This is a genomic window from Halobiforma nitratireducens JCM 10879, assembly GCF_000337895.1.
GTDB classification, from domain to species: Archaea; Halobacteriota; Halobacteria; order Halobacteriales; family Natrialbaceae; genus Natronobacterium; species Natronobacterium nitratireducens.
Window position 1 is genome coordinate 1 of record NZ_AOMA01000091.1, and the last position, 85499, is coordinate 85499.

Here is an 85499-nt window from a genome sequence, read left to right on the forward strand (position 1 = left end):
AAGACGGCGTCCAATTCCCTACAAGTCTCACGAAGAACAGTGGAGTGAACGCCTGAGAGGAGGATTAGATGACCTCGCAACGGAGCAACGTCAGTTGTGACGGACGGAGAACGGAGGGCCAAAAGCGAGAAGCGAAAGCGAGCGAGTCCTGCTACTTCAGCGACCCACTCACACGCTGGTAGGCCGACTTCGCTAGCTGCATCTCGAGTCCCGACGACTCGACGACGTAGTAGGGCCGCAACTCGCCGTTGAACTTCCCTTTGTACTCACAGAGCCGTTCCGTGTTCGCGCCGACGAGATCGTAGCCCGTGACCGACTCGAGGTCAGGATCGGTTACCAGATCCTCGAGGATGACCCGGTGCAGGAGGTTGTTGACGCTGACGCCCTCGTAGGACGCCGTCACCCCGCCCTGCCAGTAGTAGGCCAGTTCGTCGGAAAACAGCGTGAGGATACCGCTCTCGTACTCGCCGTCGGGCGTCCGGGCGACGTAGGTCCGCCACCGGTCGTCCTCGAGCGTCGCGAGCAGGTCCCGGAGGAACTGCCGAGTCATCGGGGCCTCGTCGTCGTACTCGGCGTACTGGTCGACGACGTCATCGTAGATTCGGAGCGCGGCGTCGATCCCCTCGGTCTCGATCCGGAGATCGAGGTCGTCGTACCGGCGCATCTCGTTTCGCAGGCTCTTGCTGAAACCGGCCATCGCGTCCTCGACGTCCGAACAGCCCTCGAGGTCGACGACGTACGTGAACTCCGGCTCGACCGAGAGCCCGTTCCAGCCGTAGGGTCGCGGATCGCCGTAGCCGACGGGACAGGTCATCCGGAGCAGTGTCGATCGCCGACCGACCTCGAGGTCCTCGAGGACGCCCTCCGCGAGTGCCGCGTTGATCCGCTCCCACTTGCGACGTTTCGGGCTGTTCGGGTCGATGATCGGTCCGAGTCGCGGCACGCCCATCGACAGAGGTGGCGAGAAGACGGTTCGGCCGACGGCTTTGTCCTCGACGAAAACCGGGAGAAGACCTACCGCTTGCTGTCCCTTGAACGCGCCGTACAGCCGCAGTTCGGCGTCGGTGTGGGCGTCGAGCACCGCGAGAGCGTCCGGATCGTGGAACACCTCGACGGTCGCGCCGGACGACGGCAGCGCCGACTCCCACTCCTCGAGATTCAGTCGTTCGATGTCCATGTAGGTCGTAGGACAGTGAGTGTTCGTTTTGTTATCGCGTCGCTACTGGAGATAATTCCAGGCCTGTCTCTCAAACGAGCCGTCAGTCGAGAGAGACGCGCAGCGAGGGGACGTACTCTTAGCGGCCTGCTGCATACAGAGGTTGAGTCTTGCACGGTGGCGTCGAGAATTTTGAATTTACAATCGGTACGAGGCGAGTACCACGGGGCTTAAACCCGAGGCACTTCACTCGTGAAATCTATCGCATCAAGTATCTCGTCGCTCCTATTCCTGATCTCTGCCGCCCGACAGCTCCAGCAAGTGGCGTGACTCCTTCGAATAACTACGTTTATGGAATTTGGCTTCCTCCACCGTGAAGATGATCAAAATCAGACTGCTTGACAGTTATTTTCTGTTTGAGTAATCATCAACTGCTTCAGTTTCTTGAATTGCCACTTGACATTTTTCGTACAATGTATCGCTTTCAGGAGCATTGTTGAAGGTAAGTGAATCTCCTTGTGTTCCCTGTAGCTCGATATCTCCATTTCCAAGGAGTTTATCAATCATCCCTTCGCTGTAGTCTGCATCCCGAACACGAGTAATTGGAACTGATTCATCACTTGTTGACACAACCATGTCTTCCACTTTGATGAACCGTTCATCGGTAATCGCGTACTCAACTGTGCCAAACTTCGCTGCCAGGGCAGACACGATTAACGGGTAAAACCCAACGAGAAGAGCTACCGCGCCAACGATTCCATACGCAACAATGTACGCCGTTGTGCTTCCACCAGACCCAACAGGTCCGGAGCTAAGAACTTCGATAATGGCTGACGCCCCCATTACTCCAAATACTCCTATGAATGGGATAGCAAACACCAAAGTAAGTATTGATGAACCAATCCCGTTTGGAACCAATGTTCGTTTATCCATCTCTGTTGCAACTTGCACTTCTTCATCAGGCCGTAACCGTTTCTCAAGTTCAGGACTTACTTGTTCTCTCTTTGACTTCATACAGTGGCCTTTTTTCCGCGATGTAATTATCTTTCCTGTTACCAAAATAGCGAATCACTGATTCCGTGAGGATGTGACGTGTAAGATGTATCTTCTGTACTGACCGATCACTACTCTTCGGGGTCGGGCTTCAACCCGTGCTGCATTCGCGCCCTGTATTCAGCACGCAATTTCTGACAGCCCCGAGTAGATTTCGCCCTCTCGTGGTCCATCGGTCCCCGATACTGCCTGGCAGAGAGTCGTGGCAAATGGGGTGTGTGCACTGTTCTATGGCTCCCTATAAACGGGCAAACGGAGACGAGTCACCGCCTCGAGTTCCCGCGGTGGCCGTGGCCAGAATCCGTTCCCAGTCCCGTGTGGCCTGCTCGTAGGAGAACGCCGCACGAATCCCCGTCGCGTTCTCGCCGAGCGTTCGACGCCGATCGGGGTCGTCCAGACAGTGAGCCATCGCCACGGCAAAGCTCTCCGGATCGCGGTCCGGAACGACGATTCCGTTTTCGCCGTTCGTGACGACGTCGGGGATCGATCCGACGGGCGGCACGATCGGCGCGAGTCCCGTCGCCATCGCCTCGAGCAACACGAGCGGCAACGCATCGCGCCGGGAGGTGAGGACGACCGTCGGCGACCGGCGGTAGTATGCCAGCGGGTCGCCGACCCAGCCTGGGAGATCGACCCGCTCGCGGAGGCCGTGGGACTCGAGTCGCTTCTCGACCTCGGACCGGAGTGGCCCGTCGCCGACCATGACTGCCCGAAACTCGCGGTCGCCACGGTTCTCGAGGGCGATCAGTGCGTCGACGAACCGGACGGGGGCTTTCTCCTCGCTGAAGCGACCGACCCAGACGAAGTCGTAGTCGTAGTCGTGGTCGTAGTCGTAGTCGTAGTCGTGGTCGTGGTCGTGGTCGATGTCCTCATCGAGCGAATCCGGTCGGAACCGCTCGGCGTCGATCGCGTTCGCCAGGATCTCGATCCGATTGCGGGGGACGCCACAGCCCTCGAGGTCGTCGACGTGCGAGGGGCCAGGGACGGAGACTGCATCGAAGCGCCTGAACGCCCACCGCGGTAGCGGGCCGTACCACTGCTTTGCGTGGTGATCGAGGTCGATCCCGATGATCCCGAGCGAGGCAGGATAGCCGTAGATAGCCTTCAGCGCGAGCGCATAGAGGCCATAGGGAAACAGCGAGATGGCGGCGACCGCGTCGTACTCGTTTCTGTATCCCTCGAGCAGCGCCAGGAAAAAGAGGAGGACGACCCGCAGGGGACGAGGTCCAACGTCGGGTACCTCGAGGTAGGTCGCGTCCGCGATGGCGTAGCGGGGATCGAGACAGACGAGCGTCGTCTCGTCGGCGGCCGCCGCGAGCGGCCCGTAGTGGCGTTCGTTCTTGTGTGCGAGTCCGGAGACGACCAGTACGCGCGTCTCTTCGGGAGACGGCTCGGCGTCGGCCGGCTGCGAGCGATCGGCCTCGATGGGGTCCTGGTCTCGGTCCCAGTCGCAGTCCTGATTCACGGAGTCGGAGCGACCGTCGGCACTCGAGTCCGGTTGCGACTCGAGTGTCGACCCTGTCGGGGCGCTCTCGGGGGTGGTTCGGCTCATGCCTCGGGCGAGGAGTCTCGGTTCCGACGCTCGTGCTCCCGTGACCCCCCGGGTTCGGCTGCCCCGCGTTCGGAACACGAACGCAGGAACGACGAAGTCGCGTACGACATCCACCCCTGACACCACCGCATCAGGGTGACGCGTTTCGTGTGATGGCGGTGCGTCCGGTAGTAGAACCGCCCTTGCTCGCCGTCGACCTGCATGTTCGCCAGCGTCCATCGGAGAATCCGTTCGGCGAACTCGAGGTCGCCCTCGCGGGTAAACACCAGTATGCCCTGCGTGCTGGCGTGGATGTCCCGCGGATAGGCGCTGCCCTCGTCGAAGTTCGGCGCGCCGTCGAGCTGGAAGAGTTCGGACCGATAGAACTCGAGACCGTCCTCGAGGGTCTCGTCGTAGCGGTCGGCGTCGACGACATCGCGGTACCGCTGGAAGGCCTCGACGACGAACCCGTTGTGGTGGTTGTCCATCGAGAGGTGGGAGGCGTCGGCCGGGAGACGGTAGGGCCAGCCGCCGCGGTCGGTCTGACAGGCCGCGACGTGATCGAGGATCGCCGTCGCCCGTTCGCGAAGGTCCTCGTCCCCGAAGTACTCGTAGAGGTCCACGAGCATCGCTGCGCCGAGTGCGGCAGCGTTGATCGTGTAGGAGTCCTCGGGGTGGTTCATGTGGTAGTCGATCTTCGCGCCGTCCTCGACCTCGCGGTAGTTCAGGTCCTCGACGAGAAACTCCGTCGCCGTCCGGGCCAGATCGGCGTAGGCGGCGTACTTTTCGCGGGTCTCCTCCTCGAGATCGGCGTCCTCGCGCTCGGCGAACTGGGCCATCCGCAGCAGTGCCTTGACCGCGAACGCCGTCGACACGATATCCGGATCGCTCGGCACCCCCTTGGTGTGGAGGTGCTGGATCGGATGGCGGTGGCCGCCACAGAAACCGCTGTAGTCAGTGATGCGTTCCTCGACGAGCCAGTCGGCGAGCCGGTCGGCCTCGAGCAGCGGGTCGAACGCGGCGAGCGAGGGGGCGGCCTCGACGCCGTCGCCGACCAGCTCGTGGTACTGCAGGTTGGCCATCGTAAACAGCGCAGCGCCCTTGTAGTTGCGCCGTTCCTCGACGCGAAAGAGCGGCCTGACGTCGATCGGGGCGCGCTTGACCGTTTCCTGTACCGCCAGGTTGAGCCACCGGTTCTCGACGGGCATCGCCTGCAGCAGTCGGCTGCTCAGGCCGTCGCCGTAGTCCGGCCCGACGTAGTCCCGGCGGCGAGCGTACGCGAGCGTGGAATCGAGTACTGGGAGGTACTGCTCGCGCCACTCGCACAATACAGGCCGCTCGCGTCCGAACGATCCCGTCGCCGGTCGCGACTCGTCACCGCCTCTCTCGAGAAGTCCCTGAGACTGCATCTACGGAGACCTGGCAACGGATTCCTATTAGTATCCGTTCGCTACCCCCGAAGCCGGGCCCGGCCCGCCGCCACAGGTGGGGGCTGTCACACCGTCTGCCCGTCGTTATGGGCGGTACGAGCCCGATAACAAACCCCCTCGACCGACCAGATCCGATCAGGAGACGATACCGTCAGTATGAGATACCTGTTCTTTACGAACACGCCGGCCCACGTCCACCTGTACAAGCACGCGATCGGGCGGCTCGCGGATCGCGGGGACGAGGTCCTGGTCCTCGCCCGGGACTACACCTGCACGGTCGACCTGCTCGAGTGGTACGACCTGCCCTACGAGGTCTACGGTGCGTGTGACACCTCCAAGGGATCGCTGTTGAGCCGGTTGCCGGCCCACTACGCCCGGGCGATCCGGCTGGCTCGAGCCTACGATCCCGACCTGATCTTCGGGATGGGGGGGTACGCAGCCCACACCGGAGCCGTCGTCCGGACGCCGACGGTGTTGCTCATCGATTCCGAGCCAGCCTCGTTCGACCACACGATCTCGACGCCGTTCGCACGAGCCGTCCTCACCCCCAACACCTTCCGGAAGAACCTCGGCGAGCACCACTACGTCTTTCCCGGGTTCAAGGAGTGTGCCTACCTCCATCCCGACACCTACGAGCCGAACCCGGACGTTCGTGACGCCCTCGAACTCGAGCGCGACGAGCGATACGCCGTTCTCCGGCTCAACGCCTTCGGATCGCAACACGACGTCGGCAAGCGCGGGCTGACCGGTGCGGATCGCCGCCGGATCGCCAAGCGACTCGCCGAAGACGTGACCGTACTGGTCTCCGACGAGAGCGGCGAGGCCGACCTCGAGGGGCTGCCCGAATCGGTCCGACGGTTCGACCTCCATCCGGCACTGATGCACGACGCGCTGGCTGAAGCGAGCCTCCTCGTGGCCGACACACAGACGATGGTGACCGAGGCCGCCCTGCTGGGGACGCCGGCGATCCGGTCGAACTCCTTCGTCGGCGACGACGACATGGGGAATTTCGTTGCCCTCGAGACTCAGGGGTTGGTCCACAACGTCGCCGCGGCCGACGCCGTCCTCGATCGGATCGACGAGTTGCTCGCGGACGAGACCCTCGAACAGACCTGGCAGCGGCGACGCGACGAGTTCCTCGCGGACAAGGCGAACCTCACGGAGATCATCGTCGACGCGGCGACCGCCCGCGGCCGGATCGCGGACCTCGAGTCGGTGCGTCGGTTCGGCCGGCGGCCGGAGCACGAGCCGGCGCAGTCGGTCGGTGTGGGCGGCGACTGACCGCTCGAGCCCTTAGGTGTCGGGCATTCGCAGCGTCAGCAGAATGACGACCGCCATGATTCCCGCCAGCGCGACGTAGCCCTGGTCGAAAAAGCCGTACTCCGCGATCACGCCGAACAGCACGGGACCGCCGGCCCCGAGCGTTGCCGTGGCCGTTCGAATGACCCCGAGCCCGGTCCCCTGCATCTCCTCGGAGAACGAGTCGGCGAGATACGACTGCGTGATCGCTCCCGAGCCGAGCATCGTGCTGATGAGGGCGGTGACACCTACGAGTAGCCAGACGCTGTCGATCGCGGGGAGCAGGGCAAATCCGGCGACCGGCGGCACCAGGACGCTGACCAGCAAGGCGCGCATCCCGATGCGGTCGTAGGCCGCGCCGGCGACGGGCTTGACGACGACGCCGACGGCGAAGAACAGTCCGAACAGGACACTCGCCGTCGAGGGAGCGATCTCTTTCTCCGCGGCGAGATACGTCGGGTAGAACGCGGTGAACGATTGCCAGATGAAGATATAGAGGAAGAGAATAACGGCCATGAACCCCATCGCCGGGTTCCGCAGTTCGGTCAGGACACCCAGCGCGTCCCGGAGAGATGTCGTGTCTTCGGCTTCGTCCGCTTCCGACGGAGAGGCCGTCGAGGTCGTCGGGAGCGTAAAGAAGATGGCGAAGCCACCGAGGAACAGCAGCGGCGCGACGAAGCCGAGGCCGGCCTGCCAGGCGACCGCGGCGGCGATGGTTGCTGCGATCGGCGGGAGAATCGTCTGCCCGACGTCCCCGGTCGCCATCGTCACCCCTAGCGCGCTCCCGAGCCGGTCCGTATACTGGTTCGAGAGGAAGGTGATCCGCGCGATCGGGTACAGCGAGTGGCCCAGCCCCCAGACGGCGGTCGCGAGGAACAGGGCGATCGGCGACGCAGCGGTGACGACGACGCCGAGCGCGAGCGCGACGATCACCGTACTCACGGCCATAAGCGTCCGCTCGTTGTACCTGTCGGCGAGCAGGCCGCCGGGGAGTTGCCCCAGCGACCCGAACAGCCACAGAACGGTCACGAGCAGGCCGGCAACCGACAGGCTCAGGCCGTACGTGTCTTGGAGGTACGGCAGGACGACCGGGTAGATCATCCGCGTACCGACCAGCAGCCCCCACGCGCTCGCGACGACGACGAGCGAGATTCCCCTTCCGTCGCTCCACAGCGCGCGCAACTCGTCGCCGACCGCCGTCCGAACGTCCATTATGCGCCCGGGAATCTCGTCTCGCGGTCCTTAGGGGCTGTTTTCTCCCGCCGGGATTTCCTGTTCTTCGCGTCGGCCCGTCGCCGTGAAACCAGCTCTCGGGTGAGTCCCGGTACCCGCCGGCTACGCGGTATGAGACTGCACTCGCGCCGCCCAGCCGACGACGAGCAGCAGAATCGCGCCCGCGGCGACGATCGGCCCGAACCCGGGGATCGAAGAGGCGTACCCTTCGACCGTCGACTCCGCTCCCTGAGTCTCCGCGACGGTCAACGCCTCGAGCGAGGACACCTCCGCGGTGAACCGGTAGGTCGCGCCCGTCTCCTCTATCAGGGCGGTTTCGGCTTCGCTCCAGTCGCCGTCGTCGCTCTCGTAGACCGCGACGCGATCGGGCTCGAGGTTCTCTTCCTCGAGGAGTTGGGCGTCGACGCTGAACGTGACCGTCGCGGTGATCTCCTGGGTCGACGTGCCGGCGAGCGACCCCAGCGACTCGCGATCGTCGGGGGCGGCCGGGAGGTCGTCGGGCTGGTGGCTCGCGAAGACGAACGTCTCCTCGCCCACGAGATCGGTCACGTCGACGCGCTCGAACTGGATGCCGTCGGCAGACCCGTTCGTCGGCTGGAGCCGAACGACATCGTCGTGACTAGCGTCCGTGACCGTCGCGGCGATGCCCTCGTCGGTCCGGTCGTACGTGACCGCAGGATCGGCGCAGTTGCCAGTCCGGATCGTCACCGGCTCCTCGAGCGAGGTGAGTTCCCAGCGGTCGGGGTCGTCGGCGTCGCCGGAGAGGACGTGCCACTCCTCGATCTCGCCGCCGTCGTACCAGTCGGGGTCGTAGAGATCGTCGTTCTCGTAGTGTGTGGCGTCCTCGTTGAACGCGGGATGGACCGTCACTGCGAACGGATCGTTGAGCCCACCCTGGATCGCGCCGCCGCCGGTGCGGCTCTCGATCCAGATCCAGTCGGCGGCCGCCCAGCCGTCGCCGCGGTCGAACTCGTCCATGTTGGTCGGACCGTCGTAGTCGTCGTTCTTGACTTCCCAGTCGGCCTCGTGTGGGAGCCCGACGATGTCGAACGACGCGACGCCGCCGGTCGTCTCGCCGTCGACGCGGTCGTGAACCGCGACGAGGCTGATGCCGTCGGTCCCTTCGTGGAGAAACAGCAAGCTCGCGTTGTTCTCCTGGAAGTGCTCGGTACCGTATGAGCTGTACATCCTGTCGGCGCTTTCGGGGTGGGTCTCGTGGTTCCGGTAGTCGTAGAACGAGTCGACGGATTCGGAAGTCGACAGCGGTTCGATCTCCTGACAGGCGTCACCCTGCTCGATCACGTAGGTGTGGTCCGACGGCGGCATCGAAGCGTTCGCGTTGGGGGCCGGGGCCGGCTCGCCGGCGTCGGCGGTGGCGTCCGCGAGCGCGCTTCCTGCGACGCCACCGACGGTGCCGAGGACGACGAGCGCGACGACGGCAGCGACCGCCAGCCGGTCGCGTCCGGTCATGGGTCACCTCTCGTGGTCGTCGAGTCGGTTCCAGCCGTCCCCACTTGGGACGGATCGACCCGGTCGTCCGGAGCTGGCTCGAGGGTCGCCGAGGACCGGCGATCGGCCGGTGGCTCGACTGGTGGCTCCAGTTCCGGCCCGTCCGAGGGGTCGTCCGCGCCACTCAGGTCGGACCGCGTCTCGAGGGCGTCACGAAGCTCGCGGGGCGTGCCGATCCACGCACCCAGCTCCTGTGCTCGCTCGAGCAGCCAGCGGTAGAGCCGACGGTGGCCAGGGAACTCCCGCTCACTGAAAAACCGCGGATGCCAGAGGGCGGTCAACACCGCGTCGTTGGCCGCCGCCTCCCGCAGGAGTCGGTCACAGGTCAGTCGTGCGGCGTCGAACTCGCTGCCGGGGTCCGGCAGCGCCTGGTCCATGATCGTCAGCGGGAACACGAGGAACTCGTCGCCGAACGGCCGGATCGGGCGGTAGCCGTAGTGAAAGCCACACTCCGTCGTCGATCCGAGGCTCGCGTCGTACGCGAGCCCGATCGATCGGTAGTGACGCCACGTCTCCGGCACCGATAGCCGGAGGTGGTGCTGTCGTCCACCCGAGATCGGGTCGTCGAGAAACCCCTCGAGTGTGCGTTTCTCCTCGGACAACCGGCCACGGTCGTCGCGAGTGTGATAGGAGCCATGGAGGCCGACTTCCCACCCGCCGCGCTCGAGAGCCCGGATCGTCTCGACCAGCTTGTCGGCCGTGACGTCGTACCGGCCGAGATGCTGGACCCAGTTCGACGGCGAGAGCCACTCGTGAACCGGCCGATCGGCGAACAGGTGCTGTTCGTTCAGGAAGTAAACCGCCGAGCGGACGCCGAACTCGTCTTCGAGAGCCATGAGGTCCTCGAACTGCCAGTAGGGGTTCGCATCCCCGAGCAGCGTCCGGAGGTGGTAGCCGGGCCGTTCCTGCGTCGCGTAGTACAGCCCGCGGAGTCCCTTGTAGGGGCGGTCCACGTCGTGGGTGAGACAGAGTGCGAACTCGGCGTCGTCGGGGAGGGCGTCGGCTGCGAGCCGACGATCGAGTTCGGTCGTCATGGTCGTTCCTCGGGGCTGGAGAGCGGTCCGTTCCGTCGGCGTCGCCGCGTCGAAGCTGGGACCGAGGGCTCGGCTCTCCGGTAGCCCAGCGACGCCGTGACTGACCGGCGGAACGTGTTCGCGGTCGGTTCGGTCATCTCGTCCGTACACTCACCCCGATCGACACGATAGTAAATGAGTGCGTACTCACGGACGGGACACACTGCGTCCGAGTTCGGGACGTTACGAGCAACCTACCCCTCGTTTCCGCGGGGACGGGAAGACGACCGCGGGGCGGCTCGTCCGGTTGCGGTCTCGACAGAGCGACAGCGAGAGTGCCTCGGGGTCGTACGGAAGACGGTGTCTTCCGTGATGACGAGACGCGAAGCGTCTCGAACCACGTGACCCCGAGGTACTTCACTCACGTCCATGTCCGCGTTCACGCCCACGCCCTGGGTACCCTGCACTCGAGCGGGACGTTCACCGTCCTCGAGTACGTAGCTCGAACGATGTCCGAGACTCACTCCGTCCCCGTCGTCGACGGCGAGTCGGTCGTCGCCGTTCGCCACCGGCCCGAGCCGACGAGCACGAGCGGCGCGGCCGGGAAACGACCATGGTTCGTCTGCTGTCACGGCTTCGTGAGCGACAAGTCCGGCAGCTACGAGCGGCGCTGTCGCCGCGCCGTCGCGGAGGGGTACGACGCCGTCCGGTTCGACTTCCGTGGGTGTGGCGAGTCGGACGGTCGGTTCGTCGACGCGACGCTCAGCAGCCGTCTCGCCGATCTCGCCGCCGTCCTCGAGTACTTCGATCCGCCGTCGGTCGCCCTCTTCGGCTCGAGTTTCGGGGCCAAAGTCGCCGTTCACGTCGCGGCCGGCGACACAGGCCCGCGGGAACTGGACCGAAAGCGGATCGAGGCGGTCGTCGCTCGAGCGCCCGTAACCTACGCGCGGGCGTTCGACGACTATCGCACCGTCGTGGACCGGAGGGGAGAGTACCTGTTCGACGAGAACGCGAGCGGGGGCGACGAAGGCGGCCAGTCGACAAGTGGGACAGACGGGGACACAGGCAACGGGAGCCGACGAATCGACGCCCGCTTTTTCGACGACCTCGACGCGTACAGCTTCGCGGACGCGGCGACCGACCTCACCGTTCCGGTCCTGATCGTCCACGGCCGCGAAGACGAGTCGGTGTCCGTCGCGGACAGTTTCGAGGCCGCCAGCCGACTCGAGACCGACGTTACTGTCCGGGCGATCCCGGGAGAGGGACACCGGTTCTCGACCGGAGCGGAGGCACGGCTGCTCGATCAGGCGTTCGACTGGCTCGAGCGAGTGCCTTTCGAGTCTTCTGGTCGGTCGTAGCGACCAGATCGGTCGGTATCGGTAGGCGCAGACCCCTCGGAAAGCGACGAAACCGGAACGAACGGCCGGTTGTCCCGAGTATTTTCTCGGTCAGAAAAACCGGACCGTTTTTGATACTACTGCCGGAACGACCCGGTACCAGTGAGTGAGGAGACGGATCTGTCGACGGTGCTCGCCGTCCTCGACGACGAGTACGCCCGGGAGATCCTCACCCATACGAGCGTCGAACCCATGTCTGCCAGTACCCTGAGCGAACGGTGTGACGCGTCCCTGCCGACGATCTATCGTCGCCTCGATCGCCTCGAAGAGTGTCGACTCGTCACCGAAGAAACGGAACTCGCCCCAGACGGTAACCACTACAGCGTCTACAGCGCAAATCTCGAGCGACTCGAGTTGACGCTTGAGGACGGCGCGTTCGACCTCGAACTCTCCTATCACGAGGAAGACGTCGCGGACAAGTTCACCCGCATGTGGGAGGGGATACGATGACCGGGAGCGTACTCGGAGCCGCAGTGACGGTCAGTCCGGCCCTACTCGCGATCGCGGGTGTGGGTTCGGGGACGGCCGCCGAAACCGTCAGAATCGACGAAGCAACGATGTTCGAACTGCTAACCGTCGCGAGTCTCTTTCTGGTCGCGCTGATCGGGACGGTCATCGCGTACCAGGCCTATCGCGGATATCGGCGCAACGACGCGCCCTCGATGCTTTACCTGTCGATCGGGCTTCTCTTGCTCACGCTGTTTCCGTTCCTGGTGAACGTGTCGATCAACACCTTCACGGACGCACAGCAGGTCGCCACCGTCTTCTTCGAGAACGTCAGCCGGTTGCTCGGGCTCGTCGCGATCACGTACTCGCTGTACGGTCACCACTGACGGGTCGGTATCGGGGACTGACCGCAGGGCCGTCTCTTGGGTTCGACGACGACAGTACGAACATCGGCGAGCGAACGCACGGACGGCTACGGTCCGGCTGCGTAAGGGCGTCGGGCCGAAGCAGCGCGGACCACAGGGCGGCGCGGAACAAAGGGGGCGAGGGGACCGAACGACGGACGCGAGGTCACGTAGCGGGATGGCGGGTCCCGCGGGAATGCCGTCGTCCGGCGGTCGGGAAACGGGAGATCACACAGCGTGGGGAACCGGACCTGTGATCTCCCTATCAACCCTTACCGTGGCACCATTATTAGTCGCCGGAGAGTATTTTCTGGGTCGGAAAACGCCTTCGAGGTCGAAGGCCGCCGGGACTGCAAGAATCGATCGAACCCCCACCTTCTTTCCGTGGCGACCGCTCGAGCCCGTATGCACTACCTCGCAGGTACTGACTCGGTCCACGCGACCGCGGCGATCTGTGACTATCTCGAGGCGCAAGTGGGTTCAAAAGCGGCCACGGAAACGGACTCGAGTTCGGCCGTCGGGGATAGCGCGGCCGACAGTGACGACGGCGACGAGAGCGACGAAAGCGACGAGAGCACCGGCAACGAGGAGCCAACAGCCATCACGATCGTCGCTGCCGTTCCGAACGACGGGTCGGCTGGCCGACCCGAACGCGACGCTCGCGAAGCGTTGAACGTCGCCCGCGTGCGCCTGGTGGGTGTCGATGTGCTCGAGACGGAACTGTTCGAGGGAAGCCTCGACGCGGCACTTCGGTCGGCCACAGCAGCCCACGAGATCGACGCGGTGATCGTACCCGAACGACGAAGCGACGCGGTCCCCGACGTGTCGGGATCGGTCACGGCCGTCTCGGTGTCGGACGACGGTCCCGAGGAGTGACGACCGCAGGTCAGTCGTCGCTCGTCGCCGACTCCGGTCGATATCCTCGACTGATCGCCTTCCAGCGGCCGGTGTGGAACCGGTAGTAGTTGATCGCTGCCGGGGCCGCCGTCTCCGCGAGAAACGCGAGGTACAGCCCCAGTAAGCCGATCGCAGGCAGCGAAACCGCCGGCGTCGCGACCTCGAGAACGGGAACCGTCCACGACGGAATCTCGAGGCCGACGGCACCGAGGTACGTGAGCGGAATCGCGAGGCCGAACATGCCCAGGAACTGGCCGTAGAAGGGCCAGCGAGTGTCTCCACTCGCCTTGAGTGCGCCCGCCGTCCCGGTCGAGACTCCTTTCAGAACGACCGCGAGACAGGCGACCTGGACGAGTGCCACCGCGGTTCCGACGGCGAGTTCGGCCGGATCGTCGGTAAACAGGAGAACGATCGGCTCCGCAAAGGCGAAGACGATCACGGCTCCGACGGCATAGACGGCCGTAGCGAAGCGGACGATCTCCGTCCCGTACTGCTCGGCTCGAATCTCGTCGCCGGTACCCAGCTCCTGGCCGACGAGACTCGAGGCAGCCAGTCCGAAGCCCCAGCCGGGTGTGTTCAACAGTCCCCATATCCGACGCGCGATGACGTAGGCGGAGACGGTATCCTGGCCGAAGACGTCGACGATGGCAAGTAGCGGAAACTCCGCGACCGTCCAGACGAGCTTCGAGCCGAGCACTGGGATGCCGATCGTCGCCAGGTCCCGGATCGTCGGCTCGTGGACGTAGCTCCCGAACGGATCGACACGGACCGGGAACTCCCCCACACCGGGGAGTCGCCCGGCCACGAGACCGGCGGCGAAGGTCGCGCTGACGACGACGTTTGCGAGCACCGTCCCCAGCGCCGCCCCGGCGACGTCCATGCCGAGGCCGAAGATCAGCACGGCGTTGAGGACGATGTTGGCGACCGCACCGCCCGCCCGGACCACCATCGGCGTCCAGGCGTCGTCCATCCCGACGAACACCCGGCTGCCGATGAGGTTGAGCCCCGCAAAGGGGACCCCGAGACCGACGATCTGCAGATACGTCGCCCCCAGCTCGATCGACTCCGGATGGGAGCTCAAAAGCGAGATCAGTTCCGTCGGCACGAACCAGAACGTCGCCGTGATCGGCAGGGTAACGACCAGCACCAGCAGGACACTCGAGCGCACCGCCTGGCCGAGCTGGTCGAACGCCTCCGCGCCGTAACGCTGGGAGACGAGTGCGATCGTGCCGCCAGCAACGCCGCCGCCGAAGGCGAAGGCCAGCCCCCAGAACGGCGAGGCGAAGCCGACACCGGCGATCGCTGCCGAGCCGACGCCGACGCCGACCATCGCGACGTCGACGGCGTTTTTCGACATCCGTGCGAGCCCGGTGACGATTCGGGGCCAGGCGAGTTCCGTGGTCCGTCGGGCCCGCTCGGCTTCGATCAGGCCGAGTTTCGCGAGGGCGAGCCCGATCCAGAGGATGGCGAGCCGGAACGGGTTCGGGACGGAACGGACCACGGGAATCGCATCCGCCTAATCAACACCACATAAAAGGCCTTCTCGAGGCGGCAGACGGGACCGGTTTCGAATCGATACACTACGACATGGCTACTGGTGCCAATGAACATGGTCGGTGGTCGTCCGAACACCGCCGCCACTGCGTCGGTACTACAGTAGCCACTGCAAGTCAGTGCGCACCGAAGCGCCGGACGGATCGGCGATCAGTGTGCAAATCGTTGCAGTCAGTACTATACCGACACGTGCAGTGGTCGTGTGGGTTGTCGGTCTCGACTGGAGCACCAGCACCGACATTCTCTTGGACTACCCGTTCCAAACGGTGCTATTCGATGAGACTTCGTCGGATATTCGTCGCCGTACTGGTGATCGTCGCGATCGTTTTCGGGGTCGCGGTCGTTTCGGGGTTTCAACTGTACGCCGATGCCGCCACCACTCAAGAACGAGAATCGCTAGCGGCGACAGCCGATTCGACGGCAGTCCAGTTGGATGCGTCTCTGGACGAACGGACGAGGACGGTAGCACTACAGGCACGCGATCCGGCTGTGATGGGGGCAGACGACGAGCGATCGGAGTCACTCCAGCGATTCGTCGACGTCACGGAGTACCAGGGAATCTCCGTCATCGACGAAAACGCTACGATGCTCGCCCTCGAATCCGAGGGGCTCTCCGAAACGGAACGGACGGAGCTTGTCGGCAGTTCCTTTGCCGACAGAGAGTACGTCCAGGCGGGGTTGGCGGGACAGCGACACGTAAGCGACCCGGTCGAGGCCGAAACCGGAAACCACATCGTAACGGTCGCCGTCCCGGTCGAACGCGATGGAGACGTCGTCGCGACGGTCAACGGCGCACTGCACCTCGAGGACGGGACGGTTTTCGACGGGATCGAAGGCAACGATCAGTCGGACGTCGCCGTCCGTATCGTCGACGGCGACACGGTCCTCTACGAGGACGGGGAGTGGGATCGGACGGCGCTGGTCGTCGAACGAGCGACGGTCGAATCGGCCGGCTGGACCGTCGAGGTCGCACGTCCCGAGGCCGCGGTGACCGAACCAGCACGAACGGCGATGCTCTTTCAGGGCGGAGCTGTGGGGCTCGTCTTGCTGACGCTCGGTGCCGTCGGCGTGTGGGCCCATCGATCGTTGCTCCGACAGATCGCTGCACTCCAGGACGGCTTCGATCGGCTCGCCGACCACGACTACGAAACCGAACTCGAGCTAACCGGGACGACGGAGTGGTCCGAGATCGAACACCAGTTCAACGAGGTCAGTACGGAACTGCAACGTCACGAGCGGGAGCTGGAACGGGCTGTCGACCAACTCGAGCAGTCACGATCGAACCTCGAGATGCTCAACCGAGTCGTCCGACACGACATCCGCAACGATCTCCAGCTCGTCCAGGCGTACTCGGAGATGCTCGACGATCACGTCGATACTGAGGGGCAGCCGTATCTCGAGATCATCGAGGAGAGTACCGAGAACGCGATCGGTTTGACGACGACCGCTCGCGACCTCGCGGAGGTGATGCTCCAACAGGAGATCGAGGCACAGGCGGTCCCCCTCGACGTGACCATCGACAAACAGCTAACGGAGATTCGGACGACACACCCGGATGCAACCGTAACGGTCGAGACTCCAGTTCCCTCCGTGGACGTCGCCGGGAACGACATGCTCGGGGCAGTCTTTCGGAATCTCTTGAAGAACGCGATCCAACATACCGACAGGGACGTTCCCAGGGTAACCGTCGACGTAACGGTCGACGACGAAACCGTCGACGTCTCGGTCACCGACAACGGACCGGGTATCCCCGACGGGCAGAAAGGAGAAATCTTCGGGAAAGGCGAGAAAGGTCTAGAGAGCGATGGCACCGGCGTCGGACTGTATCTCGTTCAGGAACTCGTCGAAAGCTACGGCGGTGAGGTGTGGGTGCAGGATGGCGAGCCGACGGGCGCGGAGTTCGTCGTCCGGTTGCCACTCGCCGAGTGAGGGCGTTCCCTCGCTGCGTTGAGACACCCGTTCCGGCGACCGGCGAATGCTCGGGATCGAGAGCGGCGTTCGGCGAGGACGGGAGCTTCACGGACGAGGGAGATACAGACGCGACACTGGTCCCCCGAAGCGGTAGTCGGACCCATCGCCGACCGGGTCGAGGAGCTGGCGGACCACTCGTCTATTCCCCGCTCTCGTCGCTCGAGGCTCGCGATGGAAACCGGCCGGAGGGCCACGACGATCGTCGTGGCCGGGTCCGTCATAGACGCCAGTAGAATTTTCGACGAGAGAAAACCATTTGAGTCTCTCTCACCCACTCTCGAGCAGTGACGCTCCCTGATCGGTCCGCGCTCTCCCGCCGGGACTACGTTCGGACGCTCGTCGCCGTCGGCGGTGCGAGCGCCCTCGCTGCCTGTCTCGAGACGGTTCGGAACGACGAGGAGCGGACCGTGCCCTCGGGGACCGACGACCCCGAGTCGCTGCCGGAGCGCCAACACGCCTGGAACAGCGTCCTCTCGACCGACGAAGACGGGAACGTGACTCCACCGCAACACCACGTACTGGTGGCGCTCTCGCTCGTGGACGGCGTCGATCCCGCGGCCGAGGAGTCCAGAGCGGCGGTCGAGGAAGCGCTTCGGACGCTCGAGCGCGCCTACGAGTGGAGCAACGAGGGGTTGTTGTTCACGCTGGGCTATACGCCGGCGTACTTCGCACGGTTCGACGAGCCGCTTCCGTCGTCGGTCGACCTGCCGGACCCGGAACCGCTGATCCGCGGCGGCGATCCCGAGTTCGACGAGTACGACGCCGTCTTGCACCTCGCGAGCGACGCACCGGACGCCGTTCTCGAGGCCGAACAGGCGCTGTTCGGCGACCGGGAGAGGAGCAACGGGATCGACCTCGAGGCGGACCTGACCGACGTCTTCGAGTCGCTCGCGGATCGTCGCCGGACGGGGTTCGTCGGCGACGGACTGCCAGCCGAGCACGCAGACGTGCCGGGCGTTCCCGATTCGATCCCGGAAGAAGCCCCGTTTTTTATGGGGTTTCGATCGGGATTCCGCCGGAGCCAGGCCACCGAAGACCGCGTGACGATTGGGACGGGCCCGTTCGCGGGCGGCACGACCCAGCAAATCTCCTCGATGGAACTCCAGCTCGAGGTCTGGTTCGAACAGGACAACCACTTTCAGCGCGTTTCGAAGATGTTCAGCCGGGAACACGCCGAAGACGAACTCGTCGGTGACTACGGTGAGGCGCTCGCGGACTCGAGCGGACTGACCGACGAGCGTATCGCGGCGACCGAAGCCGACGCCCGCGAACACGGGGTCGTCGGCCACGCACAGAAGACAGCCCGGGCGCGGGACGACGGGGAGCCGCCACTGTTGCGACGGGATTTCAACACCGTCGACGGCGACCGGCCGGGACTGCATTTCCTCTCCCTGCAACACGAAATCGGTGATTTCGTCCGCGTTCGAGAGGCGATGAACGGCGAGGACCTGGACGTTCCACGGGCGAACAACGGCATCCTCCACTACGTCTTCGTCGACCGTCGCGGGAACTACCTGCTCCCGCCGCGGTCGCTGCGTGCGTTGCCATCGCCGACTCCGGACGGCGAGGACGAACGGGGTTGAACGTGGATCGAGACCCGAGACGTCCCGCTCGAGTGCCGACCGACGACCGACGACCGACGACCCACGATCCAGATCACGAAAAACGACCTATGCGAGAGACACCCGCACCGAACCGATCCGATAGACCTAGACTCGCCCGACGAACGTTCGTCACCGGCGTCACCGCCGGAGCGCTCGCGCTCGCGGGCTGTACTGGCGATGGAGACGGAGATGGCGACGGAGACGAATCACCAGCAGACGACGAATCCGACGACGACTCCCTCGACGAAGACACACTCGAGGACATCGAGGTCGGCCCGGAGTTCCTCGAGGTCGAAGACCCGCCGGACGCGGTCTATCTGCCGACTCACCGCGAGGCGATGCGGATGCTCGATCCGATCGAGACCGGCGACTACGCCCTCGCGCCGATGCTCTCGTACCCACACCCGTTCTGGATCGTGGCCGGTGGGGCGGGCGAGGAAGACGTCTCCCGCGAAGACCCCGACGACGGCCGGGGCGTCCATATGATGTTCACGCTCTGGGACCCGGAGACGGGCGTCGTGCTCCCGGTCGACGACGGTGCAGAGCTGAGGGTCTATCGGGACGGCGAGCAGGTCGGCTCACCCCGGTCACCCTGGACGATGATCTCCCAGGAGATGGGCTTTCACTTCGGCGACAACGTCCCGCTCCCCGAGGACGGACGCTACACTGTCGAGGTCGACCTCCCCCCGCTCTCGACGCGGACGACCGGTGATCTCGAGGGCCGGTTCGGTGAACGCACGACCGCGCGGTTCGAGTTCGTCTACGACGACGCGTTCCGCCACGAGGTCGGCGGTGGAGTCGACTATCTGGACGAGGCGGAGTGGGGCGCGCGTGACGCGCTCGAGCCGATGGATCACGGCGGACACGGGGATGGGGAGCACGACGATCACGGTGACGACGGTCACGGTGAACACGACGACCACGATGGGGACCACGATTCCGCCGAACACAGCGACGGACACGGTCAGGATCACGACTACGTCCCTTACTCCGCGCTCCCCACCATCGACGACTACCCTGGAACGCTTCTCGTCGCTCCCGACGCTGACACGCCCGAAACCGAAACGCACGAAGACCTGCCCCGGAGCGGCGACGCCGCCGTGCTCGCGACGGTGTTCGAGCCCGGCCACCGACTGGCGGACGGCGACGAGCGGTACTTCCTCGTTTCGCCGCGGACGCCGTACAACCGGGTCCCGCTCCCGGACGCGTCGCTCTCGATCACAATCGAACGCGACGACGACTCCGACCCGGAGCATTTCGATCTCGAGCAGACGATCGACGGGGCGTTCGATCACCACTACGGTACGTCGGTCCCCGAAACGGCCATCCAACCCGGCGACGTCGTGACAGTTACCTTCGATCGGCCGCCCCAGATCGCTCGTCACCAGGGGTACGAGACGGCGTTTCTCGAGATGCCGCCGATCGAACTCGAACTGCCCGTAGACGACAGTGAGGACGAGTAACCATGCGACCCGAATCGAACCGCGGAGCGGCTGCCGTACTCGTCGCGCTCTGCTGTCTCGCGATCGCGACCGGCACGCTAGCCGCGCCCGTCGCTGCAGGGGACAACATCGCCATCTTCGCTCTCGAGCCGGACGAACTCGAGGCGGAGGCAGGCGAGACGGTCGAGATCGACCTCGTCGTCAGTACCCACGGCGATTACGTCGGCGACGGGATCGACGAACTGTCGGCGACGCTCTCCTACGATCCCGAAGTGTTCGCCGTCGCGAACGTCACACACGACGAGATGCTCGCTCACGGCGACCCCGACGCGGAGGTCGTCGGCTCCGCGACCGTCGACGACGGGAACGGCTCGGTGACCATCGACCAGGAGCGTGAGCCGTCCGGTGACGGCGCGACTACGACCGAACGCGCGGCGACGGTCACGCTCGAGGTTGCGCCCGACGCGCCGACGGCAAACGAGACGATCGAGGTCGCCGACGCTTCGGCGATCCTGGTCAGCGACTACCCGCAGGGAACGATCGAACGCGATGGGACGATAAGCGTCGAGGCGGTCGACGGCCTCGAGAGTGGGACCGACGGAGAGTCGAGCAGCGTCACCGATGCGGTGCCCGGATTCGGGCCGCTCGGGGTCGTCCTCGCGGCGCTTCTCTTCGCGGCGGGGCTGGCACGGCAAACGGGAGTCGGAGATAATCGCGAGTGATTGGCCGTCGGGTTGGGGGTCGGGGTCGGGGTCGGAGTTCGACCGTCGACTATCGACTGTCAACTGTCAACTGTCGACCGTCGACCACCGATCATCGTCCCCACGTCTCGGCGTTCGTCCACCGGCCGCAATGCCAACGTTGACACTCTCTCGAGTGGGACACTCCGGTAACGCATGACCGAGGTCGAAACGTCACGACCGAAGGCGTGGCTGATGGCGGCACGCCCCCAGACCTTGCCCGCGGCCGCAGCACCCGTCATCGTGGGCACCGGACTCGCAGTCCACGAGGGGGTTTTCGCGCCGTTGCCGGCCCTGATGGCCTTTATCGGCGCGGCACTGATCCAGATCGGGACCAACTTCGCCAACGACTACTACGACGCGATCAAGGGTGCGGACACCGACGATCGAGAGGGGTTCACCCGGGTCACACAGTCGGGGCTCATCCCACCCGAACGGGTCAAGCTCGCGACGATAGTCACGTTCGCCCTGGCGATCCTGTCGGGAACCTATCTGGTCTACGTCGGCGGCGTCCCGATTCTGGTGATCGGACTGGTCAGCGTGCTCTGTGGCTGGGCGTACACGGGTGGCCCGTACCCGCTGGGCTACCACGGCCTCGGCGATCTCTTCGTCTTCGTCTTCTTCGGCATCGTCGCCGTGATGGGGACGTTCTACGTGCAGGCCGCTTCGGTCGCCCCTGTTGGGCCGCTGATGACGTCCGTTCCGGCGGGAACCGTCACCGTAGAGGCGTTCGTCGCCAGTCTTCCCGTCGCTGGCATCTCGACGGCTATCATCGTCGTGAACAACGTCCGGGACAAGGAAACGGACGCGGAAGCCGGCAAGCGAACGCTGGCTGTGCGTTTTGGCTACCGATGGAGCCGCCTCGAGTACGTCGCCCTGCTCGCACTCGCGTATCTCGTGCCGCTGTGGTTCTGGCCGCTCTCGAGTGCGGACGGGTTCGGTCCTGCCGTCTTGTTACCGCTGGTGACGCTGCCCTACGCCGCCGTCGTCGCCCGGACCGTCTGTACCCGGACCGATGGGGAGGCGCTGAACCCGGCCCTCGAGGGGACGGGGAAACTGCTGGCGATCTACTCGATCCTGTTCGCAGCGGGGCTGATACTATGACCTCCAGCGAAGACGCCGACCCGGGACTCGGCGACGACCTCGCGCTCGAGATCAGGTCGTTCTCGCTGTCGCTCGCTGCAACCCTCGAGACTGCCGGCGGACCGATCGAGTCCCGCGACGGCTTCCTGGTGCGAGTCTACGACCGGGCCGCCACCGACGGCGGGGGAGGTGACAGCGAATCCGGCGTCCCTGCCGACGCCGCCGTCGGCTACGGTGAGGCGACACCTCTCGCCGGCTGGACCGAATCCCACGACGATTGCGAGGCCGCCCTCGAACGCGCCCGGACGGCCATCCGGAACGACGGCCCCGCGGCAGCGCTGGCCGAAGTCGAAGAGCAGGTCGCGGCCCGCCACGCCGTCTCGCTCGCGCTCTCGGATCTCCAGGCCTCGCGGGCGGCGACGCCGTTGTACCGTCACCTCGGTCAGGAATCGATGATCGGCCGCGTGCGTGCGAACGCGACGATCGGCGACGCGGACCCGGCAGAAACCGCACGGCTGACCCGCGAGGCCGTCGAACGGGGCTTCGACTGCTGCAAGCTAAAGGTCGGACTGCGCGACATCGAGGGCGATGTCGAACGCGTCCGCAGTGCACGGGAGGCAGTCGGCGACGGTGTAGAGCTCCGCGTCGACGCCAACGAGGCCTGGACCTACGAGGAAGCCGAACGAGCACTCGAGGCCTTCGACGATCTCGAGGTCTCGATCCTCGAACAACCCCTACCCGCCGGGGCACTCGAGGGTCACGCCGCACTGCGGGACGTGTCCGGAGACGTCGCCGTCGCACTCGACGAAGGGCTGCTGGAGCACGGCGTCGATCGCATCTGCGAGACGGGCGCGGCGGACGTCGTGGTCCTGAAGCCGATGGCACTCGGCGGCGTCGATGTCGCCCGGGAGGTCGCAGCGTGGGTAAGCGAGTTCGGACTGACCCCGCTCGTGACGACGACGATCGACGGCGTCGTGGCCCGCACCGGCGCGGTTCACCTCGCAGCGGCGATTCCCGATGTCCCGGCCTGTGGGCTCGCGACCGCGGATCTGCTGTCCGAGGACCTCGGTCGTGATCCCGTCGTCTTCGAGAAGGGGGCTGCTCTCGTCCCGCAGGCGAAAGGTATCGGCGTCGAGGGGGTGTGGCCCGCGTGATCCCGGGAATCGGGTCGACCGAACGGCCTTCCCGGGACCTCCTCGCCGTCCGCGCAGCGGCGACGCCCGACGACCTCGCACTGATCGACGTCGCGACCGGTGAGGAGTGGACCTACGAAGACTTCGATCGTCGCGTCGACCGCGCCGCGCGAGCGCTCACAGAGCTGGGCGACGACGTGGGTGATGGGACGCAACTCGAGCGACTCGGACTGCTCGTGGACACCCGGCCTGCCTTCACCGTCGTCTTCTTCGCCGCGATGCGGACCGGAACCACGGTCGTTCCGCTGAACGTCCGCGAAACCGTCACGGAACTCGCCGAAAAGGTCGAACGGACGGGTCTCGAAGCAATCGTCTGTGAGCGAGACACGGCGGCGACGGCGCTCGACCTTGCCGACCGAGCCGAGATGGTGGTCGCGTCGATCGACGAGGTCGGCGGGGTCGATGGGGTCGGCGGGGTCGGCGGGGTCGATGGGATCGATGAGGTCAAAAGCGACCGCGTTCGATCGCTGGCTGGCGCGACCGAGGCGAGCGGGCCCGGCTCCGTTGACTCCCTCGAGCGATCCGCCCCTCCCGAGATCGATCCGGAAGCGACCCAGCTACTCATGTTTACGTCCGGGACTTCCGGCGACCCGAAGGCGGTCCGACTGACCGTCTCGAACCTCGTCGCCAGCGCGACGGCCTCGGCGTTCCGGCTCGGCATCGACCGCGAGGACCGCTGGCTGTGCTGTCTCCCGATGTATCACATGGGCGGGCTCGCACCCGTCGTCCGCTCGACGCTGTACGGGACGACCGTCGTCGTCCAACGCGAGTTCGAACCCGACGCGACCGCTCGCGTCCTCGCGACGTACGACATCACTGGCGTCTCGCTCGTCCCCACGATGTGCAAGCGTCTCCTCGAGCGCGAAGGCGGCTGGCGACCGCCCGAGACGCTGCGGTTCGTCCTGCTCGGCGGCGCGCCCGCCACCCAGGAGTTACTCGAGCGTTGTCTCGAGAACGAGATTCCTGTCTACCCGACCTACGGCATGACGGAGACGGCTTCGCAGGTCGCGACGGCAACCCCCGAGGCGGTCCGATCCCACGAGGGAACCGTCGGCCGGCCCCTGGTCGGCTCCGAGGTGACGGTCGTCGACGACGACGGCGAACCCGTCGCGCCCGGGGAACCGGGCGAACTCGTCGTCGCGGGGCCGACGGTGACGCCGGGCTACCTCGAGCCCGAAGTGACCGAAGAGGCGTTTGGCGATCGCGGACTCTACACGGGTGATGTCGGCTACCGGGACACGGGTGGCCGACTCTGGATTCTCAACCGCCGGAGCGATCGCATCGTCACCGGCGGCGAGAACGTCGACCCCGGGGAGGTCGTCGACGCGTTGCGGACACACTCGTCGGTCGCGGAGGCCGCCGTCGTCGGTCTCCCCGACGACGAATGGGGGGAACGGGTCGCCGCCGTGGTGGTGCCGGCGGGCGACGGCATCGAGTACGCGTCGGTACTCGAGAGCTGTGAAGAGCGACTCGCTGGGTTCAAACGGCCGAAAACGCTCGCGGTCGTCGACGAACTGCCACGGACCGCGTCGGGAACGGTCGACCGCGAGGCGGTTCGGAACCTGCTGCTCGAGGACGGCGTCAACGTGAGTGATGCCCATCGATAACTTCGGCCGACGGAAGGTTGCGGAAGACGACATCGGCATCGGCTCATCGAACGCGCTCACCGCACGACCTTCGAGGCTTCTGGCTGGTTGGGGTGAACTCGTGCTCGTTTCGTTCCACTACTATTCAATTATAAATAATTTCCTCGGTTGAAACGAGCGAAGTGTACCGATCCGTGGAGACTGGGACTGCTGTGGCTGGGAGTTTGCGAGTTGCGTTCCTCCGATTACGGAAGTGCAAGGAGAAAGCCCCGCCTTGAAAGGCGGGGAAGATGTCAAGTCCTTTCGATTCGACCGTCGCCCACAGTCAAGTTAAGAGTCTGCTATCCCTACTACGAGTCGTGTGTACGCTCACGCTCGCGTGGCAGGTTTTCGACGACGCGCCGGTCGCGGTCGCGGCCAACCGCGACGAATCCCTCGAACGCGACTCACGTCCGCCATCGGTCTACAGCACGGACCCGCTGATCGTCGCTCCTCGAGACGCCGAGGCCGGCGGTACCTGGATCGGCTACAACGAACGGGGCGTCTTCGCCGGGATCACGAACGGCTGGGTCGGGGCCGATCTGGCCGGCGAGCGGTCGCGGGGCCTGCTGGTCGCGGACATCCTCACAGCCGACTCCGCACGCGAGGCTGTCAGCGTCGTCGAGCAAGCGACTGCCGCCGACGAGTACGACGCGTTCAACCTGGTGATCGCCGACGCGGACGACGCGTACTGCGTTCGATGGGGCGGCGATCTGGAGCGTCTATCCTTCGATCCCGGCGTCCACGTCGTCGTCAACGTCGCCGTCGACGACGACGCGAGGATTCCACCCGAACGCACCGAGGCCGCTCGAGCGCAGGCCGACAACGCTCGAGCGGTCCGACACGCGTTGACGGTCGAGACCGACGGGACGGGCGAGCCGACGGAGACGGTCGACGGCTGGCTCGAGCGCGCCGGGACCGTCCTCGCGGATCACGAGTACGGCGTCTGTGTCCACCGGAACGGGTTCGGCACGCGCTCGTCGTCGCTGATCGCCCTCGCGGACGGCGGAAACGAGGAAGGCGGTCCCGTGGCTGCCAGCTACTCGTTTGCCGCTGGCCCACCGTGTCGGACCGAGTACGAGTCGGTGGCGCTCCCGGTCGAGACGGACAGCGGCCGCGAGCGCGACCGGGGACAGCACTGAGACTGTGGGACGAAACGACGTGAAGCCGATCGTGGTGCTGTCCGACAGTACGAGTCGCGGTCGGACGGCCGTGCGGAGGAAGGGCACATTTAAGCGGCTCCCCGAACCTCATATGGACATGGACGAACTCCTGCCTGTCGCGTCGAGCGTGGAGGGGTGGTCACCGTGAGCGTCTCAGCAGCCGAAGAAGAGCTCACCGAGGACGAGCGTGCCGGGCTCGAGCTCGTTCGCGAGACCGGCGGGATCCACCAGAGCGACTTCTGGAAGGAACTGGACGTCTCCTCGCGCAAGGGGAGCCGAATCGTCGAATCGCTGGTCGAGAAGGAACTGGTCGACCGCGAGGAGACGGTGTACGACGGACACAACACCTACTACATCAGCCCGACGGCCCGCGACCTGGATTTCCGACTCCTGATGGCCGGGGATATGCTCTCGCCGTTTATCGGCGAGGAGGAGATCGATCCACAGAGCGACGCCTTCTCGCAGTGGATTATGAACCTCGCCTACGAAGAGTAGCGAGTTACTTTTCGATGATTTGGGCGGTAGCGACGGAGTACTCGAGTAGACTCGTCTCCAGCAAACCCACCGAATACCTCGATACGGACGTTCCGACAGCCTCGCGGCGTCAACAACCTAACTCCCTTTACATGCAATTGTTTATTAATGCGATGCGCTCGAGGCCGCCAAAACCACACGTTCTCGTCCTGTTCGTCTGTTTTGTTTTCGTGGTTAGTCTGAGTACGATACGTCTCGTAGAACAGAGTACGAACTGGAGTCGTGGCTCTGGGTAGGGTCCGTTTCTATCGGTGTTTCTTATGGGATATTCCACTAGTGGAGACGGGGAGAAAACTCCAATTTGAGTGCGGAGGCCCTATTGAAATCCTCAGGCAGTGACAAGATTTGACTGCTAAATAGAGAGTGGGGATGTAGCGCCAATCAAATGGATAGAAGAATAGGGTGTCATAGAACAGTTCGCACACCCCATTCGCAACGACTCTCCGTCAGGAAGTATCGGGGACCGATGTACCACGAGAGGGCAAAATCTACTCGGGGCTGTCAGAAATTGCGTGCTGAATACAGGGCGTTCTGTACGAACCTCTCTACGACTCCCCTCCTTGATTTCGTATAATAAGTTGGTCCTGGAACGCTGTTCGGTTCGATGGCAACCCGTGCGATCGAAAACGGGTTACTCGAGCGCGCTGGCCGCCCGAATAATCTCTTCCTCACCGAACGCGGGACCGATTAGCTGCAGGCCGACGGGAAGACCGTCGGTTTCACCGGCAGGCACCGAAATCGCGGGCAGGTCCGCGAGGTTGACTGGAACGGTGTTCGCGTCCGCGAGGTACATCTGGAGCGGGTCCTCGAGACTCTCGCCGAGTTCGAACGGCGGTACGGGCATCGTCGGCGACGCGAGGACATCGGCTTCCGAAAGCGCCTCGTCGAAGTCCTGCTTGACCCACGCTCGAGCGTCCTGGGCTTTCTTGTAGTACTTGTCGTGATAGCCCGCCGAGAGGGCGTACGTGCCAAGCAGGATGCGCCGTTTGACCTCGTCGCCGAACCCTTCCTCGCGGGCCCTCGCGAACGCCTCGTTCCAGTTGCCGTCGTAGCCGCCGGAGTTACCGTAGCGGACGCCGTCGAACCGCGCGAGGTTCGAGGACGCCTCGGACATGGCGATCACGTAGTAGGCTTCGACGGCGTGTTCGACCGACGGCAGCGAGACCTCGTGGTACTCCGCACCTTGCTCCTCGAGGTCGGCAATGGCGTCCCAGAAGGCCTCGACGACGCCCTCGTCGGCACCGTCGAGCAGTTCGGTGGGTACGCCGATCCGCAGGCCGTTGACATCACCGGTGGCCGCGTCGGCGTAGCTGTCGCCCTCGAGTTGCGGGTCACGGGTGGTCGCGTCGCGGTCGTCGGGGCCTGCGATCACGTCCAGCAGTTCGGCTGCGTCCTCGACGGTGTTCGCAAAGGGGCCGATCTGCTCTAAGCTGTTGCCGTAGGCGACGAGGCCGTATCGCGAGACCAGCCCGTACGTAGGCTTGAGGCCGACGACGCCACAGAACGCGGCCGGACAGCGGATCGAGCCGCCCGTGTCCGAGCCAAGCGCGAGATCGGCCTCGCCAGCCGCGACGGCCGCGGCGGAGCCTCCGGAGGACCCACCCGGAACGTGGCCCGGTGCGGTGGGGTTGTCCGTCGGTCCGAACGCCGACGTTTCGTTCGTCGTCCCCATCCCGAACTCGTCCATGTTGGCCTTCCCGACGATGGTCGCGCCGGCGTCTTTCAGTCGGGAGACGACCGTCGCGTCGTACGGCGGGACGTACTCCGCGAGCATCTCCGAGCCACACGTCGTCCGGACGCCCTCGGTGGAGATATTGTCCTTGACGGCGACGGTCCTGCCAGCCAGCGGACCGTCCTCGTCGCCCGCGAGCGATTCCTCGGTAATGAAGATGTTTGCGTCCGACATGATCGAATCAGGAGACGTTCGGTCCCTTGAAGTAGCCGTCCTCGGTCTCTGGGGCGTTCCGGAGCGCGTCTTCGCTGTCCAGCGAGTCCCGCGTCTCGTCGGGTCGCATCACGTTGACGAGGTCGGCCTCCCGATCGACCTCCGGTACCTCGTCCAGCGTCTCGAAGTACTCGAGGATGTCCGCGAACTGCCGAGTGAACTGGTCGACCTCGTCGTCCGCGAGGCCGACGCGAGCGAGTTCCGCGACGTGGCGGACCTCCTCGGGATTGACGGCGTCGTCGCTCATGTATACGTGTTCGAACCGGCTTCCGGGGAGTAAGGGTTTCGATACGACCGACCCGCGCCGTCCGGTCACCAGTTGCGAAGCCGCAACCGCGGATGGTTACCCGACACAGCATCGAAGTTTTTAAGTAACCGAACTGCCTTACTAGGCAGCACTACAGAGCGTTTTCAGCACCGTTTCGACCGAGACAATGACTGACTCCAGCATCCGAACTCGCAGCGACCAGCGACGCCAGAGAGAGCGCGCCGGGTCGAGCGAGACGGCCGAGACCGAGGAAGAACAACGCGAAAGCGAGCGAGAGCAGTGTCCCGAGTGCGGTGGTCGTCTCGTTTCCGACGCCGAGCACGCCGAGACCGTCTGTGACGACTGTGGTCTCGTCGTCGACGAAGGCGAGATCGACCGCGGCCCCGAGTGGCGCGCGTTCGACGCCGCCGAGAAAGACGAGAAGAGCCGCGTCGGAGCCCCGACAACGAACATGATGCACGATCAGGGGCTGTCGACGAACATCGGCTGGCAGGACAAAGACGCGTACGGCCGCTCGCTCTCGAGCCGCCAGCGTCAGAAGATGCAGCGGCTTCGCACCTGGAACGAGCGGTTCCGTACCCGCGACTCGAAAGAGCGCAACCTCNGCGTACGGCCGCTCGCTCTCGAGCCGCCAGCGTCAGAAGATGCAGCGGCTTCGCACCTGGAACGAGCGGTTCCGTACCCGCGACTCGAAAGAGCGCAACCTCAAACAGGCGCTGGGCGAGATCGATCGGATGGCCTCTGCTCTGGGGCTCCCCGAGAACGTCCGCGAAACCGCCAGCGTGATCTACCGCCGTGCGCTCGACGAGGACCTCCTCCCGGGTCGCTCGATCGAAGGCGTTGCGACCGCGTCGCTGTACGCCGCCGCCCGCCAGGCCGGGACGCCCCGCAGCCTCGACGAGATTTCGGCGGTCAGCCGCGTCGAAAAAGACGAAATCGCCCGTACTTACCGGTACGTGATCCGGGAGCTCGGCCTCGAGGTCCAGCCGGCCGATCCCGAGAGCTACGTCCCGCGGTTCGCGAGTGACCTCGAGTTGCCGGACGAAACCGAGCGTCGGGCGCGCCAACTCCTCAAGACGGCCAAAGACGAGGGCATCCACAGCGGTAAGTCGCCCGTCGGCCTGGCGGCCGCCGCCGTCTACGCCGCCGCGTTGCTCACGAACGAGAAGGTCACCCAGAACGACGTCAGCGAAGTCGCGAGTATCTCGGAAGTGACTATCCGGAACCGGTACCACGAACTCCTCGAGGCCGAGGAAGGCGCGCCGGTCTGAACGCAGTGGTCGCCGCGTTGAGGACCCGACGAGGGCAGAAAACGCTTGCATCCGGTCGAACGACGACGCTGACAACTCCATGTTTACTCGAATTATCTTGCTGCTAACCGATCCGCGATGCTAGTAGTCACGGTATACTGAATACGGAAAACGGACTCCTCAGCGGTATGGAATGTGCTAACTGTCACTCGGAGACGGTAGCGTACACCCTGACGACCTACCCTGAGGACGAGAGGAGAGACCCCATCGATCTGCACTTCTGTTCGGCGGACTGTCTCGACGTCTGGGCGTGAGCTCGTCTGGGACGGACGGTCGGCACACTGTGACGGTTAGATATGGGGCCGCAAACCGGAGGAGAGACGAATCGCCGGGTGCGAGCGCGGTATCTCACTGCAGGGGGATTCAAACCACAGGCTCTGGTATTCGGCGTATGGCGTCCGGACAGCCCTCGGTCGCGGCGGACTCGGTCGCAACGGACATCGGCTCGTCGACGTTCCGTTCAGTCCGTGGCCTCGAGTTGCACGCACGAGTCGCCGGCGACGAGACCGATCCGCTCGTCGTGTTGTTACACGGGTTCCCCGAGTTCTGGTACGGCTGGCACGAGGCCATCCAACCGCTCGTCGAGAACGGCTATCGGGTTCTCGTCCCCGACCAGCGGGGGTACAACCGAAGCGAGAAACCCAGCGGCGTTGGATCGTATCGGCGGTCGGAACTCGCGGCGGACGTCGCCGAACTGATCGCGACGGAAGGCCGGGACGTGGCTCACGTGGTCGGACACGACTGGGGCGGCATCGTCGCGTGGGATCTGGCGCTTCGATACCCCAACGTCGTCGACCGGCTCGCCGTCGTCAACGCGCCCCACCCGGTCGCGTTCCGCCGCCAGTTGCTCTCGAACCCCGAACAGTTGCGCCGGAGCTGGTACGCCTACGCGTTCCAGCTCCCGTGGCTTCCCGAGCGAATCTGTCGATACGACGACTACCGGCTTCTCGAGCGCGCGCTTACGGACACGGCCGCTCCGGGATCGTTTACCGAGACCGACCTCAAGCGCTACCGGCGGGCATGGGGACGCGAGGGCGCGCTGACGGCGATGCTCGGCTGGTACCGCGCGAGCGCACGCTATCCCGAATCACCGCCTCGAGAGCGGGTGGACGCGCCGACGCTCGTCGCCTGGGGGCGAGACGATGTCGCGCTCGTCCCGGAGCTAGCGATCGACAGTTACGGGTTCTGTCCGGACGGTCGGCTCGAGCTGTTTCCGACAGCAACTCACTGGTTACCACACGAGAACCCGAAGCGACTGATCGAGCTACTGTGTGAACACGTCGACGGAGCGTGAGGCTCACGGAGTCCCCGTCGGAAGCGGCACAGGAGACCCGTGAAGTCGCCAATCGGCGGTAACGGCCAGGTCAGGCCCCGGCGTCGGCATCGGCAGCAGGAACCCAGATGACGGTGACGACCTCGTCCTCGAGTTCGACGGTCTCGTGATCGTAGCCGCGATCGTCGAGCTTCGGGAAGAGGAACTGCGGCACCCGGTCGTTGCGCTGGACGAGCACCGTTTCGTCCTCGAGTTCGACGAGCATCTCGAGGGTGTTCTTGAGCGGCTCCGGTGGGCCCAGAGAGCGCACGTCGATGACCTCGCGCGGTCGCTCGTCGGGCGCGTCGGTTCGGTCGACGACGGAGGCGGACGACTGCATACCGACGTGTACGCGTTCAGTCAGGGTAGCTCTCGCGCCGTACGTGTTCGCCAAACAGTGGAGTGTCCGTGATGAGGTATCGACGGTGACCGAAACCCGAGAGAATCGAGCCGGGGGACAAACGAGGGCGAAGAAAAGTCGGCCCGGCAGGTCACTCCCCGAAAGTCTCGCGGCGGCCGGTCAGGCGTCGCGCTTCGGGAACTTCGCGACGAACTCGTCGGCGGCGACCCGTTCGACCTCGTACCCGTCGGCGTCGAAGCTCTCGACCTCGGCCTGGAACTCGTAGAACAGCGGCTTCGGCTCGTGATCGTTCACGATCGTCAGTGTCTCACCAGGCTCGAGGTCCTGAAACTCGTCGTGAATAGTCGGATGGCGGTTCACGGGCGGAATGTCTCTGACGTCGAGTCGCGTCATGTAGTTCGTGATGAGGGACGGACCGCCCTCCGTGTTCGGCCGAACACGTTCGCCGGCCGAGACTACGCGTGCTCGATGAGTACCTGCCAGAGATCGCCCTCCTGCTGGCGGGCCTCGTGATCGTACCCGCGGTCGTCTAGCACCTCGTAGAGGGGTTTCGGTTCGAAGGGAGCGATCAACTCGAGTCGTTCGTCGTCCTCGAGCGAGCCGAGAGCGGACATGATGTCGTCGAACGGCTCTCCGTCGATCTCGCGTACGTCGATCGTCCGGTCGACTGAGTCTGCTGTCATCGCTTCTGCCTTCGATCCGCGTCGGGTTGGATATTCAGCCGAACCTGTTCGTATCCAGGGCGTTCTCAGTACGTAGGAATTGCGTCGAACATATTCGGAGCCACGGGTATATACCCACGATGGGAACGTATTCGTATGGCTCAAGCGACTCTCACCGTCACATTGCCCGAGCAGGTCTGGATCGAACAGGTGTCGACCGACTATCCGGCAGCGACGTTTCGCGTGCTCGCCGCAGTGCCCGGAGCGGACAGCGGATTCGCGCTGGTTCGGGTGACTGGATCGGACGTGCCGGACGTGGTCGACGCGATGAACGACCATCCACAGATTACCGAACTGACGCTCGCCCAGTGGAGCGAAAACGAGGCGACGATCCACTTCGAGACGACGGCACCGCTACTGCTTTTCTCCTCTCAGGAGTCGGGAATGCCGATCGAACTGCCGGTCGAGATCAGGGATGGCGAAGCGACCATCGAAGTGACCGGCTCGCGGGACCGCCTCGCGGAACTGGCCGAACAACTCGAGCACTTCGGGCTCCAGTACCGCATCGAGAACGTCCGCGAGCGGCTCCACGAGAGCCAGCTACTCTCGGAGCGCCAGCTCGAGGTCGTCGCCGCCGCCGTCGAACAGGGGTACTACGACACGCCCCGGGAGTGCTCGCTGACGGAGTTGGCGGGCCACCTCGACATCGCGAAATCGACGTGTAGCGAGACGCTCCACCGTGCCGAAGAGGCGATCATCAAACGCTTCGTCGAGGACCTGCCGGGCCTCGAGGAGGAAGAGCCACTCGAGCAACAGCTCGCTGCGGACTGACCTTCCTGCCCGACAGCGATCCAGTGTGGCCGCCGGTGATGGCGATACGGACGGTTTCGCCGCCGGAGACCGTCCGGCAGACCGTGGTCGACGCCACCAGTCAAACCATAGACTCGAGCGGCGAGGCGGCCAGAGCGGCCGCCAACTGGCCGTCGGCAGCCTGGTTCCGCGGCGGATCGAGAGTCGCCTGAGCAGTTCGTTCGTCCGATCTGCTTTCTTTCGCTCGCCTCGTCGTAATGTGTTATAGTATCACATTTCCCTTTCGAGAACCAGATATAGTTACTACTGGTCATGAATACCCGAACAAGTTCGGGCCCGTTCTCAGTATTTGGAAATCGAGTGTATACTTGAACGAAGTCTGGTTGTGAGTGCGGGCTAGGGGACCAGAATGAACATATTAAAGTGGGTACCGGCAAGTTACTGCTCTACGAAAACGCCGTGTACAGAGGTGTTCTAGCCAGATGAGTACGGACGATGAATCATTCCATCCACTCGGAAGCGAGTGGGAAGACGAACTCGAGACGATGCTCGACGATACCGAGTACGATACCGAACTCGGTATGCAGATGGCCCAGGACGCGTTCCGCGTCAGCAAGGGCGAGCTTTCCGAAGCCGAATTCCACGAGAAGTATCACGACGACGTGATGGAGGAGTTCGGCGAGGACGAGCGCCCGACCAAGGAAGCCTATCAGAAGATGCAGGCCGAGGCTTCCGAAGAGGGCACCGTCTCCCGGATGCTCTCGAAGTTCGAGGGCGACGGGGAAGAGAGCCGCCGCGACGCCATGAAGAAGATGGGGGCCGGCGCGGCCGCCGTCGGACTCGGCGCGTGGGGTACCGTCGACGACGGTCCGGAGGAGCCCCCTCAGCCAAGCGCCGGCGACACCGCTGCCCAGGCCGACGAGGACGAAGACGACGGCGTCCAGTGGGGGATGGCCATCGACCTCGACCGGTGTGACGGCTGTCTTACCTGCGTTAGCGGTTGTGCATCTGAGAACCAGCTCGACTCCGGCGTCAACTGGATGTACGTCCTCCAGTACGACGATCCGAGCGCGACCGGCGAGGGGTCCGAACTGGCCCGGCCGGCCGGGGCGGCCGCGAACCGTCTCGTTCGTCCGTGTCAGCACTGTACCGACGCTCCCTGTGAGAAGGTCTGTCCGACGACGGCCCGTCACACGCGGGACAAGGACGGCCTCGTCCTGACCGACTACGACGTCTGTATCGGTTGCCGATACTGCCAGGTCGCCTGCCCCTACGGCGTCAACTACTTCCAGTGGGACGAGCCCGACGTTCCTGCCGACGCTATCAAGGAACACTACGAGGAAGAGGGGATGGGCGATCACATGACCGACGACCGCGGGCGCTGGGTCGACAGCCGCGCCCCACGTGGGGTCATGAGTAAGTGTACGATGTGTCCGACCCGACAGGACGGCCAGATGGGCGAAGGTCAGGTCGGAACGACGGCCTGTGAGGAAGCCTGTCCGACAGGTGCCATCCAGTTCGGGGACATGAACGACCCCGAAAGCGATCCCCAGAAATACGAGGACAACCCAGCCCGCGGCCGCACCCTCTGGCGGGTCAACCCACCGAGTGCCGACGAACTCGAGGAGGACCTCGACGGCGTCGACGACGACCTCGAGTCCGTCCTCGAGGCGACGGACCTCGAAGAGGACGAGCTGACGCTGATCAAGGCCGTCGATATCGTCTCCGACGGGTTGTACGACGGCGACGAAGAGCTCCACAGCCACGACCTGGACTACCACGAGCGCAACTTCCGCGAAGCGCTCGATGCGCTCGCCGACCACGGGCTCGACCACGACAGCGAAGAGGTGCTGGTCGGACTCGGCCTCGCCGACGAAACCGACGAGGACGAAGAGTTCGACGGCCCCGACGAGCGGGACGCACAGATGGAACTCGAGGCCTTCACTGGCAGCCCCGACTCGAACTTCCGTCTGCTCGAGGAGTACGACACGAACCCGAACGTCATCTACATGGGTCAACAGCCCGGCCCGAACGCGGAGCAGACTGAGCCGACGGGGACCGGTGCCCGGTACGAACAGCTCAGCTACGATACGGTGACCGACGGAGAGATTCAGATCGTCGACAACCGGAAAGACGTGCTCGACGAGGACACCGTCGGCGGAGGGTTGTTCTCATGAGTACGAAAACGCCGAACGAGCAGGACATCCTGCGTCCGATCGGGATCGACAAGATTTCGAAACCGTATCTCGCCCTGTTCGGCGTCGCGTCGCTTGCCTTCGGTATCTTCCTGATCGGCTGGTTCTACCAGCTCTGGGTCGGGATGAGCGTTACCGGGCTCTCCGACTGGGGTACCGGCGGCGGCGTCACCTGGGGACTGTACATCGGCGCGTTCATCTGGTGGGTCGGGATCGCCCACGGCGGGATCATCCTCTCGGCTGCGGTCCGGCTGCTCGGCATGGATCGCTACATGCCGGTCGCGCGCCTCGCCGAGATGCTGACCCTCGCGGGTCTCTCGGCGGCCGGCTTCTACATTATCGTCCACATGGGCCGTCCGGATCGGATGGTCACCAGCGTCATCGGCCACTACCACATCACGGTGAACAACTCGCCGCTGGTGTGGGACGTGACGGTCATTACGGCCTACTTCGTCCTGACCGCGACCTACCTCGGCCTGACGCTCCGGTACGATGTCACGCGCATGCGCGATCAGCTACCGGACCTCTTCGAGCCGATCTACAAGATTATGACGATCGGCTACTCCGAGAAGGAAGACAAGGTCATCGAACGCATGGTCTGGTGGGTCGCACTCGCGATCATCATCATGGCACCGCTGTTGCTCCACGGCGGCGTCATTCCGTGGCTGTTCGCCCTGCTGCCGACCTACCCCGGCTGGTTCGGCGCGATCCAGGGGCCACAGTTCCTCACTATCGCACTGACTTCGGCGATCAGCGGCGTGATCCTGGTCTCGTATGCCTTCCGACGTGCCTACGACTGGGATCACATCATCACTGACGACATCTTCCGTGGCCTGCTGCTGTGGCTTGGCTTCTTCTGCCTGCTGTTCCTCTGGCTGCAGCTCCAGCAGCTCACGGCCGGGAGCTTCTCCGCGACGATCGACCACCAGGCCGCGACGGCCTCGAAGCTCTCGCATCCGGCCTACATCGTGCCGATGCTGATGGTGGTTGGCGTCCTCGCGTATATCTTCGCGACGACGCTGCGCCCGTCGCTGTTCAACAAGAAGCGTGCGATCGGCGCGGCCGTGCTGGTGCTGATCGCGACGCTCGTCGAGAAGACGTACTTCGTCGTCGCTGGCCTCTGGTATCCCGCGTTCGATATCTACTCGGCCACGCCCGGCGAGTACTTCCCGAGCCTGATCGAACTCTCCTCGGTACTCGGCACGATCGGGATGGTGACGCTGTTCTTCCTCGTCATCTCCAAGCTCGTTCCCGTGGTCGAACTCCACGCGATCGAACACCTGCGTGGCGACCACGGCCACGGCGAACACGAGCACGAAGAACCCGCTGAAAGCGCAACCGATTCGGAGGTGAAAGCATGAGTTCGCTGCTCACGGCACTCACGATGCTGCCACTGTACGCCGGTGTCGGCGGAACCGAAGGCGTAACCGGCTTCCCGAACATCGGGACGTACCTCATCTTCGGGGTCGTGCTGGTGCCGGTCTACGTCATGATCGCCGCGTGGTTCATCGGCAAGCCACGAGATACGCAGACGGGCCTGATGGGCGTCGCCTACCTCGTGGGGATCACCCTCGGGATGTGGGTCCCGATGTTCTTCCTCACCATGATCATCGGAATCATCTTCTTCGGCGGCGTGCCGGAGCCGATCGGCTCCCCCGGGCCGTAACTGCGCGACGCGGTTTCGCCCGCACCGTCCGTTTTTTCCGGCGTACTCACTATAGCAGCCACTGCAAGTCAGTGCGCACCTGCTCGCCAGATGGATCGGCGACCAGTGTGCAGATCGTTGCAGTTGTTACGGAAGTGCAAGGAGAAAGCCCCGCGCTTCAGGGCGGGGAGGATGTCAATATGCCAGCAGCCTGCGACACGTCTACGCCAGCACACTGTCCCGGATAGCTCTCGAGTCGGTTCCTCACTACGATCGACGCGGTACGCTCGAGAGGGCCGTTCTCGTCACCTCGATTTCGACCCAGGCTCCTCAGGTCGTAACTTCCCTGCACGTGCATGCACCACCGAAACCCCCTCGAACGTGGTGTGTCCCCTATGACGACGGTCGTCGACCTCGCCGCCACGCTCTCGATGGTCCTCTATCACGGGTACGAGGGGACCGACGGACTGACCGGGTTCCCGAATACGGGGACCTGGCTGATTTTCGGCGTCGTTCTGGTTCCGATCTATATCATGGTGATCGCGTGGTTTACGGGCTCGCCGAGGGACACGAAGACCGGGCTGCTCGGCGTGACCTACCTCGTCGGGTTGACGACCTCGATGTGGGTCGGGATGTTCGTGTTGACCGTGATCCTCGGGATCGTCTTCTTCGGCGGCGCGCCGGAACCGATCGGATCGCCGGGTCGGTAAGTCGACAGCGGACCGGTCCGGGAACGACGACACAACGGAGAGATGCGCCGCTAGCGGGGCGAACCATCACACGTATGACCGTCGGGGCCCTCGTTTCGACCAACGATATATGAGTATCACCGAACACGAACTCAAGATCAAACTCGAGGACGTCGAGGACCCGGACCTCGGTCAGGACATCGTCACGCTCGGGCTGGTCAACGACGTGACGATCGACGACGAGACCGCTCGGATCTCGCTCGCGCTCAACGCGCCGTACGCGCCGTCGGAGATGGAGGTCGGAAACCGCGTCCGCGAGGTCTGTGACGAGGTCGGCCTCGAGGCGGACCTGCGGGCCCACGTCGGCGAGGAACACGGGTTCGATGACCAGGTTCTCCCACAGGTTCGTAACGTCATCGCGGTCGCCTCCGGGAAAGGTGGCGTCGGGAAGACGACAGTTGCGGCCAACCTCGCTGCCGGACTCGAGAAACGCGGTGCGATGGTCGGCATTCTCGACGCCGACATCCACGGCCCGAACGTTCCGAAGATCCTCCCGATCGAGGGTGAACCCGGCGTGATGCCAAACGAGGACATCGTCCCGCCCCGTTCCGATGGGGTCCGGGTCATCAGTATGGGCTTTATGACCGAGGAGGACGACGATCCCGCGATCCTCCGGGGACCGATGGTCAACAAGTTCATGATGAAGTTCCTCGAGGGCGTCGAGTGGGGTCGCCTGGACTACCTCATCGTCGACCTCCCGCCGGGGACGGGCGACGCGACGCTGAACCTGCTGCAGTCGATGCCCGTCACCGGTGCGGTCGTCGTGACGACGCCCCAGGAGATGGCTCTCGAGGACACCCGGAAGGGCGTCCAGATGTTCAACAAACACGACACGCCAGTGCTCGGTGTCGTCGAGAACATGAGTTCGTTCGTCTGTCCGTCGTGTGACGACGAACACGGGCTGTTCGGTACCGAAGGGGCGGACGAGATCGTCGACGACTACGACGTTCCACTGTTGGGTCGCGTGCCGATCCACCCCGACTTCGGTGCCGACGGCAGCAAGGGTCCGATCGTCAAAGACGACGACAGCCCGGTTCAGGAACACATCGAGGACCTCGTCGGCAAAACTGCCGACAAGATCGGCGCGGCGAACCGACAGACTGTCTCCGAGCACACGTCCGACGAGCCGGCCGACGCGTTGCCGACAGAGACCGAAGACTGAGCCCCGCGGTTTTTTGTCGTGTTGGTGGTTCTCCTCTCCTCCTCTCCTTCTCTCCCCTCTCCTCGAGCGGTGTTGTTTTCTTTCCGCTCGTCGAACGCACGTGTATGTCGCCGGAACTGGACGAATACGCCGACGCCATCGCCGATCTCGAGCCCGCTGCGGGCGAAGTCGAAACCGCGGAACTGGTCGTCACCGACGATGTCTTGGTCAAAGCGTTCGCCCTCGGGCCGGACGCGGAACTCGAGGCACACGATCATCCCGATAGCACGAACGTGTTCCACGTCCTCGAGGGAACGGTGACGGTGATCCAGGGCGACGAGAGCGAAACTACCGTCGACGAGATCGAGGCACCGGGCGTCGTCCACCACGAACGGGGCGTCGAACACGGAGCGAAAAACGAGACCGACGGGACGGTAGTGTTCACGGCGAGCCTCTGTCCCCTTCCGTCCTGACCTATCCCGAGCCCGAGTCGCCGACCGGCACCGGCGTCTCCACGTCCGGGAGCAGCGACGCGACGTACTTCGTGACGTGATCGTCCATCCGACGTTTGTAACCGGCCTGACGGGCGAGCCTGTCGAGTTCGCGGGCGACGAGACTTCCGTACTGGACGGCTTTCTTGTCCCGCTCGGCCACCTCCTCGGGGAGATACTGTCTGGCCACCCGACGGAAGCCTCGCTTTCGGGTCGCTTCGTCGGCCAGCAGGTCGTCGGGGAGCCGAAGGGCGGCGTCGACCACCGCGTCGTGGAGCAACGGCGCGACCGGCTCGAGGTCCGTCGCCCGGATCGAGAGGACGTCCCGCGGGAGCTGTGCCGGCAGGCTACGGATCTGTTCTCTCACCGCTCCCCGTGTGGTCTCGGCCTCGACGCGGTGGTCGAGCCGGACCACTTTCTCGTAGCCGCCGAACAGCTCGTCGGCTCCCTGCCCGACCGCGAGTGCGTCGAACCCGTCGGCCGCGACCTGCTCGCCGACCAGGTACAGCGGCAACGCGATCTGGATGTCCATCGCGTTCGTTCGTCCGGTCGCACGGGCGATCTCCGGCACTGCACGCTCGAGGTCCGCGGGCTCGAGTTCGACGACGGTGAGCTCCCGACCCATCGCCGCCGCAGCCGTGCGCGCGGCTTCGACGTCGTGGCTGTCGGGGAAGCCGACGACGTACAGCGGCGCGTCGAGCAGTTCGGCGACCAGCGCGGAGTCGACACCTCCGGAGAAGGCGACTGCAGCCTCGAGGCCGTCCGGCACTGCGTCGATCGCCGTCACGAGCGCTTCGTCGAGGGCCTCGAGTGCGGTGTCCGGGTCGGGTTCGGGGGCTGGCGCAGGTAGCGTCCAGCGTTCGCCGATGTCGTCCGCCGCCGTGGTCGCGGCGAGTTCGGGAGTTTCGAGCACGCCGCCAGCCGGGAACGGGACGGGGTCCTCGAGCGCGTCGGGTTCGAACGCCCACGGATCGTCCCGGGACCCTCCATCGGCAGTCTCGAGAAACAGCGGTTCGCGGCCGAGAACGTCTCGGACGAGATATCCGTCGGTCTCGCCGGCGAAGCCGGTCGTTCCCGGAAGTGGATCGGCCGACTCGAGTGCCTGGCGTACCGTCTCACCGTCGGTCCCGCGGAGGGCAGGACGATCCGTCCCGCTCATGGCGACCCCGGACCCATCAGCCCAAGCAAGCCACTTCTGACCCGGCGAGTCACGCCACCCGCGAACTGACGGACGCTGATGTGCCAGGGCGTTCGCTTCCCTTCGACGGAGGTTTTCCCCCGGCGGATCGCCTCGAGGATCGCCTCGGCCGACCGTTCGTCGGCGTCGACGCGGGTGATAGCCTGGCCGACCATCTCGCTGATGTGGGCGTCGCTGCCCGCTGTCATCGGCAAGTTACGGGACTTGGCGAACCGCTCGGCCTGCCGGTTCGCACGGCCGGTCAGCAGCCGGGAGTTGTAGACTTCGATCGCGTCCCCCTTCGCGAGCTCCTCGCGGGAGATGCGTCCCATCACGCCGTGTCGTGACTCCTGGAACGGGTGGGGAATCACCGCCAGCCCGCCCTGGTCCCGAATCCGCTCGATCGTCGTCTCGTAGGAGAGCCCCGGTGGGATCGCCTCATCGACGCCCAGCCCCAGCACGTGGCCCGCCTTGGTCGAGATTTCGATACCCGGAATCCCGACGAGGCCGTACTCGGAAGCACGCTCTGCGGCCTCGAGACTGGCGTCGATCTCGTCGTGGTCGGTCACCGCGATGGCGTCGAGATCGACGGCTTCGGCCTGCTCGAGGATGAGTTCCACCGAGTCTCGGCCGTCGTAGGACAGCGACGAGTGGACGTGGAGTTCGACCGACAGCACGTGTCTACGTTTACCTCGGCTGATGAAAAGCGCCTCGGTCCGTTTCGTCCGCTGGGTCCGGCTCCGAAGGGTTTCGAAGAGGGTCGGCCGCGTCCGTTCCGATGAACGCAACTGTTTCGACGCCCCCACCGGCGTTCAGGGGAGAGAGAAATCGATACGAGAACGCCACGAGTGATACACAAACGTGGATATGGAAACCCCTTTACCCCCCGACTTTCACCACCTAGATGAATGAGTCTTGCCGATTCGGACCGCGAACTCGTCGTCGAGGAGCTGGGCCGGGAGCCGACCCCGGCAGAGGCGGCGCTGTTCGAGAACCTCTGGAGCGAACACTGTGCGTACCGCTCCTCGAGGCCCCTGCTCTCGGCGTTCGAGAGTGAGGGTGAGCACGTCGTCGTCGGGCCGGGTGACGATGCGGCAGTAGTCTCGCTACCCGGGGACGACGACACCTACATTACGATGGGCATCGAGAGCCACAACCATCCTTCCTACGTCGACCCCTTCGACGGCGCTGCAACCGGCGTCGGCGGGATCGTCCGGGACACCCTCTCGATGGGTGCGTACCCGATCGCGCTGGCCGACTCGCTGTACTTCGGCGAGTTCGACCGCGAACACTCGAAGTACCTGTTCGAGGGCGTCGTCGAAGGGATCAGCCACTACGGCAACTGTATCGGCGTTCCAACCGTCGCGGGCAGCGTCGACTTCCACTCCGACTACGAGGGGAACCCGCTTGTCAACGTCGCCTGCGTCGGTCTGACCGACGAGGATCGGCTCGTGACCGCCGAAGCCCAGCAGCCCGGTAACAAGCTCGTGCTCGTCGGCAACGCCACCGGCCGAGACGGGCTGGGTGGGGCCTCCTTCGCGAGCGAAGACCTCTCGGAAGACGCCGAGACCGAAGACCGACCCGCCGTCCAGGTCGGCGACCCCTACGCGGAGAAGTTGCTGATCGAGGCCAACGAGCAACTGATCGAGGAAGACCTGATCGAATCCGCCCGCGACCTCGGCGCAGCGGGGCTGGGCGGGGCCTCGAGCGAGATGGTCGCGAAAGGTAACCTGGGCGCTCACATCGAACTCGAGCGGGTCCACCAGCGCGAACCGAACATGAACGCCCTGGAAATCCTGCTCGCCGAGTCCCAGGAGCGGATGTGCTACGAGGTCGAACCCGACAACGTCGACCGCGTCGAGGAGATCGCCGACCGGTTCGATCTGGGCTGTTCCGTGATCGGCGAGGTCACCGAGGGCAACTACGTCTGCACCTTCGAGGGGAGCGAGGCACAACGCGCCTCGGATGACTCGAGCGGTGAGCAGAGCGAATCGGGAGAGCGCGAGACGGTCGTCGATGTCGACGCCTACTTCCTCGGGGAGGGCGCGCCGATGAACGACCTCGAGAGCGAAGCGCCGGCACAGCCGGAGACCGATCGTCCCGATATCGACCTCGAAGAGGCCTTCGAAGCGGTCGTCTCGAGTCCGAACACGGCCTCGAAACGCTGGGTCTACCGCCAGTACGACCACGAAGTCGGCGTCCGGACGAGCGTCGGGCCGGGTGACGACGCCGCGATTATCGCGATCCGCGAGGCCGAGCAAGGGCTCGCCATCTCCGCGGGTGCCGCGCCGAACTGGACCTCGACGGCACCGTACGACGGTGCTCGTGCGGTTGCACTCGAGAACGCGACCAACGTCGCGGCCAAAGGCGCGACGCCGCTCGCGGCGGTCAACTGTCTCAACGGCGGCAACCCCGAGAAGCCGGACGTCTACGGCGGGTTCGAGGGCATCGTCGACGGACTCGCGGACATGTGTGCCACGCTCGAGACACCCGTCGTCGGCGGCAACGTCTCGCTGTACAACGACTCCGCGGCCGGTCCGATCCCGCCGACGCCGACGCTCGCGCTGGTCGGCACCAAGGACGGGTACGACGCGCCGCCGCTGTCGCTTGTGCCCGACGCGGACACCGATCTGCTGTTGGTCGGCGACCGCGGCCTCGCGGCCGACGAGTTCTCGCTTGGCGGCTCGGAGTATCTCGCCCGGTTCGAGGGGAGCGACGCGTTCCCGGTGGTCCCCGAGGAGCCGGCCACACTCGTCGAGACGATCGCCGAGATCGCGGACGACGAGTCGACGCGTGCCGTCCACGATGTCAGCCACGGCGGCCTCGCGGTCGCGCTCGCCGAGATGGTAACCGACGAGGCCGGTCTCGAGGTCTCGCTTCCGGTCGCCGAAGACGATGTCGCGGGCGCGCTCTTCCACGAACAGCCCGGCCGCGTCCTGATCCAGACCAACGATTCCGAGGCTGTCCGCGAGGCGTTCGACGGCGTCGCCCCGGTCGCTTCGCTCGGCTCGACGACCACAGACGGCACGCTCACGGTCGATATCGGGGATGCAGACGACGGAAGTCCCCTCGAGGAGTACGACGCCGAAACGATCCGCGAGCTGCGTGGGACGATCGAAGACGAACTGGCGTAGAACGGACGGCTCCGGTAGTCGGTATCGGTTTTCATGCCAAAATAGGGCATCTAATCGGCTCTTAGTGCCTTCAGCGTCCAAATTCGTCTCTCTCGAACGAGCCATCACGGTACCGTTCCGCGACGCGTGCCGGTATTTTCATATACCGCGGCTGCGAGTCGACCAACCGGACGACAGGTCCGGAGGATCTCGCTGGATGGGGACAGACACGCCGTCAGTACTGATCGTCGAAGACGAGCCCGACCTCGCGAACCTCTATGCCGCGTGGCTCGAGAGCGAGTACGATGTCGAGACCGCCTACGACGGCGACGAGGCGCTCGCAGCGATCGACGAAACGATCGACGTGGTGTTACTGGACCGTCGGATGCCCGGTCTCTCCGGCGACACCGTTCTCGAGACGATCCGCGAGCGCGACCTCGACTGTTACGTCGCGATGGTGACCGCGGTCGAACCCGACTTCGACATCGTCGGGATGGGGTTCGACGACTACCTCGTCAAACCCGTCTCGAAAGACGAACTGTTCCGTATCGTCGATCAACTGCTGTTGCGCTCCTCGTACGACGAACAACTCCGTGAGTTTTTCGCGCTCGCGTCGAAGAAGGCGCTGCTCGACGCCGAAAAGTCCGAGGCCGAACGCGAGTCGAGCCAGGAGTACGCCGAACTCGAGGATCGACTCGCGGCGCTGCGGGTGCAGGTCACCGAAACGACGACGGAGTTACTCGAAGACGGAAAGTACCGACAGCTCTGCCGGGATATCGGTTCCGAGCCCGTTCTCGAGGAGTAACGGAGAGCTGTTCTCGGATCACTGTTGGGCAGCTACAGCCAGTCTCCGACGCCGGGGAGCTACGTCTCGACTACCGAGTCGCCTGGTGCTGGGCCCTGCCGAGGCGGAGACGGAGACGGCCCGCTACCCGGTGTTGTCGCCGGAGCCTGCGTCGGAGTCGGCGCGGTGAAACACACCTGAACCGTCGGCTCCGTGTCTCGCGTCAGGCTCGCGCTCACGCTCACGCTTACGCTCACGTGTCGCGCTACCTGGGTCGTCTACGACCTCGAGCGTGGTGACCTCCCGAATCTCGATTCGGGTACGGGATTCGGCGTCGGCGTCCGTGTCCGCGTCCGTGTCCGCATCCGTGGAAACGCCGGCGGTCTCGATCGACAGCTCCCAATCGTGGGCCTCGGCGATGGCACGTACCAGCGCGAGTCCCAGGCCCTCGGCGGTACCGGTACCGACTCCGACACCGGGAGACGGACCGATCTCAGTTTCGGCTTCCGACGACTCGTCGTTTGCCGGCGACGACTCGAGGAGTCGTTCGTGGGTCGTCTCGGGCGATTCGTCGGCGTCGTCCTGGAGATAGAATCCGCGGGACTGACCCGGTTCGTCGACTCCGACGAGTCCGACACGAACCGTCACGTCCGGCGTGCCGTTTCCGGTACCAGCCTCGGTACCGGAATCGTCCGACGAGACGCCATCGCGGGCAGCCGCATCGTCGAACGCCGTCTCGAGGAGGTTGACCAGCCGATCCGCGTCGGCCCGAACGGTCGCTGGCCGTTCGACGACGACCTCGTCCTCGTCGAGCCGCGAGGTGGTTGCTGCCGCCTCGACGGCACGATCCAGTCTGACGCGGCTTCGGGTTCCCACGGTCGACGCGCTGCGGGCGAACTCCCGAACGTCGTCGACGAGTCGCTCGGCGCGGTCCAACGTCGTCTCGACGGAGTCTTCCGCGAGCGGGAACTCCCACCCGAGTTCGTCCTGTTTCGCGTCGTCCTCGTCGAGTCGATCGGCAACCGTCTCGAGTTGCTGTTTCAGGTCACTCGAGAGGACGTTTGCGACGCCCTCGAGGCGCTCGGTTTGACGCTCGAGTGCCTCGGTGCGTTCACGGAGGATGCGCTCGCGTTCGGCTCGTTCGAGCGCTGCACGGATGTTCTCGGCCAGCGTCGAGAGCAGTTCCACGTCGGTTTCGTCGAATCGATCCGGCTCGAGCGAGCCGGTCATGAGCACGCCGTGGGTGCCGATCGGCGCGATGATCTCGGAGCGAAGCGGCGTCTCCGGGTTGTAAAGCTCCGCAGCGTCGGAGAGGTCGTCGAACCGCTCGACATCGCCGCCTTCGAAGACCTGCCAGACGAGCCCGTCACCCGGATTGAACCGCGGTAGCCCGCCGAACTCCTCGTAGGCACCGGCAGTCCCGGCGACCGGATCGAGGTAGCCTTGCTCGTCGTCGAGCAGCCAGATCCCGCTGATGGGCAAATCGAGCAGATCGCTGCCCGAGTGAACTGCGATCGCACAGATCTCCTCGGGATCGTCCGACTCGAGCAGCCAGCGGGTCACTTCGTGTAGCGAGGCAGCGACCCGCTCGTACTCGTGCTGGTCGGTGATGTCGCGAACGATCACGGCGATCGTCGCTGCCTCGTCCTCGATCGGGACGAACCGCATTTCGGCCATCCGATCGACGCCGTCAGCACGGGCGATCCGCGTCTCGAGTTGTCGTTTCTCGGCGCTCCCGACGTCGACGTCGGCGATCGCCCGTCCCATCTCGACGGCGTCCTGATCCTCGATGTCGGCGATTTCGGGAACGATTTCGACGTGTTCACCGACCAGTTCCGTCCGATCGCGGCCGAGTAGCCGTTCCATCGCGCCGTTGGCCGAGACGATCTTTCGGTTCCGATCGAGCGTGATCACTCCGTCTTCGATCGCCTCGATGACCGCGGCGTGTTGTGCGATAGTCGTCTCCTGTTCCTTGCGCTCGGTGACGTCGCGCATGTACACCGACAGCCCGGTCTCGGAGGGGTAGGCCCGTGCTTCGAACCAGGTCTCGAGGTGGGCGTGGTAGATTTCGAAAGTAACGGGGACCTGCTCGTCCATCGCCCGGTGAAAACCGTCGGGGAACTGCGTCTCGACGGTCTGGGGGAACTCGTCCCACATGACTCGCCCGATGAGGTCCTCTCGAGACCGTTTCAGCAGCGTCTCGGCTCTGTCGTTGAGATAGGTAAATCGGAAGTCAGTATCGAGCGCGAAGAACGCGTCCGAGACGCGGTCGACGATCGGAACCGATCGAACCGTCACGGCGTATCACCCACCGTCGCGTTGCTCCCCCGCCGGTTCCCACACCTGCACCCGGTACGTACACTGCGGCCGCGGTCGGTCTTCATTGTCTCCATATACAGTCAGCCCACCTGAAAGGTCTACTGACGCTCTCCTACTACCCGGACCGTCTACTTCAGTTCCGTGGCCGTTCACATCTCGAGCAGGTTGCTTTCGAGGCGCGACCACGCCGACGCGATGGATTCACAGCGATACCGTCGTCCCGACGTCTCGATCGAGCGCCCGGTCGAAGACGACCGCTGCGGCTGCGGCGTCTAGCACGGCCGACCCGACGCTCTCGAGGACGACCGTTCCCGTTCCGGTCGCACTTTCGTCTCCGGACCCCTGGTCGTCGCTCTGGACCAACACCTCACCTAGCGGCTCGATGTCGTACTCGGGGTCAGGAGCCTCCCGTAGGTCACCGGTCTCGAGTGCCTCCTCGGGAACGTCCGCGACGATCCGTTCTGCGCGCTCGATCGTCTCCGCGTCGAGTTCGCGCATCTCGGGGGTGTACGCGCCGATTGCGATCACGAGCGTCGGCGGTTCCAAGGCGTCGCCCGGGAACACCGGCTCCGTGCTCGTCGTCGCGGTGACGACGACCGAGGCCTCCTCGACGGCCTCACGGGGGCTCGAGACGGCAGTCACCGACGCCGCGAGTTCGGCGTCGAGATCCTCGGCGCAGTCGAGGCGGGAATCGCTCGGCGAGTACACGCGGACCGACGCGATCTCGCGGTCGACCGCAGCGGCGATCGCACGGGTCTGCCAGCGGGCCTGCGTGCCAGCGCCGATGACGCCCACCTCGAGGGGGTCCGTCCCGGGAGCGAGTTCCCGGGCAGCCAGCCCGCCGATGCAGCCGGTCCGGGCGCTGGTGATTCGGTTGCCCGCGAGGTAGCCGACTGGCTGGCCCGTTTCGGCGTCCGCGAGGGCGATCTGGGCGGTGACGGTCGGGAGCCCCCGCTCGGGGTTGTCCTCGACGACGGTCGCGAGTTTCGTGGCGACGTAGTCGGCTCCGTGGACGTACGCCGGCATACAGAGTCCGGTTCCGTTCGGTTCGCCGATCGTTTCGCCCGCGTTCGTGTCGGTCTCGAGCCCCGCACCGAACGGGTAATGCGGTCGCTCGGGGCGTTCGACCTCACCTGTGGTTTGCTTCCGGAAGGCGTCGGCGACGACCGGCAACAGCGCCTCGAGGTCGAGGACTGTCGCGATGTCGTCGTCCGAGAGGAGCCGTACCATATCGTCCCGTCGTCAGCCGCTCACTTGAGTATCGCCATCCCGGCCCGACACGGTGTCACCTCAAAGCTCCCGCCGGAGTTCGGACCAGAGGCCCACCGATCCGGTCTTCGACCGCTCGAGGTCGACGGCGAACTCGCGGTCGTCCGTGAGGGAGATCGACACCCGCTCGAGGTCCGCGACGTACCGGGATTCCTGCCGGTTACGTGAGTGGACGCCGACGGTTTCGGTCACCAGATCGGCCTCCCGAAGCCGGTCGAGTTTGCGGTAGGTCGTCGACAGCGGGAGGTCGGTCCGATCGGAGAGTTCACGCGCCGTGAGGGGGTCTTCGAGGGTGGCGACGATGGCGCGACAGTCGGCGTCGTCCAGGGCAGCGACTACCGACGCGATATCGGGGGACCCGTCGGGCGACGAGACACCGAGTGACATGGGATACGAACGTGTTAGGAACGGAGCCACATGACACGTTTGGTCGGATTCTCGACCGGACAGTCGCTGGGGTCGGGAGGGCCGTGTCGGTCCGGTGTCTACATGTAGCGTCGGAGCGAGGGACTTCCTATGAGTGACGACGAGCGGCCGTCCACGGTCGAGAACACGCCCGGGCGAGGGAAGACACCCGAGACCGAACGGATCGAGGCCACAGCTCCCGAGGAGTTCGGCCTCGTCCAGGTCTGGTGGGGCGACGGGAAAGGGAAGACCACCGCCACGCTCGGGATGGGCATGCGTGCGGCCGGCCACGGCTACCGCGTTCACATGCTCCAGTTTATGAAAGGCGGTGCCTCGAGCGTCGAGGCCGTCCGCGGCGAGTACAACGCGATCGCCGCTCTTCCAGGCTTCAGCTACGAGAACCTCGGCCACTACGGCTGGCACGGGATGGCCGACGGCAGCGACGAGGAGAAACACCAGGCCCAGGCACAGGCCGGTCTCGAGCGCGCCCGTGAGCTCCTCGAGGCGGCGTCGGCGGCCGATCTCTCGGAGCCGATCGATCTCGACGCGTCGCCCGAAGGAGGCGTCCACATGCTCGTGCTCGACGAGGTACTCTACGCGGCCGACCGCGGCCTGATCGGCGAGGACGACGTGCTCGCCCTGATAGACGACAAGCCCGAGGCCCTCGAACTCGTGTTGTCGGGGAGCCACAAGGAACCGACGTACCTCACGGACCGTGCGGACCTGATCACCAACGTCCGCAAGCAGCGCCACCCGATGGACGACGGCCAGCGGGCCCGTCGCGGGACGGAGTTTTGAGCGGCGCTTGGCTGACCCACGTCCCGAACAGGTTCGTCTTTCCGCTCATCCCGAATCTCCGGTGCCGTCACGGCTATAACTGACCACTGCGAACCTGCCCGATCGGATGGCTGCTATTCGGGTCGAGGGGCTGTGCAAGTCGTACGGGTCCGTCCGCGCCGTGGACGAGATGGGGTTTCGCGTCGACCGCGGGGAGGTGTTCGGCTTTCTCGGACCGAACGGGGCCGGGAAGACGACGACGATCCGGGCACTGACGGGACAGATCGAACCCGACGCGGGGACGGTTCGGGTACTGGGCCGTGATCCCACCACCGAGCCGATCGAAACGAGACGGCACGTTGGCATCTTGCCCGAACAGGGGTCGCCACCGAGCTTTCTCACGCCCCGCGAGTACCTCGAGTTCGTCGGCAGCGTCCGCGACCTCGAGCCGTCGTACGTCGCCGAGCGGATCGACCGCTGGACCGACCGGCTCGGGTTCGGCGGGAAACTCGACACGCTCCACACCGACCTCTCGCGTGGCCAACAGCAGAAGGTGATGATCGCCCAGGCGTTCCTCCACGAACCCGACGCGGTCCTGATCGACGAACCCCTGGCGAACCTCGACCCCCTCGTCCAGGAACAGGTCAAGCGGTTCCTCGTCGCGTACGCGGCCGACGACAACGCCGTCTTCGTCTCGACGCACAATATCGAAGTAGCCGAGTCGATCTGTACCCGTGTCGGAATCGTCGCCGACGGGCGAACGGTCACCGAACGCTCGCTCGAGGACCCGCCGGCCGATGCCGACCCGCTGCTCGAAGTGTTCCTCGAGGAGGTGACCGACGCAGAGGCTCGCGACCTGCCCGCGTCTGCTCGACGGATCGTCGAGGACGGCATCGACGACATCGACGAGCCGAACCGCGAGGCCACCGAGCCATGACCCCGGACGCCGACGGCGGTGGCGATTCGCGAGGAAGTCGAACCTGGAACGACGACTCGAGGACGCGGCTCCTGTTCGCTGCCTTGCTGCGCGAGGAGTGGCGACTCCACGCGGGGCTGTTCGGCGGCTGGCGGTTCGCCGCGTTCCCCCTCGTCGTCGCCGCGCTGGCCGCGACCGGAGCGTACGCCTTGCTCGAGAGCGTCGGCGGAAGTGGGCTCACCGACGAGACGCTCCTGCTTTCCGTCCACCTGCTTACTGCGGGGTTTGGCCTCTACAGCGGGACGGCGGCGTTCGCGGGGTCGGATATGCTCGAGAACGTCTTCGGCGAACTCTCCTTTCTGTTGGGAACCGCGGCGACCCTGCCGCTGTCCCGTCGGCGACTGCTCGGCCTGTTCCTGTTGAAGGACGCGCTCTTCTACGCCGTCGTGTTCGTGTTACCGATGGCCGCCTCGGGGATCGTCCTCGCGCCGACGGCGTCGCCGGGAGCGATCGCAGCGACCGTCGGGGCGTTGTGGCTGTCGCTCTCGCTTGCCTTCGCGGCCGGGATGGCCGTCACCGTGGCCGCTATCGCGGCCCGAACCCGCGGCGTGCCGACCTGGGCGTTTGCGGCGGCCATCGCCGTCGCCGTCGCCGGCGCGTGGCTCGTGGACAGTGTGGGAGCGGCCGTTCGGGCCGTCGTGGTCCCGTTCGAGGCCGGTCTTCCCGTTGCGGCCGGAACGGCAGTCGGGACCCTCCTCCTCGCAGTCGTGGCGGTCGCGGCGTACGACCCGACGTACGGCCGCCCGACGCGGACCGTCGGTGATCGCTTCGTCAGCCTCAGCGACCGCCTGCCGCTCGGGGACGGCTCGGAACCGGGAACGAACGCACTCGTCGCGAAGACGCTGCTCGATCTCTCCCGGTCCTCCGGCGGCGTCTGGAAGCCGCTGGTCTCGGCGACGATCCTCTTTGCCCTCGTCGCGGCGCTGGTCGGCATCGTCGGATCGATTACGGGGATCGAGCCCGCGCCCGGGGTCTTCTTCGGCGGCGTGCTCGGCCTGTCGGCGTTTACGACCTACAACTGGCTGACCCAGTTCGACGACCTCGAGGCCTACCGAATCTATCCGGTCGGGATCGCGGACGTGTTCCGGGCCAAGCGGACGGCGTTCGTCCTCGTCGGCGCGCCGACCGTTCTCGTCCCCTATCTCGCGGCAGTGGGCTGGTTCGGCGCGACGCTGCTCGACGCCGTCGTCGGTGCCGTTCTGCTCGCGGGATACGGCCTCTACTACTACGGGCTCACCGTGTACGTCGCCGGCTTCGACCCGAACGAGTTTCTCTTCGACGCCGTCCGTTTCGGGACGTTCACGCTCGGCGTCGCCGTCGCGCTCGTTCCCGCGTTAGTGGTCGGCTTCGTCGTCGTTCCGCCCTCGATCGCGTCGGGAACTGCACTCGCAGGGGCCGGACTCGGCTTCGGCCTCGTCGGATACGTCCTCTCGAGTCGCGCGGGGCCACGCTGGCAGCGACAGTACAGAGCCGATCGGTAGGACGGCAGCTACAGCCCGGTGTTCTTTGCGACGGGAACTCGTCCGTCCGAGGAGTGCATCGCCGAACCGTTCTCGCCACCGTCGGAGCCGCGTCGGTCGGGTCCCTCGCGGGCTGTCCCGGCGTAGGGAAGCGACTCGCCGGGGTCGGCGGACGCTCGGCCGCGACGACGCCTGGCGCGAGCTCGTCGTCGATCCGCCCGGGGGCGTCTACGTTCCGCCGAACGTCGACGAGATGCGATCGCTCGAAGCGACGACCGTCGACGGTCGCCGGCTGTCCGTCCACGCGTCGCGACCCACTCACGGCCGAACGCGGTAGCCGTCCGCCGAGCGGAGCAGGAGTCCGCCGGCGGCGAGCAGGGCGAGGCTCACCGCGAGCCAGTGGGGGTTCCAGGCCACCGTCCCGTGGACCACGTTATGCAGGTCGAGCACGTAGTGGCTGACGACGCCGTCGACGACGTTGAACGTACCCATGCCGACCACGAGCGCGCCGATGGCGTACCGTGCCGAGAACCGGGTAGCGGAGCCGTTGACGAGCCGCCAGCAGCCGGCGATACCGAGGCCCATCACGCCGAGCATCACCCCGAGAAAGAGCCCGTCGAACATGACGTTCGTCCGCAGTCCCTCGAAACTGTAGGGATCGTACGCCCCCGACAGCAGGTGGTGGGTCTGAAAGACCAGGTGGAAGAGAACGACGTCGACGACCGCGCCCAACCCGAAGCCAACGGTACTCGCCGAAAGCAGGAACCGACGACGCTCGCTAGACGCCTCCCGGCCGCTCGCTCGAGTCCGCTGGCTCGTCATACCGGTGAGACGGGAGTCGCGAGCAAAAGATGGACCCCGACGATTGCCACGGCGAGGGTGGCGAGGGGACGATCGAAGGGAGTCGACCGCGAAAGCGCGCGATCGAAAGGGACGAACGGGCGGACGTATCGCGGCCGGCCTAACGGACTTTCGTCTGCAAGGGCTACCGGGAACAGCCAATCCGTTGATACGACTATCATGCGAGTCGTCTACAAACCCGGAAACTCCTACGAGGAGATCGACTGCTTCGACTTCCGCGAGTACGAACACGGCGTCGTGCTTCACGACGAGCAGGGACACAACGTCGGCTACGTCCCCCACGAGATTCTGAGTCACATCGAACCCCACCCGGGCGAGGAGGTCGACTTCGAAGACGGGCAGCCGCCGGAGCCGGCCCACGACGAGGAGTAGCGGCAAGCTCACCTCGAGTCCGGCGACCGACAGCGACGATGCAGCCGGAACCGACAGGACGATAGGTGCCGCGGTAGCACTCGCGGACGAGCGGATGACCCGAACCCTGCTGGTCGCCGGCACCGCGAGTCACGTCGGCAAGTCGACGGTCGCGGCCGGAGTCTGTCGATTACTCGCCGACCGCGGCGTCTCGGTCGCGCCGTTCAAGGCCCAGAACATGAGTAACAACGCTCGAGTGGTCGCTCGCGCGACGGGCTCTGTGTCGACGGGCTCCGTGTCGACAGGCTCTACGTCGACGGGGGACGACACCACAAGCGACGAGCGGAGAGACGGGACGAGCGAACCCGACTCCGGCCGCTGGGGCGAGATCGGCGTCTCCCAGTTCGTCCAGGCTCGAGCGGCTCGGACGACGCCGACGACCGACTGTAACCCGGTGTTGCTCAAACCCCGCGGCGACGGGGAGAGCCAACTCGTGATCCAGGGTCGAGCAGTGGAACACGTTCCGGCCGGCAGCTACTACGAGGATCACTGGGAGCGAGCGCGGGCCGCGGCCGCAGAGTCGTACCGCCGGCTCGCCGCCGACCACGACGTGATCGTCGCCGAAGGGGCCGGCAGTATCGCCGAGATCAACCTCCACGACCGCGACCTGGCGAACATCGAGACCGCCCGGTTCGCAAACGCCGAGATCCTCCTGCTGGTCGACATCGAGCGTGGCGGCGCGTTCGCCAGCCTCTACGGTACGCTCGAGTTGCTCCCCGAGGACGTTCGCGAACGAGTCGCCGGCGCGATCGTCACCAAGTTCCGTGGCGATCCGTCGCTGCTCGAGCCCGGTATCGCGGAGATCGAGTCCCGGACTGGAGTCCCGATACTGGGGGTCGTCCCCTACGACGACCCAGGGCTCCCCGAGGAGGACAGCGTCGCGCTTCCCGGCGAAGGCGAGCGTGGCGTTCTCGGTGACGACGACGGCGTACCGCCGGAGCAACGCGTCCGGATTGCGGTCCCCCGGCTGCCCCGAATCTCGAACGCGACCGATCTCGAGGCACTGGCCGCCGAGCCCGGCGTCTCGGTGGTTTTCGTCCCGCTCGAGCGCGAACGTGGAAGCGAGGACAGTATGCGAGCGGACTCGAGCGAGCCTCGGGACCCACTCGCTGCCGTCGGGCCGGACGCCGTCGTCCTCCCGGGCACCAAAAACACCGTCGACGACCTGCTCGCGCTCCGCGAAGCGGGCTTCGCCGAGGCGCTGTCGCGTTTCGACGGCCCGATCGTCGGAATCTGCGGTGGCTACCAGCAACTCGGCGAGCGGGTCACGAACGCGACACTCGAGGGAACCGGCACGGCCGACACCGTCGAGGGGCTGGGGCTGCTCCCGGTCGAAACCCGATTCGAAGCCGACAAACACCTCGAGCGTACCACGGTCTCCGTCGACGGGTCGGCGACGCCGTTGCTCGCCGGCGCAACGGGAACGGCCTCGGGTTACGAGATTCACGCGGGCCGTACCCGAACCCTCGAGACCGTTTCGCAGCCCCTCGGGGATGCGAGCGCAGCGTGCGGTCAGGTGCTCGGCACGTACCTCCACGGGCTGTTCGACAACGAAACCGTTCGCCGAGCCTTTCTCGAGTCGGTCGCACGGGAGGCAGGAGTCGAGCTGCCGGGCGCGACGGTGTCCTCGGATCGAACGAACGGAGCAGGGCCGAACGACACGGACTCTCCCTACGATCGCGCAGCCACGCTCGTCGAAGAACACGTCGATCTCGAGGCTCTCGGTGACCCCTTCTGAGCTCTGGGTTATCTGGAACTGTTGCGGTAGGTCCCCAGCAGTTCCTCGAGGATGATACACTCCTGGTCGGTCGAGTCGTAGTGGGTGTCGATGTACCGCTCGGCAGCCTCGTAATCCCCGCGCAGCCCGTGTTTTCGGACCGTGATGACGGCATCGAGGAAGAACGTCCCACCGTCGGTACCCAGGGCCTTGGCGTGGTCCTCCTCGGTGATATCGATCTCGGACTTGATCTCGTCGAAATTGAACGTCTCGACTTCGTGGTCGGGGTTGATCAGCGTGAGCACGTACTCCGCGGAGAACCGATAGAACTCGGATTTGCTCTCGAACATACCGTCTTCGACGAGCGCGTCGATCTCTTCGACGACCTCGTCGGGGTACCTGACGGTATCCTTGGCCATACCCGGACTCTGCGCGCTACTAATGCATTACTGTTACGGAGAAATATTCAGTTGGAGACACGTTCGGGGCCAACGCGAACGACGACGGGCGTTCGGCTAGGCCGTCGATTAAGCTGCGGGGTATCCCCGCCGGTGTCGCGTTGTCGTTCCGAACGCGAATCGTCGCCCTCCATCGCCGTAAACTGGTGTTTGAGAGACACCGATCCCCACCTATCGTCCGACGTATATCCGGATAGCTAAAATATCAGCATGCCACCGGGACCAGTAAACAGATTTATTATTTATGGTGCGCAACTATGAGGTGCAATGGCAGACGAATCCGAAATCCGCGAGCAGATGATCGACGCGTTCGAAGAGGCCGACTACCCGATCTCGAGTCCGATGGACCTCGTACCGGCTCTGCCGAACGGGCCCGGCACGACGTTCGAGTCCGGTGACTTCTCGATGACTGCGATGGAACTGAACACGAAGACCTCCGGCGGGGACTTCCCGTACGACGACGTCGAGACGTTCGTCGACGACGTCGTCGAGGACCTCAAGGACCAAGGCGAACTGTAACGCCGCGTTCGAAGCCGCAGCGACGTTTTCGAGACCTTCGAGTCCCACGTCGGCCGGACGGGCCGGGTGGACCACGTTCCCGTCCGGCTCGATTTCTGCCGTAGCGATCGGAGACGGAGAAACGCCGCTCACGGAATCGACCGAGGAGGGGGTAGACCATCACATTCTTGTTGCGGGACGTGATCGAAAAACGAACGGGAACCGGACAGAAGGCAGGTCGCGAATGACGTGTGAACAAAGGGAGTCCCGAGGCGACGTGATCGCCGTCGTTACGACCGTATCGTACGAAGAGAGTCGGCTGTGTGAACTGCTGCAGGGCGTCGCCGAACTCGCCGTCATCCCGGTCGAGCAGGTGTCGGGCGACGACGGAGTCGAGATACGAATCGATACGACCATCTCGTCGTCCGAGGCCTGCGACGACGCAAAGCACATCTCGAGGGCTGCCGATGACGCGACCGTCGAGCCGGGAGCACCCGACGGGATCGTGGTCGAACTCCGAGGTCCGCAGCCGGAAACGCTCGAGGCGCTGCTCGAGCGGGTCCGCGGTGATCTCGTCGAGGCGGACGTACCGACGGTCGTCGCGCCCTGGACCGGTAGTGAGAAACTGGCGGCGACGGCGGTGCGGGTCGACGCCGACGAGTACGTCCCGGTCGAGGACGTTCGCGATCCGACGGATCGCATTCTCGAGTCCGTGTCCTCGCGATCGACGGAGTCGTCGGCCAACGTCGAGTATCAACACATCATCGCCGACGAACTCCCGGACGAGGCGTTCGTCATCAACGAAGACGGGGTCTACCTCGAGACGAAGATGAGCCGGGATTCCGTCGCGCTGTATACGATGTCGCCCGAAGAGCTGACCGGGAAACACGTCACTGACGCGTTTCCGGACGACGAGGCGAAACGCCTGCTCTCGTGTATCGACCGCGCACTCGAGACGGGCGAAGTCCAGTCGATCGAGTACGATGCACAAACCGTCGATGGCATCCGCAGGTTCGAGGCTCGCGTCGTCCCGGTCGACGACCGGATCGACGGCGAGCGAGCCGTCGTCTGGCTCGCCCGAGACATCACCGAACGGGCCGAACGGGAACAGGAACTTCGGTCCCGCCGGGCCGAACTCGAGACGCTGAACCGGATCAACGCAGTGGTGCGTCGGGTTATCGAAACACTCGTCGAGGCGTCGACGCGCGAAGCCATCGAGGAAGCCGCCTGCGAACAACTGGTCGCGTCGGACCTCTACTCCGGTGCCTGGATCGCCGAGCAGTCCGTCGACGGCGATCTCGCCTATCGGACGGATGCCGGCGAGGCGGAGACCTACCTCGAGCGCGTTCGGGAGATCGACATCGAGGACGAGCGCCCGGTCGAGCGGGTCGCGCGGACGGGTGATGTCGAGACCGTCAATCACGTCCTCGAGAACAACTCGCTCCCACCGGCGCTCGAGGACGCCGCTTGCGAGGACGAGGTTCGGGCTGCGATTGCCGTTCCGATCGTCCACGAGGACGTCACGTACGGAGTGCTTTCCGTGCTCGCGAGCCGTGAAGACGCCTTCAGTGAGAGCGAACAGGCCGGGTTCGAACTCCTCGGCGAGACGATGGGCTTTGCGATCATGGCCGTCCGAAACCGCCAACTGTTGTTTGCCGATTCCGTCATCGAACTCGAGTTTCGCATCGACGGCGGCGACTCCCTGTCGTTCGATCTTTCGGAAAAGTACGACTGTACCTGCTCGCTCGAGTGGGCTGGAACGGGAGCCGACGGCCGGACCTACCAGTTCGTGAACGTCGACGGAATCAGCGGGGAGACGGTACTGGAAGCGGCGAACGCCCACGAGTCGATCGAGGAGAGTCGAGTGATCCACGACGGGTCGGAGCAGTGTACGCTCGAGTTGCGGCTCTCGGAGTCGGGCGTCCGAACGCTCGCGAACCACGGTGCGACGCTCAAAGACGTCACGGTCACCGATGGGATCGGTACTTGTCTGATCGAGGTCCCACAGAACGCAGACGTCAGGGAGATCGCGGAAGCGCTGTCGGTCGTCTACGAGAACACGGAACTGGTCGCCCGTCGAGACGTGGATCGACCGATCAGGACCGCGGCGGAACGTCGCGACCGCATTCTCGACGAACTCACGGAACGCCAGCTCACGACCCTCCGACTCGCCTACTACGGAGGGTTCTTCGACTGGCCCCGCGAGAGCACGGGCGAGGAGATCGCCGAGATGATGGACGTATCGCCACCGACGATGCACCAACATCTCCGGAAAGGGCTCAAGACGGTTCTCGGCGAATTCTTCGAGGAGCACGGTAAATCGCCCGCGGACACCGATTGATATCGCCGGATTCGAGCGATTGGGGCGGCCGGTCAGTACCCTTTGGACGGTTTGTAACGATGTTTGTAACGAGTGACGAACACGCGAACGTGGGGACAGACCGTGCAGAAAGCGGTTCCGGGCTGCGAGGACGGTAGGTGGTGGGGTTCGAATGGGTTTCCTCGCACCCGATGGCCTCCGAGGTTGAAGGCAGCGACGGCTACGGACTCGAGGCGTATAACCTTATCCGAGCACGAGCCGAGGACAGGCCGGACGGCCGTTTACTGGGTCGGACACGGAATCGGCCCTGTACGGTTTACTGTGGCCAATTACCCCGGATCGCCGACCCGTTCGGGCGGTCGGCAGCACGTAGTTACAGCAATTCGTATCAGCTCCGGTCCGACTCCTCGAGTACGCTCTCGAGAACCTCGTCGACGAGCCCGTCGGTGACCAACGCGCTGGCGGTCTCGATATCGGTATGGACCGGTCGGTCGCCGGTTTCGACGAGCGGCGGGACGACTTCGCGGACGAGGTCCCGAACGGCGGCCGTCCCGGTACCAAGCGAGAGCGACTCGTCGCCGTCGAACGCGTCGTCGACGTACGCCGCGACTTCGGTCGCACAGACGAGTTCGGCTGCGAGAATCCAGGTGGCGTTCTCGAGGGCCGTTCGCACGCCCAGGGCCGACCCCGCGCTCATGCTGACGTGATCTTCCTGGCCGCCGCTGACGGGCGTGTTGTCGCTCGAGGCTGGGCCGATCGACCGGATTTCGTTGAGTAACGCGGCGGCGGTGTACTGGGCGATCATGTATCCCGACTCGACGCCGCTGTCAGCCGCGAGGAAGGGCGGGAGGTGGGGTTCCTGCAGGTTCGGATTCAGGAGGCGGTCGATTCGTCGCTCGGCGATGGCGGCGAGGTCGGTCAGTGCGAGCCGGACGTACTCGAGACGAAGGGCAAGCGGCGCGCCGTGGAAGTTACCACCCGAGAGTACGGATGCACGATCGGTGCCGGACGCGCGTTCCGGATCGACGACATCGTCGGGCGCGAACACGAGCGGGTTGTCCGTCGCACTGTTGAGCTCGACCGCGACGGCCTCACGGAGGTGCTCGAGGGCGTCACGAACGGCTCCGTGGACCTGCGGGAGACACCGAAGCGAGTAGGCGTCCTGGACGCGGTCGCAGTTGCGGTGGGCTTCGACGACCTCGCTGCCGGCCGTCAGCTGCCGAACGGCGGAAGCACTCTTCCGTTGCCCGTCGTGCGGTCGCACGTCGTGGATCGCGGGGTCCGAGGTCGCGGTCGTCCCGAGGCTCGTCTCGGTCGTCAGTGCGCCCGCAGCGTCGGCCGCACGGACGAGCCGGTCGCCGTCGACGACCGCGAGCGCGGCCAGGCCGACCGTCAACTGCGTGCCGTTGATCAGCGCGAGTCCCTCCTTCGGCGCGAGAGCGAGCGGCTCGAGACCGATTTCGGCGAGTGCTTGATCGCCGGGGAGACGCTCGCGGTCGCCGCCGTCGCGCTCGACGATCGCTTCGCCTTCGCCGACCAGAACCAGGGCCATGTGGGCAAGCGGTGCGAGATCGCCGCTCGCACCGAGGCTCCCCCGGGACCTGACGACGGGATGAACGCCCTCGTTACAGCACGCAAGGAGGTGGTCGATCACAACCTCGCGGATTCCGGAGTAGCCTTTCGCGAGCGCGTTGATCCGGGCGACCATCATCGCACGGACCTCCTCGCGCTCGAGGTCACGACCCGCACCCGCGGCGTGACTGCGAAGCAGGTTGTGCTGGAGTGTCTCGAGGTCCTCGGGTGGAATCCGCTCGTCGACGAGTTCGCCGAAGCCGGTGTTGAGTCCGTAGACGGCTTCGTCGCCGTCCATCACGTCCTCGACGCGCCGGCGTGACTCCCGAACGCGTTCCCGGGCCGACTCGGGGACGACGGCACGGGCGTCCTCTCGGGCGACGGCGACGACATCTTCGGGCGTCAGCGTCTCGCCGTCGAGTTCGATATCGGAGGTCATGCGGCGGCACCTCCAGAACTCGAGGCGGCGGTCAGTTTCGAGCTCGATCGTGTCAACCGCGCTTGCGACGATTCAGACCGTGTCTCGACCGAGTCGTCGACCGTCCCGACGATCGGTCGTGTGTCCGGCACGCACGCTCGGACAACGTCGGTTACCGTCCGTTTACGAGAGACGGCTGCATGACCGATGCTGCAATCGTCGTTCTCGCCGGTACCGAGTCGCCAGCCGACCTGGGACGCGTCGTCAACGCCTTGCAGACCGCCAAGGAGTTCGACGAGGAAGGCGACGATGTCACCCTCATCTTCGACGGTGCGGGCACCAAGTGGGTCCGTGAACTCGAGGACGAGGATCACGACTACCACGCGCTGTACGCCGCTGTCTCGCATCTCGCCGAAGTCTGTGTCTACTGTGTCGGAGCCTACGGGGTCAACGACGCGGTCGACGACAGCGAAGTCGACCGGATCGACGACTACGAAGGACACCCCAGCATCCGGTTGCTGGTCGCCGATGGAGCCGAGATCATCACGTTCTGATTCGGCAGTCGCCGGCAGTTCCACGGCGGCAATCACGACCGAACCACCTCCCCGCTTTTCACCACTGCGTCGACGGCCGGCGTGTCGAACCGGTAGGCGACGTGGGCGGACGACGGTGCCTCGAGAACGAGAGCGTCGGCCGGCGCACCGGTTCGGAGAGTCCCGGTGCCGTCCTCGAGATCGAGGGCGCGGGCCGCGGCGCTGGTCGCGCCACGCAGGGCCTCCGCGGGCGTCATTTCCATCTCGAGACAGGACAGCGTCTGGACGAAGGCCATACTCCGGGAGTGGCAGTTCGGGTTGAAGTCCGTCGCGATCGCAACGGGCGCGCCGGCCTCGAGGAAGGTCCGGGCGTCGGCGTACTCCTCGCCGAGCCCGAACGCCGTCCCCGGCAGGAGGACGGGGACGACGCCGGCCTCACGCAACGCGGCAGCGTCCTCGGCGGTCGCGTGCAGCAAGTGATCGGCGCTCGCGGCCTCGAGGGTTGCGGCCAACTGCGCGCCGCCGAGCCGCGTGAACTCCTCGGCGTGGACCTTCGGTGTCAGCCCGACGTCGCGGCCGGCCTCGAGTACCCGGCGGGACTGCTCGACGTCGAAGACGCCCGCCTCGCAGAAGACGTCGCAGAACTCGGCGATTCCCTGTGAGGCGACTGCGGGAAGCTGATCGTCGGTCACGTGATCGACGTACTCTTCGGTGCCGGTGTCGTCCGGAACCGCGTGTGCGCCCATAAACGTCGGCACGAGGTCGATCGGATGGGCATCGTCCGCGCGGTCGATGACCTCGAGCAGCCGCAACTCGGTGTCGACGTCGAGCCCGTAGCCGGACTTGACCTCGACGGTCGTCGTTCCGCGCGCGAGCATAGCGTCTAAGTGAGACAGCAGGTTCTCGAGGAGTCGTTCGTCGTCGGCCTCGCGGGTGGCCCTGACGGTCCGCAGGATGCCACCGCCCTCCTCGAGGATGTCCTGGTAGCTCTTGCCCCGGAGTTTGGCCTCGAGCTCGTCGGAGCGGTCACCGGCGAAGACGGCGTGAGTGTGGGGATCGACGAACCCGGGAACGACGGCGTTGCCCGCGGCGTCGATCGCTTCGTCGGCGTTCTCGGGCGGGTACTCGCGTGTGACCTCCTCGGTCGGTCCGACGGCGACGACCGCACCGTCGACCGCGGCGAACGCGGCGTCCTCGATGATCTCGAGGGGGTCGCCGTCCGGGTCCGTACTCGTCTCCGTGTCCGCGTCCCCTGCGTGCTCGGGCGGCCCGACGACGAGTTCGCCGGCGTCGTAGACGACACAGCTGTGGTCCTCTCCGCTCGCGACGCCGTCGGTGCCGGTCATCGTCGTCCCTCCACGTAGCCCGCGAGAAAGTGTGCTATCGCCCGTGCGGCGGCGTCGACGGTCGCGTTCTCGCGGTCGAGCGACGGGGAACACTCGACGACCTCGAACCCGGCGATCCGGTCGTCGCCCGCGAGCACTCGCAACACCCGGAACAGTTCACGGGTCGTGATCCCGCCGGGCGTCGGCGCGCTTACCCCCGGCGCGGCCGCCGCGTCGAGAACGTCACAGTCGACGCTGACGTAGACCCGATCGACGTCGTCCATCGCCTCGAGCGCTCGACGTGCAGCCGCGACTGCGTCCTCACCGACCTCTTCGGCGGTGACGACTTCCCCCCGGCGCTCGCGGACGTAGTCGTGGTAAGCCGTCGAGGTCTCGAAGTGTCGCGCACCGAGACAGGCGTAGCGGTCGAGGCCGTTCTCGAGGAGTTGACGGTACGGCGTGCCACTGGAGGGGCCGTCGACTGGCTCACGAACGTCGAGGTGGGCGTCGAGGTTGATTACGCCGACTTCGGCGTCGAGCAACGGCGCAACGTTCGGGTACGTAAGCGAGTTGTCTCCACCGAGGAAGACGGGAAGCACCTCGAGGTCGAGGTCGTAGACGCGTTCCGTCGTCTCCTCGAGACGCGACTGGACGTCCTCGACGGGCCGTCCGGTATCGTCCTCGCTCTCGAGCCAGTCGACGAGCGTGCGGACGTCGCCCAGGTCGACCACCGATCCGACGGGGCCGCCGTCGAAGTGGTGGGTCTTGACGCGTGCCAGCGAGCGCCTGATCTCGGTCGGCCCCTCACGAGCGCCGGACCGGCCGATCACCGCGCCGTCGTAGGGCTCGCCGACGAGGACTGCGGCAGGCTCGAGATCACTCACGTCGTCGATTTCGACCCGTTCGACGACGTGGCCGAACAGTTCGTCGTTCGGATCGTCGACTGTCGCGACCGATGCCCAGCCGCCGGCCGATTCCCACTCGGGGGTGACGGCGAAGGCGTCCGTCTCGGTCGTCTCGGTCGTTTCCTCCTCGTTCATCGCTCGATATCCTCCATCGGTACGTGGACGTTCGAGTCACGGGCTTCTGAAACTGCCTCCTCGTAGCCGGCGTCGGCGTGTCGGATCACGCCCATTCCGGGGTCGGTGGTGAACACTCGGCGGGCCTTTTCGGCCGCCAGCTCGGTGCCGTCGAGGACGACGTGGTTGTTGGCGTGGAGGGCGTTGCCGATGCCGACGCCGCCGCCGTCGTGGACGCTGACGATGTCCGCGCCCGCCGCACAGTTCAGCAGAGCGTTGAGGATCGGCCAGTCGGCGACCGCGTCGGTCCCGTCGCGCATGTCTTCTGTCTCGCGGTTCGGGCTCGCGACCGACCCCGCATCGAGGTGGTCTCGAGTGACGACGATCGGGGCCGAAATCTCCCCCGCCGCGACCAGGTCGTTGATCCGCAGGGCAAAGCGCGCACGCTCGGTCAGTTCCTCGTCGCCCTCGCCTTCGGTGTTGTAGCCGAGCCAGCAGACCCGGCTCGGGAGCCCCTGGAACTGGATCTCGTCCTGGGCGAGTTCGATCCAGCGCCGGAGGTGGTCTTTCTCGGGGAACAGCTCGAGGACGGCCTCGTCGGTCCGACGGATATCCGCGGGATCGCCCGAGAGCGCGACCCAGCGGAACGGGCCCTTCCCACGACAGAACTGTGGACGGATGTACGCGGGGACGAACCCCGGAAAGTCGAAGGCATCGTCCCGGTCACGGTGTTGCTCGACCTGTCCGCGAATGTTGTTCCCGTACTCGAAGGCGATCGCACCTCGGTCCTGTAACTCGAGGACGGCGTCGACGTGTCGCTCCATCGTCTCGAGGCTCTCCTCCCGGTACGTCTCGGGGTCGCGCTCGCGGAGGTCGTCGGCTTCTTCGACTGTGTACCCCGCCGGGTAGTATCCCTCGAGCGCGTCGTGGGCGCTGGTCTGATCGGTGACGACGTCCGGGACGAACCCGCGCTCTATGAAGCGTTCGTGGAGCTCGGCGGCGTTGACGTGAACGCCGACGCTATAGGCCTCTCCGGCGTCGGCGGCCGCTTTCGCGCGGTCGATCGCCGCGTCGATATCGTCGACTTTCTCCAGACAGTAGCCGGTTTCGATGCGACGGTCGATCCGCTGTTCGTCTACTTCGGCCGCGATGCAGACTCCGTCGTTCATCGTCACCGCGAGCGGTTGAGCGCCACCCATGCCACCCAGACCGGCCGTCGCGACGATCTTCCCGCGCAGATCGCTGTCGAAGTGCTGGCGTGCTAACTCGGCGAGTGTCTCGAACGTGCCCTGGATGATCCCCTGAGTACCGATGTACGCCCACGATCCCGCGGTCATCTGGCCGTACATGATCTTCCCTTCGGCCTCGAGTTCGTGGAAGTGGTCCCAGTCGTCCCAGTTGCCGACGAGATTCGAGTTCGCGATCAGCACGCGGGGCGCACGTTCGTGGGTCTCGAACCGGCCGACGGGCTTGCCAGACTGCACGAGCAGCGTCTCCTCGTCACCGAGCGTCCGGAGCTCCTCGAGGATGGCGTCGTAGGCGTCCCACGAGCGGGCCGCGCGTCCGCTCCCGCCGTAGACGACCAGCTCCTCCGGCTCCTCGGCAACCTCCGGATCGAGGTTGTTGTTCAGCATCCGGAGAGCGGCCTCCTGTCGCCACCCCTCACACTCGAGGTCGGTACCGGTCGGTGCACCCCGGTACTCGTCCCACTGGTCGCTTGGCTCCCCTCGCGATCGATCGCCGTTCTCGGTCGCCGAATCGGGCTTTCCCATGTCTCTCACTATCATACGACGGACCAATACCAGTCCTGTTCCTTACGGAAAGGGATTTATAAGTAGGGCGCGACTCGACGACGCGTGTACGAGGCCACGTTCGTCGTCGGCGACTCGAGCGTCTACACCGAGCCGACGGCAGGGACCGACTGTCGCGTCGAACTCTGGTGTAACGACCACTCGGACCTGCTGTACGTCGTCGGCTCGCAGACTGGGCCACTGTTCGAGCGGATCAGCGACACCGTCGGCGTCGAGGAGCGCGTCGACGACGGCGGCGAAGCCGTCGTCATCACGAGTTCGTGTTTCAAAGCGTACGACGAAACCCACATCGATCGCTACCTCGCTGCCCACAACTGCCTGCTCGTGCCGCCGCTGCGGTACGAGGACGGGCGAAAGCACTGCCGCGTCCTCGCACTCGAGGCGAGCAGCCTGACTGGACTGTACGCCGACCTGCTCGAGGACGGGTTCGAGATCGACATCCACAGCAAACGCGAGATCGCGGTCCCCTCCCACTCCTCGCCGTTGCTGACGCTCGAAGACGTGGTCCCGGAGTTGACGGCCCGCCAGCGCGAGGTGTTGTCGCTTGCCGTCGATCGCGGCTACTACGAGTTGCCACGGGAGACGACGACCGAAGAACTCGCGGCGGGTCTCGAGGTGGGGCGACGGACAGTCGAGGACCACCTTCGGCGCGCGGAGCGGAAGCTGTTGCCGTCGCTGGTGTCGTATCTGTACTAAACTACTGAGACCACTGGACAACAGTCGAGACACACCCGATCGCGTCTCGATGCCTGTCGCGTTTCGCGACGGCGTCTCGAGTACAGTCGGTGTATGCAGTGGTTCGTCCGGTAGTATAAGCTCCCGGGCAGGGGTATTGCTGAACGCGGTATCGGAAGGGTCAGGGCTCGACCAGTTCCGCCTCCTTCGCCGCCGTCTCCGCTCGTTCGAACAGGTCGTCGGGCTCGTTCTCGAGCAGTCGCTCGAGGCGTGCGTTCGTCTCCGTGCGGTCGGGCACGACGCGGTTACACCCGGCGTCGATCGTCGAGTCGGTGAACGTTTCGATCTCGCGGGCCCGGTCGACGACCTCGTGTTTGTCCCAGGAGAGCAGCGGGCGGTGAATCGGCAGCGAGGTCGCGCGGCTGGTGACGCCGAGGTTCTGGACCGTCTGGCTCGATTTCTGCCCCACTGCTTCCCCGGTGACGATCCCGTGAGCGTCGACGCGCTCGGCGAGTACCTCGCCAACTCGGTAGAAGAACCGCCGCAACGAGAGCATCCGCCCCTCTTCCATCTCGGAGACGAGCAACTCGACGGTCTCGCCGGCAGGAACCGTATAGACCGGCACGTCGAAGTTCGGCGCGTACGCCGCGAGCGTCCGAACCGTCTCCATGGCCCGCGCTTCGTGGTCGATCCCGCCGTAAGCACCGAGGTCGACGTACACCGGAACGATCGGGCTGCCGCGTTTCATCATCTCGTAGGCGGCCACCGGCGAGTCGATCCCGCCGCTTACCAGTGCGATCGTCTTCTCCTGGGCACCGAGGGGCAAGCCGCCCGGACCGGGCACCGTCTCGAGGTAGACGAAGGCGACGTCTTCCCGGACCTCGACGCCGAAGGTAACGTCCGGATCGTCCAGGTCGACCTCGGGGTCGAACTCACGCTCGTCCTCGACGACATCCCAGATCGCCGATCCACCGTCCCGCGCGAGATCCTCACTGTCGTAGGGGAGCGTCTTGTCGGCCCGCCGGGCGTCGACTGCGAACGTACCACCGTCGTAACACTCGCGAGCAGTCTCGGCGAGCACCTCGACGATGCGCGCTTTCTCGGTACTAACGACTGTCGCGGGACTGGCCGAGACGACACCGAAGGCGTCCGTCGCCGCTTCGACCGCCGCTTCGACGGCGTCTTCGTCGGTGTGAATCAGCGGACGGTTCCAGCGGCGCTCGACCTCGCCGGGGATCGACCGATCGGCGAGCAACGCCTCGAGGTTCTCGACGAGGAGCCCCTCCATGTACCGTTTGACGGTGTTGCTCTTCGTGTTGAGATCGCCGTGGCGGACGAGGACGGTGTCGGCTCCCGGGGGACGCATGAGCAGGGATAGACGACTCCGGCTATAAGGGGGTTACGAGGCTGTGGCGAGAACCGACGACCGCTCTCGAGGCGCTATCCGACCGACTCGCCGATCGACGGGTTCATCCGGCCCGTATGGGCGTAGATTCCCCCGAGGAGTACGATCCCGGCCAACAGCGGAAGAGCAGCGCTGAGCCCGTAGACGAACTCGAAGCTGACGGTCTCGACCAGCGGCAAGGAAACGAGCGGGCCAAGACCGCCACCCACGTCGCCGAGAACGTTGTTGGTCCCCATCGCGCGACCGACGCGATCGTCGGGCGTGAGATCCGCCAGCAGCGCGGTCAACGGACCACCGACGCCGCCCTGACCCGCGCCGATGAGAATGCAGGCAAGCACCAACACCTCGAAGCTGCGACCCAGCGCCAGGACCACGAACCCCACGAAGGAGGTCAGCAGAAAACCGATCAGGACCGGCACTCGAGCGCCGACGGAGTCGCTGAGGACGCCTCCACCCAGCGTGAACACAGCGCCGGTCAACACCGTCACGGCCATCAGCATGCCCGACGAGCCCTGCGCGTCGAGCCCGAAGATGGAGATGGCTCGGACATCGAGCAGGAGAACGAGCGTCGAGAACAATACCCCGATGTACGCGAAGTAGAGTCCGAAGTTGACGAGGCCGACGGTCACTGCCGGGATCGAGACCTCCAGGTCCCAGGGTTTGACCGACTCCTGTTTCCCCTCCACGTGGGTCTCGGGGACGATGAGGTACGCGATGATACTCGCGAGTCCGGCGAAGGCAGCCGCCAGCACGAACGCGGCCTCGTTGCTCCAGACGTCGCTGACGACGCCCCCGAGGACGAGCCCCGCGGGGAACCCGAACGTGATGCCCGCACGGACGATTCCCATGCTCGTGCCTCGCGAATCGGCCTCACTGACGTCGGCCGTGATCGTGTACGCCGTCGCGAACACCAGGGCGCTGCCCAGCCCCCACAGGATTCGTGCGACCATGAACCAGAACTCCGGCGGAGGGACGAGCATCGCGACGACGTACATCGCAGTCGCGACGCCTTCGATCGCGAGCCCGGCGATGAACGGCTTCCGGGTCCCGATCCGGTCGACCAACACCCCCGCGGGTGCGTTCGCCACCAGCCGCGTGAACCGGTTTGCACTCAGAATGAGCCCCACCATGAACGCTGAGATGCCGAGCACCTCTCCGAGGTTCGGCAGGATAGGAAAGATGACGCCGCCGCCGAATCCGACGAAGAAGGTACTGGCGACGACTGCGAGGACGACGCGGTTGGACTCGAGAGAGGGAACCTTCACTGACGATCGCTCCGTCTTGTTTCGAAACGTAACTAGGTACGAGAGATGCGACCCCGGGTAATCGTTCTGTCGGAAGCGGTCGGCGATGCCGGCCGACGTGGACGTCGACTCGAGGATATCGGACTCGAGAGTCGAGCCCCAGTTGCGACCCAAAAAACGCTTCGGCGGTCGTCGAGGTCGACGAAACCGCGCTCAGAACGTCGACAACTCGCCGTCGATCACGCGGCGGGTGATCTCGGTGACATCACCGAGTTCGCGGTCGACGATCGCTTCGACGTCGGCTTCGACATCTTCGATCGTTACGCCGTCTTCCGTGACGACGTGGACGTCGGCGACGTGTGGCTGGTCGATCGGCCGGCCGATCTGGGAGAGTAGTCGAACACGCAGGTCGCGAATGCCGTCGACTTCCGCGACGACGGATTCGGCGATCTCGGTCGAGAGAAGGTTGTAGATCTTGCCGATGTGATTGACCGGGTTCTTCCCGCTCGTCGCTTCCATCGACATCGATCGGTTGGGGGTGATGAGGCCGTTCGCGCGGTTACCGCGGCCGACGGAGCCGTCGTCGCCCTGCTCGGCTGACGTGCCCGTCACCGTCAGGTAGATCGACCCCTCGTCGTAATCGTCCGCGGTGTTGACGTGGACGGTCACCTCGCGGTCGGTGTGTTCGGCCGCGACATCCGCGACGAACTCGCGGACCGAGTCGACGGCGTCGACGTAGGCCTCCATGTCCGGAACGTACTCGTCGATCATCGCCGCCGCGACGGTGACGTCGATGTGATCTCCCTCTCGTTTCCCCATGATCTTCACGTCGGGACCGAGATAGGGGTTCTCTTCCGCGAACTCCCCGTTCAGGCGGCGTTCGGCCTCGGAGACTATCTGTTCGGTCTCTGTCAAGGGCGCGTGTCCGACGCCGAAGCTCGTGTCGTTGGCCATCGGAACGGAGACCTCGTCCTCGCTGAAGACTTCCTGCAGATCGCCGCTTCCTTCGCCCAACTTGACGTCGACGACGATGTCTTCGCCGTACTCGAGTTGGGGGATGGTCTCCTCTAGGTACTCGCGGGCGGCCGTCAGCGCGATCCGCTCGGTCGGAATCGTCTGTCCCTCGTAGCGTTTGGTCGCCCGGCCGACGATCAGCAGATAGATCGGGTCGACGACTTCGCCACCGCCGAAGGCGGGTGCGGCCTCGCCAGCGACGAGTTGCGTCTCGTCCGTGTTGAAGTGCAGTACTTTGCCGACGCGATCCAGATACTCCTGGGCCAGCGCGCTGGCGACGTTCTCGGCGACGCCGTCACAGATAGAGTCGGGATGACCGATCCCCTTGCGCTCGACGATTTCGACCTCCTGGTCTTCGACTGCCTGTCGGTCGATCGGCTCGACCCGAATGTTCCGCTCGCTCATTGCCGGGCCTTCGAAGAGCGTCGTTCTATAACTTGCGGAAAGGGATTCGACGAGGCTGATGCCTGGTAGTTATCTCGAGCGTGTCGGATCGTCTCCACCCGCTTCCGATCGGTCAGGCGTCAGACGGATTGCTGTAACTGTAGTAGCCACTGCGAGTCAGTGCGCACCTGATCCCCAGACGGATCGTCGATCAGTGTGCAAATCGTTGGTCCCGTCCCAAAGTCGTCTAGAGTTCGCCTCTGGTAGCTACAGTTGACACCTCCATTGTGATGGCTGTTTTGGCTGAGCGCTCGAGCAGNGTTCGTCGGCGAACGCCGCGAACTGCTCGGGATCGGCGTACTGCACCAGATTCAACCAGAGAAGCGACTCTAGCCCCGCTTCTGACCACTGCATCCATTGATTCTTACACCGTTTCGAAACTTCACCCATAGCTCGTTCGACCACGTTCGATGTCCACGGAACCTGCTGTTGGTCAAGCGCGAGTTCCGCGAACGTCACGGTTGCTTCCGCCCATTCCCGGAGGTACGCCGCTGCTTTCGGGGAGTCTTGGCGCTCTAACCTCCAGGCTTCTTTCCGAAGGTTCTCGAGCGTTTGGTCGATCCGCTCGCGGATCGCCAAACGCTCATTCCTCGGTGCATGGAGTGCGACAGAGTTCTTCAGATGGAACAGATCATCCGTAACACCAGAGACGATCGCTTTCCGCTCGGAGAGCGGAAACGCATCGTCTTTCCAGAGCTTGTACCCGAGCGTTCGACCGACGTGAACGAGATCGAGCTGGTGAGAACGGTCACCATTCTCGAACGCATCGGCGAGCGCGTTCTCGGCGTCACTGACGACCGTCGCGTCGTCAGTGATCGCCTCGGTTTCCTCGAGAGTCGCTGCTGTCTCATCCCAAGAGTCGTTGAGATTGACGTCTAAAAGCGTCGTTTCCGAGTCTTTCTCGGTGGTCTGTCCGAGGGTGACGTTGACGTCGTGGTACGTGCAGTGATCGTCCTGGCTATGACACTTCGTTCCGTCAGGAATGACAGTGTCTGCGTTCGTCCCAGGAAGCCGATCACGAACGAAGTCACCGAGTTTGCTGCCGTACTCGCGGACTCGACGGCTGATCGTCGTTTTCGAAGGCATCGGAGTGAAGCCGTCGCCGTGGGCGACGGCATCACGAAAGCTGAGCGACGTAGCGAGGTCGGTACTCTGGAGCGAAACATCCNAAGCCGTCGCCGTGGGCGACGGCATCACGAAAGCTGAGCGACGTAGCGAGGTCGGTACTCTGGAGCGAAACATCCTCTTGATAGATGCGCTGTCCGTCGAATTCGACGAGATCCTCGAGTGGCCGGAAGTAGGTTGGATCGTCCTCAGTAGCAGCGGTATCTTTGACGTGGTGGAGCGTGAATTCGTGTTCTCCAGCAGTTGTCACGGCTGTTCGTGTCGTGGTGCCAGCGCGCTGGAAACGGCGGTCGCCGTTTCCGCGCGCGTGTTTCTCCCCGCAATACGCCTCGACGAGCGCCTCGTCGAGGCTGCTGACGATCTCCTCGAGGATCGTCGCCTCGAGCTGAATCTCGGTAAGAGATTCAGCGAGCGTGGCAAGCGGNTTTTGTCTGGGTCGAGACTAACTGTGAATTGCGCGTCGATTGTGGCGTGCATGGGTCACTTCGGGGTAGGTACCAGAGGTGACCCTGTTTCCACAGGAGTCAGTTACGACTCTAGACGAGTTTGGGACACGACCAAATCGTTGCAGTTGGTACTACATTTATCGCCGATCGCCGACCCTGTTCTGGCGATCGACGGTAATTGACGACAGTAAACCGTATCAGTCCTCTGCTCGTCCCTCGGCGAGCAACAGACCGAGATACGACGTCCGGACTCCGTCCGCCGGATCGAGCCCGAGGCGCTCGAGGAGGTCGTAGGCCGCATCGCGGGCGGGTTCGAGGTGGCCGTCGTCGTCGACTTCCGTCTCGACTTCGACGTACTCGCCGACCCCGTCGACCTCGTCGAGTGTGACGATCAGTTCGTCGACGTTCGCCGCCTCGAGTACCTCGCGGCTCTCGTCGCTACGTCCGTCGGTCACGGCGACTGCGTATCGATCCCTGGACTTTCGAACCGTCGCGGCCGCTTCGAAGCCGAGATTCGTCAGGACGGCGTCCATCGTCGTCTCATCGGCGACGATCGTCTCGAGTTCCTCGCGGGTCTTGGATTCGTCGTCGAGGAGCGGCCCTTTGTACGTGATACGGGTCTCCTCGCTTGCTGTGTCGTCGGCCGTACCGTGGGCCGACTCTCCCGTGTCGTTCGCGTGCGCTTCCGCTGGCCCTTTCGCCTCTTCCGATGCCGATCGCTCCGACCTGATCCGCAGTGCCTCGTCAGTCTCCGGAAACGAGCGGTGGGGTGCGTCGTAGTACGTGTCGGCCTGCACGACACGCCCCAGCGGTCGCGTCTCGGCCTCGAGACTCTCGAGTCGCTTACGGACGCACTCGAGATCTGCAGGCACTTTGACTTCGACCTCGTACATACTCCGTCAGACGGCCAGCGGTCGTAAGTATCGGTCGCTCTCGCGGAAAAACGTCGTACTTAAATGTAGACGGGCGGACGTACAAGATATGACCGAGGAACAAGAGGCCGAGCCAGACGAGCAGGCCGATGACGTCGACGAAGAAGTAGCCGAAGAAACCGACGAAGACGCTGCAGGACTGCAGGAAGGCGATTTCGTCGAACTCGACTACACCGCCTACACCGTCGAGGAAGAACAGCTGGTCGACACGACCGACCCCGACGTCGCCGAAGAAGAAGGCGTCGACGATCAGGGCCAGGAGTTCAAGCCCCGAACGATCGTACTCGGCGAGGGCCACATCTTCGAAGCCGTCGAGGAAGCCGTCATCGGCTCCGAGACCGGCGACGAAGGCACCGTGACCGTCCCCGCCGAAGACGCATTCGGCGAGTACGACCCGGACAACGTCGAGACGGTCAGCGCCGAAAAGATCGACGAGGACGACCGCTACCCCGGCGCGAACGTCCAGGTCGACGGCCGACAGGGCTACATCAGCACGATCATCGGCGGCCGCGCCCGCGTAGACTTCAACCACCCGCTGGCCGGCGAGGACGTCGAGTACGAGTACGAGGTTCTCGACGTCGTCGACGACCGCACGGAACAGGCTGCCGGCCTGTTCGAGATGATGCTCGGTATGGAACCCGAGCTCTGGATCGAAACGGACGAAGTCGAGGAAGAGGTCCCCGTCGAACCGGACGAGGACGACGAGGACGCCGAGCCCGAGTTCGAGACCGAAGTCGTCGAGAAGGAGACGCTCTATCTGGAGGCCACGCCCCAGATGACGATGAACCAGCAGTGGATGATGGGCAAACAGCAGATCGGTCAGCAGATCATCGACCAGATCGGTGTCGATCGCATCATCGTCCAGGAAACCATCGACGGCATGGGCGGCATGGGCATGCCCGGCATGATGGGCGGCATGGGCGGTGCAGGTGGCGGTGACATCGAGGACGCCCTCGAGGACGCCGACGTCGACGCCGACGAAATCGTCGAAGAGCTCGAAGGCGCAGAAGAGTAACGCGGTACCTGTCGGAGATCGTCTTTTCGATCGCGGCTTTCGCCACGAGCGTCGCCTTTCCGATCTGTACCGGCCGCTACTGCGTTCAGCAGCTCGAGGCGACGCGTAATCGTGACCTCCCGTTCGAAGCAGCTCCAGAGACCCGACTGTGCGAGACGGAACGACCGCAACCGGTCACACACTGCTCGCAGGCTGTCGTCAGATTAGCTATCCAGCGAGCCACAGTGGCGACTGGGGACTCTCGAAGTGAACAGTGTGTGACCTTTCCCCGTTAGGCCCTCAGCGGATGCCTGCCGGCAAAACCGAGCCATCGACGACCGTCCGACAGAGGCAAGAAGGGGTAACGTCGAGAACGCCCTGAAAGTCGCGGCTCGACCGGGCTACTGGATAGAGTATCCTGCCGCCACGGTCAGCAGGAAGACCATGAAAACGGCAATGCTCATCATGTAGGTGACTGCACGCGGTTCTTCGATGAGGTGCTGGTAGTATCCGGCGATCAGCAGTGACTTGGCAACTGCCAGAATAATCGTTCCACCCATCGCCATCGAGTAGGTAAAGATGTCGTCGAACGTGAAGAACACGAACTTGCCCGTACCCAACACCAGCAGTACGACGTAGATCAGGACGTACGTTCGAGCGTCAGCCATTGGTAGCCATTGCGGGCGTCGACCACTTATACCTTCCTCATATGAACGGAGAGAAGCGTCAACGCAGGACACTCGAGTCGGTCCGTACCGATCCGACGCCACTCTCCCGGTCCACGCCGCACACCCCCGCGACCAGTCGCAGGCGAGTGGAAGCCGACACAGCGTGCACGAAGCCCGCGTCGGTGGCTGTCGATGCGTTCTGTGTACTGTCGGTTCCAGGGAAATACGACCGACGGGGCTACAGCATCCTGAATCAACCGTCGCCACGAACGTGCGGAGAGAAGAAACGAAACGGAACGGAACGGAACGAATCACCGCGTGGAACCGCCCCCCGTCCTACATCAGGTAGAACAGCGGGAACAGGAAGACCCACACGATGTCGACGAAGTGCCAGTAGAGGCCGAAGAACTCCACTGGCCGGTGGTCCTCGAGATAGGCGTCGATGCTCACGATCCGGTAGATCATGAACATGGCAATCAACACGCCGATGATCACGTGCAGGGCGTGCATCCCGGTCGTAACGAAGTAGACCGAGTACTCCATGCTGGACCACCAGTACGTGCCCTCAGCGAACTTGGAGCCGTACTCGTAGGCCTTGACACCCATGAACGTGAGCGCGAGCAGCAGCGTTGCGCCCATAGCCGCGAGCAGTCCCTTCTTGTTCTTGCGTTCGGCGTAGACGAGCGCCATGATGACCGTGAAACTCGAGGTCAGCAGGACGTAGGTGTTCAACAGTCCGGCCCACTGGATCGTATCGAGCGACCACGCGCCCCAGCCCATGTGGAGCCGGAGGAAGATGTAGCCGCCGATGATGGCCCCGAAGACCATCACGTCGGAGGCCAGGAACACCCAGACCCCGAGTTTCGTGTTGCCGACCCCGTCGAACGGCCACCGTTCGGCGACCGCGGGTTCGGGCACGTTGAACTCCTCGACGCCGAACTTGAACAGCGTGTAGCCCAGAATCACCAGTCCGAGCACAGTGAGGATCGGATAGATGATGTTGGGGTCCGCGGACGTGCCGACGACAGAGTGACCGCGCTCCTCGGCGAACTCGACGACGTACGGTGTCAGCCCCGTCAGCCCGAGGAAGAACACGAAGGTACCGACGCCGATGCCGAACGGCCAGATGCTGGCGTGGTCGGCGTGTTCTTCCTCGTGGGCGACGGTCGCCTCGGCGGCCTTGCCCTCACCGTGGGCGACGCCGCCGTCGGTCGCAGCTGCGGAATCGTCGACGAACTCGAGTCGGCCACTGGCGTAGCTCGGCCGGCCGCCCCAGTTCTCGAGCGGCGGCGGCGAGGGGACCGCCCACTCCGCCGTACGGGAGTACTCCCACGGGTTGTCCGGCGCGTCGGGGCCGGACACCCAGCTCTTGGCGAACGTGTAGAACATGATCAGGAACGAGGCTCCGAAGACGAAGGCCCCGACCGTCGAGAGCTGGTGGTAGAACTGGGCATCCCCTGCGTAGTGGAAGACGCGTCGCGGCGTCTCCCAGGCGAGGAACTGTGGGAAGTAAAGCAGGTTGAAGCCGATGAAGTAGACGGCGAAGTTGAGCTTCCCCAGCGTCTCGGAGTACATCTTCCCGGTGATCTTCGGCCACCAGTAGTAGAGACCTCCGATCAACGCGGTGACTCCCGAGACCATCACGTAGTGGAAGTGCGCGACGACCCAGTAGGTGCCACGGAACTCGTAGTCGAGCACGACGGCCCCGAGGAAGACCCCGGTGATACCGCCGAGGATGAACAACACGAGTGCTCCGAGCGCGAACAGGAACGGCGTGGTAAACCGGACCCGTCCTTTGACCATCGTGTAGATCAACGCAAAGACCATCAGGTCGAACGGTAACGAAATCCCGATGGTCGTCGCCATCATCAGCGTCTTGATCTCTAAGTTGATGGTCGTCAGGAACATGTGGTGCATCCAGACGAGGAACGACTGCAGCGCCACGAGGACCATCGCGATGATGACCCACTTGCGGCCGACCAGCCGCCGGCCGGTAAACGTCTGGAACACCTCGAACATGATCCCCAGCGCGGGGAAGAAGACGATGTACACCTCCGGATGGCCGAAGAACCAGAAGAGGTGCGCCCACAGCAGCCCCGACCCCTGATCGGTCGCGAAGTACTGGGTCAGGAACAGCCGGTCGGACAGCAACAGCAGCGCTGCGGCCAGCAGTGCCGCGAACGCGAACAGCATCATCCAGACGGTCAGCAGCCACGACCAGGTGAACATCGGCATGTTCCAGAGGCCGAGGCCTTCGGCACGCGACCGGTGAATGGTAACGAGGAAGTTCACCGTCCCGACCGTAATCGAGATGACGAGCAGGCCGAGCGCGAGGATCGTCGCGTTTCCGCCTGTCGTCATTTCCATCGCCGGAGTGTACGTCGGCACGTTCAGCGGCGCGTACATCGTCCAGCCGCCGGCGTAGGTTCCACCCTGGAAGAAGGAGAGCCCGATCAGGATTCCCGAGAACAGGTAGAACCAGTAACTGAGGGCGTTCAAACGTGGGAACGCGAGGTCGTCCGCACCGATCTGGAGCGGGATGAAGTAGTTCGCGAACCCGGTTGCGATCGGCGAGAGGAACCAAAACACCATCAGGAGGCCGTGTGCCGTGACCGCCTGGTTGAACTCGCCGTCAGCCAGTAGCCCCGTTCCGCCCGGCACCCAGAGGTGGGCACGGAACGCCAGGGCCATGACGCCACCGAGCAGCAAGAAGAATATCGACGTCCCGAGATAGAGGATACCCACGTCCTTGTGGTTGGTCGTCACCAGCCACCGTTTGATGGACGTTCTCGGTGGGAGCTCACTCATTCGTCGTCACCTCCGTCGTTCGTTTCGTCCGTTTCATTGTCGGTTTCTTCGTCACCCTCGTCGCCGTCGCCTTCGTCTTCGTCTTCGTCCTCGTCCTCACCGGGCGTCTCGAGGGTGTACGTCTCGTCGACGGGTCCGTCGAAGGAGATCGTGTCCTCGACGTTCTCGAACTGGTCGTCCTCGAACGTGATCTCCACGTCGTACGGACCGCCCTGTTCGATATCGTCGATCGTGATCGAACCGTTCTCGAACTCGTCGTCGGCGAAGGTGAAGCTGAGGTCGTCCTCGAACTCCGCGTCGTTCTGGTGTTCGAGCGACAGTTCGAAGCCGTCAGTCACCCGCTGTTCGTCCTCGTCCTCGAGAGTGATCGTCATGGTGAGTTGCTCGTCGACCCACTCCTCGTAGGCGTCGGGTTCCATGACGGTCACCGGCGAGTCCATATCGGAGTGTCCGGGCCCACAGAGTTCGAAACACTCGGCAGTGTAGTTGCCGGGCTCTTCGGCGACGAACCAGGTCTCGTCGTACTCGCCGGGGATGGCGTCAGCCTTCACCCGGAGGTCCGATATGCCGAAGGTGTGCCAGACGTCGTTTGCGGTCACCTCAATTAAGATCGGCGTGTCGGCGGGGATCACCAGCCCGTCGTCGTCGAACGACGTCTGCTCGAGGCCGTTATCGTACTCGTATCCCCAGTCGAACGCCCACCCTTCGACGTCGATTTCGATCGCATCGTCGTCAGGGTTGTCGAAGCCTGGGTCCTCGACGTACAGCAACATCCCGTACGTCCAGACGACCAACGAGATGACGATGATGGCACTCAGGCCGAACGACAGGAACAGTTTCTTTCCGCCCTTTCCACCGGTCGGTAGTTCCCCGACTGAAGGGAGATCCTCGTCTTCAGGTCGGTCCTCGGTATCGCGGTACTTGTACGCGTTGTACAGCGTGTACGCGACAACCACGATACCGACGAGCGTACCCAGTCCGAGGAACACGAGGAAGATGTCCTCGAACACGTCGATACGCGTCCTCGGAACCACCTCCATCGGGTATTGTAGTGCGCTGAAGATTGTATTCACCTCTTTTGAAGACCGTCTATATGTCGGTGGATGGTATCCCGGGCCACTTATCTATTTGGAAACCGCCGCACCGCGACCGTATCGGGTCGTCGTTGATCCCGTGACACGTGTTACCGGTCTGCTATTCTTCACCGATTCGTAGGGACCCGAACACTTCTTTCTGTCGATCTTTCACCCGACAATAGTTTGTATTAAAACAGCAATGGCGAGAGGGACTCTCGTGGGCCGAACCAGTTCGGTTAGGGAAACGAGACCACTCGAGGAAGCGACCGGTTACCGGGGTCGCGAACACCCAGTGATCCTCGCGCGCACGTTGCGGTCAGATCTCGACGACCCAGACCCGAAACGACTCGGGGAGACCGTACACGCGCTGAAACACCGCGTCGATAAACTGCGCGATCCGGTTCCCGTCGGCTTTCGCACTGATTCGTGCGTTCGTTCCGGCCGCCTCTTCGGGTCGGTTCACTTCGTCGATCTTGAACGCCGGAAACTCACCGACCGTGGACTTGAGGGTCTCGAGTTCGTCGGCAGTACAGTCGAGGTTGATCGTTCCGTCCGCGAACTGAATCCAGGGAACGCCGAGTTCCGGATCGACATGGACGCTCGCTTCGGAGCCGTCGGAATCGGCAAGCGGATCGTCACCGCCGTCGGCATCGAACACGCGTTCGTCGACCTCGAATGTCAGAAAGCCCCGTCCCCGCTGTCGATGAGCGGTAATGGCGTCGACATACAGTTTTCGTCGCTCCGCAGGCTCGCTCGCATCGAATCGTGTCATAAGTGGTCGTACACGTACAGACGTGCCCGTTTCTTTAAGCCTTTATGCGCCGGCGCTGAACGGTCGGGTATGGCAGGGCCACGCATCCTGATCCTCGGCGCACCCGGGGCAGGGAAAGGTACCCAGAGCGCAAAGATCACCGAGGAGTTCGACGTCGAACACGTTACCACCGGCGACGCACTCCGCGCGAACAAGGACATGGACATCTCCGATATGGACACGGAGTACGACACGCCCCGGGAGTACATGGACCGCGGCGAGCTCGTCCCGGACGCGGTCGTCAACGCCATCGTCGACGAGGCGCTCTCCCAGTCCGACGGCTTCGTACTCGATGGCTATCCGCGCAACCTAGAGCAAGCCGAAGAACTCGAGGGTATGACTAATCTCGACGTGGTACTGTATCTCGATGTCAGCGAAGAGGAACTCGTCCACCGGCTGACTGGCCGCCGTCTGGACCCCGAGACGGACGAGATATATCACGTGGAGTACAACCCGCCGGAAGACCCCGAAGTCGAAGAGCGACTCGTCCAGCGCGACGACGACACCGAAGAGACGGTCAAAGAACGACTGCGGGTCTTCCGGGAGAACACCGAACCAGTGATCGAGTATTACGAAGACGAAGGTGCACTCGAGCGCGTCGACGGCGAGCAAGCGCCGGAAGAAGTCTGGGAGGCGGTCAAGACGACGATCGAGGACGTCGCCTAGTCCTCGCTAACCGAGATTTGGTGTTCGGCTACGTTGAGATACGTGAGCTGGGGTGGAAGTAACTCAGGATCCGGATATATCTCGATGTGTTCCTCCTGAAGCGAGTCGTCGTATTCGAAATCGAGTCCGCCCTGTCCTCCCTGTAGGCTCACCGACGACGCGACGAGCGAACCGTAGAAGTTCGGATTCGAGTGGACACAGACCTGCATCTCACACCCGTTACGCTGGCTCCAGTCTTCGTTGGCCCCGCCAGCGTAAATGATGCCTTCGAACCGCGAGCTACCCCCAGGTCCGAAATCGACCTCGGAGGTGGACGTGGTCACGAGCTGGATGACGGACCCATCCTCGTCTTCGTAGCACCCCTCGTCTACGACACAGGTGTTTCCGCCGTTGCTAGCGTCGTAGTCGCCGGTCAGATAGACGCTCAGTTGGGTCCCATCGGCATAGTCGCGAACAGTTATCGTCTCGCCGTCAGCGATGATGTCTCCATCGACGACCAGCGTCGCGTTTCCGTTCGAGAGGTCGAACGATAGGTGCCCATCTTCCTCGATACCCTCGGCGTAGTAAACGCCATCACTAACGCTGTCGTTGAACTCGTTTACCGTGCCGAGGTCCGTGACTTCCTGTCCATCGTACTCGGCATCGGAGGAGTTCGTTTCGTTTACGACCCTGTTTACCTCTTCAGTCAGAGGTGGATATGCCTCTTTTTCTGCATCGATGTCGACGTTTCCACCGGTCTGAAACTCCGTCGCGTAGATCGCTTCTTTCCTGAACGCATCGGCGATCTCTTGATACCCGAACTCAGCAGTTACCGTCCCAGCTTCCCCGTTTTCGTGTGGGTCGACGTCCTGGACCGTCGTTGGCCCCCCTTGCCGTTCGAAGTACGTCTCCCACCCACGATAATACTCGCTCGTGACTTCGATCGTGACTGTATCGTTTTCGACGATCTCGGCCTCTCGTAGGGGGTCCGTGTAATCGTGATCGAGCTCTAGCTGTCCGGAATCGAGCTGCGCTTCGTCGCTTACCTCTATCACCGGGAACATCAGAGTCTCCGTTTCAGCGTCGTACTCTAGCGGCGGTGAGGAGACGACTCGCGTCTCGTTTCCGGTTTCACGAAAAACGCCGCCAGCCTGATAGGCCAGTTTCGTTCCATCTCTCCCTTGATACTCGATCGCTCCGATCGAGACGTTCGCATCGACATCCCCTCCCTCGATCTCGATGGTCCCCGTTTCAGTCATTACGACCGCTCCGTTTTGGCCTACCTCGAGGTCCATCGAGCGTGAGACATCACTGGTCGTGGATACCGTTTCCATCTGCTGGCTCAACTCGACGAACGCCCCCTCGATCCGTTCTGATTCGGATTGGTGTTGCAAATCCGTCGTCATCTGTCCGGCAACGACGAACATGCCCGTGCTGGTGATCATGACCATCCCGATCAGCAACACGAGTCCGATCAGCGTCGACTGTCCGTGTTCGGTCAGTCTCGACCCCTCGAGACGGCGCGGAAACATAGCTCAACACGAACGTCACAGAGAGAATAATGGGGTTCTTCGATCAGACCATTTAGAATCGTTCACGTTCGTTTTCTAGTGTCAGTACGGGTCCCAAGAGAGCAACGAACGCGGGCGTTTTCCGGGTCAGAAAACTCATTTGGCGTCGTAAACTGTTTGAACAATACTCGCGGGATAGAGTCTGTGGCTGAAGAGACACTTCCGACGCTCGTCGAACCGCGGACCGATGTCGAGATCACAGCCGTTCGCAGGCGTATCCGAGAACCCGGCCTCCGACGAAGATAAACACTTGTATACCGTACGTGCGCTAGTCCACACAGATGACGCGTACAGCCGAGAAGATCAACGCCCTCATCCGCGAAGATGCCTCGATGGACGAGGCCCTCGAGGCCGTCCGCGAAGCGGCCGACGAGAACGGCGGCGAGGTTCAGTGGGGAGACGTCAACGACGAGCTGACGAGCGGCCAGTGGGGTCGACTGATCGAGAAGGGTCTGTTAGTCGACGGCGACGAAGGGTTCGAGATCGCCGATCGGGAGGCCTACGACGAGGCACTCGACGGCGACGCCGACGAGATCGTCGTCCCGGATGTCGACGTCGACCCCGAACAGTCGAAGTGGTCGCAGTGGGACAAGATGGCCGCGGTCGGTTCGGTCCTGCTGATGGTCGGTTACTGGTTCGACTCCGTCCGAAACACCGTCGGCGGTGCGATCGATACGGTGATGGCTCCGCTCGACGCCGCCCTCCCGTTCTATGCAGTAATCCTTTCGGTCGCACTGCTGACCGGTCTCTACTCGACGCTCCTGCAGGCGAACCTGATGAACCCCGAGATCATCGGGAAGTACCAGAAGCGAATGAAGGCCATGCAGGAGAAACAGCAAGACGTCCGCGAGCGCAAGAAAGAGGCCGAAGAGCGTGGGGCAAGCGACGCCGAGATCGAGCGCCTCGAGAACGAACTCGAGGAGGTCCGCGAGGAACAGATGGAAGCCATGGCGGACAATCTCGGGATGTTCAAAGAGCAGTTCCGCCCGATGGTCTGGATCATGCTGTTTACGATCCCACTGTTCCTGTGGATGTACTGGAAAATCCTCGACGGCGGAGTGAGCCAGGCCGAACTGACGATGATCATGCCGATTGCAGGTGAAGTCCGACTCGACGAGGGGCTGCTCGGTCCGATGTGGGCCTGGATCGTCTGGTACTTCCTCTGCTCGATGGGCTTTACCCAGCTGCTGCGGAAGTCGCTGAACATCGACATGACGCCGAGTGGCACCTGATCACGTCTCGTCTCGTCCGAACGGGCACGTACCACGTACCACGTACCACGTTCCTCGACTGCTCTCCCACCGCTTTTCTCGCCGCTTCTCTCACTCGCCGCCGCCCGCTGTTGGCCGACCTACGAGAGTCGAGCCCGAACCGACGGACACGACGCTCGAGCGATTCAAAACCCCTTTTAGCCGCCGCGTCGCAGATCGGATATGTTACTGACAGTCTCCGGCCCGCCGGGAAGCGGGAAGAGCACGACTGCGGAGTTGCTCGCCGACGCCTTCGATCTGGACCACGTCAGCGGCGGCGACATCTTCCGCGAGTTGGCCGAGGAGCGTGGCTACACGCCACTCGAGTTCAACAAGCTCGCGGAGGAAAACGACGAGATCGACCGCGATCTCGATCGGCGGCTCCGCGAGATTGCCATCGAGGAGGACGATCTGGTTCTCGAGTCGCGTCTGGCCGGCTGGCTGGCTGGTGACCAGGCGGACTTCCGGTTCTGGCTCGACGCACCGGCACGGGTCCGTGGCGAACGAATCGCCGACCGCGAGGACAAAGATCCCGACCGTGCGACCGAAGAGACGAAGGCCCGCGAGGCCAGCGAGGCCCAGCGTTACGAGGAGTACTACGGGATCGACATTCGCGACCTGACGATCTACGACCTCTCCGTGAACACGGCTCGCTGGGAACCCGATGCGGTACTGGACATGCTCGTCACGGCCGTCGAGGAGTACGACACGAACGGGGACGAGGGGAAAGCTCGCGTCGGCCTCGAGTACGAGTTCTGAATGCATGACTCGTGACCTCCGTGCTCCGCCCGACGAGCGCTCGCCTGCCGAGTTGCTGACTTTCGGCGTCGTCAACCTCGACAAGCCGCCCGGCCCGTCCTCACACCAGGTGAGCGGCTGGCTCCGTGACGCCGTCGACGAAACGCTCGCGGACCGGGGACCTGAAGCGTCGATCGACCGGGCGGCCCACGCGGGAACGCTCGACCCCAAAGTGACCGGCTGTTTGCCGATCATGCTCGGCGACGCGACCCGCCTCGCACAGGTGTTTCTCGAGGGGCCAAAGGAGTACGTCGCCGTCCTCGAGTGTCACGGTTCGATCCCCTCGGACGCCGCGTCGATCGTCGCGGCGTTCGAGGGACCGATCTACCAGAAGCCGCCCCGAAAGAGCGCGGTGGCCCGTCGTCTTCGCGTCCGCGAAATCTACGATCTCGAGGTGCTCGAGGTCGAGGAGCGACGGCTTCTCCTGCGAATTCGCTGCGAGAGCGGCACGTACGTCCGCAAGCTCTGTCACGACCTCGGACTGGCGCTTGGCACCGGTGGCCACATGGGTGACCTCCGACGAACGGCGACGTCGCCGTTCGACGACACTGATCTTCACTCCGCTCAGGCGTTTCTCGACGCGCTTGGCTTCTGGGTCGAGGACGACGACCCCGAACCGCTGTACGAGGTCGTCGATCCCGCCGAACGCATCCTCGAAGAGTTGCCAGGGGTCGTGATCGCCCCGAGCGCAGCCCGGGAAGTCGCCGAGGGCGCGCCGGTCTACGCACCCGGCGTACTCGAGGTCGACGACCCTACAGAGGGCGATCTGGTCGCCTGTTATACCCCCGACGGCGCGGCGGTCTGTCTCGGCGAGTTCGTCGGGCCAGCCGACGCCGAATCGGGCGTCGTGGTCGACCTCGAGCGAGTGTTGATCTGAACTTGGGTTTACGGCCAGTTCCTCGGGGTTGACACTCGAACGCGGAACTACTTTGGACGGCTGGGTGCAGTACAAGATATGCCAACAGCCACCAGAGACGGAGCCTCGATCGTGTACGAGGGCGACGGCCCCGAAGGCAGCGAGCCAGTTCCCCTCCTCGAAGACCCGGGCTACGGGAAGAGACTGTGGCGCTGGCAGCGTCGCGCCCGCGAGGACGAGTATCGGTCGATTCTCTTCGACAACCGCGTGACCGGGAAGTCCGACGCGCCGCCGTGCCCGTACACGTTCGAAGTAGCCCGACACCCCATCGGTGGCGGTCACACATGAACTGGGGGAGCGATCCCTACGAGTGGGTCGGCGACTGGAGCGGACGGCGGGCGTCGCTCTCGCCAGATCGGACGGCGGTCGTCGACGAGACCCTGGGCGAAGCCTATACGTACGCCGCCCTGGACGATCGGGCCAATGCGACGGCTCGGCTGCTCGAGTCCGTCGGCGTCGACGAGGGCGAACGGGTCGCGCTCGTCGCTCGGAGCCGGGTCGAAGCGTTCGACCTGTTTTTCGCGACGGGCAAACTCGGCGCGATCCTCGCACCGCTGTCGTATCGGCTCGAGCCGCCGGAACTCGGCGAACTACTCGACCTCGTCGAACCGCGGCTGCTGGTCATCGAGTCCCCGTTCGTCGAGCGCGTCGAACACGCCATCGCGCGGGCCGAGGTCGATCCGATCGTCCTCGAGTTGGCGACCGACGATATCGCGGGCGGCTGGGATACGTACGACGAGCGCGTTCCAAGCGACGTTCGGCCAGTCGAGACGGCCGAACGCGCGCTGTCGGACCCACATCTCCTGTTGCATACCGGCGGCTCGACGGGGACCCCCAAGGAGACGACGATCACACACGGCTCGATCTACTGGAACTCGTTCAACACGATCACTGCCTGGGGTCTGCGGCCCGACGATGTCGCACCGATGGTGTTCCCGATCTTCCATACGGGTGGGTGGAACGTGCTTCCGCTCCCGTTTTTCAACATGGGCGGGACGTTGCTCGTCGACCGCGAAGTCGAGCCGGGCCGCGTCCTCGAGCAGATCGACCGCCACGGGGCGACGGTCCTGGTCGCGGTGCCAGCCGTTCTACGGACGATGACCCGCAACGACGACTGGGAACGGACGGACCTCTCGACGCTGCGGTTCGTCAAGAGCGGCGGCGGCCCCTGCCGGGACGCGATCGTCCGCGCCTGGCGCGAGCGAGGGGTCGAATTCTCCCAGGGGTACGGGCTGACCGAGTGCGGTCCGAACAACTTCGCGATGCCCGACGACTGGCCGAAAGAGAAGGTCGCCAGCGTCGGCAAGCCAGTACTGCACACCGACGTACGCGTGGTCGACGACGACGGGCAGCCGCTCGAGGACGGCGACGTAGGTGAACTCGAGATCGCAGGTCCGCACGCGGCCTCGGGCTACTGGGCCGACTCGGGCGCGGGAGAGGACACGTTCGCCGACGGCTGGGTGTCGACTGGCGACCTCGCTCGCCGGGACGAGGACGGGTTCTACCACATCGAGGGTCGCAAGAAGAACATGTTCATCAGTGGCGGTGAGAACGTCTATCCTCCGGAAGTAGAAGACGAAATCGCGGACCACCCGGCCGTCTCGGAGGTGCTCGTGATCGGTGTTCCCGACGACCAGTGGGGGACCGTCGGGAAAGCGGTCGTCGAACCCGCAGAAGACGGTGTGGACGAAGGCGACGAACCGCTGACCACGCGTGAACTCGAGGGCTACCTCGAGGGACGACTCGCGCAGTTCAAGGTTCCGAAGTACCTCACGTTCGTCGACGAGATGCCCACGAGCGGCCCGTCGAAACTCGACAGGGCGGCCGTCAAGGAACGATACGGTGGTGAGCCGGAATGACCGGCACCGGTTCGCGTCGTCGCGCGAGATCGCCCGGTTCCCGGACGGATCGTCCCATGCTATAGTGGCCACTGCAAGTCAGTATACACCTGCTCGCCAGATGGATCGACGATCAGTGTGCAAATCGTTGCAGTTGGTACTATAGACCTCACCCTCGAGCTAAAGCAATACGACTGTCCGTTCATCGACGCGACGGACGATCACGGGTGTCGTTTTCGACGATCGAGTAGAATTCGAGATAGCCGCTGCAGCAACACCTCCTTGCCGCATTCACCGGGCTCGAGCAGCATGCACTGTTGTACTCGAGTGGGCCACTGGGAAACTCGGGTGGGCTTGATGTTGCTCTGTTGAACGCAAGAAGGCGACAGTATTGAATTTATGATATTCGTCTTAATGCCGCTATATGGCCTGAGAGTCCTGTTTTGAAA

General features: G+C 64.5%; 74 protein-coding genes and 3 pseudogenes. 43 read left to right on the forward strand and 34 right to left on the reverse strand.

Annotated elements, in window-relative coordinates; genetic code table 11:
- Window positions 1–151: 151 nt before the first annotated feature.
- The 4 genes from C446_RS08985 to C446_RS08995 all read right to left on the reverse strand — a co-directional run bounded on the left by C446_RS08985 (window position 152) and on the right by C446_RS08995 (window position 5149).
- Complete coding sequence (locus C446_RS08985) at window positions 152–1177, reverse strand: GNAT family N-acetyltransferase (RefSeq protein WP_006672772.1); 1026 nt, start codon at window positions 1175–1177, stop codon at window positions 152–154.
- Between the two features lie 384 nt (window positions 1178–1561).
- On the reverse strand, window positions 1562–2170 hold the full coding sequence (locus C446_RS17975; RefSeq protein WP_083861100.1) for a PH domain-containing protein: 609 nt from the start codon (window positions 2168–2170) through the stop codon (window positions 1562–1564).
- Window positions 2171–2447: 277 nt separating this feature from the next.
- A complete protein-coding gene (locus tag C446_RS08990; RefSeq protein ID WP_006672773.1) occupies window positions 2448–3761 on the reverse strand; it encodes a glycosyltransferase in 1314 nt (437 codons plus the stop codon).
- Window positions 3758–5149, reverse strand: coding sequence for a prenyltransferase/squalene oxidase repeat-containing protein (locus C446_RS08995; RefSeq protein ID WP_006672774.1), 1392 nt, complete (start codon window positions 5147–5149; stop codon window positions 3758–3760). Before C446_RS08995 ends, C446_RS08990 begins: the two co-directional genes overlap by 4 nt.
- Before the next feature lie 177 nt (window positions 5150–5326).
- Here C446_RS08995 and C446_RS09000 point away from each other — a divergent pair, with 177 nt between their 5' ends.
- Window positions 5327–6451, forward strand: coding sequence for a hypothetical protein (locus C446_RS09000; RefSeq protein WP_006672775.1), 1125 nt, complete (start codon window positions 5327–5329; stop codon window positions 6449–6451).
- Between the two features lie 12 nt (window positions 6452–6463).
- Here C446_RS09000 and C446_RS09005 read toward each other — a convergent pair whose 3' ends face one another.
- From C446_RS09005 to C446_RS09015, 3 genes are all read right to left on the reverse strand, one after another.
- Window positions 6464–7681 (reverse strand): MFS transporter, encoded by a 1218-nt coding sequence (locus tag C446_RS09005; protein WP_006672776.1) that lies wholly within the window; start codon window positions 7679–7681, stop codon window positions 6464–6466.
- 123 nt (window positions 7682–7804) lie between these two features.
- Window positions 7805–9172, reverse strand: coding sequence for a PGF-pre-PGF domain-containing protein (locus tag C446_RS09010; protein ID WP_006672777.1), 1368 nt, complete (start codon window positions 9170–9172; stop codon window positions 7805–7807).
- Entirely contained in the window at window positions 9169–10245 is a 1077-nt protein-coding gene (locus C446_RS09015) for a polysaccharide deacetylase family protein (protein WP_083861101.1), read from the reverse strand. The genes C446_RS09010 and C446_RS09015 overlap by 4 nt, the downstream gene beginning before the upstream one ends.
- Window positions 10246–10733: 488 nt before the next feature.
- Here C446_RS09015 and C446_RS09020 point away from each other — a divergent pair, with 488 nt between their 5' ends.
- The 4 genes from C446_RS09020 to C446_RS19530 all read left to right on the forward strand — a co-directional run bounded on the left by C446_RS09020 (window position 10734) and on the right by C446_RS19530 (window position 13348).
- Complete coding sequence (locus C446_RS09020; RefSeq protein ID WP_049920124.1) at window positions 10734–11582, forward strand: alpha/beta hydrolase family protein; 849 nt, start codon at window positions 10734–10736, stop codon at window positions 11580–11582.
- A gap of 141 nt (window positions 11583–11723) precedes the next feature.
- The gene (locus tag C446_RS09025) at window positions 11724–12071 is read left to right on the forward strand and encodes an ArsR/SmtB family transcription factor (RefSeq protein WP_006672780.1); all 348 of its coding nucleotides are present in this window, start codon (window positions 11724–11726) and stop codon (window positions 12069–12071) included.
- Window positions 12072–12178: 107 nt separating this feature from the next.
- Window positions 12179–12454 (forward strand): DUF7521 family protein, encoded by a 276-nt coding sequence (locus C446_RS09030; protein ID WP_152419415.1) that lies wholly within the window; start codon window positions 12179–12181, stop codon window positions 12452–12454.
- A gap of 423 nt (window positions 12455–12877) precedes the next feature.
- On the forward strand, window positions 12878–13348 hold the full coding sequence (locus C446_RS19530; RefSeq protein ID WP_006672782.1) for a hypothetical protein: 471 nt from the start codon (window positions 12878–12880) through the stop codon (window positions 13346–13348).
- A 10-nt stretch (window positions 13349–13358) separates the two neighbouring features.
- Here C446_RS19530 and C446_RS09040 read toward each other — a convergent pair whose 3' ends face one another.
- Window positions 13359–14870: an MATE family efflux transporter gene (locus C446_RS09040; RefSeq protein WP_006672783.1), complete on the reverse strand. Its 1512-nt coding sequence runs from the start codon at window positions 14868–14870 to the stop codon at window positions 13359–13361.
- Window positions 14871–15199: 329 nt separating this feature from the next.
- Between C446_RS09040 and C446_RS17980 the strand changes: the two genes are divergently transcribed.
- The 9 genes from C446_RS17980 (at window position 15200) to C446_RS09085 (ending at window position 26239) form a co-directional block, all read left to right on the forward strand.
- Entirely contained in the window at window positions 15200–16852 is a 1653-nt protein-coding gene (locus tag C446_RS17980) for a sensor histidine kinase (RefSeq protein ID WP_006672784.1), read from the forward strand.
- A gap of 326 nt (window positions 16853–17178) precedes the next feature.
- Window positions 17179–18477, forward strand: coding sequence for a DUF7405 family protein (locus C446_RS09050; protein WP_006672785.1), 1299 nt, complete (start codon window positions 17179–17181; stop codon window positions 18475–18477).
- Window positions 18478–18566: 89 nt separating this feature from the next.
- Window positions 18567–19961 (forward strand): DUF7350 domain-containing protein, encoded by a 1395-nt coding sequence (locus C446_RS09055; protein WP_049920126.1) that lies wholly within the window; start codon window positions 18567–18569, stop codon window positions 19959–19961.
- Between the two features lie 2 nt (window positions 19962–19963).
- A complete protein-coding gene (locus C446_RS09060; protein WP_006672787.1) occupies window positions 19964–20662 on the forward strand; it encodes a cohesin domain-containing protein in 699 nt (232 codons plus the stop codon).
- A 174-nt stretch (window positions 20663–20836) separates the two neighbouring features.
- Entirely contained in the window at window positions 20837–21784 is a 948-nt protein-coding gene (locus tag C446_RS09065) for a 1,4-dihydroxy-2-naphthoate polyprenyltransferase (RefSeq protein ID WP_006672788.1), read from the forward strand.
- Window positions 21781–22917, forward strand: coding sequence for a mandelate racemase/muconate lactonizing enzyme family protein (locus C446_RS09070; RefSeq protein WP_006672789.1), 1137 nt, complete (start codon window positions 21781–21783; stop codon window positions 22915–22917). The genes C446_RS09065 and C446_RS09070 overlap by 4 nt, the downstream gene beginning before the upstream one ends.
- Window positions 22914–24563 carry an o-succinylbenzoate--CoA ligase gene (menE, locus tag C446_RS09075; RefSeq protein WP_394295208.1) on the forward strand — a complete coding sequence of 550 codons (1650 nt, stop codon included), beginning with the start codon at window positions 22914–22916 and terminating at the stop codon, window positions 24561–24563. The genes C446_RS09070 and menE overlap by 4 nt, the downstream gene beginning before the upstream one ends.
- 338 nt (window positions 24564–24901) lie before the next feature.
- Window positions 24902–25723 (forward strand): NRDE family protein, encoded by an 822-nt coding sequence (locus tag C446_RS09080; RefSeq protein WP_006672791.1) that lies wholly within the window; start codon window positions 24902–24904, stop codon window positions 25721–25723.
- 165 nt (window positions 25724–25888) lie between these two features.
- Entirely contained in the window at window positions 25889–26239 is a 351-nt protein-coding gene (locus tag C446_RS09085) for a helix-turn-helix transcriptional regulator (RefSeq protein ID WP_006672792.1), read from the forward strand.
- A 670-nt stretch (window positions 26240–26909) separates the two neighbouring features.
- Here C446_RS09085 and gatA read toward each other — a convergent pair.
- Both gatA and gatC read right to left on the reverse strand, forming a co-directional pair.
- On the reverse strand, window positions 26910–28184 hold the full coding sequence (gene gatA, locus C446_RS09090) for an Asp-tRNA(Asn)/Glu-tRNA(Gln) amidotransferase subunit GatA (RefSeq protein ID WP_006672793.1): 1275 nt from the start codon (window positions 28182–28184) through the stop codon (window positions 26910–26912).
- A 7-nt stretch (window positions 28185–28191) separates the two neighbouring features.
- Window positions 28192–28470 carry an Asp-tRNA(Asn)/Glu-tRNA(Gln) amidotransferase subunit GatC gene (gatC, locus tag C446_RS09095; RefSeq protein ID WP_006672794.1) on the reverse strand — a complete coding sequence of 93 codons (279 nt, stop codon included), beginning with the start codon at window positions 28468–28470 and terminating at the stop codon, window positions 28192–28194.
- Window positions 28471–28657: 187 nt separating this feature from the next.
- Here gatC and C446_RS19535 point away from each other — a divergent pair.
- The 4 genes and pseudogenes from C446_RS19535 to C446_RS09110 form a co-directional block, all read left to right on the forward strand.
- Window positions 28658–29083 (forward strand): annotated as a pseudogene (locus tag C446_RS19535) (transcription initiation factor IIB); the annotation flags it as partial.
- A 13-nt stretch (window positions 29084–29096) separates the two neighbouring features.
- Window positions 29097–29762 (forward strand): annotated as a pseudogene (locus tag C446_RS19540) (transcription initiation factor IIB); the annotation flags it as partial.
- Between the two features lie 167 nt (window positions 29763–29929).
- Window positions 29930–30055, forward strand: a complete 126-nt coding sequence (locus tag C446_RS20260) for a hypothetical protein (protein ID WP_006672795.1) — start codon at window positions 29930–29932, stop codon at window positions 30053–30055.
- A 137-nt stretch (window positions 30056–30192) separates the two neighbouring features.
- A complete protein-coding gene (locus tag C446_RS09110) occupies window positions 30193–31095 on the forward strand; it encodes an alpha/beta fold hydrolase (protein ID WP_006672796.1) in 903 nt (300 codons plus the stop codon).
- 70 nt (window positions 31096–31165) lie between these two features.
- Here C446_RS09110 and C446_RS09115 read toward each other — a convergent pair whose 3' ends face one another.
- The 3 genes from C446_RS09115 to C446_RS09125 all read right to left on the reverse strand — a co-directional run bounded on the left by C446_RS09115 (window position 31166) and on the right by C446_RS09125 (window position 32157).
- The gene (locus C446_RS09115) at window positions 31166–31453 is read right to left on the reverse strand and encodes a DUF2249 domain-containing protein (RefSeq protein ID WP_006672797.1); all 288 of its coding nucleotides are present in this window, start codon (window positions 31451–31453) and stop codon (window positions 31166–31168) included.
- 180 nt (window positions 31454–31633) lie between these two features.
- Complete coding sequence (locus C446_RS09120; protein WP_006672798.1) at window positions 31634–31867, reverse strand: DUF2249 domain-containing protein; 234 nt, start codon at window positions 31865–31867, stop codon at window positions 31634–31636.
- A 62-nt stretch (window positions 31868–31929) separates the two neighbouring features.
- Window positions 31930–32157 carry a DUF2249 domain-containing protein gene (locus tag C446_RS09125; protein ID WP_006672799.1) on the reverse strand — a complete coding sequence of 76 codons (228 nt, stop codon included), beginning with the start codon at window positions 32155–32157 and terminating at the stop codon, window positions 31930–31932.
- 135 nt (window positions 32158–32292) lie between these two features.
- Here C446_RS09125 and C446_RS09130 point away from each other — a divergent pair, with 135 nt between their 5' ends.
- From C446_RS09130 to C446_RS09160, 7 genes are all read left to right on the forward strand, one after another.
- A complete protein-coding gene (locus C446_RS09130; RefSeq protein WP_006672800.1) occupies window positions 32293–32967 on the forward strand; it encodes a helix-turn-helix domain-containing protein in 675 nt (224 codons plus the stop codon).
- A gap of 461 nt (window positions 32968–33428) precedes the next feature.
- Window positions 33429–35123 carry a 4Fe-4S ferredoxin N-terminal domain-containing protein gene (locus C446_RS09135; protein WP_006672801.1) on the forward strand — a complete coding sequence of 565 codons (1695 nt, stop codon included), beginning with the start codon at window positions 33429–33431 and terminating at the stop codon, window positions 35121–35123.
- On the forward strand, window positions 35120–36502 hold the full coding sequence (gene nrfD / locus C446_RS09140) for an NrfD/PsrC family molybdoenzyme membrane anchor subunit (protein ID WP_006672802.1): 1383 nt from the start codon (window positions 35120–35122) through the stop codon (window positions 36500–36502). Before C446_RS09135 ends, nrfD begins: the two co-directional genes overlap by 4 nt.
- Window positions 36499–36807, forward strand: a complete 309-nt coding sequence (locus C446_RS09145; protein ID WP_006672803.1) for a hypothetical protein — start codon at window positions 36499–36501, stop codon at window positions 36805–36807. Before nrfD ends, C446_RS09145 begins: the two co-directional genes overlap by 4 nt.
- 374 nt (window positions 36808–37181) lie before the next feature.
- On the forward strand, window positions 37182–37496 hold the full coding sequence (locus tag C446_RS09150; protein WP_006672804.1) for a hypothetical protein: 315 nt from the start codon (window positions 37182–37184) through the stop codon (window positions 37494–37496).
- Between the two features lie 109 nt (window positions 37497–37605).
- Window positions 37606–38697: an Mrp/NBP35 family ATP-binding protein gene (locus C446_RS09155; protein ID WP_006672805.1), complete on the forward strand. Its 1092-nt coding sequence runs from the start codon at window positions 37606–37608 to the stop codon at window positions 38695–38697.
- Between the two features lie 104 nt (window positions 38698–38801).
- Window positions 38802–39149 carry a cupin domain-containing protein gene (locus C446_RS09160; RefSeq protein WP_006672806.1) on the forward strand — a complete coding sequence of 116 codons (348 nt, stop codon included), beginning with the start codon at window positions 38802–38804 and terminating at the stop codon, window positions 39147–39149.
- A 1-nt stretch (window position 39150) separates the two neighbouring features.
- Here C446_RS09160 and C446_RS09165 read toward each other — a convergent pair whose 3' ends face one another.
- Entirely contained in the window at window positions 39151–40326 is a 1176-nt protein-coding gene (locus C446_RS09165; RefSeq protein WP_006672807.1) for an asparagine synthase C-terminal domain-containing protein, read from the reverse strand.
- Window positions 40323–41021 carry a PHP domain-containing protein gene (locus C446_RS09170; protein WP_049920128.1) on the reverse strand — a complete coding sequence of 233 codons (699 nt, stop codon included), beginning with the start codon at window positions 41019–41021 and terminating at the stop codon, window positions 40323–40325. Before C446_RS09170 ends, C446_RS09165 begins: the two co-directional genes overlap by 4 nt.
- Before the next feature lie 231 nt (window positions 41022–41252).
- On the opposite strand from C446_RS09170, the gene purL reads away from it, so the two are divergent.
- Both purL and C446_RS09180 read left to right on the forward strand, forming a co-directional pair.
- Window positions 41253–43478: a phosphoribosylformylglycinamidine synthase subunit PurL gene (gene purL / locus C446_RS09175; protein ID WP_006672809.1), complete on the forward strand. Its 2226-nt coding sequence runs from the start codon at window positions 41253–41255 to the stop codon at window positions 43476–43478.
- Window positions 43479–43674: 196 nt separating this feature from the next.
- On the forward strand, window positions 43675–44262 hold the full coding sequence (locus C446_RS09180; protein ID WP_006672810.1) for a response regulator transcription factor: 588 nt from the start codon (window positions 43675–43677) through the stop codon (window positions 44260–44262).
- 123 nt (window positions 44263–44385) lie between these two features.
- On the opposite strand, the gene C446_RS09185 is transcribed toward C446_RS09180, so the two are convergent.
- From C446_RS09185 to C446_RS09195, 3 genes are all read right to left on the reverse strand, one after another.
- A complete protein-coding gene (locus C446_RS09185) occupies window positions 44386–46539 on the reverse strand; it encodes a PAS domain-containing protein (RefSeq protein WP_006672811.1) in 2154 nt (717 codons plus the stop codon).
- 222 nt (window positions 46540–46761) lie between these two features.
- A complete protein-coding gene (locus tag C446_RS09190; RefSeq protein WP_006672812.1) occupies window positions 46762–47790 on the reverse strand; it encodes an ornithine cyclodeaminase family protein in 1029 nt (342 codons plus the stop codon).
- 60 nt (window positions 47791–47850) lie between these two features.
- Window positions 47851–48216 (reverse strand): winged helix-turn-helix domain-containing protein, encoded by a 366-nt coding sequence (locus C446_RS09195; protein ID WP_006672813.1) that lies wholly within the window; start codon window positions 48214–48216, stop codon window positions 47851–47853.
- Between the two features lie 129 nt (window positions 48217–48345).
- Between C446_RS09195 and C446_RS09200 the strand changes: the two genes are divergently transcribed.
- From C446_RS09200 to C446_RS09210, 3 genes are all read left to right on the forward strand, one after another.
- Entirely contained in the window at window positions 48346–49032 is a 687-nt protein-coding gene (locus C446_RS09200; RefSeq protein WP_006672814.1) for a cob(I)yrinic acid a,c-diamide adenosyltransferase, read from the forward strand.
- Window positions 49033–49138: 106 nt separating this feature from the next.
- A complete protein-coding gene (locus C446_RS09205; protein ID WP_006672815.1) occupies window positions 49139–49948 on the forward strand; it encodes an ABC transporter ATP-binding protein in 810 nt (269 codons plus the stop codon).
- Window positions 49945–51468 carry a hypothetical protein gene (locus C446_RS09210; protein WP_006672816.1) on the forward strand — a complete coding sequence of 508 codons (1524 nt, stop codon included), beginning with the start codon at window positions 49945–49947 and terminating at the stop codon, window positions 51466–51468. Before C446_RS09205 ends, C446_RS09210 begins: the two co-directional genes overlap by 4 nt.
- 297 nt (window positions 51469–51765) lie before the next feature.
- On the opposite strand, the gene C446_RS09220 is transcribed toward C446_RS09210, so the two are convergent.
- Entirely contained in the window at window positions 51766–52269 is a 504-nt protein-coding gene (locus C446_RS09220; protein WP_006672818.1) for a DUF2243 domain-containing protein, read from the reverse strand.
- A gap of 198 nt (window positions 52270–52467) precedes the next feature.
- Here C446_RS09220 and C446_RS09225 point away from each other — a divergent pair, with 198 nt between their 5' ends.
- Both C446_RS09225 and C446_RS09230 read left to right on the forward strand, forming a co-directional pair.
- On the forward strand, window positions 52468–52680 hold the full coding sequence (locus tag C446_RS09225) for a hypothetical protein (protein ID WP_006672819.1): 213 nt from the start codon (window positions 52468–52470) through the stop codon (window positions 52678–52680).
- 94 nt (window positions 52681–52774) lie between these two features.
- Window positions 52775–54457 (forward strand): cobyric acid synthase, encoded by a 1683-nt coding sequence (locus tag C446_RS09230; protein ID WP_006672820.1) that lies wholly within the window; start codon window positions 52775–52777, stop codon window positions 54455–54457.
- An 8-nt stretch (window positions 54458–54465) separates the two neighbouring features.
- On the opposite strand, the gene C446_RS09235 is transcribed toward C446_RS09230, so the two are convergent.
- On the reverse strand, window positions 54466–54855 hold the full coding sequence (locus tag C446_RS09235; RefSeq protein ID WP_006672821.1) for a ribbon-helix-helix domain-containing protein: 390 nt from the start codon (window positions 54853–54855) through the stop codon (window positions 54466–54468).
- 306 nt (window positions 54856–55161) lie between these two features.
- On the opposite strand from C446_RS09235, the gene C446_RS09240 reads away from it, so the two are divergent.
- Window positions 55162–55413: an MTH865 family protein gene (locus C446_RS09240; RefSeq protein WP_006672822.1), complete on the forward strand. Its 252-nt coding sequence runs from the start codon at window positions 55162–55164 to the stop codon at window positions 55411–55413.
- A gap of 223 nt (window positions 55414–55636) precedes the next feature.
- Window positions 55637–57733: a bacterio-opsin activator domain-containing protein gene (locus C446_RS09245; RefSeq protein WP_006672823.1), complete on the forward strand. Its 2097-nt coding sequence runs from the start codon at window positions 55637–55639 to the stop codon at window positions 57731–57733.
- A gap of 367 nt (window positions 57734–58100) precedes the next feature.
- Here the strand turns inward: C446_RS09245 and hutH are convergent, their stop codons facing one another.
- Window positions 58101–59723: a histidine ammonia-lyase gene (hutH, locus tag C446_RS09250; RefSeq protein ID WP_006672824.1), complete on the reverse strand. Its 1623-nt coding sequence runs from the start codon at window positions 59721–59723 to the stop codon at window positions 58101–58103.
- A gap of 179 nt (window positions 59724–59902) precedes the next feature.
- Here hutH and C446_RS09255 point away from each other — a divergent pair, with 179 nt between their 5' ends.
- The gene (locus C446_RS09255) at window positions 59903–60256 is read left to right on the forward strand and encodes a DsrE family protein (protein ID WP_049920131.1); all 354 of its coding nucleotides are present in this window, start codon (window positions 59903–59905) and stop codon (window positions 60254–60256) included.
- A 32-nt stretch (window positions 60257–60288) separates the two neighbouring features.
- On the opposite strand, the gene hutI is transcribed toward C446_RS09255, so the two are convergent.
- Genes hutI through hutU form a run of 3 tightly spaced genes read right to left on the reverse strand, consistent with a single transcriptional unit; the run spans window position 60289 to window position 64351 of the window.
- Entirely contained in the window at window positions 60289–61581 is a 1293-nt protein-coding gene (gene hutI / locus C446_RS09260) for an imidazolonepropionase (protein WP_006672826.1), read from the reverse strand.
- The gene (gene hutG, locus C446_RS09265) at window positions 61578–62600 is read right to left on the reverse strand and encodes a formimidoylglutamase (RefSeq protein WP_006672827.1); all 1023 of its coding nucleotides are present in this window, start codon (window positions 62598–62600) and stop codon (window positions 61578–61580) included. Before hutG ends, hutI begins: the two co-directional genes overlap by 4 nt.
- Window positions 62597–64351 carry a urocanate hydratase gene (gene hutU / locus C446_RS09270; RefSeq protein WP_006672828.1) on the reverse strand — a complete coding sequence of 585 codons (1755 nt, stop codon included), beginning with the start codon at window positions 64349–64351 and terminating at the stop codon, window positions 62597–62599. The genes hutG and hutU overlap by 4 nt, the downstream gene beginning before the upstream one ends.
- Window positions 64352–64435: 84 nt before the next feature.
- Here hutU and C446_RS09275 point away from each other — a divergent pair, with 84 nt between their 5' ends.
- Window positions 64436–65086 carry a helix-turn-helix domain-containing protein gene (locus C446_RS09275; RefSeq protein ID WP_006672829.1) on the forward strand — a complete coding sequence of 217 codons (651 nt, stop codon included), beginning with the start codon at window positions 64436–64438 and terminating at the stop codon, window positions 65084–65086.
- 160 nt (window positions 65087–65246) lie between these two features.
- Here the strand turns inward: C446_RS09275 and C446_RS09280 are convergent, their stop codons facing one another.
- The 5 genes and pseudogenes from C446_RS09280 to cyaB form a co-directional block, all read right to left on the reverse strand.
- Window positions 65247–66431: a tRNA sulfurtransferase gene (locus C446_RS09280; protein WP_006672830.1), complete on the reverse strand. Its 1185-nt coding sequence runs from the start codon at window positions 66429–66431 to the stop codon at window positions 65247–65249.
- Window positions 66432–66505: 74 nt separating this feature from the next.
- Window positions 66506–67735, reverse strand: coding sequence for an MFS transporter (locus C446_RS09285; protein ID WP_049920132.1), 1230 nt, complete (start codon window positions 67733–67735; stop codon window positions 66506–66508).
- A gap of 192 nt (window positions 67736–67927) precedes the next feature.
- The gene (locus C446_RS09290; protein WP_006672832.1) at window positions 67928–69133 is read right to left on the reverse strand and encodes a methionine adenosyltransferase; all 1206 of its coding nucleotides are present in this window, start codon (window positions 69131–69133) and stop codon (window positions 67928–67930) included.
- A 226-nt stretch (window positions 69134–69359) separates the two neighbouring features.
- A pseudogene (locus C446_RS09295) lies at window positions 69360–70774 on the reverse strand (ISH6 family transposase).
- Window positions 70775–70940: 166 nt separating this feature from the next.
- Window positions 70941–71636 (reverse strand): class IV adenylate cyclase, encoded by a 696-nt coding sequence (gene cyaB, locus C446_RS09300; RefSeq protein ID WP_006672833.1) that lies wholly within the window; start codon window positions 71634–71636, stop codon window positions 70941–70943.
- 88 nt (window positions 71637–71724) lie between these two features.
- On the opposite strand from cyaB, the gene C446_RS09305 reads away from it, so the two are divergent.
- Window positions 71725–72690, forward strand: a complete 966-nt coding sequence (locus tag C446_RS09305; protein WP_006672834.1) for an FKBP-type peptidyl-prolyl cis-trans isomerase — start codon at window positions 71725–71727, stop codon at window positions 72688–72690.
- A gap of 380 nt (window positions 72691–73070) precedes the next feature.
- Here C446_RS09305 and C446_RS09310 read toward each other — a convergent pair whose 3' ends face one another.
- The 4 genes from C446_RS09310 to C446_RS09325 all read right to left on the reverse strand — a co-directional run bounded on the left by C446_RS09310 (window position 73071) and on the right by C446_RS09325 (window position 77993).
- A complete protein-coding gene (locus C446_RS09310) occupies window positions 73071–73337 on the reverse strand; it encodes a cytochrome C oxidase subunit IV family protein (protein ID WP_006672835.1) in 267 nt (88 codons plus the stop codon).
- A gap of 336 nt (window positions 73338–73673) precedes the next feature.
- Window positions 73674–76145 (reverse strand): cbb3-type cytochrome c oxidase subunit I, encoded by a 2472-nt coding sequence (locus tag C446_RS09315; protein WP_006672836.1) that lies wholly within the window; start codon window positions 76143–76145, stop codon window positions 73674–73676.
- A complete protein-coding gene (gene coxB / locus C446_RS09320) occupies window positions 76142–77185 on the reverse strand; it encodes a cytochrome c oxidase subunit II (protein ID WP_006672837.1) in 1044 nt (347 codons plus the stop codon). The genes C446_RS09315 and coxB overlap by 4 nt, the downstream gene beginning before the upstream one ends.
- Before the next feature lie 352 nt (window positions 77186–77537).
- Window positions 77538–77993 (reverse strand): hypothetical protein, encoded by a 456-nt coding sequence (locus tag C446_RS09325; RefSeq protein WP_006672838.1) that lies wholly within the window; start codon window positions 77991–77993, stop codon window positions 77538–77540.
- A 69-nt stretch (window positions 77994–78062) separates the two neighbouring features.
- On the opposite strand from C446_RS09325, the gene C446_RS09330 reads away from it, so the two are divergent.
- Window positions 78063–78698 carry an adenylate kinase gene (locus C446_RS09330; RefSeq protein ID WP_006672839.1) on the forward strand — a complete coding sequence of 212 codons (636 nt, stop codon included), beginning with the start codon at window positions 78063–78065 and terminating at the stop codon, window positions 78696–78698.
- On the opposite strand, the gene C446_RS09335 is transcribed toward C446_RS09330, so the two are convergent.
- Complete coding sequence (locus C446_RS09335; RefSeq protein ID WP_006672840.1) at window positions 78695–80209, reverse strand: DUF7289 family protein; 1515 nt, start codon at window positions 80207–80209, stop codon at window positions 78695–78697. The genes C446_RS09330 and C446_RS09335 overlap by 4 nt on opposite strands.
- Before the next feature lie 320 nt (window positions 80210–80529).
- Between C446_RS09335 and C446_RS09340 the strand changes: the two genes are divergently transcribed.
- The 5 genes from C446_RS09340 to C446_RS09360 all read left to right on the forward strand — a co-directional run bounded on the left by C446_RS09340 (window position 80530) and on the right by C446_RS09360 (window position 85071).
- Entirely contained in the window at window positions 80530–81480 is a 951-nt protein-coding gene (locus tag C446_RS09340; RefSeq protein WP_006672841.1) for a DUF106 domain-containing protein, read from the forward strand.
- A gap of 201 nt (window positions 81481–81681) precedes the next feature.
- A complete protein-coding gene (cmk, locus tag C446_RS09345; RefSeq protein ID WP_006672842.1) occupies window positions 81682–82257 on the forward strand; it encodes a (d)CMP kinase in 576 nt (191 codons plus the stop codon).
- Between the two features lie 4 nt (window positions 82258–82261).
- Complete coding sequence (locus C446_RS09350; RefSeq protein WP_006672843.1) at window positions 82262–83173, forward strand: RNA-guided pseudouridylation complex pseudouridine synthase subunit Cbf5; 912 nt, start codon at window positions 82262–82264, stop codon at window positions 83171–83173.
- Window positions 83174–83251: 78 nt separating this feature from the next.
- Window positions 83252–83500 (forward strand): alpha/beta fold hydrolase, encoded by a 249-nt coding sequence (locus C446_RS09355; RefSeq protein ID WP_152419413.1) that lies wholly within the window; start codon window positions 83252–83254, stop codon window positions 83498–83500.
- Window positions 83497–85071, forward strand: coding sequence for a class I adenylate-forming enzyme family protein (locus tag C446_RS09360; RefSeq protein WP_006672845.1), 1575 nt, complete (start codon window positions 83497–83499; stop codon window positions 85069–85071). The genes C446_RS09355 and C446_RS09360 overlap by 4 nt, the downstream gene beginning before the upstream one ends.
- Window positions 85072–85499: the final 428 nt, after the last annotated feature.

Coding starts and splice junctions, on each gene's coding strand:
- C446_RS08985 (WP_006672772.1), bottom strand. CDS start 1,177: ATGGACATCGAACGACTGAATCTCGAGGAGTGGGAGTCGGCGCTGCCG.
- C446_RS17975 (WP_083861100.1), bottom strand. CDS start 2,170: ATGAAGTCAAAGAGAGAACAAGTAAGTCCTGAACTTGAGAAACGGTTA.
- C446_RS08990 (WP_006672773.1), bottom strand. CDS start 3,761: ATGAGCCGAACCACCCCCGAGAGCGCCCCGACAGGGTCGACACTCGAG.
- C446_RS08995 (WP_006672774.1), bottom strand. CDS start 5,149: ATGCAGTCTCAGGGACTTCTCGAGAGAGGCGGTGACGAGTCGCGACCG.
- C446_RS09000 (WP_006672775.1), top strand. CDS start 5,327: ATGAGATACCTGTTCTTTACGAACACGCCGGCCCACGTCCACCTGTAC.
- C446_RS09005 (WP_006672776.1), bottom strand. CDS start 7,681: ATGGACGTTCGGACGGCGGTCGGCGACGAGTTGCGCGCGCTGTGGAGC.
- C446_RS09010 (WP_006672777.1), bottom strand. CDS start 9,172: ATGACCGGACGCGACCGGCTGGCGGTCGCTGCCGTCGTCGCGCTCGTC.
- C446_RS09015 (WP_083861101.1), bottom strand. CDS start 10,245: ATGACGACCGAACTCGATCGTCGGCTCGCAGCCGACGCCCTCCCCGAC.
- C446_RS09020 (WP_049920124.1), top strand. CDS start 10,734: ATGTCCGAGACTCACTCCGTCCCCGTCGTCGACGGCGAGTCGGTCGTC.
- C446_RS09030 (WP_152419415.1), top strand. CDS start 12,179: ATGTTCGAACTGCTAACCGTCGCGAGTCTCTTTCTGGTCGCGCTGATC.
- C446_RS19530 (WP_006672782.1), top strand. CDS start 12,878: ATGCACTACCTCGCAGGTACTGACTCGGTCCACGCGACCGCGGCGATC.
- C446_RS17980 (WP_006672784.1), top strand. CDS start 15,200: ATGAGACTTCGTCGGATATTCGTCGCCGTACTGGTGATCGTCGCGATC.
- C446_RS09055 (WP_049920126.1), top strand. CDS start 18,567: ATGCGAGAGACACCCGCACCGAACCGATCCGATAGACCTAGACTCGCC.
- C446_RS09060 (WP_006672787.1), top strand. CDS start 19,964: ATGCGACCCGAATCGAACCGCGGAGCGGCTGCCGTACTCGTCGCGCTC.
- C446_RS09065 (WP_006672788.1), top strand. CDS start 20,837: ATGACCGAGGTCGAAACGTCACGACCGAAGGCGTGGCTGATGGCGGCA.
- C446_RS09070 (WP_006672789.1), top strand. CDS start 21,781: ATGACCTCCAGCGAAGACGCCGACCCGGGACTCGGCGACGACCTCGCG.
- gatA (WP_006672793.1), bottom strand. CDS start 28,184: ATGTCGGACGCAAACATCTTCATTACCGAGGAATCGCTCGCGGGCGAC.
- gatC (WP_006672794.1), bottom strand. CDS start 28,470: ATGAGCGACGACGCCGTCAATCCCGAGGAGGTCCGCCACGTCGCGGAA.
- C446_RS20260 (WP_006672795.1), top strand. CDS start 29,930: ATGGAATGTGCTAACTGTCACTCGGAGACGGTAGCGTACACCCTGACG.
- C446_RS09110 (WP_006672796.1), top strand. CDS start 30,193: ATGGCGTCCGGACAGCCCTCGGTCGCGGCGGACTCGGTCGCAACGGAC.
- C446_RS09115 (WP_006672797.1), bottom strand. CDS start 31,453: ATGCAGTCGTCCGCCTCCGTCGTCGACCGAACCGACGCGCCCGACGAG.
- C446_RS09120 (WP_006672798.1), bottom strand. CDS start 31,867: ATGACGCGACTCGACGTCAGAGACATTCCGCCCGTGAACCGCCATCCG.
- C446_RS09125 (WP_006672799.1), bottom strand. CDS start 32,157: ATGACAGCAGACTCAGTCGACCGGACGATCGACGTACGCGAGATCGAC.
- C446_RS09130 (WP_006672800.1), top strand. CDS start 32,293: ATGGCTCAAGCGACTCTCACCGTCACATTGCCCGAGCAGGTCTGGATC.
- C446_RS09135 (WP_006672801.1), top strand. CDS start 33,429: ATGAGTACGGACGATGAATCATTCCATCCACTCGGAAGCGAGTGGGAA.
- nrfD (WP_006672802.1), top strand. CDS start 35,120: ATGAGTACGAAAACGCCGAACGAGCAGGACATCCTGCGTCCGATCGGG.
- C446_RS09145 (WP_006672803.1), top strand. CDS start 36,499: ATGAGTTCGCTGCTCACGGCACTCACGATGCTGCCACTGTACGCCGGT.
- C446_RS09150 (WP_006672804.1), top strand. CDS start 37,182: ATGACGACGGTCGTCGACCTCGCCGCCACGCTCTCGATGGTCCTCTAT.
- C446_RS09155 (WP_006672805.1), top strand. CDS start 37,606: ATGAGTATCACCGAACACGAACTCAAGATCAAACTCGAGGACGTCGAG.
- C446_RS09160 (WP_006672806.1), top strand. CDS start 38,802: ATGTCGCCGGAACTGGACGAATACGCCGACGCCATCGCCGATCTCGAG.
- C446_RS09165 (WP_006672807.1), bottom strand. CDS start 40,326: ATGAGCGGGACGGATCGTCCTGCCCTCCGCGGGACCGACGGTGAGACG.
- purL (WP_006672809.1), top strand. CDS start 41,253: ATGAGTCTTGCCGATTCGGACCGCGAACTCGTCGTCGAGGAGCTGGGC.
- C446_RS09180 (WP_006672810.1), top strand. CDS start 43,675: ATGGGGACAGACACGCCGTCAGTACTGATCGTCGAAGACGAGCCCGAC.
- C446_RS09190 (WP_006672812.1), bottom strand. CDS start 47,790: ATGGTACGGCTCCTCTCGGACGACGACATCGCGACAGTCCTCGACCTC.
- C446_RS09195 (WP_006672813.1), bottom strand. CDS start 48,216: ATGTCACTCGGTGTCTCGTCGCCCGACGGGTCCCCCGATATCGCGTCG.
- C446_RS09200 (WP_006672814.1), top strand. CDS start 48,346: ATGAGTGACGACGAGCGGCCGTCCACGGTCGAGAACACGCCCGGGCGA.
- C446_RS09205 (WP_006672815.1), top strand. CDS start 49,139: ATGGCTGCTATTCGGGTCGAGGGGCTGTGCAAGTCGTACGGGTCCGTC.
- C446_RS09210 (WP_006672816.1), top strand. CDS start 49,945: ATGACCCCGGACGCCGACGGCGGTGGCGATTCGCGAGGAAGTCGAACC.
- C446_RS09220 (WP_006672818.1), bottom strand. CDS start 52,269: ATGACGAGCCAGCGGACTCGAGCGAGCGGCCGGGAGGCGTCTAGCGAG.
- C446_RS09225 (WP_006672819.1), top strand. CDS start 52,468: ATGCGAGTCGTCTACAAACCCGGAAACTCCTACGAGGAGATCGACTGC.
- C446_RS09230 (WP_006672820.1), top strand. CDS start 52,775: ATGACCCGAACCCTGCTGGTCGCCGGCACCGCGAGTCACGTCGGCAAG.
- C446_RS09235 (WP_006672821.1), bottom strand. CDS start 54,855: ATGGCCAAGGATACCGTCAGGTACCCCGACGAGGTCGTCGAAGAGATC.
- C446_RS09240 (WP_006672822.1), top strand. CDS start 55,162: ATGGCAGACGAATCCGAAATCCGCGAGCAGATGATCGACGCGTTCGAA.
- C446_RS09245 (WP_006672823.1), top strand. CDS start 55,637: ATGACGTGTGAACAAAGGGAGTCCCGAGGCGACGTGATCGCCGTCGTT.
- hutH (WP_006672824.1), bottom strand. CDS start 59,723: ATGACCTCCGATATCGAACTCGACGGCGAGACGCTGACGCCCGAAGAT.
- C446_RS09255 (WP_049920131.1), top strand. CDS start 59,903: ATGACCGATGCTGCAATCGTCGTTCTCGCCGGTACCGAGTCGCCAGCC.
- hutI (WP_006672826.1), bottom strand. CDS start 61,581: ATGACCGGCACCGACGGCGTCGCGAGCGGAGAGGACCACAGCTGTGTC.
- hutG (WP_006672827.1), bottom strand. CDS start 62,600: ATGAACGAGGAGGAAACGACCGAGACGACCGAGACGGACGCCTTCGCC.
- hutU (WP_006672828.1), bottom strand. CDS start 64,351: ATGGGAAAGCCCGATTCGGCGACCGAGAACGGCGATCGATCGCGAGGG.
- C446_RS09280 (WP_006672830.1), bottom strand. CDS start 66,431: ATGCGTCCCCCGGGAGCCGACACCGTCCTCGTCCGCCACGGCGATCTC.
- C446_RS09290 (WP_006672832.1), bottom strand. CDS start 69,133: ATGAGCGAGCGGAACATTCGGGTCGAGCCGATCGACCGACAGGCAGTC.
- cyaB (WP_006672833.1), bottom strand. CDS start 71,636: ATGTACGAGGTCGAAGTCAAAGTGCCTGCAGATCTCGAGTGCGTCCGT.
- C446_RS09305 (WP_006672834.1), top strand. CDS start 71,725: ATGACCGAGGAACAAGAGGCCGAGCCAGACGAGCAGGCCGATGACGTC.
- C446_RS09310 (WP_006672835.1), bottom strand. CDS start 73,337: ATGGCTGACGCTCGAACGTACGTCCTGATCTACGTCGTACTGCTGGTG.
- C446_RS09315 (WP_006672836.1), bottom strand. CDS start 76,145: ATGAGTGAGCTCCCACCGAGAACGTCCATCAAACGGTGGCTGGTGACG.
- coxB (WP_006672837.1), bottom strand. CDS start 77,185: ATGGAGGTGGTTCCGAGGACGCGTATCGACGTGTTCGAGGACATCTTC.
- C446_RS09325 (WP_006672838.1), bottom strand. CDS start 77,993: ATGACACGATTCGATGCGAGCGAGCCTGCGGAGCGACGAAAACTGTAT.
- C446_RS09330 (WP_006672839.1), top strand. CDS start 78,063: ATGGCAGGGCCACGCATCCTGATCCTCGGCGCACCCGGGGCAGGGAAA.
- C446_RS09335 (WP_006672840.1), bottom strand. CDS start 80,209: ATGTTTCCGCGCCGTCTCGAGGGGTCGAGACTGACCGAACACGGACAG.
- C446_RS09340 (WP_006672841.1), top strand. CDS start 80,530: ATGACGCGTACAGCCGAGAAGATCAACGCCCTCATCCGCGAAGATGCC.
- cmk (WP_006672842.1), top strand. CDS start 81,682: ATGTTACTGACAGTCTCCGGCCCGCCGGGAAGCGGGAAGAGCACGACT.
- C446_RS09350 (WP_006672843.1), top strand. CDS start 82,262: ATGACTCGTGACCTCCGTGCTCCGCCCGACGAGCGCTCGCCTGCCGAG.
- C446_RS09355 (WP_152419413.1), top strand. CDS start 83,252: ATGCCAACAGCCACCAGAGACGGAGCCTCGATCGTGTACGAGGGCGAC.
- C446_RS09360 (WP_006672845.1), top strand. CDS start 83,497: ATGAACTGGGGGAGCGATCCCTACGAGTGGGTCGGCGACTGGAGCGGA.